This is a genomic window from Pseudohongiella sp., assembly GCF_040877505.1.
Classification (GTDB): domain Bacteria; phylum Pseudomonadota; class Gammaproteobacteria; order Pseudomonadales; family Pseudohongiellaceae; genus Pseudohongiella.
Map to the genome: position 1 here is coordinate 1 of NZ_JBBDNQ010000008.1, position 115343 is coordinate 115343.

Here is a 115343-nt window from a genome sequence, read left to right on the forward strand (position 1 = left end):
TGACAATGCATTGTGACATCGTAAGTGCAGAAAAACAGATCTTCTCCGGCCTGGTTGAAATGGTTGTGGCAACGGGTACTCTGGGTGATCTGGGTGTTGCACCTGGCCATGCGCCACTGCTCACCGAGCTTATTCCCGGACCCGTGCGCTGCGTGTTGCGTGACGGCGCGGAAGAGATCTACTACGTTTCCGGCGGTTACCTTGAAGTACAAAGCGGGACAGTCACAGTGTTGGCAGACACCGCGATTCGCGCCGGTGATGTTGACGAAGCCGCTGCACAAAAAGCTATCGAAGACGTGCAGTCGGCAATCGCCAACAAGGATGCTGAGTTCGAATACTCACGTGCCGCAACACAGCTGGCAGAAGCCGTGGCGCAGCTGCGTGCACTCAAGCAAATACGTAAGTAACACTTACATCGCTTTGAAAGTCCGGGGAAAAAGGGTAGCCTAACCGCTACCCTTTTTTTATGGACGTAATCCAGGACAGACCATGAGCACAGACGTCATTGTATTGGCAGCGGGCAAAGGGACACGGATGTATTCTGATCTGCCCAAAGTCCTGCACACACTTGCCGGCAAACCGATGTTGAGCCACGTGCTTGATGCAGCTGTTGCCATCGATGCTGACAACATCTATCTGGTAACAGGTTTTCAGTCAGCGCAGATCAGGGCGTACTTCGATCAGCATCCCATCGACGCACAGTTAAACTGGGTTGAACAAACCGAGCAGCTGGGAACCGGACACGCCGTGATGCAGGCTGCTCCGGCGATTGACGACGACAAAACGGTGCTGGTTCTCTATGGCGATGTTCCGCTGATTACACCGGGCAGCCTGCAACAGCTGCAGCAGCAGGCAGAGGCAACAGGTATCGCCGTGTTAACCCTGGTGACTGACAGTCCAGAGGGGCTGGGCCGCATTATCCGCGATCAGGCGGGAGAAATAACCGCAATAGTGGAGGAAAAAGACGCTTCGGCGCAGCAAAAGCTTATTACGGAAATAAACACCGGCATTATGGCCTTCAACGCCGGACGCCTGAAACACTGGCTAAAATCGCTCACCACCGCCAATGCCCAGGGTGAATACTACCTGACGGATACAGTTGCTCTTGCCTGTGCCGATGGCTACAAAGTTGCCAGCCTGCAAACACATGACAACAATGAAGTGCAGGGAATCAATAATCGGCTTCAGCTCGCCGATCTGGAACGTGATTATCAGATCCGCCAGGCACGACAACTGGCGCTTCAAGGGGTCACCGTGCGTGATCCGGCGCGCCTGGATATCCGTGGGCCCTTGCTGATCGGACGCGACGTCTGCCTGGATGCAAATATCATTATGGAGGGCAGTAACCGGCTTGGCGACCGGGTCACTATCGGGCCCAACGTCACTCTGATAGACAGTGATATTGGCGACGATTGTGTGATCCTGGCCAACAGTCATCTTGAGGGCGCCAATTTGTCATCGGGCTGCAAAATTGGGCCCTTTGCCCGATTGCGCCCGGGCACAGAACTCGGTAACAATGTCAGGATTGGTAATTTTGTTGAAACCAAAAAATCCTTGATCGGCCCCGACAGCAAGGTTAATCACCTGAGCTATATCGGTGACGCCAGTGTTGGCGAAAATGTAAATATCGGCGCTGGCACCATTACCTGTAACTATGATGGGGTCAATAAGCACAAAACGACGATCAACGCTGGTGTATTTGTGGGCTCAAATACAGCGCTGGTTGCGCCCGTCAGCATCGGGCGAGGTGCCACCGTGGGTGCAGGTTCCGTCATTACCTCGGATGTGCCGGATAACGCACTCGCTATTGGTCGTGGCAAACAAAAGAATATCAGTGGCTGGAAACGGCCGGTTAAAAAATAACAGTATCAGCTGTTAAAACAGGGGTTGTTTATGTGCGGAATCGTGGGCGCAGTGGCACAGCGGGATGTGGTCGAAATACTGCTCGAAGGTTTAAAGCGACTAGAATACCGGGGCTATGATTCAGCCGGGCTGGCAGTTCTCGATGATAAAGGCAGGACGCTGACCTCAGTGCGTGCTGTTGGTAAAGTCAAAAAACTGGTCACCAAAATCGAAGAAAATCCTACCCACGGCAAAACCGGCATTGCACATACGCGCTGGGCAACTCATGGTGTGCCCAGTGAAAAAAATGCTCACCCGCATATGTCCAACAGTGAATTCGCTCTGGTTCACAACGGCATTATCGAGAACCACGACGCGCTGCGAAAACAATTGATCGAAGACGGTTATGCATTTGTGTCGGATACTGATACCGAGGTTGTGGTTCACCTGGTGCATCAGGCTCTGACTCAGGCTAAAACCGGCCTGCTGGCAGCCATACAAAAAATCGTACCGATGCTGCACGGTGCCTACGGACTGTGTGTTATCAGCACGCATGAACCGGAAACGCTTGTTGTTGCGCGCAGTGGCAGTCCGCTGGTTATTGGTGTGGGTATCGGTGAGAATTTTGTTGCATCCGACCCGCTGGCACTGGGCCAGGTCACTGACCGTTTCATCTATCTGGAAGAAGGTGATGTTGCCGAGGTCAAGCGCAACTCTATTCGAATCTATTCCGAAGGCAAGCCGGTTGAGCGTAAGCGAACGCGTATCCGCAGCGATCTGTCCGAGATCGAGAAAGGTGAGTACGGCCACTTTATGCTCAAGGAAATATACGAGCAGGGCGCGGTAATAAAAAACACCCTGAGTGGCCGTATCAGCGAAAATCATGTTCTGGAAGAAGCGTTTGGTATCAAGGCGAAGGCCATATTTGATCAGGTCAGCAATGTCCAGATCGTGGCCTGTGGCACCAGCTTCCATGCGGGACTCATTACCAAGTACTGGCTGGAAAATATTGCCAAGATGCCATGTCAGGTCGATATCGCCAGCGATTATCGATATCGCAATATTATTGTGAGTCCTGGCACATTATTTGTAACCATATCTCAGTCAGGTGAAACGGCCGATACGCTCGCAGCGCTGCGTTACGCCAGTGAATTGGGATATGTCGGTAGCCTGGCGATTTGCAATGTTGCAACCAGCTCGCTGGTACGTGAATCGGACTTCTCTCTGTTGACCATGGCGGGCCGTGAAATTGGCGTCGCGTCCACCAAGGCGTTTACCACACAACTGTGCGCACTGTTGCTGCTGTCACTGGTACTGGGTCGTCGCAACGGCATGGACGAGAAGACTGAAGCAAATTACATCAGGGATCTGCACAAGTTGCCGGACCTGGTTGAACAGGTGCTGGCGCTGGACAAGGCCATACAGGAACTGTCTATCAGTTTTGCTGACAAGCATCACGCATTGTTTCTGGGCCGCGGCAACCAGTATCCGGTTGCCAAAGAAGGCGCGCTCAAGCTTAAAGAGATCTCCTATATTCATGCGGAAGCCTATCCCGCCGGTGAGTTGAAACATGGCCCACTGGCACTTGTTGATGACAAGATGCCGGTGATTGCAGTAGCACCGAACGATGAGCTGCTGGGCAAACTAAAGGGTAATCTCGCTGAAGTCAGTGCCCGCGGCGGCAAATTATTTGTGTTTGCTGATGAAACCGGCGGCTTTGACGATGAAGGCGATTACAGGCTGATTCGTATGCCGCCAGTGCCTGATGTGCTGGCGCCTATTCTATATACCATACCGCTGCAATTACTGTCCTACCATGTGGCCATTCTCAAAGGTACCGACGTGGATCACCCCAGAAATCTGGCTAAATCGGTGACGGTTGAGTAGTGAAAAAGCGTAAGCCTTGATGCGTCCGTGCGGACTCGAGGGTGTCCCGGAGGTATGACGTGTTGGCCAGATATCGCCCGGTAATTCGATTGGTCAGTGTGATCGCTTTAATGATCATACTGGCATTGTGTTGGCGTTATCTGGCCGGGCAGGGACTTATTACGCCCGACAGGCTGGTCAATCTCATCACAGAGCTGTCTGCCCTGCAACGGACACCCTGGTTGCTGCCGCTGATTATCGTGATCTATGTTGTGGCACTTCTGCTCATGTTCCCGCTGACCGTATTGGTGGTGGTCACCGCCATGCTGTTCGGGCCCTGGTGGGGCCTGTTATATGCTGGCGCGGGAACGTTAAGCTCATCGGCAGTGACTTTTTGGGTTGGGCGAATGCTGGGGGAAGCGCCATTGCAACGCTACAGTGGACGTTATGTGACATCGCTGCGCCGCTATATGGGAGAGCGCAGCATTCGCTCCATGATTGTCATTAATCTGTTGCCACTGGCGCCATTTACCTTTACCAATTTGATGGCAGGAGCTTTCTCGCTTCCGTTCCCACGTTACATGCTGGGCTCTGCTATCGGTATTATTCCGGGTCTGGCAGTGGTTACATTACTGGGTGGTCAGCTTGGCCGCATTCTGCAGGCTGAGGACAGGGAAGAGGTCTGGATGGCTGTCGGCATAGGCATCGCCTTGTTGATTGTGTTCCTGGCAATCCGCTGGATCTGGAGCAAAAAATTCCCGGCTAGGTCCCAGAATCGCGTCGTGTAAGCAATTCGCTGTAGAATTCATCAATATTGCCGGCAAAGGTGTCGGTGTCGTAATCGGCAGCGAACTGAGTGGCATTGCCGGCAAATTCGACCCGTTTCTTGTCATTATGGATTAGCTCCAGCACACTATTGCTCCAGACCTCTATCTGCTCCAGCGTTTTGTAACCTGTTTGCCCGTGCCGGATGACGTCATCCGTGCCGCTGGACCGCACGGCAACGACAGGCAGGCCGGCAGCCATGGCTTCGAGAATGACCATACCCTGAGTTTCCGATTTGGAGGCAAAAACAAAAATATCCGCCATCTGGTAAAACGTGGGGATCTGATCTTGCGGTACAGCGCCCACCAGAGTGACACAATCGGTCAGCTCAAGGGCCTCAATCTGTTCTTCCAGTTGCTTGCGTTCATTGCCTTCGCCTACCAGAAAAAGCCTGACGTCGCGTCCGCTGCCGGCGCGAATGTGCACCATCGCGTCGAGCATGAAGCCGATGTTCTTCTCCTTTCCCAGCCGTGACACACTGATCAGCGTTAACGCTTCGTCAGTGACTTCCCATTGCTGCCTAAGCGTTGCGATTTTTTCTTCATCGCGCGTACTGAAACGTTGGTAGTCGATGCCTGTTGGCTGGACATACAAAGGCACCTTGACGCCAATCAGCCGTAGATAGTCTTCTGTTGAGACCGTGGGTACCACTACCCCGTCGCATTTGTTGCAGAACCGCCGGACCAATTCGTGAGAAATGACATTGCGGAAAATGCGGCCCGGTAACGGTACATAATGAGCGTACATCTCCAGGCGGGTATGATAGGTGTAGACGGCCGGAATTCTGTAACGACGTGCCAGCCACAGGCCTGTCGAGCCCAACCAGAACGGATGGTGCACATGTACAATATCTGGCTTGAATTGCCGAAAGTAGCGCATGATATTCCATTGAAAAATATTTGCCAGACGAAATTCACGATGCTTGCCAAATGCGATCAGAGTGCGAACCCGATGAACATCATCCGTCGGGTAGTTATTGCTGTCATAGTTTGGCGCCACGATTCTGACATCATGACCTTTTTCCCTGAGGCCACGCATCAGTCGCTCAATAGAAATAGTGACGCCGGAAATAAAAGGAAAGAAGTTATTGGTAAAATAAAGTATTCGTTTCTTCTTCCCGAGCCAGGCACTGGCGTCAATGGCAAAACGCCCATAATAATCTGTAGATTCAAAAACAAGTTGGTGCAATTTCAGGGCAAGCAGAAAAAGCACACTGACGATGATCAGGAACCTTGAGTAACTGATATAGAAAAATGCGTAAGTGGCTGCCCAGATACTGTTAAGGGTTTTGAGCCAGGAGGCGTCCAAGTTCTCGAGACGAATTGCCTCGGCATTCAACTGCTCACCGTCCACACTGACTCTGACGTAGTGATGAAAACTGTCGGAATCATCCACGACTACGCCGCCGGCGCCACCTGTGGTGATGTAGCGAACACCGTCTTCGGTCTCATCATGAAAAACAGAAATCTCAGAGGAAAAAACCATGTCTACGTTATATTCCACAAACAACGACTTCAGTTCCTGCAGGACCGGATCGTGGCTGAAGTAACTGTCAGACTGAAAGGCAGGCGTGTCGGGGACCGGAGCGTGCAATGGAGATGAGACAAAAACAAAACGATGCTCTGCAGTGGATGCCTGCAGTTCATTTTGCAGCCAACGCAACTGCCAGTTGTAATGTGAGTTATCCGTGTTATCGAGGAAAATAAAATGAGCGTTGGCAGCGTTGAACGAATAGAAGTAGGGGCCGAACCCATCATAAAAAGTGAACTGACCAAAGTCAGAGTCTTCATTGTCGCCGTAGGTCAACAACCAGGGATTCTCGAGGTTGGAGAATATTCTGTGCACTGACCGGTAGTTTTCAGTCGCACCCGAGCTGACCGCGTTGCCTGCTGATATGGTGAACCCGGCCGCACTGTTATTGATTAACGGTATGATTTCATTTTGAAAAATACTGACAGAGTTATTAACATTGCCAACCACGGCAAATTCGAACATGTCACTGGACGTCAATTGACTTTGAATGGCTGCGACCTGTGAGGCATGCAGGGCCAGATACCGGGGGCCGGAGACCGTCAGGTAGACCTGATAAGCCACAAGCAACACAACGGCGGTGACGCAGCTATAATAAAGAGAGCGAAGCGCTAGACGCCTGACCATCGATCCTCCTTATCCCCTTTCGCAGTGGCCTCCTGTAGCAGCATTGCCCCGAAGGTTACTCGCTGGGTTTCTGTGTCCGCAGCGCGCGCAGGCTTTTGTTGATACGTTTAAGATAGTCCTTCAACAGATCCTTACGCAGCCGCGCTACACCCATGGCGAGCACATCAATGACCAGCAGGTGGGCAATGCGTGACGATACTGGTGTGAAGACCTGCAGGTCTTCCTCCATGTTGACATAGATCGGGATGGTGCTCAGTTTACTCAGCGGCGTATCCTGCGGTGCCAGACCCACTACCGTGGCGCCGGCCTCAAGCGCCAGCTCCACACTCTGAATCAACGCTTTGGTGCGGCCTGACTGGGAAATGGCCACCACCACATCTTTGGGGCTCAGAGAGATTGCCGACATGTGCTGAATGTGCGGGTCGGTATACGCGGAACTGGACAACTGCAGACGGAAAAACTTGTGCTGTGCATCGGACGCCACCGAGCCGGAAGCACCGAAGCCGTAAAATTCCACCCGGTTGGCCTGATTTATCGCGGCGATGGCACGTTCCAGAGCCACCGGATCCAGCTCATCACGCACGGTAATAAGCGAACCAATCGTAGAGTCGAATACCTTGTGATTAAGATCGGTGATGGTATCCGAGTCATCCACCGAAAACTGCGAATAACTGCTGCTGGCGCCCAGATGCTGGGCCAGTTGCAACTTGAATGACTGAAAACCATCAAACTCCAGCGCCCGGCAAAAACGCACGACCGTTGGCTCGCTGACATCAGCGCGCGCTGCAACGTCGACAATACGCATACCGAGCACTGAGGCGGCATTGTCGATGACAAAGTCAGCCACTTTGCGTTCGGACTTGCGCAGCAACTCGCGTCGCTCCTTGATTTTGCTGATCAGATTCTGGGCATCCACCGCTGTCTTCCTGTTACACTGCGAATTGTAACTAAAAGAGTGAAACTAAAAGAGTGAGACTGTAAGTGTGTGAATATAACAGGAAGCACGGTTTCAGTACCATCCTCATGGCTATCTTGAACACATGACAGACCTTTCACCGGAAATACATATCGGCCTGTCCATGCAGGACATTGATGCAGGACAGTGGGACCGGCTGGTCCGGGACCGGAGCCCGTTCCTGAAGCACGCATTTCTGCTGGCCCTGGAGCAAAGTGGTTCGGTGCAGGTGGATGCTGGCTGGCAGCCTTGTCACCTGATCGTTGCGGACAGCGCCGGTGGTCGCGATAAAATGCTGGCAGCCATGCCTTTGTATATCAAAAGCCATTCGTACGGCGAATATGTGTTCGACTGGGGCTGGGCGGAAGCCTATCAGCGCTACGGCCAGCCGTATTACCCTAAATTGCTGTCTGCCATCCCGTTTACTCCCAGTCAGTCGCCGCGTGTGCTGGTGGGTGATGATGAGGCCTTACAACAATGGCTGCCTCATATCAGACAGGCGGTGCAACGCTATGCCGAAAAAATCGGCGCCAGTTCCTGGCATATTTTGTTTCCTGATCAGGGCAGCGCCGAAGCGTTGCAGCAAACAGAACTGATCAGGCGCGAAGCCTGCCAGTTCCACTGGCGCAACAAGGGCTACAAAACGTTTGATGATTTTCTGGCAACATTCAGCTCACGCAAGCGCAAGAACCTGCGCAAAGAGCGTGCCGATGTTGCGGCACAAGGAATTGATTTTCAGTGTCTGGAGGGCGGCAATATTTCAGAAGACACCTGGGATATCTTTTACCAGTACTATCAAAGCACCTATCAGATACGAGGACAGCACGGATATCTGACCCGGGAATTTTTCCGTTTGATTGATCAAAGCATGCCAGAGAATATTTTTCTTGTGATGGCTGTCAAAGACAACAGACCTGTTGCCGGCGCTTTATTTTTTAAAGGCGCTGATACCCTGTTTGGTCGCTACTGGGGTGCTGAACAGGACTACGATAATCTGCATTTCGAAACCTGTTACTATCAGGGTATCGAGTATTGCATTCAGCACAATATCAGTCTGTTTGACGCGGGTGCACAGGGAGAGCACAAACTGAGACGAGGTTTTGAACCGATTACGACGTTATCGTATCACTGGATAAAAGATCCGGCATTCCGTGCAGCCATTGCTGATTTCTGTCAGCAGGAAGTGCAGCACGTGCAGGCTTACAAGTCAGCGGCCAATGAACAGCTGCCATTTCGGCAAAGCGATACAGTCACGGATTCTCAAGAATAAAACTACTGAGCAAGGCGCGCTGCTCCTCACCGGGATTATCAAAACGCAACAGTAGATTCAGGAACTCGGCATCCGGGCGTTTTTCTACGGCAGAGATGCTGTGTACATAGGCCCTGAGATCACTGATAGCCTTGCCGGCCTGGTTGCCCGGAGACAGCGTCACCGTAGTCTGCGCAAAAACGCTGGGGTGTTCGGCGCCGCGTTTGCACACCAGCAGCACTTCCTCAATACTGATCGCCTTGATCATGCAGCGAAATTCTATTTTCCCCCATAACACCAGTGCCGTGCCTTTGAGTTTGGGTGCTTCCTTTTCTTTGGGCTTGGCGCCACCGGTCAGTGCCTCCAGTGAACCCCCGGGCATCCCGTCGCCTTTGCCGCTGAGAATCTCCAGGGAACTGAAAGGACCGCCTTTGGCCGCCGAGCTTGATGCGCTCTTGGTGAGCTTGCCGGATTTGATCAATGCCTTGTTCACCTTCTGCATCAGCTCTTCGCCGGTAAACGGCTTGCCCAGATAGTCGCTGACACCGGCCTGCACAGCGCGCATTATATGCTCTTTGCCACCCAGGCTGGTGATCATGACAAATGGGATATGAGCCAGCTTTTCATCGGCGCGGACCCATTGCAGCAGTTCTTCACCGCTCAACCCGGGCATTTCCCAGTCACTGAGAATAAGATCGATAGGCTGCCGGCCCAGAATGGACTGGGCTTTGCGGCCGTCAGCGCCTTCAATGATTTCGCATTGGGGCAGGTATTTGCGCAAGGTTCGCTTGATCAGATCGCGAATAAAACTCGCATCATCAATCAGCAGGATTCGAATTTTCATATCAAGCCTGTTTACGTAAAAATACCGGCGCTGTGGCGGTAGAGTCTTTTGCACTGTAGCGGTAGCCGGCCATGTCGAACTCGCAGATTCCGGCCGGTGAATCGATACGGTTTTTGATGACATGTGCTGCCATCATGCCGCGTGCTTTTTTGGCAAAAAAGCTGATGATCTTGTATTGGCCGTTTTTGTAGTCCCTGAAAACCGGGCTGATTATGTCAGCATCCAGTACCTTTTTATCGACCGCACGGAAGTATTCATTAGACGCCAAGTTTAATAACGTCCGGCTTTTGTGTCCGGCCATGGCCTGATTCAGGCCCTCACTTAGTCGACTACCCCAGAACTGATACAGGTTGCTGTTGTTGTCATGCTGCAATGATGTGCCCATCTCCAGACGGTAGGGCTGCATCAGGTCCAGGGGTCGCAACAGACCATAAAGGCCAGACAATATCCGGACATGATTCTGCGCGTAGGCCATATCTTTCTGGTTCAGCGCCCGGGCATCGAGCCCCAGATAAACATCGCCGGTAAACGCATATATGGCCTGACGCGCGTTACTGGTATCAAACGGGATCTGCCAGTTCAGATTGCGCTGGAAATTCAGCTCGCCCAGTTTGGCACTGATATGCATCAGCTGAGACAGGTCCTCCGGGGATTTCTGACGCAGGGTTTCGATCAGCTTTGCCGAGTCGTCCAGGTAGCCTGGCTGCGTGAATTTGCCGGTGGGCACCGGGCTGTCAAAATCAAGCGACTTGGCGGGCGAAAGTACCAATAACATAGGGGCCTCAACTAACATTAGCTCGGAATTGCAAACAGATACAATGGATACGTCGCCAATGCTAAACAGATTGCGCGATGTCCTGCCACCAGTTCAGTGGTGTGACCCCATCCGCAGGATCGTAGACGTTTCCGTAGAACCACAGGGTGTCCGGGAAGCGGGCCAGGGTCTTTTGCAATACGTCTTCGATTTTCTGAAAGCCGATGGATACGTGAATGGTATATACCAGCAAGCCAGGGCTGCTGATATCAATCCGTCCGTCAATCAACTCGATTTCGGGCGTCAGCGCTTGGTCCAGCTCCTCTGTGTTATGCTTGCTGAAAACACGGATGCTCAGATTACCGCTGTGCTCCAGCAGATCATAGGTGGCGGCGTTCTCCACGGGATATCGAATCCGGTCATCGGCCGCCAGCCCGCGAACAAACGCCGGAGATTTCACCAGGCGAAACTCGCCGGGCTGCTCAACACCGAGCTGCGACGGGGCTTGTGTCCGGGCCTGCGAACCAGGCGTCTGCTCGTTACCGGCCACCGGCACCACAGTAACCTGCTCAACAACGGGTTCATCATTGTCGTTGTAGCCGGCAATCAGTGGAATCTGCAGAGTCTGGTTTTCGTGGTCCTTGTTTTCGTGGTCCATGGGATTTTCCGGGCGACAGCTTGTTCACATTAATTCATTCTCGACTAGGGCGTATTGTAACCCGCGAAACACTATGCTGGTACTCTTTGAACGATTTGCGACCCGCCACCAGGGCTTGAAGTGGCCCGCTGTGCTGGGATTGGTCATCATGATGCTGGTCACTGCCTGGGTGCTCGCGGGCGCGTCAGTGCCGATGCAGGATCGCTGGTTGATCCCCTCCGTACTGGCAACGGTGTGGCTGTTGTTACTGGTTTCGGGTCTGAGCATGTTTGCCAGCGTGCCAGCCATGGCTGATTCACAAATGTCGTGGTGGCATCGCGTGAAAACCCGATTGCACCGGGGTCTGTACCATCTGTTTGCCTGGTTCATGCTGCTGGTCAGCCTGAGCCTGGTGGTGGTTACGTTCCAGCTGGCTGCTGCCTGGCTTCGCATGAATTAACAGGCTGCCTGGCAACTATGTCATGGATTGCTGCTACCATAGGCATATTACGCAATAACAAGACAACAAGGAGTTTTCCCGATGGGCCTGATTGACGATGATATGGACCGAGATCCGACGCCCACCGGCGAGCTGGCGTTGCAGACGTTGGCCATGCCCCGTGATACCAATGCCAATGGCGATATTTTCGGCGGCTGGCTGGTGTCGCAGATGGACCTGGCCGCGGGTATCGCTACCAAACAGGTGACACACGGCCGCTCAGCAACGGTTGCCATCAAGAATGTCGAATTCCTGGCCCCGGTCAGTGTCGGCTCGGTGGTGAGTTGTTATGCCGAGATTCTGGAAGTCGGGCGTAGCTCCATGCACATCAACATCGAAGTGTGGATATCCAATTCGCTGACCCAGGCCGCCCAGCGCAAGGTAGCAGAGGGTCTGTTCATATTTGTTGCCATCGATGACAACGGGCGCACACGCCGCATCAAGTGATCCGGCGCGCTGTCCTCAGACCCGATACAGTCAGGCCGGATCCGGCTCGGGCCCAACACCCTCAGTGACTATCCGGCTGGTAATCTTGCCGCTGGTCATCGCCCCGCTGACATTCAGGGCGGTGCGTCCCATATCTATCAGGGGCTCTATCGAGATCAGCAGCGCTACCAGTTCAATGGGCAGCCCCATGGCCGGCAGAACAATCAGTGCCGCGAACGTCGCACCACCACCGACACCGGCAACGCCGAATGAACTGATGGTGATGATCGCTACCAGGGTCACGATGAAACCCGGATCCAGCGGGTTGATGCCCACGGTCGGCGCTGCCATCACCGCCAGCATGGCCGGATAAATACCCGCACAGCCGTTCTGGCCGATGGTGGCGCCAAAGGACGCCGACAGACTGGCGATAGAGGGCGGCACCTTCAACTCTTCGATCTGGGTGCGGATATTTAATGGAATGGTCGCTGCCGAGCTGCGGGTGGCAAAGGCAAAGGTCAGCACCGGCCAGATTTTGCGGTAGAACTCCATGGGGTTGTTGCCGGACAGGCTGAGCAGCAGACCATGCACCACAAACATGATGGCGATTGCCACATACGACGCCACGACAAAACCAAGCAGATTGAGGATATCACTGCCATTGGAACTGGCCACCACATAGGCCACCAGCGACAGAATGCCGTACGGGGTCAGGCTCATGATGATCTTGACCAGACGCATGATGATGGCCTGGATGGTCTCCGTGCCGCCCTTGATGCGATCGGCGTACTCGGGTTTCTCCCGACTCACCAGCAGCGCAGCCAGGCCAAACAGCATGCCAAAAATCACTACGGCGATAATGGAGGTGCTGCGGGCCTCCGTCAGGTCGGCAAAGATGTTGCGGGGAATAAAATTAACGATGGTTTGCGCGATGGTCAGATTTTCCACCACGGGCGCCCGGGTATCGAGGAAGGCCGCACGGGCAGCCTCGCGTTCACCGCCGACCATGCCTTCGGCGCTCAGGCCAAATACCGTGGTCACGGTAATGCCAACCAGCGCCGCGATCATGGTGGTGAACACCAGAATACCAATCACCGACCCGCCAATTTTGCCCAGTGCCGCCACTTCATGCAGTTTCACCACCGCGGCAATCATGGTCACCAGCACCAGCGGCATGATGATCATGCGCAGCAGAGAGACATAGATGTCACCCGGTAAATCAGTCCAGGTCAGGGTAGGGCGAATCTGTTCGATATCGCCGCCGTGCACAAGCTGCAGGAAAAAACCGTATGCCGCGCCCAGGACAAGTGCAATAAACACCTGCTTGGCCAAGCTGGTATCCGGTTTTTTGAATTTGTACAGGCTGAACAGCAATGCGATAAAAATGACAATGCCGAGGATGGTCAGAACTGACATGGAAGAACTCCCGTATTTATTATTTGCCCGTTATAGCCCTTAAGCAGGGTTGTGAGCAAACGGTTTTTCAGGCTACCGGCTCCAGCCGCGCATACGACAGTACCAGCCATTTGCTGCCCGCTTCCTTGAAGTTGACCTGCACACGCGCATTGGGGCCACTGCCCTCGTAGTTGAGCACCACACCTTCGCCGAATTTGCCATGACGCACGCGTTGGCCCAGGGTGATGTTGGTCTCTGGCACATCTGCGCCGGAACGGTAGTGCGGCTGTCGCCCGGGGGGCGGCGCCGACGGCCGCTGAATGGTGGTTTTCATGCGGATCGGCTCGATCAGGTCCTGCGGCAGTTCGCGAATGAAACGAGACGGCCGGCAGATATTCACATCCCCGTGCAGACGACGGGATTCGGCGCTGGTCAGATACAGCTTCTGCATGGCGCGGGTAATACCGACGTAACACAGGCGGCGCTCTTCCTCGATGCCGCTGAGGTTCTCCATCGACATCTTGTGCGGGAACAGGCCTTCTTCCATGCCACACATGAATACCAGCGGGAATTCCAGACCTTTGGCGCTGTGCAGGGTCATCAACTGCACGGCGTCGTCGCTTTCCGAGGCCTGCGCTTCACCAGCGTCCAGCGCCGCCTGATCCAGAAACGCCGACAACACATCACGGTCACTGCGGGCGCCGTCTTCTTCGTCCAGCATGTCATCGGTGGCATCCTCGGCAAAGCTGCGCGTCGCGGTGATCAGTTCGTCCAGGTTTTCAATGCGGGCCTGGGCTTTGTCGCCGCCTTCCTTTTCATGGTGGGCAACCAGGCCGCTCTGTTTGATCACGTGCGCGACTTTTTCGCCCAGCTCCAGGCTCTGGCAATGCTCGTCCATCTCATCAATCAGCCGAATGAAGGCCTGCACGGCCGCCGATGCACGCGCCGGCAGCAGTTTGTGATCGATGCTTTGTGCGCATGCCGCCCACAGCGAATAACCTTCTCGGCGGGCCATATCGCGCAGGCCGTCCAGGGTTTTGGAGCCGATGCCACGCGTGGGCACATTGATAACCCGCTCCATGGCGGTGTCGTCATCGCGGTTGATCACCAGGCGCAGGTAGGCCAGCGCATTACGGATTTCCAGACGGTCATAGAAGCGCTGGCCGCCATAAATGCGATAGGGCATGGCCACGCGCAACAGGGCTTCTTCAAGTTCGCGCGACTGGGCGTTGGAACGGTACAGGATGGCGGCCTCCGTCAGCCGATGGCCGGTGTTCATCCAATCTGTCAGACGATCAACGATGAAACGTGCTTCGTCCTGCTCGTTAAAGGCATCGTACAGGGAGATGGTTTCGCCCTCGTTGCCCTCGGTCCACAATTCCTTGCCCAGACGCCCCTGGTTGTTGGCAATCAGGTGATTGGCGGCTTTCAGAATATTGGAGGTGGAGCGGTAATTCTGTTCCAGGCGAATGATTTCGGCGCCGGCAAAGTCGGTGTTGAACTGCTGAATGTTCTCGATGCGTGCGCCGCGCCAGCCGTAAATGGACTGGTCGTCATCGCCCACCACCATCAGGTGGCCGCTGCTGCCGGCCAGGACACGCAGCCAGGCGTACTGTACAGCGTTAGTGTCCTGAAACTCGTCGACCAGCACATGGCGGAAGCGGTGCTGATAATGCGCCAGCAACTCGGGGTTGTTCAGCCACAACTCGTGGGCACGCAGCAGAATCTCGGCAAAGTCCACCATGCCACCACGCTGACACGCCTCTTCGTAGGCGCTATACACGGTGAGCATGGTGCGGGTGTAGTCATCACCCATGTGTTCAATGTGTTTGGCGCGCAGGCCTTCATCTTTCTGGCCGTTGATGTACCACTGAATCTGTTTTGGCGGCCATTTTTCGTCATTCACTGCCAGTGCTTTGCACAGCCGTTTGATCAGACGCAGCTGATCGTCGCTATCCAGAATATTGAAGTTTTCCGGCAGGTTGGCTTCTTTCCAGTGCATGCGCAGCAGGCGATGGGCAAGGCCGTGGAAGGTGCCCACCCACATGCCGCCGGGCGGGTGCCCCAACAGCTCTTCAATACGGCTGCGCATTTCGCGCGCGGCCTTGTTGGTAAAGGTCACCGCCATAATGCCATAGGGTGATATGCCCTCGGTCTGCATCAGCCAGGCGATACGATGCACCAGCACACGGGTTTTGCCACTGCCGGCACCGGCCAGCACCAGCATGCTGGCCGGCGGGGCGGCCACCGCGCGGCGTTGTTCGTCGTTCAGGGAGTCGAGAATGTAAGATACGTCCATAACCTCGTATTCTAGCTGGAACCGGGTGCGTACACACGGGCAAATTAGCGCTTTTTACCGGAAGGGCTTGCTGATAAAATATCGAACCTTTGCTCGGTGCCAAACAGTGCCCCAATTTTTCGCGCTGAGCGTATATAATGCCGTACACAAACATTCTTTGAAGTTCTAGGTAGGAGTTGATTATGTCTGCAAAACCAGACAACGCGAGTTTTGACTGGAAAGATCCCTTCTTGATGGAAAGCATGCTGACCGAAGAAGAGCGCATGATCCGGGATACCGCCAGACAATACGCCCAGGAAAAACTGCTGCCACGCGTGCGCGACGCCTACCGCAATGAAAACACTGACCCGGCCATTTTCCGTGAGATGGGTGAACTGGGCCTGCTCGGACCTGCTCTGGACGGCTACGGCTGCACCGGCACCAATTATGTCAGTTATGGCCTGATCGCCAAGGAAGTGGAAGCGGTTGATTCCGGTTATCGCTCCATGTTCAGCGTGCAGTCGTCACTGGTCATGCACCCGATTCATGCTTTTGGTAGCGAAGAGCAGAAACAGAAATACCTGCCCAAGCTGGCATCAGGTGAGTTCATTGGTTGCTTCGGCCTGACCGAGCCGGACCACGGCTCTGATCCGAGCGGCATGGTCACCCGTGCCCGCACAGTGGATGGCGGTTATAACCTGAGTGGCGCCAAGAACTGGATCTCCAATTCACCGATCGCAGATGTGTTTATTGTCTGGGCCAAAAACGACGATGGCATCATCAAGGGCTTCATTCTGGACAAGGGCATGAAAGGCCTGTCTGCGCCCAAGATTGAAGGCAAGCTGGGACTGCGCGCTTCCATCACCGGTGAGATCGTCATGGAAGATGTGTTTGTGCCGGAAGAAAACATGCTGCCGCATGTGGAAGGCCTGAAAGGTCCGTTCAGCTGTCTGAACTCTGCCCGACTGGGCATTGCCTGGGGCGCCCTGGGTGCTGCCGAAACCTGCTGGCACACCGCACTGAGCTACACCATGGATCGCAAACAGTTCAAGCGCCCGCTGGCCGCGAATCAGCTGATCCAGAAAAAACTGGCCGTCATGCAAACTGACATCAGCCTGGCACTGCTAGGCTGTCTGCAGGCCACCCGCCTGAAAGATGAAGGCAAGCTCGGCATTCCATTGATCTCCCTGCTCAAGCGCAACTCCTGCCTGAAAGCATTAGAAGTGGCACGTGAAGCACGCGACATGCTGGGCGGTAACGGTATCTCTGATGAATACCCGATCATGCGTCACATGCAGAACCTGGAAGTGGTCAACACCTACGAAGGCACGCAGGACATCCACGCGCTGATTCTGGGTCGGGCACAGACCGGCATTCAGGCGTTCTTCTGATCTGAAAGAAAGGGGAAAAGAAAGGGGACGGAGGATATTCTTTATGAATATCTTCCGTCCCCTTTTTCCCTGTCAGGATAAAAGTTACGCAATGCCCTAACTGCCGATAGCAGCAGCACCCTCCAGAGAAATCTGTTCGTCCTCGATACCCCCTGGCGCCACTGGACGTTATCGCACCAAAAGTGTAAACCAGCCTTACGCTATCGGGTGATACTGTCGAGGTGGCCGTCCAGCACACGCTCGATGATGCCTGGGGTCATGGCACCGGGTTTAAGAATGGCATGTAGCGCCAGCCCGTCGACCAGCGAATACAGGCGCTCGACTTCGAAATTGACGTCCGTGCCGGGGCGCAGTGCGTCGCTGACATTCAGGTACTCGATGGCACCCTGCATGATGCCCTGAAGCTGGTCATACACCGTGGAAGTATGCGCCTGCAGTCGTTCATCGGTGAGTGAATAATGCACCAGGATCCACCAGATCCGCAGTTCCAGGCGGCGTTGTTCATCCATGGGCAGAATTTGCAGGAGCATTTCCCGAACCCGCTGTTGCGGCGAACCGGGCTGTTGCAGGAGAACCTGCACCCGCTGCGTCACCTGGGCTGTGACCTGTTGCATGCTGAACAACACCAGATCAGTCCGGGTGGAGAAATAATAACGAAGCGCGCCCTGGGACATGCCTGCCTCGCGCGCCACATTGCGCACACTGACTTCAGCCATGCCGTCCCGGATCACCAGGCGCCAGACGGCATGAGCGATCTCTTCGCGCTTGCGATCATGATCAACGATTTTGGGCATGTACAGAGTCTAGCATGGCTCGTTGGTTTATTTAACACAGTTGTGCTAATTTAGCTCTCATCTATTAACTGCATAAACGGAATCACCTCCGTGGATCTGTCACTCATCCTGAGCCTGACCGGGCTGGCGCTGCTGGACAGCACCAGTATCGGCACGCTTTTTATACCCGTCTGGTTGCTGCTGGCTCCCGGCGGCGTGAAGCCAATGCGGATACTGCTCTACCTGGCCACCATCGCACTGTTTTATCTTCTGGTCGGGATCGTGCTGATGCTGGGTGCTGCGCCGCTGCTGGGCGCCCTCGGGCAGTTCACGGACCACCCGGTCCTGGTCTGGGGCCAATTGCTGTTGGGTGTGGTTCTGATTGTGGTGAGTTTTCGGTTCGACAGCAAACGCAGCCGTCGCCTGGGCAAACCCGATCGGGCTGCGCGCTGGCGTGAACGGGCCTCCGGCGAGAACGTTTCCGCCCGCTTCCTGATGACGATTGCATTGCTCGCCGCGCTGGCGGAGGTGGCCACCATGCTGCCTTATCTGGCGGGCATTGCCATTTTAAGCACTTCTGAACTGGCCGCGCCTGCGGTCGTCGGATTGCTGGCAGCCTACTGTCTGGTCATGGTGGTGCCAGCGCTGCTGCTACTGACACTCCTAAAAGTCAGCCAGCGTCTGGTAGAGCCCGTGCTAATAAAGCTGGACGCCTGGATCAGCCGGCACGGGGAAACCACCGTCGGCTGGATCATCGGGATTGCCGGGTTTCTGGTGGCGCGCGATGCGTTGGCGAAGCTGAGCCTGCCGTTTCTGTCCGGCTGAGCCAACGCCTGTCGAAGCAATGGTAACGGTGCCGCGCCTAGGTTCGTCAGGGCCTGACGGGCGCGGGGATCCGGCAGAGCCGCGCCCTCGAATTAAAATTGCTTGGGCAAGCTGCGTTAAATCAGACTAAGAATATCAGTAACCATCTTGAATGTTGCCTGGTCTTAGCAACCCCGTACTTGTACAAACAGTAAACATGCACATATAATTACACATATATTGAGAGGGTGATTATATGGGTCAGGTAACAATATATCTGGAAGACGAAATTGAGAAAAAAATGAACGCAGCGGTGAAATCGGCTCAGATCTCCAAAAGTAAATGGATTGCTCAACTGGTTCAGGACAAGGTCACCAACGACTGGCCTCAGTCCGTTGTGGAGATGGCGGGCAGCTGGAGCGATTTCCCTTCGGAAGACGACATTCGGGCAACCCATACCGACGACGTGCCAAGAGAGGCGTTTTAATGGTTGTGCTCGACACCAATATACTAATTTACTTTTTTAAAGGCCTGGGTGATGTCTCGCGACGGATGTTGATGGTGCCGCCAAAAAAGATTGGCATCCCGGCAATTGTCATTTACGAACTGGAGTATGGCATTGCCAGGTCGAGCTCCCCGAAAAAGCGGCAACAACAGTTGGAAGAACTCTGCTCGCTGGTCAATGTGCTGCCGTTTGGGAGGCCGGAAGCCGCACTGACCGCCTCAATACGAGCCACGCTTGACAAAAAGGGTACACCCATCGGGCCACATGACCTTCTGATAGCCGGGACAGCCCTCGCCAACAACGCAACACTGATCACCCGTAACACAAAAGAGTTTTCCAGGGTTCCAAAGCTTCAACTACAGAATTGGTATGGGGGATAAACGAACTGAAACTCAGGCGTGGACGATATCAGCAAACAGAACAATCAGTTTAGCAGCCTGTTAGCCAGGGACAAGCATCACACGCTCTGATGCCGTCAATCATCCGGACCGTAAGAAACTCGGTGCCTGAACTCAAATTTCTGATACAGATATGCCAGCCCCAGCAGACTCAAGCCCAGGCCCATGAACGAGGCGACTCGCAGCATGCCGTCCAGATCTGCCATGTCAACCAGGAACAGTTTGGCGATTACCACAACCAGTAAGCCCAGACCGACCCGGTAGACGCGCTGTCCATATCGCGCCGCGCCAGCCAGCATCGCTGCCACCGCCATCACCAGGCACACCGCCGAATAGGTATACAACTCGGCGTTGCCGGTGGGCAGGCTGAGATCAAGCTGGCCCTGCCACAGATGACGAATCTGCATGCTGACAAAAACAAACGCAGCCAGCGCACAGATGGCGGCAGCGCAGCGTTTGAACACGGCCCCGTATTGACGGGCTGCTCGGGGAGAAGTGCGGGTAAACGTACGATAAACCAGCGCGCTGGTCAGCACCGGAAACCCGTAGGCCAGCAACAGCACGTTAAAGACAGGTGTGGTTGCGACCTGCTCATCGCTCCAGTACGGATTCAGGACCGTCAGCATCAGAGCATAAACGGCCAGTGACAGCACGAGCAGTATTTTTGATAGCAGCTGATAGAGCGGCTCGAGACTCTGGCTGGTAGTGGAGCGAAAGTGATAGACCAGGCCCAGCGACGACCACAGGGCGGTGTTGATCGCGGCCTCCAGCAGATTGAACTGTGCAGCAAAAACATCGCCGCTGTATAACCAGTAGCGCGTCTCAGCCCATAATGTTAATACCAGCAAGTGCAATGTCGCCGCCTCCAGCCAGCGCCGCAGTGGCAGGGCTTTGTCGGTGCGCCATGCTGCCAGCGCGCAGAATAACGCAGAGCCACCGTAGCTCCACAGGGACCAGTGGACTTCAGCGGAATAGGCGAGCAGCCAGGGATTAAAGGTGAGCCGTGCGATAACGACCGCCAACACAGCCTTGATCAGAAGATTCATGTGCGGAAGATCAAAGCGCCAGATAACCCACGCTAACGAAAACAGTTGTGCAGACAACGCCAGTGTCAGGCTGGCCTCGCTCAATAGAATTACTACCGCCAGCGAATAGGCAAAATGCCCTGCGACGATCATCCAGGAACTGGCCTCAGGGCTCGCTGATTTTCTCATTCGCATGCCAGCTAACGCCAGGTAAACAGCGCCAAGTATCACTGAAATGCAAGCCCAAAGCAGAGATCCGGAGAGCGTTGGCACCAGCAGATAACACAGCGTCAGCCAGATCAGCGGTGACAACAGGGCAAGCGATAACCAGCGGGTTTCGTGTGCGCGGATACGCAGGATCCACAGCGCCAGCCCCACATACAAAGCCGTCATCCAGGACGCAAAAAGCATAAAAACAGTTTGACTGCTTTCTGCAAAAGCGATAAGCCGGAAGCCTTCTCCGTCGGTGCGTATGCCGATGCCGACCCACGCCACCGCCTGCAAGCCCAGTGACAGCCATGGCAGCCAGCTCAGTGATGTTTTGTGCCGCCCGAATAAAAACAGCAGCACCACCAACGGTGTCCAGTAATAAATTGCACCGCCACTGATGGGCGTGGCGTAGATGGAAACAGCAAACGCCAGCACAATCAGCAGCAGGGTCATCGCCACCGGCGCTTCGGCTACCAATCTGCCAGCAAACCATTTAGAGCGAAAGTCGGAAAACGCCTGCGCGTTGTCCGCTTGCATCAATGTCCAGTCACGCGCGGGGCCGGCAACAACCAGGTAAGCCAGAGTCGCCAGGTACAGCCCGCGTACCGCTTCCGGTCCGCTGGTCAGCAGTGATAACGTCCACCAGCACAGTGAACCCAGCACCATGCTGAACCAAAGCCAGTGCCGGTAAACAAAATGCATGAGCACCATGGCAGCGGCACTGATCACCAGCGTGTAAGCCAGTACACCGGAGACGTTGCCGCTGCCGGTGTCGACCAAGAGCGGGATGGCATAAGCCGAGATCAGCCCCATGATTGCCATCAACGGACCATGGATGACCGCCAGCGCCATCGTCAGCAGTGCGACCAGGGCAAGCAACACAAACGCGAGTAGCGGCGGCAACATCTGGTACAGATGTAATGCTGCCAGCAAGGCGGCAAACAGTGTCATGCTGGCACCTCCGGCCATTGCCGCCAGCGCATGTACAGGCCCGCTGCTGCGTCGGCGCAGCCATTCTGCGATGCCGTGCAACGCGATACCGGTCAGCAATGCCAGGGTGATTCGGGCGGCAGGGCCAAGCAAACCCTGCTCGATGGAATAACGCACCATGAAGATACCCGCGAGTCCGACGCACAGGCCCCCGAGCCAGGCCATCCACTGGTCCTGCAAATGCGTCAGCCAGACAGGGCTTGAATACACCGTGGTGGCGCCGGACACCCACGGATCGTCGCTGGCTGCTGCAGGCGGCTCTTTGTCACCGCTTTGCAGTGAGGTTTGCCCAATGGCGTGTTGCGGGCTGTGATGAGGGTCGGGTGGGGAAGCTTGTTGAGACTCTTGTTGAAATTGGGGAAGCACGGACTGGGTCTTGAGCTGCTCTTGCAGCGATTCAAGTTCGCGACGGAGGTGCTTGATCTGGAAAAAAGTTACCCAGCCTAGAACTGCGCCGATCAGCAAGGCCAAGACCAGTACAACGCCCAACGCTCCCATACGGTGCACCCTCTGTATTGTCAGATCCGATTGACGTCAGCATTGATATCATCAACCGTCGGGTTGTTCAACTTTTCGGGCGTGAAGATGGACGTATATTGCCTATGCAATAGCCACGCGATACGCTGGCCATTACTTCGTACGCGCTCCAGTCCGTACCGATCATAACGACACTACAGCGGCCCAGGGCAAAGGTGTGGGCGCCCGGTGCCAATGCCGTTATTCCCTGCCCATGAGGTGGGCTGAACCAGCTTCGTAAAATGTGAGGAATCGCTAATGTCAGAGCTTTTATTCAGCACAGTGTTGCTCGCGATGATGACCGTCATTACCCGAGAGCGGATTGTGGACGATATCCCTGTAGGTATGCCGGAAGATGACGCAGTAGCTTATTCCAGGGAATTGAAAGATGAAGACAGGATACGATACTTCACGCGTGAGAATTCGCCGGATGGCAATACGGTCAGTCATTCCCTGGAGGCCGGGCAGGCTGACTACTATATTATTGGTATTCCAGATGTACAGCGTTACCGGTGGTGGCCATCGTTCGGGCGCTATCTTAGTGCCATAGTCGTAGTTTCGAATGACAGGACTGTCTCAGAAATGAAATTCTTTGGTGCCCGAGGGGGATGGCCCTAGGCGTGGTAGGCGATACGCGAGGATTATAGATGAAAGTTATCATAGCCAGTTCGTTGATCTTCATGATGTCTATCGTAATAAATAGAGAGCAGATTCTGGAAGATATTCCCATCGGGCTTCCTGAATCTGAAATGATGCAATATTTCCAGAATTTGAATGGCGATTTAGTTATTGGTTTCTACGACAGGGAAAGTTCACATGCAAGAACAGTGAACCATGAACTCCAGCACGATGAAAAGGGTTATTATATAGTCACTATCAGAGGAGTCAGAAGCAGTTGGTGGCAGCCCTCTATGGGCAAAGTCTTGATTCCTTTAGTGGTTATCTCAAATGAAAATACTGTTAAGTCGATAAAATTCTTCGGTGGTCGTGTGGGTTGGCCGTAGGGGTCAACGGCATGAATTTGCTGGATCTGTAAAAAGGGAGTTTCAATGTGAGACAGTATAGAACGAACTCGGTGCTTTTGTTGATAACACTCTTGATAAGCGGAAACAACGCTTTGGCAACAGAGCTGTCCAACAACAAAATCCTCGGCGCAATACCCCAGTCCTTCGACAATATCGGCATTGTCAGATACATCGATATGGATGCTGACACCGTTGTCGGTTCGGAATTCCGCCGCGAGGTGCCGGCCGTGATGCCGCCGCCGACGAGCGCGATGCCAGTGACCCACTACCTTGCAGAGCGATTGCGGCGTGATGGTGTGGCTGTTGCCGCAACGGCGCTGTCCAACCAGGATGTGGCTGCCAGCATGGGCAGCTCAGGCCGGAATACGTTTCAGCTTTACGTTGCCGAACAAAATACCGATGGTCTGCAGCAGACCATCGCAAGTCGCCGCAATATTCAGCGTGTGGGTCATACACAGTTTGATATCTATCGCGACGACAGCACTGACCAGCCGACCTACATTGCATTTCTGGATGACACGATGATTCTGGTCACCAACCGCGAGGATGATATTTTGGCGTCGGGACCGGCCTTGCTGGCGCAGGAAACGCAGCCCGCTGCCAACTGGTCCGCGCTCAGCGCAGTGGATATCAATGCGCCGGTACTGATCCTGCGCCACCTGCAATACCCGATGGCACCACCACCAGGCGCTGAGGTGCCACACCACGACAATTTTGTCATGGGCATGTGGATCTCCAACCTGTCCGCACCGATATTCCAGATTGAGGCATCAACAGACCTTGACGCTGATGCTGCTGAAGACTACATCTGGACAGTGGGCGCCGTTGAGGCGATATCCGGCCCTGACGGCATGGCGTTAAATCTGCAACCGTCGTCTGAATCTGGCGCCAACCACCGCGGCACCCTGGAGGTGCTTCACAGCGAACTGGGCGATCACCATACGGATATGGTTTATGTATGGTTGCTGGGCATCTGGTTTATCATCTGACGAGCAGGCGATAGCGGAATCTGACTGTCCCGGGGAACCATTGCTTCGTACGCCAATATATCGCCAGGTTGACACGCCAGCACTTCGCAGATGCGTTCAAGCGTCGAAAAGCGCACACCCTTGACCTTGCCAGTACGCAGCAGCGACAGGTTCGGCTCCGTGATTCCCACGGCAGCCGCCAGTTCCTTGCCACTCATTTTACGCTTGGCGAGCATGACATCCAGATTTACAACAATCGGCATGGCGGCTTCCTAGACAAACTGTTGGTTTTCACGCTGAAGCTGACAGCCCTTGACCAGCAGGCTGCTCACCACCCACAGGATCATGGCCAGGGCGATCAGCCTGATTTCATCACTGCCCAGAGTGATGGACAGCATGCGTTGGCCGGGCGGGTGGTTCAGTGACAGCAGGACGCTGGACAAAGCGGAATGCAGGGGTCCGGCCAGCGCCTGCATGAACAGGAAGATCGAGAACCACCGCAGGTCGCGGCTGTTGGCCGCATTGAACAACTCCCCCCTCGCGAAATTGGTGAATGCGCGGCGCAGGAAGTAGAGCCCCCCTGTGCCGATGGCAACATACAGCGTGGTCAGCAACCAGAAGCCATACCATTGCATGGAGGAGACGCTTTGCCACTGTATCGGCAGGTCCAGAATGCGGCGGGCCAGGGCAGCGAAAGCGTCGATGTCGATGGCGAAATAGACAGCGGCGGCGGGCACCAGAACCAGCAGGACCAGGCAGCCTCGGGCGATCAGCAAGGAAAAATGACGGGTCATGGCAGGCCTCTTGACATTATTGTAAAACAGTAATAGATTATCGTAAAACATAAATTTGTCAAGAGGACTTTCCAATGCTCATCCGTATGTTCGCGCTGATTCTGTCGGGAGGGCTGTGCCTGCACTCCAGCAATTTGTCCGCGTTGACCGTGGAGCAGTTCATCGGTATTTGCGATTCATTTCCCGGTGACTGCAGCGACCACCCGCGCCTACATGCTTATGTGGGCGGGGCGCTGGATCTGATTGCTACGCTGGATGAAGAGACTGCTTACCTGGAAGCCTTCTATTGCAGGGCGTCGCCCGGCCTGTTCGATGTGCCGGCTATCATCCGGTTCATGGAGAGGCACCGCGAAGGGAACGCCGCGCGCAACGCCATGGTGCTGGTCGTTCGTTATCTGGAAGACAACGGGAAGTGCTGACATCAGGAAATCCTTATTAATCGTTCTGGCGGCATCGGTCCTTGCCGCGTGCAGCAACAAAGCGGTATATGACAATATGCGCCTCCACCAGCGCAATGAGTGCCTCCGGGAGTTGCCGTCACGCCAGGAGGCGTGCCTGGACCGGGTGATCGGGCCCTATGAGGAGTACGAGCGAGAGCTCAAAGTACTCCCGGCAACTCGATGAGTCTTGCGATTTTGCGTGCCCGGAAATTGGACAATCGGCTGCCCCGGCAGGTAGCATTACCTTGTCCTTAACATTCCCGCGACCGGGCACTCAGCGCCCCGACCCATCCCGATGCTGCTGAAGACTACATCAAGACAGTGGGCGCCGTTGAGGCGATATCCGGCCCTGACGGCATGGCCTTAGCATGCAGCCAGTTTGTGCAGAGTACATAAAACGCAATACACCGGCGCCATCAATCCAGCACTGACACTTCAAACACCGCTTCATAACCCTCATCTTCGCTGCTGACCAGGCGCAATGTGCCCAGCAACAATTGATTATTCTCTTCCCGTGTCCATGCGCTCAGCGCCACCCGGTTACCGGTGATCTGTCCATCAGGCAACCAGTCCTGGTCTGCCAGTTGCCCGGCAAAAAAGTCATACACCTCTGGCAGCGACCACGCGATGGCGAAATTAATCTTTGATTCAACCTGATCACTTGATCCGGACACAAAAGCGGGCATGCGCGGGGATTGTGTGGCGGCTTCCTCCGGCAATATCAGACGGGGCATGCTGCTGTGCAGAGAGTGCAGGCCTGTCGATGCGCTTAAGAATGCCGGGCTCCCGCGGTTGGCAGCCTGCGCAGCCATATTGGCACATGAGTAGCCGCCGCGACTATTCTCAGGTATTGCCGTCATATTGATGAATGTGCGATCAGCATCCGAGTGTTGTCGCAGATAGACGAGGCCCTGCATATCGTGGCAAAGCTGCGCCGGTACGCTTGGGATTTGCGGGTTCGCGGACACAAAGCCGGTCTGTGGCATGGCTGCTCCCATCGGTCGTAACAGCAGAAAACCGCCCTGCTCCAGCGAGTCAATCAATGCTTCGCGCTGTTGCTGACCATCACCGTCGCTGACCAGAATCACTTGTTGATTGTGCCCCTGATCGACACTGCCAAGAACCATGGCGCCGTCGGGCAAAGTAAACGCGGGGAAGTCGTCAGGAACGTCCGAGTATATGCCTACCTCCATCGTTGTCCCTGCGCCGCTCAATAAGACCTTGGCAAGATCAATGGGGATGGTGTCAATGAATTCGGTATCGGCGGCGACGGTTGTTGTTGCCAGGCCGATGGATATGAAGGCTGCCATCTTGAGAAGCATTGCTGAGGCTGGACGGGCAAGGGTCTTGGGCATATCCATCTCTCCTGATATCTGTCCTGATATCTCGCCGTTGTTACTCATACGGGTGATGCATGTGAAATAGTTACGCCAATGTCAGTCAAAAATCAAGTGCCGGACGCTTTTAGGTACGGAATCAAAAACGACAGATATAAAAAAAGGCTCCCGAAGGAGCCTTTTCATCACACTACAGATGTGGGTCTGCAGATATGGGTATTACCAGGATTTGCCGATTGAGAACACAATGGCTTCGCCTGTGGTCGGGCGGCCGCTGGAACCGACTTCGTCAGACAGCTCTTCGCTGTTGATGATGCCTGCGATGCCCATATCGAAGTCCGCGAAGCTGAAGCCATAACCCACTTCCAGGTACTCGCCGTCGAATTCGTCACCCCAGATACCGACTGTGCCGTACAGACCTGATTCACCAGTAATGGTCAGATCCAGGAAGTCGTAATCTTCCGATGCACCGAAACCTTCCCACTCACCCACGGAGTAGCCCAGGCTGAACATGCCGTAGCCCAGACCAAAATTTATTTCCTGATAAGTGTCGTCAAATTCACCGGTGTAGAAGTAGCCGGTGTAGCCAATGCTGGCTGACAGGCCAGAATCGGTTTCGATGCCATATCCAAAATAACCATCGACTTCCAGGCCATCGCCCACGTCGGCTGCCCAGCTACCCGCGTAAAAACCTTCTGATTCGAAGTCGATACCAGCGCTGGCAGAGGAGTTTTTCTGCAGAACACCGCGGAAGTAGTACTCAGATGCATAACCGATATTGTAAGACACTTCTGCTGATGCGCTTGTGGAAGCTACCAGTGCGCTTGATGCCAGTGCCAAACCTGCTGCGAGTTGGGTCAATCGTTTCATATGTTTTCTCCAAGATAAATCCGTGCTTGATAGTAAGCAGTCCTGCGTTATTTTGTCGTTTTCGAAAGTAGTGACTTTCTTGCTGAATGGTTCTGCAAAGAGCGGGCCAATATTGCAAGGTGCCCGAATGACGTAGTTTTGAGCGCTATACGTAGGTCGCACGCCAGGCGGAATGCACTAAAATAGTGCGTCATTTTGGGTGCTGCACAAGTATGCGCCACAATGAGGCAGATGGTGTGTCAGGCAGGTGAATAGCAGGTCATGGGAATAAATCGGGAATGGTTCTGGCAGGTTTCCGGAAGATGTGCGGATTGCCACTCCGCCAGTCTATCTGCTCATGCGAACATGGGCAGATAGACTGGCAGGGACAGGGTCAGATGTTTCAGCGCGCTTTCACGTCCTCTATCCACTGATTCACCCGTCTTTCCAGCAGATGCAGGGGCATGGCGCCACCGAGCAACACGGTATCGTGGAATTCACGAATATCGAAGTCCTCACCCAGCGCCTCACGAGCATTTGCACGCAGCTCAAGCATCTTGATCATGCCAATCTTGTAGGATGTGGCCTGCGCCGGCATCACGATGTAGCGCTGTACCTCGGTGGTGATGGCAGTCAGCGGCACAGACGAGTTAGCGGCAAAATAATCGATGGCTTCCTGCTCGGTCCAGCCTTTGGAATGCAGGCCGGTGTCTACTACCAGGCGGATGGCGCGCCACATTTCCGAGGTCAGGCGACCAAACTGGGAATAAGGGTCCTCATAGGTATCGGGCATCTCGCTGGCCAGGTATTCGGAGTACAGCCCCCAGCCTTCGGAGTAGGCGGTAAAGCCGGCCTGGGTGCGGAAGCGCGGCATGTTCTCCAGTTCCTGCGCGATGGAGATCTGCATGTGATGACCGGGCAGGCCTTCGTGATAGGCAATCACTTCCATCTCGGACTTGGGCATGGCGTTCATGTCTGACAAATGCGCGTAATACACGCCGGGACGTGAGCCATCGGGAGTGCCAGGGTAGTAATGTTGCGGCGCACCATCCTGTTCACGGAAAGCCTCGACCCGACGCACAACCAGGTCGGCCTGCGGCAGCGTGGCGAAGTAATTGGGCAGTTGCGCCTTGATATTTTCGATGGCAGCGGTGGCATCATCAATGTAGGCCTGACGACCTTCATCGTTATTGGGGTAATAGAAGCGTTCGTCATCGCGCGTCTCACGCAACATGACAAAGAACTCCTGCAGCGAACCGTCAAAGCCGGTGCTGTCCTTGACCGCTTCCATTTCGCTGCGCAGACGTGCGACGTCGGCCAGACCGATTTCGTGGATCTCATCGGCGGTCAGGTCGGTGGTGGTCTGATTGGCCAGTCGGAATTGATAATAAGCCTCGCCATTGGGTTGTGACACCAGACCGGTCGACACCTCTGGCACTTTGTCCATTTCTCCTTCTGCCCAGGCAATGATTCGCTCAAACGCGGGACCGAAGTCCTGTGTCAGTGCAGACTCGGTGCGCTCAAGCAGGGCATCGGCATCGGGTTGTTCCAGCTGACCAGCTTCCACCAGCGTGGCCATATTGTTCTTGGCGGCAGCCCAGATGGCAGAATCGTCACCGTCGGTAAACGGTGCGCCGGTAATGACATTCTGTGATTGATCAATGACCTTTTCCAGCGCAAACCCGGGTGTGATCACACCACGCTCGGCGGAAGTCTCTGCACGCTCAATCAGTTGATCCAGCGCCCGCGCCGATTCCGACAGACGGGAGACAAATGCCTCATAATCCGTGACGTCCTCGACATTGTGGAAGCTGATCAGAAAAGTGGGCAGAAAGCCCTGGGCGCCATTCATTTGCTCAAAGACCAGGCCGTTGTACTGAAATTCTGCAGCGCGCGCCGCCTGTTCGTACTGGTAGGTCCAGATATCCCACGAAGTCTGGGCTTCCAGAGTCAGGGCGTCGTAGTCAAACTCACGTTGCATTTCCTCTACGCTTTGGCGCATCCATTCCACTTGTGCGTCTTCAGCTTCGACGGACATGTCATCAATTTCGCCGTAACGGTCCTTTATCCCCTGAAATGTCATGCCAATGGGGCTGAACTGAAGCTGTTCTTCGTATTTGGCGTCAAACCAGGCATTGAGGCGCTCGGTTTCGGTTTGTGTTTCGGCCTGGCTCGCCGTTTCGGCGGGAGGCGTCTCTGGTGCTGCCGGGGGCGCCGGGGGTTCGCCGCAGGCGCCCAGAGTCAGTAAAAACAGTAAAGCGAACAGTGTTTTGTTCATAGTTAAAAATCCAGGTAGTAGCTTAAGAAAAGCAGCATGAGAAAAGTAGCTTGAAAAATTGAGGTAGTCGCGATGGCGACTGCTGAGACAAGTATCGCGCAGTCAGCAGGTTAGCGCAATTGCGCCGTGGGGTGCAGCCAGTCTGACGGCGGGGCTAGACCCCGAACACGACCCCGACAAAAACAGCCAGTCCTACCCAGTGGTTATTGAGGAAGGCTTTGAAACAGGCATCGGCTTCCCGGGTGCGAATCAACCATTGTTGATAGATCAGCAGGCCGGCAGCCACCAGTAAACCCAGATAGTAAACACCGGACAGTTGAAACTGACCACCGGCCAGAAACAAAGCAAACAGGAACATACCCTGCAGCGCACCGATCATCACCCGGTCAGCATCACCAAACAGAATGGCTGTGGATTTGACGCCAATTTTAAGGTCGTACTCGCGATCCACCATGGCGTACTGTGTGTCATAAGCCACGGTCCACAGACAATTGGCGGCATACAGTACCCACGCGGTTGCGGGTGGCAGCTGGCCCGTTTGCGCGGTAAATGTCATCAGAATGCCCCAGGAAAACGCCATGCCAAGCACCAGCTGTGGCAGATGTGTGTAGCGTTTCATGAAGGGATACAGGGCGGTGAGGACAACCGCGCCGAGAGACATCCAGATGGTCAGCAAGTTGGTGAACAGCAACAACGAGAACGCGACCAGGCAAAGCCCCAGAAAACAGAGCATGGCCTCTTTGCGGGTGATCTGACCCGTGACGATTGCGCGATTTTCAGTGCGTAGCACGTCGCCGTCAATATGGCTGTCAGCAAAGTCATTAATGCAGCAACCGGCAGAGCGCATCAGCAAGGTACCCAGTGCAAAAATCACCAGCAGATGCCAGTGTGGCCAGCCTTCGGCCGCCAGCCAAAGCGCGCTCAGTGTTGGCCACAATAACAACAGGGTGCCGATGGGCTTGTTCAGGCGGGTCAGCAAGATAAACGCCGGCAGACGCGCGTGAACCCGGGGTAAATACTTTTGCAACTGATCGTTAATGAACATTGTCGGTCGCATGCGTTGGTCCCGGCCCTGGTTCAGATCGACATCTGATCAGCGATCAGGGTGATGTCTGCCGACAACACCAGTTTATCGATCAGCGCCTCGCAGCGTTCGCGATCCAGGCCGCAGCGCTCGAACATCTCGTCGCTGACCGTTTCTGGTGGGGCGTCGCCGATTCCGTGTTGACGGAACAGGCGCATGGCAATGTAGATCAGATTGGCATAGATAGCATGGGGACCGGTGTAGTCGGCATCCTGCTGGTAGCGCAGGGCGGTAGAGACTTCCTCAGGCATATTCCAGGACTGCATCAACCAGGCACTGATCTGTTCGCGGCTGATACCGATCAGGTGCTTCTCGATGGCAACGTGGCTGATCTGGGGGTTGGCTTCAGCGTAGCGACAAATGGTGGAGAAATGCTCGGGAAAGGTGTGTGCGAGCACCAGATAACCAAAATTATGCAGCAGGCCGGACAGGTAGATCATGCCCTGGCGCGGCCGCTTGCTGCCCGGTACCATGCGGGCCATAGCTTCAACAGCGGTAGAGCAATAGACTGCCTGCAGCCAGTATGGCGTAAAACCGGCGCTCTGATCTTTTGGCACTTCAACGGTTTTACCCAGTATCAGACCGATGGCCAGATTGCTCACCAGGTCAAAACCCAACACCCGGACAATAGCGTCCTGCACTGAACGGATTTTGCCCGGGGCGGCGTAATAGGGCGATGACGCCCAGCTGACGACCTGCGCAGCCAGGCTGGGATCGGCTTCTACTATGCTGGTCAGCTCGGACACCGAGGCGTTGGGGTTCGCGCGCAATGCCATGATGCGATCAGCAGTCGCCGACAGCGGCGGAATCTCCAGCGTTTCATCCAGGCGCTGACGAATGCGCAGGGAGGTGAAGTGGCGTATGGAATCGCTGATCTGCTGGGAGTCCTGCTCTGCTTCAGGCAAGTCCTGTTGCAAGTCGTCAGCGGCAATGGTGAAGGCCAGGTGACGAATACTGACTTCACGCGCGTGCAAGGTCTCCCGCAGCGCAGACAATGTCAGCCCGTTTTCATCCACGGCCAGTGAATCGTCTGCACTCAGGCTGCTGTCAATGAAGGTCGGCAGGACAAAAAAGTCCCGGCACTCTGCCAGCGGCTGCAATCGGCGACTGCGGCTGGCGCTGACGATTTCCTGCTGAGTGATGGGCACCAGTTCACGGTCTGTCACACTCAGCAGGGTGCGTAAATCCAGAAGTGAGTCGGTAGGCAGAATACATTGCACCAGATTGCGATCGTCCTTAAACAGGACGCTGCGCACTGCAGGTTTATAATCAGACATTGCCGTAAAGTTCCCGGTCGCCGAGCCAGCGGTTTACCAGCGCGTCGATATGTGAAGGATAGTCATGTTCAATTGCTTCTGCGGCCGATTTTACCGGATCAAGCAAGGCAGCGTCACGCGACAATTCGGCAATTCTGAAACTCATCAGACCGGTTTGCCGGGTTCCGAGTACCTGCCCGGGGCCGCGAATGGCCAGATCCTGCTCGGCGATGTAAAAACCGTCGTTGCTGTCGCGCATGATGCCCAGGCGCTGCTTGCCCAGCTGCGACAAGGGCGTCTGGTACAGCAACAGGCAATGACTGGCTTTGGCACCTCTGCCAACCCGGCCGCGCAATTGGTGTAACTGCGCCAGACCCAGGCGTTCGGGGTTCTCGATGATCATCAGGCTGGCATTGGGCACGTCAACACCGACTTCAATAACCGTGGTGGCGACCAGCAAATGCAGTTCCCCCTGTTTAAATTGAGTCATGACAGCACTTTTATCGGCGGGTTTCATGCGGCCATGCACCAGGCCGATGTTCAGGTCCGGCAGTTGCGTCTGTAATGCTGCCAGTGTGGCCTCTGCTGCCTGGCACTGCAAGGCTTCTGACTCCTCTATCAACGTGCACACCCAGTAGGCCTGATTGCCCTGCAGGCAGGCTTGATGGATACGGTCAATAACCTCATCGCGGCGTTCGTTGGAGATGATGACGGTGTTGACCGGCGTGCGCCCCGGTGGCAGTTCATCAAGCACGCTGCAATCCAGATCGGCGTAGGCGCTCATGGCCAGCGTGCGCGGGATGGGTGTTGCCGTCATGACCAGTTGGTGTGGAATGGTCTGGCCGGTATTGCCTTTTTCCCGCAACGCGAGCCGCTGATGTACACCAAACCGGTGCTGTTCGTCGATGATAATGAGCCCCAGCCGATTGAAGTTGACTTCGTCCTGAAACAGCGCGTGGGTGCCGACGGCAATCTTGCAGCTGCCATCTTGCAGGGCCTGCAGAGTCTGCTGGCGCAGGCGGCCTTTGACTTTGCCGCTGAGCCAGCCGGGTTGCAGCCCCAGAGGCGCCAGCCATTGGGTGAAATTTACATGATGTTGTTCAGCCAGAATCTCTGTGGGCGCCATGATCACCGCCTGGTATCCGCTGTCGACGGCCTGCAGTGCGGCCAGGGCAGCGACCACCGTTTTGCCGGAGCCAACGTCACCCTGCAACAGCCGCAGCATGGGCTGGCCGAGCGTCAGGTCGTGGCTGATTTCCCGGCATACCCGGGTTTGTGCGCCGGTCAGCGCAAATGGCAGTTGTTGCAGGAAGGTCTGGCCCAGACCATTGCGGGCGGTCATCACCGGGGCCTGAAACTGGGCGGACTGCTGGCGCAGGCGGCGCAGGCACAGGCGGTGGCTGAGCAATTCTTCAAACGCCAGACGCTGCTGTGCCGGATGCTCTCCGTTGAGTAGCTGGGTCACGGGCGCCTGCACTGGCGGGTAGTGCAGATACTGCAGTGCGTCGCCCAGGCTCGGATAGGAGAAGCGTTGCAGAATGTCGGCAGGAATCCAGTCAGGCAGACTTTGTGGTGACTGCAGAAATCCCAGCGCCTGATCAATCAGCTTGCGCAGGCGGGTTTGCTGCAGACCCTCGGTGGCGGGGTAAATGGGTGTCAGCCGGTCAGCGACCGGGGCGACTTCGCCGGGCTTGAGTACCTGGTATTCCGGATGGTAAATCTCGTAGCCGGTTTTACCGCTGCGAATTTCGCCGTAACAGCGCAACACATTGCCGGGGGCCAACATCTTTTTCTGCGCTGCGCTGAAGTGGAAAAAACGCAGGCTGATGATGCCACCGGCATCCTTGATTTTGCACACCAGGCTGCGGCGTCGGCCGAAGTCCACCTCACAGCTGAGAATCTCTGCCTCCAGCATGACGTCGTCGCCAAGCCGCACCCTGCCGATGGAGGCGATTCGCGTGCGGTCCTGATAGCGTAGCGGCAAATGAAACAGCAGGTCTTGCACGGTATGCAGATGCAGCGTGGCCAGTCGCTCGGCCAGCCGCGCTGCAACGCCGTTGAGCCGGGTCACCGGGATGTCGCTCACAGCCACCTGATCTGACACGGTGGCGGGGTTCAAGCCGTAGCGGGCAATATCATGATGGCGTCGATTTCGACCTGTACGCCGCGCGGCAAGGCTGATACTTCGATGGTGGCGCGCGCCGGATAAGGCGTCTGGAAATACTGTTGCATGGTGGTATTTACCACGGCGAAATTAGCCAGGTCGGTCATGTAGATAGTCAATTTGACGCAGTCATCCAGGGTACCTCCTGCCTCGGTGGCCACCGCCACCAGATTGTCCAGTACCTGGCGGGCCTGCGCCTCGATGTCGCCCTCAACCACCTCCATGGATACCGGATCAAGTGGAATCTGTCCGGACAGAAATACCATGTTGCCGCTTTTGATGGCCTGGGAATACGGGCCGATGGCAGAGGGGGCGCGGTCGGTCGAGATAGCTTGTTTGTCGGCCATGATAGGGTCCTTGTCAAATGTGCGATTGGGTTCTGGTTGGTGACTGCTTACATTCAATGATGGCGCCTTAAAACATCAGGTGCAATACCGCCTTTAATGGGTTTGAGCAGCTTTCGGCTCTTTACCCGCGCGACCCGCGTCACCGGTTTGATCTGGCGCACGTGTTTCATTACCCGCGCCAGGTGAATACGATTGCGCACGTTAAGCAGCAGGTTGACGATGCTGAAACGGGCATCACGCTCCACAGTGCTGATACGTTCGATATTGGCTTCCTTGCTGGTGATGGCAGTAGCCAGCTTGGCAATGATACCGCGTTCATTTTCCAGCTCGACGCGAATTTCCACAGCGAACTCGCCTTCCACGTCCGGATCCCAGCGCACCGGGAAAACCTTCTCCGGCTGCTGCCGGATTTCCGCAATGTTGTTACAGGTTTCAGTGTGGATGACCATGCCGCGGCCGGAGCTGATATGGCCAACGATGGGGTCGCCCGGAATCGGGTAACAGCATTTGGCATAACTCATCACCATGCCTTCGGAACCACGAATGGCCAGCGACGCCTGTTTGGAGTCTTTGCTGATGGCCTTGGGCAGGGGCTCCCGGGTATCTTCCGGGAACATTTTCTGCGCCACGATATGTGCCATGCGATTGCCCAGACCAATGTCGCTTAGCAGGGTGTCCAGTTCACTGACGTTAAGCTGCGCCAGCAATTGCTGCATCTGTTCGGCATCGAGTTTTTCCAGCTGCGCGCCATGGCCGGCCAGCGATTTGTTGAGCAGGCGCCGACCCAGGGCAATGGATTCAGATTCGCGTTGATTCTTCAGGTAATGGCGTATGTTGCTGCGCGCCTTGCCGGTGACCACAAAGCTGAGCCAGGCCGGATTGGGCTGGGCGCCGGGCGTGGTGATGATCTCCACAGTCTGGCCGCTTTCCAGCGGCTCACTTAGCGGTGCCAGGCGCCGACTGATACGGCAGGCAACACAACTGTTGCCAACGTCGGTATGCACGGCGTAGGCAAAATCGACGGCGGTCGAGCCGGCGGGCAACTCCAGGATGCGACCTTTGGGCGTGAACACGTAGATCTCGTCCGGGAACAGATCAATCTTGACGTTTTCAATAAATTCGAGGGAGTTGCCGGCATTTTGCTGCATTTCCAGCAATCCGTTGACCCATTGACGCGCCCGGATGTGCGCGTTGCTGGGCGTGTCATCAGAGGATTTGTACAGCCAGTGTGCGGCGATGCCGTTGTTGGCCATGGCTTCCATCTCTTCGGTGCGGATCTGTATTTCGATGGGCACACCGTGCATGCCGAACAGGGTTGTATGCAGGGACTGGTAGCCGTTGGCCTTGGGAATGGCGATATAATCCTTGAAACGGCCGGGAACGGGTTTAAAAAGATTATGAACAGCGCCTAACACTCGGTAACAGGTGTCTACCGAATCGACCACAATGCGAAAAGCATACACATCCATGATTTCCGAGAAGGATTTGCGCTTGGTGCGCATCTTTTCGTAGATGCTGTACAGGTGTTTTTCCCGGCCGATGGTGCGTCCGGGCAGGCCTTCGCGCTCCATGCAGGCTTCGATGGCGCTTTGCACCTGTTTGACAATTTCCTTGCGGTTGCCGCGGATGGCTTTGACGGCGGCATTAATGCGTCGTGCGCGCATGGGGTAAAGGGCGTCAAAACCCAGTTCTTCGAACTCTACGCGAACGGCGTTCATGCCCAGGCGGGCAGCGATTGGCGAGTAAATATCCAGCGTTTCCCTGGCGATGCGACGGCGTTTTTCCGGGCTCAGCACATCCAGGGTGCGCATATTGTGTAGACGGTCAGCCAGCTTCACCAGAATAACGCGCAAATCGCGGGCCATGGCCAGCGCCATCTTCTGGAAGTTTTCGGCCTGAGCCTCAGCATGGCTGCTGAAGGTAATCTTGTTGAGCTTGCTGACGCCGTCGACCATGTCGGCAACGGTTTCACCAAACTGACTTTTGACGGCGGTTTTACTGACGCCCGTGTCTTCAATGACATCATGCAGCATGGCAGCCATCAGGCTTTGATGGTCCATGTGCATTTCACTGAGGATATTGGCCACGGCCAGCGGGTGGGTGACGTAAGGTTCGCCGCTGCGGCGGAACTGACCATCGTGGGCCTGTTCCGCGTAAAAATAGGCGCGGCGGACACTGTTCACCTGATCGGATGCCAGGTAGCCGGAAAGGCTGTTGGCAAGAGAGTCGATTGTTAATGTCACCAGCCGACTCCTTTAGTGCTTACTCGTCTTCTGACAGTGGCTCTTCTGCAGGTTCTGCGTCAGAGTCTGCCACGATAGCGCCCATCATGGCAGCCGTGGCATCCAGTTCGGCTTCTGCCATTTCGCGGGCGGGTGCGGGGCGTGCTTTCAGGATGCTGACGTCTACCAGGCCTTCCGCGATTTCGCGCAGTGCGATCACGGTCGGTTTGTCATTGTCTTCAGGAACCAGGGCGTCTTTGCCACCGGTTTGCAGTTGACGTGCGCGTTTGCTGGAGATCATCACCAGTTGAAAGCGATTGTCTACCTTGTCCAGACAATCTTCTACGGTAATACGTGCCATATAAAACCTGCCTTCTTGTTGATCCAAAATTTGTTGCTGAAATTCAGTTACGCCGTTATTTGACGAATCGCTGGCGGAGACATCAGGCCGACGAACATCGGTGCGTATAACAGAGGACCGGCTATGATACTGAATTTATACACAGCTTGCATGCAAATTCAGTGAAACAGCCGGAAAAGCTTCAGTCATGCTGTTGAAAAACGATGATCAGGCTAACAAGTCCTGCAGCAACAGCCCGTTATTGCGCAGTTGCTGCTCGCGCTCCAGGCGGGCGGCACGCACGATGGCGCGCAGATCGTCCAGGGCCGAGTCAAACTGGTCATTGATCACCAGATAGTCAGCTTCACCGTAATGCGAGATTTCGTTTTTGGCCAGCTGCATGCGGCCGGCAATGGTCGCTTCATCGTCCTGGCCGCGGCCGGTCAGGCGCTCCTGCAGCGTGGCCAGCGAAGGTGGCAGGATAAAGATGCTTTTCACCGGTTTGATCAGCTTGCGCACCTGCCCGGCGCCTTGCCAGTCGATTTCCAGGATCACATCCATGCCCTGGTCCAACTGTTCCTGCACCCAGGCCCGCGAGGTGCCGTACAGATTGCCGAATACCTCGGCGGACTCCAAGAAGTCTCCTGTCTCACGCATGGTCGTGAACTGGTCGCGGGACACAAAGTGATAATTGACCCCATGCTCTTCCCCCGGTCGCATGGTCCGGGTGGTATGGGAGACTGATACGCACAGCGCCTTGTCACCGTCGGCCAGCAGGGCGTTGACCAGACTGGTTTTACCGGCGCCCGAGGGTGCGGAGATTGTATAGAGAGTGCCTCGAGCCATAATAACGCGGGTGCTTTGCTGGTTGAAGGGATGCGGGCAGAACTATAGTCAATCCTGTCACGGGTGTCCACCGGAAGCCCGGATATCAATCGATAAACGGTTGTTTCTGAATACAACAAGGTTGACGTTCAGTTGCAGGCGGAGAACAATCAGCTTACCTCAACGCGCAGGGCGTATCAGGCCGGGAAAGCAGTCTGGCCGCAGGAGAGCAGCAATGGATCGGCGCAACTTTATTGGCACAGCATTGAAAACGGCCATCGCGGGTGTGGTGCCGGTCAGCGTGGTAAAACTGGCATTCGCGCAGGCGCAGAATGATTTCAGTTTTGCCTGCATTTCTGATTCACATCTGCAGCAAATACGCGGCAGTCAGTTTGTCCGGCGTCAGGATCAGGCGTTGCTGCGGGCAGTCAACGAAGTCAATCTGATGGCGCCGCGCCCCGACTTTGTTGTGTTCGGTGGCGATCTGGCGCAGCTGGGCAGCAAAGCAGAGCTGGATCATGGTGCCGATATTCTGTCCCGCCTGCACTGTCCTGTACACATGGTCATGGGCGAACACGACTACTATCTTGATCTGGGTGCGCACTGGCGCGAATTGTTCGGTCGGCAGAACTACAGTTTTGATCACAAGGGCGTACATTTCATTGTGCTGAACAGTGTCCTCACCTGCGAAGACTGGACGCTGCACCGCTGGGAATCTGCTGAACGCCGCATGGCGGAGATGACGGGCCTGGACAGTCCGCGCATGTCACCGTTCATGGTCGGAGACATGCAGCGGCAATGGCTGCAGGCAGACCTGGACCGAATTGAACGCAGTACGCCGATTGTGGTTTTATCTCATTCACCTCTGCAGAAAATACGTAAGTCGTGGAACTTCTGGACGGATGACGCTGACATGCTGCACGCCATGCTGGCGCCGTTTGAGCAGGTCAACGTGATATACGGCCATGTGCATCAACTGCAACAAAGTCGCCTTGGCAATATTCACTTCAACTCGGTGGTGGCGACCGCCTGGCCCTGGCCAAACCCGCAGACGGCTAACCAGGCCGGCAGTCACATACCGATGCTGACGGTGCCGCTTGCCTCACCGCCAGGCACCAGTGATGGTGCAAGCTGGCAACTGGTCAATCTGTACAGCGGGCGCGTCGAGGTTGCTGGCGCCGATGTCAGGGAATCCTGACCAGACCGATCTGGTTGCTGCTGCTCTGGTGGATCAACAGGTTGTTGTCCTCGGTCACCCACACGTGTCTGATAATGCCCACGCCTGATGGAATCGCCCAACTCTGGAAGCGTTCGGAAGCCGGATCAAAGCGCACCATCGCATCCGGCCGCATGCCGGACTCGTTGTACCAGATCACATCGTCAATGACGGCCATGGAGTAGGGATGTGAGTCGGCGCCGCTGGGCGAATCCCATTGCGTTATGTCGCCAGTGGTGGGGTCCAGCCTGCCGATTTTGCCCAGCGTGGAATTGACGAACCACACGTTGCCCTGGCTGTCCAGATCCAGGCGGCGGATGCGAGTGCGCTCATCCGGTACCTCGTAATATTGCACCTCCATCGAGTCCGGATCCATGCGGCCGAGCTTGTTGGTGCCGTTGTAGGCGATCCACACATCGCCAGCCTGATCCACCTTGATGCCGTAGGGTCTGGGTTCGGTTGCGATTTCCCGCATCTCGCCCGTGTCCGGGTTCAGCCGCCCAAGCATGCCCGCACCCTGCGAGGTAAAGAACAGATTGCCATTGGGGTGAAACACCGCCGAATGCGGGTCGCGTGCCTGAGTCGGATACTCAGTGACCATGCCGGTTTCCGGGTCCAGCATGCCGATGGTGCTGTTGCTGTTACCGGTGTACCAGATATTGCCATCGTCATCAGGCACGATGGTGTGTGGGCGCGCGCCCGGCGGTAATTTGAATTCATCCATCTGTCCGGTTTCAGGGTCCAGACGACCGGCAAGGCTGGCCCACATGCCCGTCCACCAGATGGAGCCATCCGGGGCTTCGGCAGGGTCACGTGAACGCTGCCCCAGGGTGGGCACCTGCCACTCTGTAATATCGATATTGAAGTCACCGCTAATCAGATTCGGGCGGCGGCTGGTGTCTTCGGGGAAGTGCGTGGCCAGGTAGTTGGCAATGGTTTCTGCCTGCGCGTCGGGCAACCTGACCATGGTGGAAAATACCCGGTGCCAGTCAGCGGCAGAGGCATAACCAGCGGAGCGCTGAATCAGATTGAGACCGTGGCAGGACGTGCAGGCAATTTCAACCAGATCCTTGCCCGGCCCATCGGGCAGGGCGTTGTTGCCGTCGCCGACCTGGGCAAATGCCGACGTGGCCGCCAGCAAACCAGCGCTGAAAACCGAGAGCGAAAGCCAATGCTTGATCATAATCGAGTCTCCCTGGGCAAGCTGTTGATGCAGACAAGTTGCAACGCGTGCAGAGCAGAATCCTTCATTCCCGCAAAGGCGTCAAGATGTCTGATCAGCCTGAAGACGTTGGTTCAGCTCGGTGCCTGATGCGGCCTTTTGTAGAAGTAGCCGTTCTCGTGGACCTTTTTCAGGCGCCAGAACAGATGCCGGTACTCGGCCTTGCGGAAATAATGTGTCACCAGGGAACGGCGGGTTTTAGCCGCATCCTTTATGGGTGTTCCGCCATGCAGGAGCTGAGCGTGCCAGATAAACAGATCGCCCGCTTCGGCGGTAAACACTCTGGGATCAATACGTCTGCTTTCGAGCTCTCTGGCCATATACTCGTAAAATCCGGGCAGCTCCGATGCGATGGCGTTGGTTTTACCATGGGAGAACAGATAAGGGGGTATTTTGTGACTTCGCGGGTAGTAGCGAATAGGGCCTGCCTCAATCGAAACCGGCTCCAGCGCTATCCATGTGGCCAGCATGCAATTTTGTTTTCTGGGTGGCATGTAAAACGTATCAACATGATCATCCTGCTGTGACCCAAGTTCAAAGTTGAGCGTATTGATGACCAGAGGCGTGCCTTGCAGTAACTGCCCAATAATGCGGGTAAGCTCCTGATCCAGAACTACCTGCCGGATTTCTTCGTAGTTCAGGTACAGGTCATTGATTTTGTGGGGAGATGTCCGGGATTTATCAGGTGCGTCATGGAACCGGATTCTGTGATGCTGAGCGGTATTCAGGCCTACGTCGATGACCAGATTACTGTTTGTGTCCCGGCGCTCATCCCACAACCGGTCGACCAGGTCATTGATGCGTCTGATACGTAGTGGATCAAAGAATCCCCGCAGCAACAAATAACCATCTTCGTCCCAACGCTGCGCCAAAGAGCGCTCATCGTGGGGTTCATCACTGTTATGCGTAAATGCTGCCATATCTCTGTCGTCCATAACTGCGTTCCTCCATTGCGGTCAAGAGTACTCGTGCTGTCCCTCCGTTACTATCGTGATGAGAGTAATTGCCGGTCTGGCGCGATATAATCCGGACAAATTCGACTTCTCGGAAATCACCATGTCATCTTCTGATCCGGCGGCCAAGGCCCGTTCAATTCGTCTCACCGCCTTCAGTCACGGCGCTGGCTGCGGTTGCAAGATCGCCCCGGCGGTGCTTGACCGTATACTGGCCTCGCAACGACAGTTTGCCACTGACCCCGACTTGCTGGTGGGCAACAGTTCCAAAGATGACGCTGCTGCCTATGACATCGGCAACGGCCAGGTTATCCTCAGTACGACGGATTTTTTTATGCCCATTGCCGACGATCCGTTTGACTTCGGGCGCATAGCGGCCACCAATGCCATCAGTGATATATACGCCATGGGCGGCCGCCCGTTGATGGCCATTGCCATTCTGGGCTGGCCGGTGGACAAGCTGTCGCCGGAGATCGCCGGTCAGGTGGTAGATGGGGGGCGTCAGGCCTGCGCGGATGCGGGCATGGTGCTGGCAGGTGGTCACAGCATTGATTGCCCGGAGCCGGTGTTTGGCCTCGCCGTGACCGGGCTGGTGGCACGCGAGCACCTGAAACAGAACAACACCGCGACGGCCGGTTGTCTGCTGTATCTGACCAAGCCGCTGGGAGTGGGTGTGCTGACCACCGCGCAAAAGCAGAACAAACTGAAGCCCGAGCACGAATTTCTGGCGCGCGACGTCATGTGTCAGCTCAACACGCCCGGGCTGGCGCTGGCGCAGATTGCCGGCGTCAAAGCGATGACTGATGTCACCGGGTTTGGCCTGATGGGGCATCTGCTGGAAATGTGCGAGGGAAGTGATTTATATGCCGATCTCGACACCGACCGGGTACCTGTGCTGCCAGCGGTGCGCGACTACATTGCACAAGGTTGTGTGCCAGGCGGCACATTGCGTAACTTCGACAGCTATGGCCATAAACTGGCCCCGATGGATGATGCTCAGCGTCATCTGTTATGTGATCCGCAAACCAGTGGCGGTCTGCTGATTGCGGTCGAGCCCGACAGCCGAGACGAAGTCGAGGCGGTGCTGCGCCAGCAGGGCGTGGCTGACGCCTTGTGCTCACCGATCGGGGAATTGAAAGCGGTATCGGACACATTGGTCAATAATTCAGATTTTCGTGTGTGGCTGGTCTGATATGCGGGTCGATACACAAGACTACCTGTCGCTGTTTCTCAACGATACACCGCTGATCGATACGCGAGCGCCCGTGGAGTTTGCGCGCGGTGCATTTCCTGACGCCGTCAATCTGCCTTTGATGACCGACGACGAACGCGCTGCGGTGGGCACCTGTTACAAAGAGCACGGACAACAGGCCGCTATGGCGCTGGGGCATCAGCTGGTCAATGGCGAGACCAAAACGCAGAGAATCAATGCCTGGCTGGAGCACGCGCGTCAGCACCCCACTGGCTATCTGTATTGTTTTCGCGGTGGCCTGCGTTCGCAGATCTGCCAGCAATGGCTGCACGACGCCGGCCTCGACTACCCGCGGGTCGAAGGCGGTTACAAAGCCATGCGGCAGTTTCTGCTGAGTTGTTTAGAGCAGATCTGCCTTGATCAGAAAATCCTGATACTGGCGGGACACACCGGGTCGGCAAAAACCGACCTGTTACTGGAGGTACCTGACGCGGTTGATCTGGAAGGCATCGCCAATCACCGGGGCAGTGCCTTTGGCAGACGCGCGGACGGGCAGCCGTCACAGATTGATTTTGAGAACCGGCTGATCATTGCCATGCTCAAACATCAGTATCGACATCCGGGCAAACCCATGGTGCTGGAAGATGAAAGCCGCCTGATCGGTCGTTGTGCGCTGCCGCATGTGCTGCGTGAAACCATGGCAAAAGCGCCGCTGATCCAGCTGCAAAGTGATCTGGAGGCGCGTACCGAACACTCCTACATCAACTACATCCTGCGCAAGTCTGCCGAGTGGCAGCAGCACGCAGGTGACGAACAGGGTTTTGAACTGTTCATCGAGGATCTGCGTGACTCCCTGTTCCGCGTGCGCAAACGTCTGGGCGGCGAACAATACACCTTCATCAGTGAGCAGATGGAGCACGCGATTCAGGCGCATCGGGCGGGCGACAACACTGAACACCGGGTCTGGATTCGCAGCCTGCTGCGCGACTACTACGATCCGATGTACGACTATCAGGGTCGCAAACATCACGAGCGTGTGGTGTTCAAAGGCAATGCAACCGCAGTGAAGGAGTTTCTGGCCGCACTGCAGAATTGATTGGCACGGGAGTTTTCATGTCAGACCAACGCGACAACAAAGCCAGCGCACTGGAAACTTTTTTTGTATTTCTGCGTCTGGGCCTGACCTCCTTCGGCGGACCGATTGCCCACATCGGCTATTTCCGTGACGAATTTGTCAGTCGTCGACACTGGCTCAGCGAACAGAGTTATGCCGACCTGGTCGCGCTGTGCCAGTTTCTGCCTGGTCCGGCCAGCAGTCAGGTGGGTCTGGCTGTGGGGCTGTCGCGGGCCGGCTATACCGGCGCATTGGCGGCCTGGCTGGGTTTTACGCTGCCCTCAGCGTTGGCTTTGATTCTACTGGCGGTGGGTATCACCGGTTTTGCCGATGGCACTGTGTCGTCGGGGCTGTTGAGCGGGCTGAAAGTGGTCGCGGTCGCGGTGGTTGCGCAGGCCGTATGGGGCATGGCGCGTAACCTGTGTCCGGACACCCCGCGCATCACCTTGATGGTCATCGCAACCTGTCTGGTACTGATGTTGCCAACCGTTTACGCGCAGCTGGGTGTGATCGTGGCAGCGGGGCTGGCAGGCCTGGTCATGTTCAAACCACCCGCAACCGATGCTATTGACGACTGGCAGGTGCCGGTCAGCCGTGGCACTGGCGCATTCTTTCTGTGCCTGTTTTTTGTTTTGTTGTTTGCGCTGCCGCTGCTATTGCAACTGTTCCCCTCACAAACGCTGGCGCTGATCGATTCTTTCTATCGGGCCGGGTCGCTGGTGTTTGGTGGTGGCCATGTGGTGTTACCCCTGTTGCAGGCGGAAGTGGTGCCCACCGGTTGGGTGCAGGAAGACATGTTCCTGGCTGGTTACGGCGCGGCGCAGGCGGTGCCGGGTCCCCTGTTTACCTTTGCGGCGTTCCTCGGTGCGTCGATGACGCAGGCGCCCACGGCGTGGCTGGGAGGCATCATCTGTTTGCTTGCCATTTTCACGCCATCCTTTTTGTTGATTGCCGGTGCGTTGCCGTTCTGGCAACAGTTGCGCGCCAATGCCCGCATGCAGTCCGCATTGATGGGCATCAATGCCGGTGTGGTGGGTCTGTTGCTGGCCGCACTGTATGATCCGGTATGGACCAGCGCGATACTGGGGCCGCAGGAATTTGCCTTGGCCTTGCTGGCGCTGGTAGCGTTGATGTTCTGGAAACTGCCACCCTGGCTGGTGGTTCTGCTTAGTGGCGCAGCAGGCTGGGCACTGGCGATACTGTAAAAACGGTATGAATTAGGCCCATTAAGAAATAGCCCCATAAGGAAATAGCCCCATTAAGAAGTAGCTCCATTAAAAAATAGCCCCATTTATGAAAGTAGCCCTATTATGAAAGTAGCAAAAGCATGAATGACAAAATACTAAGCGATCTGGGCGAAGCCTTGGTCTCGGGCAGTCTGACCGACAGCGAACTGCGTGCCCGAACCGGCACCATGCCGGGGCGGCAGATATTGCCCGAAGCCAATGTGATCAAAATCGGTGGTCAGAGTTTTATCGATCGCGGCCGCTCTGCGGTATACCCCCTGCTGGACGAGATCAAACAGAATCTGCCACAGCATAAAATGATCATCGGCACCGGTGCGGGTACACGTGCCCGTCACGCCTACAGTGTTGGCGTTGAACTGGGCATGCCCACGGGTGTTCTGAGTGTTCTGGGCACCTTTGTCAGCATGCAGAACGCGCGCATGTTGCACTACCTGCTGGCCGACCAGGGCATTCCCTTCATTGAACCCATACAGTTTGCGCAGTTGCCGTTGTATCTGGCGGAAAGGCAGGCCGTGATTTTTTTCGGTATGCCACCCTATACGTTCTGGCAGCCCAATCCAAAAATCGGGCGCCTGCCGCCCAACCGCACGGATACCGGCAGCTGGTTGATCAGTGAAACCTTTGGCGCCCGCTCGATGATTTACATAAAAGACGAAGACGGCCTGTATACCGCTGATCCGAAAAAAGACAAACATGCAAAATTCATCAACAACATCACGGTGGCGGAACTCAAGGCGATGGATCTGCCCGACCTGGTGGTGGAGCACAGCGTGCTGGACATGATGGAAAACGCCGAACACCGGCGCAGCATCCAGATCATCAATGGCCTGGTACCAGGCAACCTCACCCGGGCCCTGAATGGCGAACCGGTTGGCACCATCATCAGCGCGGATTGACTATGAAAGATTCAGACAAGCAGAACGATTCAGAAAAAAAGACAGATTCAAATAAACATCAGCACCACATGCACTCACTGCTGGCGCGCGAAAGCCTGCTCGACAAAAACGTCATGGCCAGCACCGAAACACCCGTGGTGCGCATGTTGCCCAATGCCCATGTGGTCAAGATCGGTGGGCGTTCAATTATCGAGGCTGGCAAGGATATTGTTTTGCCGGTGATTGACAGACTGGGTAAGGAGCTGCAGAAACACAAACTTATTCTGGGTGTGGGTTGTGGTGCCCGTTCCAGGCATGTGTTTTCCGTGGGTCTCGATCTGGGTTTGCCTACCGGCGTGCTGGCTGAACTGTCGACCGCGGACGCGCTGGGCAATGCGCATATTCTGGGGACATTGCTCGCCTCTCATGGTGTGGTAGCGATACCGCCAGCCATGTTCGGTCATTTGCTGCCGTTGTTTATCAATTCGGTGCCGGGTGTCATATTTAACGGTGTGCCGCCATTCTCGCTGTGGGAGCATCCGCCTGCGATTGGCCGTATTCCGGCTCACCGTACCGACACTGGGTGCGTGATGCTGGCCGAATGTTTTGGTTGCCAGTCCGCGATCCTGGTCAAGGATGTCAAAGGTCTTTATACCGATGACCCGAAACTGAACCCCGATGCTGAGTTTATTGCACGTATCAGCGTGGCTGAACTGCGTGCACTGAACCTAAAAACCCTGCCCTTTGATGAGGTGTTGCTGGACGTGCTGGAAACCGCACGCCTGGTGAAGCAGTTTCAGCTGGTGGATGGGCGGGACCCGGACAACATCTCGCGGGCTTTGCGCGGGGAACACGCAGGCACTATCGTCTACGTTGATTAACCGGGTGTTGAGAAATTGCCTGCTAGACAATAATGAACTGACCCATCATGCCGTGATCCTCATGTTCCAGAATATGGCAGTGAAACATGTAGGTTGTTATCGGATCGCCAGGGCCGGTAAATTTGGCGATAACCTTGACCGATCCTTGTGCGGGAACGTTGACGGTATCCTTGAGGCCACGCTCCGATGGCAATGGCGGTTCACCGTTGCGTTCCAGAATCTGGAAATGCACCTTGTGGATATGAAACGGGTGAATCATCGGGGTTTCATTGGCGATTTCCCAGATCTCGGTGGTGCCGGCAATGATGGTGGCCTCAATGTAATTCATGTCCATCTTGCGGCCATTGATTTTGTGTACACCGCCACCCCAGCCACCAAATTCCTTGCGACTGCGCGGGCCCCCGCCCAGGCCACCGCCATTGCCCTGGCCTTCGCCCATCTGTAACAACATGCGTCGCGTCCGGGTGGCCGCTTCCCGCGGAATCCAGTCGATATGGGCAAGCTGCTGCGGTAACGTTGGCGGCGACCCGGTCGTTGACTCTCCGGACGGCTGCAGCGTCAGGATATCAAACGCCTGCCGATCCATCTGCATCAGCAGTTCAGTGAACAAGCCATAGTGCGGCACATTGGAGGGCGGTACCGGCACATTGATCAGTTTGAATGCCTCGGTGCCACGTGTATCCACAATAATCTCGGCGCGTTCACCGGGTGTCAGCACCAGTTGTGTCAGCTCTACCGGTGCCTCCATCAGGCCGTTGTCGGTGGCGATCTGCCAGAAGCGTTGGCCATTACTCAGCGCAAGGGTAAAGTTGCGGGCATTTGCCGCGTTCAGCAAGCGCAGACGAATACGTCCGGTGCTGGCGCGGAAGATTGGATTAAGTGTGCCGTTGACCACAATCGTGTCACCTCGCACACCCACCATGTGGTCTTCCATCCGTTCCGGGTACACCATATTCCCGTCAGCATCGAAGATGCGATCCTGAATAATCACCGGAATATCGTCGACACCGTAGTCTGAAGGCAAATCCAGCTGATCGCTGCTGTCATCATCAATAATCAGCATGCCGGCAAGGCCCTTGTAGACCTGCGGGCCGCTTAAATGCATGGTGTGTGAGTGATACCAGCAGCTGGCGGCAGGCTGCCTGACCTGAAATGCCGGCGACCAGGTATCACCGGGCAGAACCTGCTGATTGGGGCCACCGTCCGCACGCGCCGGCACATCCATGCCGTGCCAGTGCAGCACACTTTGCTCGTCCAGCTGATTGTGCACATGCAGTCGCACAGGGTCGCCGTCGCGCATACGCAACGTGGGGCCCAGATAGCTGCCATTGATACCCCAGGTGGGTGTGTCGACATCCCGATAGAAGCGAGTTGTGCCCGCTTGCAGAGTCAGGAAGAACTCACGTACGCCGTTGTGCCAGTCGCCTGTTAACACAGGCGGAATCCGCAATGGTTGGCCAGAATCGGACGCAGCCGCAGCCAGCGCACCCAACGAATTGGGTGCGGAGACAATCATGCTGCCCAGCAGCAGGGATTTAAGCGCATCACGACGGGAGGTCACTGCATTGGCCTCAATACTGCAAACGGCGCCAAGATTAACACAGACCCTGCAGTCTCAGACAGAGGATTAGCCGAACGAATCAATCAAGCGGCAAAAACCCAAGCGCATTATTGTTATTCATCGGAATCACAATCTGATTCTGCACCGAGTCATAACAGATCGACGCCGCACTCGGAATCCCCACGGCAATCACCTCAGCGTCACCGCCCGGTACAATTTTCGAGATACTGCCATAACGCACACTGCTGACATACTGGGTGCCATCTTCGGTGACAATGATGCCATCATTACCACTCTCCGCCGCATATTCAGTATTGATCAGTTCGCCATCCGTGTTGAACGTCATTACCTCATTATTTCCAATGTTAACAACAACTACATTACCGTCGTTATCGACCGCGACCCCATTGGGCAAAGCCAATGCTGAGCCTTCGATGAAAACTGATGCCTCACCTTCAGGCGTTATGCGATAAACCCGCTGCGGTTCACGGGTGTTGGAGGCATAGATGTTGCCATCTTCAGCCACTGCGATACCATTGAGGCCATTGGCGCCGGCTGCAGTTACCGAGTGCGCCTCCAGTGGGTGGCCACTGGTGAGATTAAACGTTCTTATATGATCGGTGTCGGCAACATACAGGATGCCGTTGCGGATGGCGCTGCCCAGCGGCTGGTTCAGGGTCAGCTCGTCGCGGCTGAAGCCGATCCATTTAGACGTATGCACGGAACCATCGGGGTTGATCAGCGACACATAACCGTCATTTTCCTGCATGTTTTGTGGTACACCAGCGTTCATGGCCAGGATCAGGTTGCGCTCCGGGTCGAAGGTGCAGCTTTCAGCAAAGCGGAAACTGCCATAAACCTTGACGTTGGAAGACATCGGGGTAGGTTCGCCGGCCTCATTGACGGACCCCAGCGGCTCGCCAGTGGTAAAGGTCTGCGCGGTGCTCCAGGCGCTGACGGTTAGCGCGATGGCGCCGGTAAGGGTTAATAACTTCATGGGTGTTTCTCCTTAAACAGGGGCAGAGAGTATACTACCCGGGGCGAATGACTAAGTGACAGCCGGTACAACAGTTTACTAGAACACAGGTATTTCCCTATCACTGCACAATTCATGATATCGGTTTTTCTGTTCGCCCTGTCGGCGGCGATCACCCCGGGCCCCAACAACGTCATGCTGATGAGCTCGGGCGTCAATTTTGGTATCCGGCGCAGTGTACCCCTGCTGATGGGTGTCTGTATCGGCTTTCCCGCGATGTTTCTGGGCATTGGCCTGGGCCTGGGCGCGGTGTTCCAGCGCTATCCCGCAGTGCACACCGTCATTTCCGTCGTCGGTATCCTCTATCTTTTATATCTCGCCTGGCGCATTGCCCGCAGCGGCCGACCGGAACAGGTCAAGGACATCAGGCCGCTGACCTTTCTGCAGGCGGCGGCGTTCCAGTGGGTCAATCCAAAAGCCTGGGTGATGGCGACCGGCGCGATTGCTGCGTTCACGGTTGCGGAAGGTAGCATGAGCCGACAAATCATCAACATGACACTGATCTTCATCACGGCATCGGTGCCCAGTGCATTAACGTGGTTGTTGTTTGGTGTGGGTCTGCAGAAACTGCTGGCAGATCCGCTGTGGCTGCGGCGCTTCAATTATCTGATGGCGGGTTTGCTGGTGTTGTCGATGGTGCCGGTTATCCTTGATCTGCTGAACTGACAGGCTGATGAAAAACTATCTACGTTGCCATTGCTTCGTTAAAAACAGGCTCAAAATGCTCATTTACTACGTGTAAACTCCGCTTTTTCGCCTGTTTTTGCCTCGCACTGGCTGCCTCGAAAACGTTTTTCAACAGCCTGTTACATTTTAGTTTAGGTTATCAATGCGAGGGGAAGTTGTCGGGCAGCAGCCGGGGAATGAACTTGGTCATGCCCTGCACCGGGCCGACTTCACCCGCGTAGATATTGCCGGCGCTGTCCACGGTCACACCTTCACCCATGGCACCGATACCACCCATGCCGGTGGGGCGTTCGGAGTTGTGCTCGGGAATGTAGTACCAGACCTCACCCGTACGCGCACTGCCTATGCGCATGCCTTTACGCCAGCCCGGGTTGTAGTTGCTGTCTGACTCCGAATCGATGGCATAAAGCACATCATTGTCATCGATAAACAGGCCACTGATGCGGCTGAACTGATACCAGGTGTCCAGTTGTTCCCCTTCCTGATCGAATATCTGGATACGACGGTTGCCGCGGTCGGCGGCAAAAATGCGCCCCTGCGAGTCCATCGCCAGGGCGTGCGGTGAGCGCATCTCGCCCTCGCCGTAGCCCCAGCTACCCCAGCTCTTCACAAATGTGCCATCTGGCGCGAACTTGGAAATACGGCTCATTGAGGTAGGGCCATCTTCATCGCGGAACTGGGCGCTGTGCGTTTCCGATACAAAAATATGACCGTCCGGCGCCACCAGCACATCGTTGGGCTCGGTGAAATGCGTGGGTGGGTTACCCGCCTCACCTGGCGTGCCCAGCACCATCAGGACTTCTCCCTGAGGGCTGAACTTGACCACCTGGTGGCCACCATAGGCGTCAGGGTTCTGTTCCAGTTCCTGCGCATTGGCAGAACGGGCATCAGCAACCCAGATGTTGCCTTCGTGATCCACTTCCATGCCGTGAGGCCACAGGATCTGGCCGGCACCAAAGCTCTGCACGACGTTGCCTTCCGGGTCCAGTTTCACAATCGGATCGACATCAGATAATGCGCAGGAGTTGGCGCCGCATCGGTCGCCGGCCCACACATGAACGCCATCGACGTCGACATGCACTGCGCTGACCGAGCCCCAGCTGCGACCGTCGGGCAATGTGCCCCAGTCGCGGATGGTTTCATAAGGGTTGGGCAGGTTGTTGATGGGTTCGATGTCGGCGTGCTCGGCCGGGCCGGTTGCGCCCGGCTGCGCCAGTGCTGACCCGGCTAGCAGCGTCAGCGCGCCCGACAACGCTGCTGTCAGCAGTAATCGCTTGTGGGTGAAAGATTGGTGTTTGTTCATGTGCTACCTCTGTTTTAATTAACGTCTATGTTGTAACTCTGACTGTTCTCGGCGGGCACTGCCACGGGTACTCAGGCCACGGTGCTCAAACCACGGTTCTCAAACCACAGTTACAGCGCAGTTTCAAAAATCGCCAGCATACGCCCCCACGCACGCTCGGCCTGCTCCTGGTGGTAAACCGTTGAGTCGATGACACACCAGCCGTGCATGGCATCTTCGTAAACTTCGATTTCAGCCGGCACATCGGCGGCGTCAAACGCTGCGCGCAGAACGTTTTTGGTTTCCGGGTCGCGTTCGTCGTCATTTTCGGCCACAGCAATCAACATGTGGGCCTCCATATCCGGAATGCCCAGGTGCGGACTGTCAGGGCTGTCAGTGGCCAGGCCACCGCCATGGAAGGAACCGCCTGCGCCAATGCGTTCGGGCAAAGCAGCAGCTGTTCTCATGACAATAGGGCCGCCCATGCAATAACCCATGGTGCCTATTTTGCGACTGGTATCCACAGCAGCCTGCTGATCAACCCAGGCAACAAAGGCGCGGGCATCGGTGACATGGGTTTCAGCGTTCAGGGCACCGGCCATGGGCATGACGATACTGCGGATTTCCGGGTCGCCAAAGCTGGCGCCTTCGGGGACTACCGGCGACGGCGCGCTGCGATAAAATGGATGTACCACCAGCACGGAGTATCCGGATTGAGCAAGACGTTTGCCCATTTCCCGGAAGGCAGGGCGCAGGCCCAGGATGTCCGGCCACATGATCACGGCAGGGTGGCGACCGCTGGCCGGATGCACGAAATAGCAGTCAGCCACACCGTCGGGAGTTTCGATCATGACATCGGATTCGACCACGTCCTGGGCATTGGCAACTGTCGGCAACATCATGGCAAATGTGGCGCCGGCAGTCAGTTTGTTGAACTGGCGACGACTGATTTGACCGGATTTGCGCAAAAACGCGTTATTCTCTTCAAGCGTATCGTGGTCACACATTGTTATTCTCCTGGATTCTGACAGCTCGGGCTGTCCATGCTAATGGATAATGTGGATCTAATAAAGGTATCTTGACGCCATAACTGCTTGACGCTCATAGTGTTGAGTCTACGTAGTATCAAAAGAGCTTCAAAAGAGCTTCAAAGGAGCTGGACGTATGAAAAAATTATTTATCGGTCTGCTGATCGTGGCACTGCTGATCGGGGCAGGCATGTTTTATGTGGTCAGCAATCTGGACTCGATCGTGAAACGTGGTATCGAAAGTGCCGGCACTGATGCGCTGGGCACCAACGTCCGGGTGGATTCCGTGGCCATTGATCTGAGCGGCGGCAGCGCCACCCTGTCCGGCTTCAGCATCGCCAACCCCGAAGGTTTCAGTAACCAGGACATGGTTCGGTTTGATGAGCTCACCGTGGCCATCGACCTGGGCAGTTTGCGCTCCGACATTATCCGCATCACCAGTATCAGTTCGGTAAACCCTTATGTGTTGTATGAGCTACAGGGTACACAGTCCAATATTGATGCAGTCAGGGCACGTTTCCCCGCACAGGAGCCAGCCCCCGAAGCTACCCCGGGCCCACAGCCGGTGATCGGCATTGATGCGGTGACCATCAGTGGCATACAGGGTTCCCTGCAGTCGAATTTGTTGTCGACACCCATCAGCGTCAACCTGGGCGACGTGAACCTGCCGCCCGTCGAAGGCACTCCGCCTGAGCTGGCGCGACAGATAGCGCGGCCATTGCTGAGCCAGTTGGCACGCAATGCAGCTGCCGCATTTGCCGCTGTGCCGGCGTCGCAATTGCGTGACAGCGCCGGGCAGGCCGTCGAGGAATTGCAGGAACAGCTGGAGCAGGCCGAAGACGCTGCGCGCTCTGCAGCGGATGAGTTGCGCAACCGCCTGGGGTTGTAAACAGTAAGCGCTGATGCGTCAGCGCTTTTTGGTAAAGCGGGTGGCCGGGGCCTGCAATGGGTCGTCCGGCCACGGGTGCTTTGGGTAGCGGCCGCGCAGATCTTTGCGCACGTCAAAGTAACTGCCTGCCCAGAAGCCGGCCAGATCCCGTGTCACCTGCACCGGCCGCCGGGCCGGCGACAGCAGATGAATCAGCAGGGGCACCTTGCCGCCAATCACAGTCGGGGTATGTGTTTGCCCGAACATCTCCTGAAGTTTGACTGCCAGCACCGGCTCATCGCCACTGTAATCCAACTTGATGTTCGACCCGCTGGGCACTTTCAGGTGAGTGGGTGTTAACTGATCAATCTGATTTTGCAAGGACCAGTCAAGGCTCTGTAGCAGCAAGCGGGCCAGCGGCAGGCGTTGAATCTGATCGAGCCGCCTGATGCCAGTCAGGTGTGGTCGCAACCAGGTTTCCAGTGTGGCCAGCAAGGCGTCATCAGTGACATCAGGCCAGGGCTCGCCCAGCGTTTTATGCAACAAACGTAGACGACCTAAAAATTGTTCATCCTCGTCAGTCCGGGGCAGTTTCCCGGTTCGGCGCAAGGCGTCAATCAAGGCCTGACTGACAATGTCCGGTGACAGATTTTTCTCTGCTGCATGTGTCTGACGCCGTGCCAGCACAAGATCGCCCAGACATTGTTGCTGCTCGGCAATCAGGCGCCCGGCTTTATCATCCCAGTACACAACGTCGTGCCATATGGCTGCGGCGGGCAGGGCATGCTCAAGGGTTGCTTTGCTGATGGCGATGGCGTGAAAAATCCGGGCCGCAGTCGCCTGACCATCCAGCTCAACCGCTACCAGCAAGGGCTGGTTATGCAGGCCTTGATTCTCCCGCAGGGTGGCCTGACCGCCGCTGGCCAGTTTGAATCGACCTTCGCCCTGATTCTGCGCAATGCGCTCGGGGAAAATGCGGGCAAGCAGAGCCGGGGCCGCTTCCGGGTCGGCATCGTTGAGATCACAGCGCAGCCGCCGTGCCCATTGTTGCGCCGCCTGCAGCCAACGTCCGGCAGCACCGTGGGCATGCTGCTGTGGTCGTTTTAGCAGACATTGCGCCAGATCCAGATCCGAGTCGCCCGGACGCTCCTCCAGCCAGGCCGTCAGCCAGCACGCGGTTGCTGCCAGGCTCGCCTGTTGCCGGGCCGTTTCCAGCAGCAATGCGAAACGCGGATGCGTGGGCCATTCAGCACAGCGCTGACCCAGCACCGTCAGTCGATTGTTGTCCAGCAGCCCTAATGTTGTCAGCATTTGCCGACAACTGTTCAGCGCAGCCGGGGGTGGTGGTGTCATCCAGCTCAGGGCGTCGGCGTCGGGAACGCCCCAGCGTGCGAGCTCAAACACCAATGACGACAGGTCTGTCTGCAGAATCTCGGCATCCCGATGGGGCGTCAGCACCTGTTCTTGTGACCACAGGCGATAGCAGTAACCGGGCCCCTCTCTGCCTGCCCGGCCGCGGCGCTGGTCGGCGCTGGCACGATTCACCGTTCGGGTGTCGAGTCGGGTCAGACCGGAGCGAGGCTGGAACACCGGCACGCGTTCACGCCCGGCATCGACCACGATACGCACGCCGGGCACGGTAACGCTGGATTCGGCGATGGCAGTGGCCAGGATGACTCTGCGCAGCCCGGGCTGGGCGCCGCGCAATACCCGCTGTTGTTCGGCCAGCGGCATTTGTCCGTGCAGCGGGCAGATATCGGCATCCGTCAGCGTGTCGGCGAGCCGACGCTGCAGTCGGCGGATTTCACCCTGGCCGGGCAGGAACACCAGCACATCTCCGTCATGCGCCGCCAGCGTCTCGCGGATGACCATGGCCTGATGTATCTCGGCACTGTCGTAGCGCCCTGTATTGGGCGGCGCCGGGCGGTAGAGCGTAGTGACCGGCCAGCTTTGCCCGGGACAGTCGATCAAGGGGGTATTTTCACCCAGAATGCGCAGCAGTCCTGTGGTATCCAGTGTTGCGGACATCACCAGCAGTTTCAGGTCCGGCCGCAGGCTTTGCTGCACGTCAAGTGCCAGCGCCAGGCCCAGATCGGCATCGAGGCTGCGTTCGTGAAATTCATCAAAAATCAGTCCTGCGATGCCGTCCAGGGCGGGGTCATCCTGCAAAATACGCGTGAGGATGCCCTGGGTGACAACCTCCAGGCGGGTATGCTGACTGACCTGGCTGTCGCCGCGCACCCGATAACCGATGCGCTGGCCAACACGCTCACCCAATTGTTCGGCCATAAAACCGGCGGCCAGTCGGGCAGCCACGCGGCGGGGTTCCAGCAACAGCCAGCGTTGGTCATTGGGTGTATCTTCGAGCAGGGCCAACGGTACCCGGGTGGTTTTGCCCGCACCCGGCTGGGCTACCAGCAGGCAGCGCGGCTGTGATTTGAGTGAGGCGCGAAGCGTTGGCAGGATCGCGTCAATCGGCAGGATGCTGGTGGTGCTCACCATGATCCGTTCACCCGCTGCCGGACAAGCCGAAGTCACCCCCGGCGCCCAGCAAAGTGGCGATGCCAAGTACCAGGAAGATTGCCGCAGCCACCAGGTGTATCGCCCGCACAGGTAGTTTGTGAGCCAGTTTGTCACCCAGGTATACAGCCGGCACATTGGCGATCATCATGCCCAGGGTGGTCCCCAGGACTACCCACACCAGGTTTTGATACTGGGCGGCCAGGGCGACGGTGGCGATCTGGGTCTTGTCCCCCATTTCAGCGATAAAAAACGTCACCAGGGTGGCACCAAAAACGCCAAAACGTGATACCGGGGTTTCAGTATTGTCCAGTTTGTCGGGTATCAGCACCCAGATGGCCATGGCGATAAACGACAGGCCCAGCACCCAGCGCAGGGTCTGCGGTCCCATCAGTGCAGTCAGCCAGGTTCCTACTAAACCTGCAAAGGCGTGGTTGGCAATGGTTGCTATAAATATCGCGAGGATGATGGGTAGTGGTTTGCGATAGCGTGCGGCCAGCAGAAAGGCCAGCAGCTGTGTGCGATCGCCCATCTCGGCCAGTGCCACCAGACCGGTAGATATAAAAAACGCATCCATAGATCAAGTCCGGCGCAACACTTGCGTAAAGAAGAAACGCGGATTCTAGCGGAGCGGCGACCCTGCAGCAAGAACACGGCCCAGGCGCCATGATTGAGAATTCGTTTGTGCCGCGTGCGCAGTATGAGTATGCTCAGATACCGAATCACCACCGTAGCAGTAACCCGCATACGCAAGTTATGTCGGGCACAAGGGAGATGGCCGTGGCAATTGCTTGGTTGACGTTAAGTCGTATGTGTCTGGCAGCATCACCGCTGTTATTCAGTGCAGGGGTGCTATTCAGTGCAGGGGCATTTGCCCAGTCGGGTCAACCGGTGGATGACGATGTTGAGCCCAATGTGGTGCCCAACGTCGAACGGACAAATGAGTCAAGCGATGGCGCCCAGCGGTTCGGACCGAACATGACGGCTGTGGCTGAATACCGCGACCCCCTGATAGGTCTCAATCGCGCTGTTTTTGCTTTTAATGATGTCTCCTATCGATATGTGCTGGTACCGGCAGCCAGGACCTATCTGAATGTGACCCCCGAGCCTGTCAAACAGGGCATTGGTAATTTTTTCTATAATCTGCGCACACCCATTTACGCTTTGAACCATCTTTTGCAGGGCAGGCCGGAGCAGACGGTAAAAGATCTGGGCCGGTTTGTGGTCAACACCACGGTGGGGATTGCCGGGATATTCGATCCGGCTGACAGTTGGCTGGACATGGAGCGGCAGGTGACCAGCGCGGGGGATACCATGGCGCAGTATGGTGTGGGTTACGGCGCCTATCTGGTGCTGCCCTTTATCGGCTCGTCGAATCTGCGCAACGCTGGCGGCATGTTACTGGAAATGCCGCTGAACCCGATTCAATATATGGTCGACGACCCGGAAGCAACGGTCGTCAGGGTGTTCGATAACTTTCAGCTGTACGCGCCTCTGATTCAGTCCTATCTGGATATTACGGATGAAAGCGAAGACCCTTATATCTTTATGCGCAATCTGCATATTCAGGGCATTCAGCGTGACGCCGCTTACGCTGAGCAGGAGCGGTCCGAAGCAAACTGATCCACGGCTTAGACCAGGTTAGCCACTTAAGTTACCGCCTGCTATCCCCGGGCGGTGGCAAAATCGACAAACCAGTCTATTGATTCCGGGTTGGCCATCGAGTCCCGATTGACGGATTTTCCTGCATCCTTGCCCAACAATATTTTCTTCACCGGAATTTCCAGTTTTTTACCGGACAAGGTACGCGGCACCGCCGGGATGGCAAATACTTCGTCAGGCACATGCCGTGCAGACAGTTTGGTGCGGATGGCATTCAGCAACTCATTACGCAGGGCGAGGGGAACACCGGTTTGCTCGGGCGTTGCATCGCCTAAAGAGGCGGCACCCGCGACTGAGCCTGACGGAGCGGGACCCGTGAGCACGACATCGGTGACGCCGGGTGTGCGCATCACCACAAACAGGGCCATATAGGACGGTCGTTCCAGGTATTCCAGATCGATTACCAGTGAGTCCAGCACATCATCGTATTCTTCGATGACGCGGTATATTTCACTGGTGCCCATGCGGATGCCATGCCGGTTGATGGTGGAATCAGATCTGCCGTAGATGATGCCGGTGATGGACTCTTCGCGTGGAATCAGGCGCAGCCAGTCACCGTGACACCAGACGCCGGGGCGGGTAGCGGCATAAGTTTCGAAATAACTTTCATAATAACGCGAGCCATCAGTATCACCCCAGAAAAACAGCGGCATGGATGGCATGGGCTGGGTCACGACAAGTTCGCCCACCTCATCGATAATGGAGTTGCCGTTGTCATCAAAGGCGTGCGTAGCAACACCCAGTTCCCGGCACTGCATTTCGCCCGCATATACCGGCAATATGGAACAGGTTGTCAGAAAACAGGCGCCCGGGTCGGTGCCGCCGGAAATGCAGCCCAGGCGAACATCCGTTTTGACATGGGAATACACCCAGCGGTAGCCCTCTTCGCTGAGCGGCGAACCGGTGCAGCCGATGGAGCGCAGCGAACCCAGGTTGAACTGCTCGACCGGTTTGATGCCAGCCTTCATGCACAGTGCAATAAATGCCGGGCTGGTGCCAAACGCGTTGACTCTTTCGCGCTCTGCGAAGCGCCACAAGGTTGTGCAATCCGGATAGCCGGGATTGCCATCAAAGAGCATGATGGTAACGCCGTTCATCAAGCCGTTTACCACCGAGTTCCACATGATCCAGTTCGTTGAAGTAAACCAGAAGGCACGATCGCCGGGTCTGGAATCGCCATGCAGCAGACCGGCTTTGAGGTTCTGAATAACCACGCCGCCATGACCATGCACAATAGGCTTGGGCATGCCGGTGGTACCGGATGAATAGACTATCCACAGTGGGTGAGAGAAAGGCACGGCAGCAAAATCGACCTGCTGGGGCTGACTCGTGGCTTCCCTGAAAGTAATGACGTTGACCTGGCGCTCAGGCTCATCCGGGAAGGTCAGTTCAAGTTCAGCTGCTGTATCCAGGTAAGGTACAAAAATGACACTTTCAACACTGGGCAGTTGCCGGACCAGCTGTTTAACGATGTCGCGCCGGTCGTAGTCGCGACCACCGTATCGGTAACCATCTATGGCAAACAGAATTCTGGGTTCAATTTGCCGGAAGCGATCCAGCACACCGACGGCGCCCATGTCAGGCGCCGTGCAGGACCAGATGCCGCCCTGACTGGTCACCGCCAGCATGGCCGCTACGGTTTCGGGCACATTGGGCATGTAGGCAACAGCGCGATCTCCCTGTTTCAGACCCAGCGACTTCAGCGTGGCCGCAATGGAGCCAACCTGCTCGTTAAGGGTTTGCCAGGACACCTCGGCGCGGTCAACAAGCTCGGACTGGAAAATGATGGCAGGTTGATCTGCCGCAACCGCGATATGTGCCCGGGCCAGACTGTGCTCGGCGTAGTTGAGGGTCGCGCCTTCAAACCAGCGCGCGCCAGGCATGGTGCGCTCGACCAGCACCTGTTCATAGGGCGAGTGGGAAATGACGCGACAGTAGTCCCAGATCGATTGCCAGAATGCCTCTATTTCCGTAACAGACCATTCCCACAATTCATCGTAGCTGGCAAACGATAGCCCCCGGGCTTCTTCCAGCCATTGCTGATAACGCGTGATACCGGCATCGGCAATACGCGCGCGGGAAGGTCGCCATAGAGGCTCGACCGCTTTCACGACGACTTCTCATTGAACATGGCGATGCGACCACCGTCCACCACCAGGTCGTGGCTGTTAATGTAGCTGCTGTCATCACTGGCGAGAAACAATGCCGCATTGGCGATGTCTTCAGCCAGACCTGAACGCGGAATGGGCGTGGCTTTGGCCAGGTTGCCTTCAAGTTTGGCCATCTTGGCCTGATTTTCTGCGTCGCTCAGCGTCTGTGCCCGCGCCGAGCCACCCCAGAAAATCGGTGTTGCGATGGCCCCCGGTGAAATCGCGTTAACGCGGATGTTCCAGGGACCCAGTTCCACCCCGGCCAGGCGCGTCAAATGCGTGACCGCGGCTTTGGCGCCGGAGTAGAGATAACCACCCTGAGCATAGCGGTGGGCGGCGATACTGGCATTGTTGATGATACTGCCACCGCCCGCGGGTTTCATGACCCGTGCCGCGTGTTTGATGCCAAAAACCGGGGCGCCGACCAGCAGGCGCATGACCTGTGCGAACTCTTCCTCGGTCACCGATTCGGCGCTGCTGCGCTCGCCGGCGCCAGCGTTATTAAACAGGCAGTCCAGCCTGCCGAATTCGGCTACTGCCGCATCAACTGCTGCTGCAATATCGGCTTCTACCATGATATCAGTGCGTTTGAAGATAACCCGGACACCGTGTTCTTCACTAAGTTGTGCGGCCAGTGTCTCCCCTTTATCGACCGTTCTGCCGGCGATCAGCAGTTGCGCCCCCTGGGCGGCGAATATGCGCGCCGTGGCCTCACCGATGCCGCTGGTGGCGCCGGTGATAAGCGCGACCTTGTTCTGTAAACGACCTGCCATATGAATGCCTTGCCTTTGATAGTTGTTATTGGAGTCCCGGAAACCTGAAAAATCATAAACAAGCTGGGCGCCGATAGCAATGCAAGCCGTACCGGTGCGTTGGCGTAATCGTTACATAGACTTTGCGCTCCAATACTTCTATTCTGGACGCCCACCGCCGTGAGGAGTCGCAGGATGCCAGCCCCAGGATCAGAGCAGCAAGGATCAGAACAGCAAGCGCTGCATCAGCAAGGACAAAAACGGAACAATGGATTCTTCGGCGGCCTCAAATCCGGCTTCATTGAGCTGATGCTGAACTGGCCCAAGACGATTCTTGTGTTGTTTCTGGCTGTTGTTGCCGTGCTTGGCTGGCAGGCCCGGCATTTCGAAATAGATGCGTCCCCGGATACGCTGCTGACTCAGGGCAACGAACTCTATATTCAGACCCAGGACGTGAATCAGCGTTACGCGCCGCAGGAATTCCTGCTGCTCACCTACGAGCCCACCGCACACGAATTGTTCTCTGACGCGACCTTTGCCGACCTGCGTGTTATCACCAGCGCGGTACTCGGCATGGACCGTGTCGAATCCGTACGCAACATGCTGAATGTGCCGTTGTTTGCCAATGTCGACAACGTCCAGGATGTCAGCGGGGATCTGGAAGGCATGACCATCAACGATGGTGACTTTCAGATGCAGCAGGTTGAAGAGGAATTCGACGGGCATCCGATTTATACAGATTTGCTGGTCAATCGCGAGCAGACAGCTACTGCGCTGCAAATACTGTTCCGTACCGATGATCGTTTGCAGGCGCTCAATGGACGTATCAACGCACTTAACAGCAGGTCAGTAGAACAACGGCTGAGTCAGGAGGAGGCGCAGGAACTTGAGGCGCTGGTGGCGGAACGTGAACCAATGGTCAAGGCATTGGAGCAAAGCCGCATCGACGAAATCGATCAGCTCAGAACCCTTGCTGCAGAATACGCCAACGAAGCCAATATCCGGCTCGGTGGTGTGCACGTAATCGCCTATCAACTGATTGAAATCATCAGCAATGATCTGCTGATCTTCGGCGCCGCGATTGCAGTGATGATTTGTCTGGTGTTGCTGGTTCTGTTCCGAAGCGTGCGCTGGATTCTGATTCCGATTGTGTGTTGCATCTGCAGTGTACTGCCAACGATCGGCCTGTTCGCTTTGCTGGGCATGAAGGCAACCGTGATCTCTGCCAACTTCATCGCCCTGCAGCTTATTCTGACACTGGCGATTGTGATACACCTGATTGTTCAGTACCGGCAGTTTGCTGAAGAAAACAATGATATGACGCAGCGGGATCTTGTCCGGGCCACGCTCGACGAAAAGATTGGTCCCTGCTTTTTTGCCGGCATCACCACCTCGGTCGGTTTCGCCTCTCTCATTTTCAGCGGCATTCAACCCGTCATCTCCTTTGGCTGGATGATGATCATCGCAATGGCGTTCTCGATTGTGGTCAGTCTGGTTCTGTTCCCGGCACTGATTGACCTGCTGCCGCGAGAAAAGGTACGTAAAGATCTGTCAGTGCTGGTGGCGCTGGTCAGAGGGTTTCTGGCGCTGGTACTAAAACACAGGGTTGTTGTCGTGGTGACCTCCCTGTTGATCATGGCAGTGGGTGTATCAGGCGCCATGCGTCTGAGCGTGGAAAATAGCTTCATCAATTATTTTAAGCAGTCGACTCAGATCTATCAGGAACTGGCCTATATCGACCAGTCCTTTGGCGGCACGACGCCACTGGATCTGGTCTACACCTTGCCGGACCGCTCGGACAACGCTGATATCGTGATGACTGCAGAAAGTGTGTTAAGCATGCAGCGAATTCAGAATCGCATGAATCGTTATGACGCTACCGGACGCATACTGTCGCCGGTCAACATGACGGATCTGGCGCGGGATGTAAACAATGACCGCCCGCTGACCGAGTACGAACTGACGGCGTTGTACTGGATGATGGACGAATCATTTCGCGATGACCTGATTGGCTCTTTCTTTGACGAGGAAAACAATGAAGTAAGGTTCAATATCTGGGTCGAAGACCTGACCGACGACCTTAACCGGGCTGAGCTTCTGCAAAGTGTAAAAAACGACATGGCAGAGCTGGGCGTGGATGAATCGGATTACCAGCTGACCAATCTTTTTATGCTGTATCAGGACATCATGCAACAACTTGCGGATTCGCAGATTACAACGCTGGCGATCGTTTACGTGGCATTGACGCTGACCTTCATGCTGATTTTTAAATCACTGTCGGTTGCGCTGGTTGCCATTGCGCCGAACCTGTTGTCGACCGCTGCCATATTTGGCGTCATGGGGTGGGTCGGTCTACCGCTGGATCTGATGACAATTACTATCGCAGCTATTGTTATGGGTATCGCAGTGGATGACACCATACATTATGTGCACCGGTATCTGGCGGAACTGAAAAAGGGGGGGGATGCTGAAAAGGCGGTGTCACGTTCGCACGCGACAGTGGGTATGGCGATGCTCTACACAAGCCTGCTTATAGGTGCAGGTTTTTCGATGCTCGCATTTTCCGATTTTGTACCGAGTGTTGTGTTCGGGTTGCTAACAGCGCTGGCAATGTTGCTGGCGCTGTTTGCAGACCTGTGTTTACTGCCGCTGCTTCTAAGCCGCTTTGTGAAACCGGCGGCCATGAAGCAGTAGCGACAGACTGACAGTTTAGACAGCCCGACAGTTTTGACAGTCAGACAGCCTATCAGTCAGTCGTGTCTCAGTTAGTAGCGTCGTTAATTGCATCTGCCGCTTCTTCTGCGGCTTCATCAATGTTTTCGCCAGCTTCCTCTGCCGGACCTTGCTGCTCACACGCAGCCAGGCCCAGAACGGCCACAATAAACAACAAATAAAGCTTATTCATATATCCTCCTGGACATTATTTAAGTTATGCAGTAATCCCTTTTGCGATCCATCGCATCGTGCTGTTTATGGCACTATAACTCCATAGCTCGGTCTGTCCTTTTTCCGATCATTCCTGATTTCCGATCATTCCTGAATTGATCTAAACCGGCGGCTTGCCACGAACTGCGCGCGCGATCATCGCGACAATAAACAGAATGATAAAGATAAAGAACAATACTTCCGCAATACCAACTGCTGTGCCTGCAATGCCAGTAAATCCCAGCAAGCCTGCGATGACGGCAATGATCAAAAATGTAATAGCCCAACTAAGCATAATGCTATCCTCCCGGGACGTCCCGCGTCGAATGATTCCCTGTTGTACGAAATCATCATCGCAAAGATTATGGTAAATAGCAAAGCATCTAAATGTCAGAACTCGCGCTCAGGGATGTACAGTTTCTGCCAGCAAAGTGTCGTGCCAGCCTTACACATTCAGGGCATGTTGGTTAAGTGACTGAATTGGATGTCATGACATGTCGGGCAGGCCAGACACCTTTTCCGAAAATACGCCAGGCGTTACAGAGGTAGGGTATTTTTGTCCTGCAAAGGTGCCAGAATATTATTTTCCATAAAGGCATAAAGTTGCCTTAAGTGACCCGATCGGTCGCTCCCGGGGGTGCTATCGGAGGTCGCAACAATGACCAGATCAAACTCTTCGACCACCAGAATGAGCTGTCCGCCATAGCCCCACGCCAACGGCACCAGCATGCCGGCCATTTCGCGCAACCACCAGCCGTAGCCGTAAAAGCGACCCTGGCCGCGCGGTGAGGTTGCGTGTGACTGATGTGATTCCTGCACCCATTCCCGTGACACAATCTGCGTATTATTGTACCGACCGTCATTTAAATAGAGCTCACCAAAGGCCAGCATCTGCCTCGGGGTTATTTCCATATCATTGCCACCAAAATAAATGCCCTGAGGGTCCTGGCTCCAGTACGCCATCCGGAAACCCATCGGGGAAGCCAGGTGCTGTTGCGCAAACTCCCGGGAACTCATGCCCGTTGCTCTGGTCAGGATCGCTGACAGGATGTGAGTGCTGCCGGTGCTGTAAATCATGCTGCTGCCAGGCGCCGCAACAAACGGACGGTTCAGGGCGGCTTCCACCCAGTTGTCGCTCAACACCCAACGACCATAGTTGCGGCCGCTGGTGCTTTGCAGCCCGGCCTGCATGGTTAACAGGTGCCTTATGGTCAGAGATTGCCAATGTTCGGGAGATTCTGGATTCGCGTATTCCGGAAAATAGCCAGCAACCGGTTCGTCAATACTGTTGATATGCCCTTTATCAATGGCAATGCCCACCAGGGCCGAGATCACACTTTTGGAGGCCGATTTCATATTCGCTGGCTGGGAATCGGTTCTGCCGGCGTAGTACTGCTCAAAAATGAGTTCGTTATCGTGACTGATCAGCAGACTGTGCAGCCTGGGCAGGGTGCCGGCCTGTTGATCGAGTTGCTCAGGGTTCAGTGCATCAAGAATGCTCGCCTTATCCATCGTCTGTGCCCCGGCCTGGCTGTGCAGGCCGATCAGAACAGTAGCAAAAGCGGTAAATTTGCGCAGTACGGCAAGCCGGACTGAATGACGGTTAAGCGGGAGCACTGTCAACACTGGATACCTCGTAAACGGGGGGGTGATGATGAGTGTATACGAATCCCGAGGCGAATTGGCTCGATTGGGTCACTCAGGTTTGTTGCCGTATGCATCGCCTGCTATGCTAGCACTCAACTGTCACCTTACCTCTTTCATACAAGCCCTAGCCAATGTCTTCTGTCAAATTCCCTATGCGCCTGGATAAATTCCTGGGTCATGCCACCGAACTGTCCCGTGAACTGGCCCGTCGGGCTATCAGGTCGAAACGCGTTCTGGTCAACGGAGATGTCGTAAAAAGCGCCTCGCTCAGCATCGCGGCGGACGATTCCGTCATGCTCGACGGGGGCGTCGTGACCATACCCGGCCCGCGCTACTTCATGTTGCACAAACCAGAAGGTTACGTTTGCGCCACAGCAGACGGTGACTACCCGACCGTGCTTGACCTGATGGGCGATGAAGGCGTTGATCTGACCATCGCCGGCAGGCTCGACAAGGATACCACCGGACTGGTGTTGTTAAGTGACGATGGCCAATGGATACACAGCGTGATTTCGCCACGACGCGAGTGCATGAAGACTTACATTGCTGATCTTGATGGTCCCATTGACGATGCCATCGTGCAACGCTTTGCCCAGGGTTTCAGTTTGCGCAATGAAGTCAAACCGACAAAACCCGCTGTGCTCAAACCAATTGCAGGCCCTCGGGTGGAAGTCAGCATAGGGGAAGGCCGTTACCATCAGGTCAGGCGTATGTTTGCTGCGTGTGGACGGTATGTCGAACAGCTGCATCGGGTCAGAATTGGAGGCATCACTCTTGATGCATCGCTGGCACCGGGGGAGTACCGTGAGTTGAGTCCTGACGAAGTCAAAGGTGTTGCCTCTTGAGTGGTTTGCCCGAAAAAGACCAGAATCTGGCATTGGTACTGCAGCTGTTGGCACCGACACAGCAGTCCGGGAATACCTTGTGGCTGGTAGACGAGAACCTTCCGGTTGCATCTCTGATGACGGTGCCGGGTGCCGCATCGATAACGGCGGTGACCAATCGCTATGACATCAGTGCAGATCTGCAAGCGAAAGGTGTTACCACCCTGCTCTGCGATTTCGATTTTTCCGGCCTGGGTTCCTATCAGCGTATTGTGTATCGCATTTCAAAAGAAAAAATGCTGGTTCATCACTGCATCAATCAGGCCATCAGGCAGTTGAGCGATGACGGTGAACTGTTCATTATTGGCAATAAACAGGACGGTTTAAAGTCTATTGCAAAAAATGCTGCACAAACGTACGGCCAAAAGAACAATACCCAAAAGCTCGGTAACAGTTATCTGGCCAGTTTCACCCGTCCCGCAAACCTGAGCGATGAGCAGATGTTGCCCAGCAATCACTACGGTACACTGCGCCAGGTGCAACACAAAGAAATCACTTTCCAGTCAAAGCCGGGCGTGTTTGGCTGGGAGAAAGTTGACCGTGGCAGTGAGCTGTTGACCACCGTGCTGCCAACCATTAGGCGCTACATGAAATCGGTGAGCAGCGTGCTCGACCTGGGGTGTGGCTGGGGCTATCTGATGCTGGCAACCCGCGACTGGGACGTGGAAACCCGCTGTGCCACGGACAACAATATTGCGGCTGTCGAAGCCGCGCGAACGAACTTTGCTGACCATGGTTTGACGGTTGATTGCGTGGCCGATGATTGCGCCAGTAATATTCGTGGCCGTTTTGACCTTATTCTGTGCAACCCGCCCTTTCATCAGGGTTTCGCTGTCAGTGATACTCTGACAGAAAAATTCCTCGCCGCCGCGTCACGTTTGAGTCGTCGCAGCACACGCGCGATTTTTGTGGTGAATCAATTTGTGCCACTGGAAAAACATGCAGAGAAATATTTCTCCGCATGTCGTCTGTTGCTGGCCGAAGACGGCTTCCGGGTTTACGAACTCAGACCCTGAGCGTGCCGTGGCAGTTTTATCGAGATCAGCGCTGTCAGCGCAATCATGGCGCAGGAAATCCACAGGCAAGCGGCCAGACCCGCTGTCTGGAAAACCCAGCCGGACAGCACCGTCCCCAGCAACCGACCCATGGCATTGGCCATGTAATAAAAACCGACATCCAGTGATACCCCATCGTCGCGGGCATAACTGACGATCAGATAGCTGTGCAGCGCCGAGTTGATTGCGAACACCACACCAAAAATCATCAAGCCACTTATCAGTACAGTCGCCGGGCTGAATGCACTGCCCGGATCAATGCCCAGCCCCAGCGCAATCAGGGCGGGAACAGCCGCCAGCAGAATAGCCCAGCGCAAGGCACTGCGCCCATCGGGTGCCTCACTGCTGATGCCGGTCAGGCGCGGTGCCAGTGCTTGCACGATGCCATAGGCAATCACCCAGGCGGCCAGAAAACCGCCGGTCTGCCAGTGATCCCAGTTAAGTGTCTGGGACAAATAAACCGGCAGCGCCACCACAAACCAGACATCACGCGCACTGAACAAAAACAGCCGCGCGGCGGACAGGTAGTTGATGGCCGGGCTTTTGGAAAAAACATCACGGAACTTTGGTTTCAGTGAGGCGCGGCCCAGATCCTTTTTCAACAGCAGCAGGCTGGATAAAAACACCAGCAGCAAACCTGTAGCCATGATCAGCACGGCACCGGCAAAACCGGCAACGGTCAGCAGCGCACCTCCCAGGAAAAACCCCACACCCTTTAATGCATTTTTGGAGCCGGTCAGCAGGGCCACCCATTTGTACAGACTGCGTTGCGCATCAGCGGGCACCAGCATCTTGATGGCGCTTTTGGCGCTCATTTTATTCAGATCCTTGGCAATACCGGACAACGCCTGCGCCGCCATCACCCAGGGCACGGTCAGCATGGCGGCGGGCACCAACAGCATGCTCAGCGCCAGTATCTGCAGAAACAGCCCGGCATTCATGGTGCGATTCAGGCCAATACGAGCGCCCAGCCAGCCGCCGCACAGATTGGTAATGACACCAAAAATTTCGTAGAACAAAAACAGCATGGCGATCTGCAATGGGCTGTAACCCAGGCTGTTGAAGTGCAGCACCACCAGCATGCGCAGGGCGCCATCAGTCAGGGTAAACGCCCAGTAGTTGCCGGTGACAACCAGGTACTGTTTTATGTCAGTGGACAGATTGGCAAGCATGGGTTGTATCCCGGGCCGTTACGCTGGCTGATCCATCAGACCAACACGTTCGGCGAGTTCTGCTGTGCGATTGGCATAACCCCATTCATTGTCATACCAGGCGTAGATTTTCACCTGAGTGCCATTGATCACCATGGTGGACAGGGCATCAATGATGCTGGAACGCGGGTCGGTCTTGTAGTCGATGGATACCAGCGGTCTTTCTTCGTAACCCAGAATGTTTTTCAAGGGCCCGGCCGCCGCCGTTTTGAGCAAGGCATTGACCTCATCGACAGTGGTTGATCTGGAAACTTCAAACACGCAGTCGGTCAGCGATGCATTGGACAGCGGTACCCGGACCGCATGGCCGTTCAGTTTGCCTTTTAACTCCGGAAAAATATGCGTGATCGCCGTCGCCGAGCCGGTGGTGGTTGGAATCAGGCTCAGGCTGCAGGCACGCGAGCGACGCGGATCCTTGAGTGGCGCGTCCAGAATGGTCTGGGTATTGGTAACGGAATGAATGGTGGTCATGGAGCCATGTTTGATGCCCAGGGCTTCGTGAATCACCTTGACTACCGGGGCCAGACAGTTTGTTGTGCATGAGGTAGCGGTCACAATCTTGTGCTGTGCCGGGTCGTAGTCTTTGTCATTGACGCCCATGACCACATTGAGGACACCTTCCTCCTTGACCGGCGCGGTCACCACAACCCGCGTTACACCCTGGTTCAGGTAATCCTGCAGCACCGCTTTGGTTTTCATTTTGCCGGACGCTTCGATCACAATCTGGCAGGCGGACCAGTCGGTGTCGGCAATTTTGGTATTGCGGGTGACCCGGATACGCTGACCTTCAATCACGATAAACTCGCCATCGGATCCGATTTCCGCGCTGGCTTCGTGATGCCAGCGACCATGCACGGAGTCAAAGTTCAGCAGATGCGCCAGTGTCGCTGCATCACCTGCAGGATCATTGATATGGGTAAACTTGAGCAGGCCTCTGTCCCAGGCGGCGCGCAGTGTCAGCCTGCCCATGCGGCCAAAGCCATTGATCCCCGTACTTATGGTCATGCGGATGTCTCCTGTTGCAAATTCATGGCGGCGCTCAGGGCGTGGTCGTCACAACCCAGCGGATAAGCTCTTCTGCCAGCCTGTCGGCTGCCACGCCGAGGGCGTGAACGGCGGCTTCGGCATCGTTGGCTCCGGCTGGCTCCCGGGCATCGAAGCGCTGACTGGCCACAATTTTACGCGTCCGGGTGTCAATCAGCAAAGCGTCATACCGGATCAGTGCCTCGGTGCTGCCATGTCGGTACTCGGTATGGAAAGCCCTCAGCATGCCCCCCAGTTCCAGTTGTGCCTGCAGTCCGTCAGCGGACACACTGAGCTGATCAATAGAGCCATCACGCCAGAAGGCATCCAGCAACCAGTCGCGCCATAACACGGGCACCGGCGCAGACCAGCGTGCACCGGGATAGGCCTCAAAACTGTTGTCGGCCGCCAGCACCAGTACCCGGTTGCTACCCAGAGCGTCGCTGGTGCCGGGGCGGTCCAGACGCAGGCTGCTGACAGTGGCCCCGGAAGCGCCCGGGCCGGCCTCTATGGACGAGGGCGGCAATTGATAGAGTGCCACTTCGGGTCGTTGCGGCAGGATCTGACAGGCACTCAGGGCGATGGTGCCTGATAGTAAAACCAGGACCGGCAGCAGGCGTATGATCATGGCGTGAACTCCCTGATATTGTCGCCGCCGAGCACAAATCCGGTGGGATCGGCTTCCAGGCGGTTAACGATGTCACTGAAACTGTTCATGGTATCGCGCAGATCCCTCATGGCGGGGTCGAGTTCATTAAGACTCTGCATGCCGGTGGCCAGTGCCTGTGAGTTTTCGCTCAGCAAGGTGTCCAGGCGCTGACTCATCTGCTCAATGTTGTTCATGCTCTGCACCGCGCTGGCCAGCAGCGGCTCGGCGTAGTCAGACGTTTGCTGGTCAAAGCGCGCGATCAGGCCGCTGACGTCCTGGCCGGCAGTGATCAGGCTTTGCAACCCCTCCCGCAAGGTGTCCTGTTCCTGCGCCAGCGCCGTGGTTACGGTATCCAGATTATCCAGTACCCGGGTGATGTAGGCAGCATTCTCTTCTGACAACAGACGGTTGGCGCTGTCCAGCAAAGTGGTAACGCTGAGTATCAGTTCTTCGCTGTCACCGCGCAGACGCGCCAGTGACGAGGGTTCGGCAACGATCACTGCCACGCCGCCCTGTCCCGATGTCAGCAATGGGCTTTCGGGGGTGCCTTCACTCAGTTCAATACCGGAGGCACCGGTGATATTCAGGAGCGTCAGGCGCGCCTGTGTGTCTGTCTTGATCGGCGTGGTGCCGACCACGCGCACCCGTGCCCACACCTGGCGAGGATCATCGGGGTCCAGCGTCAGCGATTCCACTTCGCCGACGCCAATGCCATTGTACTGCACGGCGCTGCCAACACTGAGCCCGCTGACGGCTTCGCGAAACACAATATCGAAGGTCTGATAGTTGCGGTCATCACCGTATTTTGTCATCCATAACACAAACAGCAGAATGGCAGCGCCGGCGATCAGCGTGAACAGACCTATCAGGATGTGGTGCGCCCGGGTCTCCATTTACAAGTCTCCAAAATCAGGTTCGTCAGTGAAAGTCTGTGTCATGCCTTGATGCGATCATTCGCCTGTGACGCGGCGCGCCCCCGGGGGCCCTGAAAATAGTCATGAATCCAGGGATCATCGGTATCGGCAACGACCGCCAGCGTGTCCGCCACCAGCACTTTTTTCTGTGATAACACGGCGACCCGGTCACAGGCAGTGTACAGGGTATCCAGATCATGTGTGACCAGAAAAACCGTCAGGTTGAATGCATCGCGCAGGGTTTTAAGTAACTGGTCGAATGCCGCCGCGCCTATCGGGTCAAGGCCGGCCGTCGGTTCGTCCAGAAACAGTATGTCAGGATCAAGGGCCAGCGCTCTGGCCAGCGAGGCCCGTTTTATCATGCCGCCGGACAAATCCGAAGGGTACAGATCAGCAGCATGGGCGGCGAGTCCGGTCAGCGCAATTTTGACGCGGGCGATTTCACCCGCTTCAGTGCGAGTCAGTCCGGCATGCTCGATCAGTGGCAGGGAAATGTTTTCCAGCACTGTCAGCGATGAAAACAGGGCGCCTTGCTGGAACAACACGCCCACACGTTGTTCCATGGCCGCCCGATCAGCGGCAGGAAGCGTCAGCATGTTGTCCCCAAACAGATTGACCTCACCGGCCGCTGGCGTCATGAGTCCCACGATAGAGCGCAATAATACCGACTTGCCCGTACCGGAGCCGCCCACCACACCGAGAATCTCACCACGGTAGACATCCAGATCAAGATCCTGATGCACGACATTGCTGCCGAACTGATTGCACAACCCGCGTACCCGGATGATGGCTTCCCCTGACGTCACCAGCCCATCTCCATATAGAATAACGCCGCGATGGCATTCACCAGAATGACCACAAAGATCGACTGTACGACTGCCGAGGTTGTGTGCTCACCCAGTGACTGCGCACTGCCGGCAACCTTGAAACCTTCCAGACAACCAATCAGGGCGATCAGCACGGCAAAAAATGGGGCTTTGCCAAGGCCCAGCAACAGATGTTTTACCGGCACTTCCTGCACAATCGCAACGTAGCGCGTCAGACTGATGTCCAGCGTCAATACGGAAACCACTGCGCCACCGGCGATGCCTGCCAATATGGCGACAAAAGCAAGCAGCGGCAGGGTGATCAGCAGGGCCAGTAGCCGGGGAATCACCAGCATCTCGATGGCACTCATGCCATGCACTTTTAATGCGTCCAGTTCCTCGTTGACCTTCATGGAGCCAATTTGTGCGGTAAATGCGCTGGCTGTGCGCCCGGCCAGCAGGATGGCCGCCAGCAGCACACCCAGTTCCCGCATGAAGGCATATGCCACCAGATCGACGGTGTAAATGGTAGCACCAAATTCGGTGAGCACGGTGGCGCCGAGGAAGGCGACCACGGCACCCACCAGAAAGTTGAGCACGGCAACAATGGGCACGGCATTCAGACCCGCCTGATGCATCTGTGCCACCAGCGCCGTCATTCGCCAGCGCCATGGCCGGGGCATCAAGGCAGCCAATGTCACCAGGGTGAGACCGAGGAAATTCAGGAACGCCATCAATTGTTGCCAGCCGCTCAGCACCTGGGCACCCAGTCGGGCGAGTCCGTCGCCGAAGCGATAGCGGCGATCCGGCTGATCGCTGTGCTGGGCGGCCATGGCGCTGGCGACGGCCAGCAACAAGGCCCGACGTTCCGCGGACAGGCCGGAGGCGTGGGGTGCCAGATGGCACAGACGCTCTGCACCCAGCAACTGCAGCAGCACTGTTGCACCGGCAGTATCAAGTGCCGTCAGCTCCTGAGCATCCAGGCGTTGCACATCCCCGGGAGTCTCAACATGGTGTGAGCGCAGCTGCCGGTAGTTCGGCAGCGTCCAGTCGCCGTGCAGTCGCAGACAAGGCTCAGGGCCAGATTCAAATGTCAGCGTTTGGCTCATGGCAGACAACGTTGCTCCGAAATGGATACTATAACAGGCGGGCGATAGCGTTCAGCAAAACCTGTTTCTTATAGGGTTTGGGCAGCATGAAAATACTGGGTACCATGTCCTCACCCAGCTCATCGATATGTCCCAGCCCGCTGACCAGTATGACAGGAATATCAGGCTTGAGCGCGCGGGCGTGGTGGATGAGTGCTACGCCGTTTTCGCCTGGCATGGAATAATCCGTGATGATCAGCGAAAAATCGGTTTCGGCCATGGCAGCACGTGCCTCAGCCGCACTGCCAACTGCAGTCACCGGATACCCGGCATTTTCCAGCATCATGCGGACCGTTGTCAGGATCAGCGGTTCATCGTCCACCAGCAACAGTGGCGTCTGCTCAGCGGCGCGCGACGATGTCACTGGCCCGGTTTCTGCAGCAGGCGCGGAAGATGCCGCATTCGCCTCCGCGAGTGGCAGAACAAAGGTGAAAACGCTGCCGCGACCGGTCTTCGAGTCCACCGTAATGCCTCCGTTCAGTGAACTGATGATGCCATGGCTGCTGGCCAGACCCAGGCCGGTGCCTTCACCCGGTTCGCGCGTGGTAAAAAAGGGTTCAAACAAGCGGCTGATGACGGCAGCCGGAATGCCAACACCATTGTCGCTGACGGCAACACTGACGTAGTGTTTCTTTTTGTTCAGGGACAGTTTTGTTAACAAGGGGTCATCATGTTGCAGAATCCGGACTGTGACATCTATTTCAGGTCTGTATTTGTTGTTTGTTTCACCTTCCGGTCTATCATCTGCCCCAGACTCTGCCCCATCGTCCGTGTTCAGCGCCATGACTGCATTGCTGGTCAGGTTCATCATCACCTGCTGAATCTCCGACGCGTTGGCATGCACGTACAGTGATCCTGCGGTATCTGCAGTCAGCAGCCTGAACTGCGTGCCTGCCGACATTTGTGCGCGCAACAATGGCTCCATTTGTTCGAGTACAACATTCAGGTCTATCAGTTTGCGATCGGGCAGCGACTGTCGACTGAACATCAGCAACTGACGCACGATGTCCCGCCCGCGATCGCTTGCCAGCAGAATCTGATCCAGTTGTTCGGTAGCAGCGCTGTTGCGTTGTTTGTCTTTTATCGACTCGGTCAGCGACATGACAATGGTCAGGATATTGTTGAAATCATGCGCCACGCCGCTGGCCAGCGTACCCACCGCCTGCAATTTTTCCATTTGCTGCAGATGCTGGGTCAGCGTTTGCGATCTTTCCTCTGACTGTTGGCGCAGCGTCAACGCCAGTTCCAGGCGATTGAGCAGTACGCCACAACTGACGGTGAGCAAACCGGCGCAGAAGGCAAAATTGATCAGCATCATCGACCAGGTTTGCAAAGGTGACAGATCGACTGCGTTGCCTATTACAAATCCGGGAAAATAGGCCATCCCCATAGTAAACAGGCTGATACAGCTCAGCGCGAGCATGATCACGCCCGCCCGCAGCCCTATCAGCATGGCAGCAAACAAGGGAACGCTTAGCAGATAAACAATGCTGACAACGCCAACAATGCTGAACATCCAGAGCCAGAAACAATAGGTAAGGGCCAGAAACAGCCAGGCCCGGGTTTCGTGACTCAATCGTGGCAAAAAAGTCAGTACTGCAAGACACAACAGAGTGACGGCGTCGACCAGCAGTATCATCACCTGATCCGGGATGGGAAACAGGGTGTGCGCCAGCATGGTCAGGGATCCCAGTATCAGCGTGGCAAGCTGGATGCTGCGCAATATACTGATGCGCCATAACAGCAAATCTGCGTCACGTTTATCCGGAAGCAGCATCAAGCGCCGCAGCGACGATGGCAACAAATCTCTGGTCATTGGTGGTGTCTCTTTAGCTCCCGCGCTTCTATACTACATGAAATCTGCCCGGAAACGACTCAACAATACAGGTTGTCAATGCAGGATCTGTTTGATATCGAAGACCCCGCCGATGGCTGGCGCGAGCAGCTTGGGCCGGGGACACACTGGTTGCACGGGTTTCTGGTTGCCGAAGCAGACAGCGTGATGGCGGATATCGCCAGCGTGGTGGCGCAGGCACCGTATCGGCATCTGGTCACACCCGGCGGCAAAACCATGTCAGTGGCCATGTCCAACTGTGGAGAGAAAGGCTGGGTGTCAGACCATACCGGCTATCGCTACCAGACGATTGATCCGCTGTCGTCAAAACCATGGCCGGCCATGCCACCAAAACTTCGACTGCTGGCACAGGAGGCTGCGCAGCGCTGCGGTTATGCTGACTTTGCACCCACGGTCTGCCTGATCAACCATTATCAACCTGGCGCGCGCATGGGCTTGCATCAGGACAGGGATGAAAAAAATCTGTCAGCGCCCATTGTGTCATTTTCCCTGGGCCTGCCGGCCACCTTTATCTGGGGCGGCCAGCAACGTGTCGGTAAAACCCAGCGTATCATGCTGCGCCATGGCGACGTTGTGGTCTGGGGCGGCGAAGATCGACTGCGCTTTCACGGGGTGGCGCCGCTCAAGGATGGTGAACATGCGTTGACCGGACGCGCCCGCATCAATGTCACTTTTCGTCAGCTTGGTTGCTGACGCTGAGCGCGAGGCAAAGTGGGCTGCAGCTCAGCCCGTCAATGTCAGCCGTCGCAAACGCAGGGCGTTGGTCACCACAAACACGCTGGACATGGCCATGGCGCCGGCCGCCAGCATGGGTGACAACAGCAACCCGGTCGCCGGATACAGCACGCCCGCAGCCACCGGAATCAGCGCCGCATTGTAGGCAAACGCCCAGAACAGATTCTGTTTGATATTGCGCAGCGTGGCGCGGCTGACCGCGAGCGCATTAACCACGCCCTGCAGGTCGCCACTCATCAGCACCACATCCGATGATTCGATGGCGATGTCAGTCCCGGTGCCCACGGCGATGCCAATGTCCGCCTCGGCCAGTGCCGGGGCATCGTTGATACCGTCGCCCACAAAAGCGATGGCGCCGTACTGCTCGCGCAACTTCCTGATTGCGGCCACCTTGCCATCAGGCATGACACCGGCAACAACATCATCAATGCCAATCTGCCCGGCGATGGCATCAGCGGTGCGCTGATTGTCACCTGTGATCATTGCCACCTTCAGGCCCAGATCATGGAAGGCCTTGATGGCATCCGGCGTCGAGGTTTTGAGCGTGTCAGCCACTGCAATGACAGCGGCAAGCTGGTTGTTGATGACAGCGTATAAAGGTGATTTTCCTTGCCCTGCGAGTCTGTCAGCGATGTCGCGCACGGCAGCCAGTGAGATGGACTTTTCTGTTATCAGACGGTCGGCGCCGATATCGATCTTCCTGCCATTGATGCTGGCGGACACACCCATTCCGGGAATGGTTTCATACTGTTCGGTCTCACGCAGCGACAATGATTTTTCCCTGGCGGCAGTGACTATCGCCTGTGCTATCGGGTGTTCCGAATGCTGTTCCACTGACGCAAGCAGTTGCAGTACCTCGTCGTGATCAAAACCGTCCTGGACCAAAAAATCACTGAGCACTGGTTTGCCCTCGGTCAGTGTGCCGGTTTTGTCCAGCGCGATGACCTGGCAGTCACGCAGGGTCTGCAGCGCATCGCCTTTGCGAAACAGTACCCCCAGTTCGGCAGCGCGGCCGGTGCCCACCATGATGGAGGTTGGCGTGGCCAGCCCCATGGCGCAGGGACAGGCGATGATCAGCACCGCCACGGCATTGATGAGGGCGAAAGTCAGGGCCGGCGAGGGCCCAAACGTTAACCAAAATAAAAAAGTCAGCGCCGCCATGACGATGACAATCGGTACAAAAATGGCAGTGACCCTGTCGACCACACCTTGAATGGGCAACTTGGCGCTTTGTGCATCTTCCACCATACGTACTATGCGTGACAGCAGCGTATCTTTGCCGATCCGTGTGGCACGAAAAACCAGGCTGCCGTTCTTGTTGATGCTGCCGCCCACGACTTCGGCGCCGACTGACTTGGCCACGGGAATCGGCTCGCCGGTGAGCATGGACTCATCAATGTAACTGTCGCCGGACACCACCTCGCCGTCAACGGCCACACGTTCGCCCGGGCGCAGATGCAGCAGGTCGCCGAGCTGCACCTTGTCCAGTGGGATCTCGATGGTTTCGCCATTGCGTTCGATGGTTGCCGTTTTTGGCTGCAGTCCCATCAACCTTTTGATGGCATCGCCGGTACGGCCTTTGGCGCGTGCTTCCAGCAACCGCCCCAGCAGAATCAGGGTAACGATAACAGCGGCGGCCTCGAAATAGACATTCTGTGTACCAGCGGGCAGCAGACCACTGCCTGGCATCGCGGCATCAATCAGGACCACAACTGAATAGCCCCAGGCAGACAATGTGCCCAGCGCGACCAGTGAGTTCATCTCTGGTGCGGCTTTCAACAGTGCCGGGATGCCAACACGCAGGAAACGGAAACCGGGGCCAAACAGAACCAGAGAGGTCAACACAAACTGCAGGATCCAGCTGTTGGTCTGACCTATGTTCTGCATGACCCAGTGATGAAAGGCCGGGATCAGGTGGCTACCCATCTCCAGCACAAACACCGGCAGGGTCAGGGCGGCCGCGATTAAAAATGCCCGCAACAATGCCACTTGTTCCTGCACCTTTTTCTCCTGTCGCTCCGTCTCCGCCGCGCCACTGTTATTGTCCTCATGCAGGCGTCCGGGATAACCGGCTTTATCCAGCGCGGCCAGCAGACTCTCCGGTGCGGTAGTGTTGTCTACCATCACCTGGGCCTGTTCCGTTGCCAGATTGACCGATGCGCTGCTCACGCCCGGTGTTTTCAGCAGGGCCTGCTCCACCCGTCCGACGCAGGAGGCACAGCTCATGCCCTCGATGTCCAGTTGCAGGGTTTTGTGACTCATGATGTTCTCTCCGGGTCTGACACAGATTTGCCCGGCACAGCTGTGTCGGGCACCTCAAGCTCCTGCAAAATGGCGCAATGCGGATCGTCATCGCCGGGGCATTTGGCAATCATGTCCTGCAGCAGTGTTTTCATGCGTCGGAGTTCCTGCATTTTGTCCTCCAGCTCTTGCAGATGCCGCTGCGCCACCGCTTTGACTTCGCGGCTGGCGCGATGCGGATCGTGGCGCAGGCTCAGCAGATCACTGATCTGCGCGATGGAAAAACCCAGGGTGCGGGCGTGAGCGATAAAGGCAAGTTCGTCGACATTGTTCTGTGAGTACTGTCGATAGCCGGCCTGGCTGCGTGCCGGCGGATTTATCAGCCCGACGGATTCGTAGTGCCTTACCATCTTGTTGCTGAGCCCGCTCAGGCGGGCCGCGTCACTGATGTTCATGTTGGTATCTCCCGGGGGATTTGCCCCACCAGCCTAGTCTCAACCTTGCCATGGTGGCAAGGTCAAGCACATTTTTAACATCCGTGGGCAGTGAGTGCTAAACTGGCGGCAGTCCCAATGTTGGCGACAGACGGAGAGAACGGATATGACAGGACGCTATTTGCTATGTTGTTTGCTGGTGCTGGGTTTGCCGGCCTGCCAGAGTGCTTATTACGGTGCCATGGAACGCTTTGGTATCGAAAAGCGTGACATTCTGGCGGACCGCGTGGAAGAGGCCCAGGATGCCCAGCAAGACGGGCAGGAGCAGTTTGTGAATGCGTTGGAGCAATTCCGCAGCGTTGTCGACTTTGACGGTGGCGACCTGGAAGTGGTGTACAACCGGTTGGACAGCGAGTTCCAGCGCAGTGAAGAAGCTGCCGCGCGTATCCGCGATCGTATCCGGGCGGTAGAAACCGTCGCCGAAGATCTGTTTGATGAATGGGATGATGAGCTGGACCTGTACACCAACCAGAACCTGCGCCGCGACAGCGAACAGCAACTGCGCGAAACCCGGCAACGTTATGCCCGGCTCGTCGATGCCATGAATCGCGCTGAACAGAGTCTTGACCCGGTGCTGGATAACCTGCGCGACAACGTGCTGTATCTGCGCCACAACCTGAACTCACGGGCCGTCGCATCGCTTCGCGGTGAGCTTGCGGTCATCAACGCTGATGTCGATGAGCTGGTGGAAGCCATGCAGCAGGCGATTGCTGAATCAGAGCGGTTTATTGCCGGTATGTAGAATATGGCAGCCCTGGGATGTCTATTCGATATTCTGGATCTGCTCCCGCATCTGCTCAATCAGCACCTTCAGCTCCACCGCATTCAGCGTCGTCTCCGCCACAATCGACTTGGATGACAGTGTGTTGGCCTCGCGATTAAGCTCCTGCATCAGGAAGTCCAGGCGCCGACCTATCGGTTCGTGCGCGCCCAGCACCCGTTCGACTTCGCCCAGGTGGGTGGTGAGGCGATCCAGCTCTTCGTCAACATCGGACTTTTGTGCCAGCAGCACAACTTCCTGTTCCAGTCGGGCCGGGTCCAGTTCAATCTGGAAGGTCGCCAGTTTTGCCCGCGTGGTTTCCTGCTGTTTTGCCAGTATGTCCGGCAGTCGTTCGCGAATCGACAACACGATACTGCGTATAGCATCGAGCCGTTGCTGAATCATCTGCCGCATTTCCTCACCTTCACGCCGACGGGCCAGGGTGAAATCACTCAAGGTTTCGCCAAGCAGTGCCAGGGCATCACTTTGCATGGCGTCCGTGTCTATCTCTGCTTCCTGCAGGGCGCCGGGCCAGCGCAATATATCGGCAGCACTCAGGGGGGCGGCGCTGGCGCTCAGCGCAGTAACCTGCTGGCTCAACACCGTGAGTTTTTCTACCAGCGCCATGTTCAACTCTTCAGTGCCAGCATCGGTATGCCGGGTCTGGAAACGCACCTGGCAATCAACCTTGCCGCGACTGATGGTTTTGCGCAGCGCATCGCGCACGGCCGGTTCAATCGGTTTGAGCAGATCAGGGATACGAATGCCCGGCTCGAGATAGCGGTGGTTGACCGAGCGGATCTCCCAGACCAGTGTGCCCCAGTCATACTCGGCCTGCTTCCGCGCGAAAGCTGTCATGCTTGCTACCATTGGACCCCCGAAAAACGTATTGCCGGTATTTGCAGCCACCCGCCACGTTCTGATGCCGCCGGGAGCCGTGTGTTACTGATGTGAGCGGGCAAGTGTAACGCAAACCGCGGGATCATGTGACAACCGGACAATATTCGTGGTTTTGACCCTCAGGCGAGCGTGCGGAGATGAAATAATCAGGTGAATGCGGGATAATCACCGCCCATTTTCGAGAAAACGATATTGAGGTTCCATGCCAGACACCAACAACACAGCCACTATCACCCGTCCCAGCCTGCGCCAGCTCGACCAGTTGCGGGATATCAAACTGACCCGGCAATACACCAAACACGCGGAAGGCTCGGTGCTGGTGGAGTTCGGTGATACCAAGGTGATCTGCACCGCCAGCGTGGAAGAGTCCGTACCGCGCTTTCTCAAGGGCAGCGGCACTGGCTGGGTGACGGCAGAATACGGCATGCTGCCGCGCTCCACCGGCTCGCGCATGGACCGGGAAGCGGCACGTGGCAAACAAAGTGGTCGTACCCAGGAAATCCAGCGTCTTATCGGCCGTTCCCTGCGCGCCGCCCTGGACATGAAACTGCTGGGTGAGAACACCATCAAGCTGGACTGTGATGTCATTCAGGCAGACGGGGGTACCCGCACGGCATCGATTACCGGTGGTTGCGTCGCTCTTTATGATGCGGTCAACTTTCTGCTGGCCAAAAAAGCCATCAAACAGAACCCCATCAAGCAGCTGATTGGTTCAGTCTCCGTGGGCATGTATCAGGGCGTGCCGGTACTGGATCTGGACTACGCTGAAGATTCTACCGCAGAAACCGACATGAACGTGGTGATGAATGAGGCTGGCCGTTTTATCGAAGTGCAGGGCACGGCGGAAAACGGAGACTACGACTTTGAGCAATTGCAGCAGATGATTTCACTTGCACAGAAAGGCATCGCGGAACTGGTGGTGAAACAGAAACAGGTGCTCGGCCTGGTCTGATCCGTCATGTCAGAGAATCACCAGCAGACACCGTAACGAATAAACACGAGGATAATCTGATGACTCTGCAGGCCTATCAAGCGCGTTTCATTGAATACGCGATTGAACACAATATCCTGTGTTTTGGTGAATTTACGCTTAAGTCCGGAAGAGTAAGTCCTTACTTTTTCAACGCGGGCCTGTTCAATACCGGTGAAGCGCTGGCCTTCCTGGGCAGCAGTTATGCCACTGCACTACAGATGCGAGGGCTGGATTATGATCTGCTGTTCGGGCCGGCCTACAAGGGCATTCCTCTGGTTGCAGTGACGGCGGCGGCGCTGGCCACCGAGCATCAGGTCAATAAGCCGTACTGTTTTAATCGCAAGGAAGTCAAAGACCATGGTGAGGGCGGCCTCACCGTAGGCGCGCCCTTACAGGGACGGGTGCTGATCGTTGATGACGTGATCACGGCCGGTACCGCTGTGCGCGAAGTCATGGCGCTGATGAAAGAGACCGGTGCTACCCCGGCCGGTATTCTGGTGGCGCTTGACCGTCAGGAGAGAGGCCAGGGGGAGCTGTCGGCGATTCAGGAAATCGAACGCGACTACCGTATTCCCGTGGTCAGCCTGATCAACCTCACGCAGATCATCGATTACCTGAAAATGCAGGAATATGATGGTGTGGGAGAACATTTGCGTCTGGTGCGCCAGTACCGGCAACGTTACGGCGTCTGATCGACGAATCTCCTGACTACACCGCCTCGGTAAAGGGCTGCAGCATATTCTGTGCTAAAAACGCCCATTGCTCATCCCAGTGTTCAGTAGGCGGGCGTTTGAATTCGCTACGGACAAACTGCATCAGCCGGCCCTCGGCGGTGGCGAGGAGCAGGCTCGCCAATACCGCTGGGGATACTCTGGGTTTCAGGCCTTCGCGAATCTGTGCTTCGCGCAATATCTGTTTTAACTGGGCCTCCAGGCGATCAAACATCTGGCTGATCCGCACGCGCAGGCGTTCGGTTTCACCCGCCAGCGCATCGCCGGTCATCAGGCGCGTCATGCCCGGGTTCTTCTCGGCGAAGGTCAGCAGCAGTGTCAGGATTTTTTCGCAGCGCTCTACGGTGCTCAGTTCGTCCTGCAGGATGCGGTTAATACGGATAAACAGCGTGTCTTCGATGAACTTGATCAGGCCTTCGAACATCCGTGCCTTGCTGGGGAAGTGCCGATACAGGGCCGCTTCCGAAACACCCACTTCGCGCGCCAGCGCTGCCGTAGTAATACGCGCGCCCGGCCCGGACTCCAGCATCTGCGCCAGGGCCTGCAGGATATGCTCCTTGCGTGAGAATTTTTTGTCGGCGCGAGCAGCCTTGGCTGACACCGCGTTGACGGGAGCCTGATCCTTGCCTGCAGTCGTTTCAGCGTTCATCAGACCGTATCTCCTGTTGTGCGGGTATTACTGATCAGTGTGCCTACACCCGTATGCGTGAAAATCTCCAGCAATACCGCATGTTCCACCCGGCCATCGATGATGTGGGCACTGGTGACGCCGTGATTGACGGCATCCAGCGCGCAGTGGATTTTGGGTAACATGCCGCCGTAAATGGTGCCATCGGCAATCAGATCATCGACCTGAGCGGTGGTCAGACCGGTCAGCACACTGCCTTCCTTGTTCATCACGCCGGATATGTTGGTCAGCAGCACCAGTTTCTCGGCACCCAGTACCTTGGCGATTTCGCCGGCCACCGTATCGGCATTGATGTTGTAGGTAGCGCCGTGTTCGTCCACGCCGATGGGGGCAATAATGGGAATAAAATCACTGTGCTCGATCATGCGCAGTACTTCCGTGTTGATCTTGGCAACACTGCCGACCTGGCCAAGGTCCAGCATCTTGGCTTCCGTGCCATCGGCACTGGCCCTCTTGCGCAGCAGCTTTTTGGCACGAATCAGGTTGCCGTCCTTGCCGGTGATACCAATGGCCTTGCCACCGTTTTTGTTGAGCAGGGCCACAATTTCCTGATTGACCAGGCCACCCAGTACCATTTCCACCACATCCATGGTCTGGCTGTCGGTGACACGCTGACCGTCGATGAATTCCGACTGGATATTGAGCTTTTCCAGCAGTGAGCCAATCTGTGGTCCGCCACCGTGCACCACGACCGGGTTCATGCCCACCAGTTTCATCATCACGATGTCGCGGGCAAAGCTGTTCTTCAGGGTTTCATCGGTCATGGCGTTACCGCCGTACTTCACCACGATGGTGCAACCGGTGAACTGCTGAATATAGGGCAGGGCTTCGGTCAGTACATTGGCGATGTTCTTGGCGGCGGCAAGGTCGAGAGGCATGGGTCATCCTGTTTTGTTCTATTGGCTTGTTATAATCATTGTTTTTAAGGGCATTTTTTGCCGTATAGCTGCGAAGTATACAGCTACTGACCTTGGATTGAGAAATCCAGCTGCTGATCGACCTGCTGCAACAGTTGACGGAAAGCATCCACGATAAGCTGCAGCGACTGGCGACTGCTGGCTTCGAAGCGAAGCAACAGGGCAGGCGTGGTGTTGGAAGCGCGAATCAGGCCCCAGCCATCTTTGAAATCGGCGCGGATACCATCCAGGCGACTGATACGTGCCTGCGGAAAGTCTGCCTGCCGGGCAATACGCTCCATCAGATCAAACTTGAGCGCTTCATCAACATCGATGCGCAGTTCAGGGGTAACAACGCTTTGCGGTAGCGAATTTAACATGTCGTCGGCGCTCAGTTGGCCGGCAGCCAACAGTTCCAGGAAGCGGGCCGCAACGTAGAACCCGTCGTCGTACCCGAACCAGCGGTCCTTGATAAAAATATGTGCCGAGAATTCGCCGCCGACGACGGCAGCCGTGTCATGCATCATTTGCTTCATGAAGGAATGCCCGCTGCGGCTCATGATGGGCTGGCCGCCGTGGCGGGTAATTTCGCCCGCCAGCAGATTGCTGCATTTAACGTCAAAAACCACGCTGGGATGATCATAATTCGGCAAAATATCGCGAACAAGCAGCATCAGGAGCCGATCAGTGTCGATAATATTACCCTGATCCGTGACCAGAACCACGCGATCGCCGTCCCCGTCGAGGGCAATGCCAAGGTCTGCCTGGCGGGATTTCACTTCACTGATAAGGCTGACAAGGTTGCTGGCCACCGTCGGGTCAGGGTGATGGTTGGGAAAATGGCCATCCAGTTCACAATAAATCGCCGTGACGTCACAGCCCAGCTGGCGCAGCAGCGTGGGTGCGATGACGCCGGGCACCGCGTTGCCGCAGTCCACAACGACCCGCAACGGGCGTTTGAGCCGCACATTCGCACAGACGCTGTTCAGATACTCCTGAGCCATATCCTCAGAGGTAATGCGCCCCTTTCGGCCGCAAAAGCCATGGTAAAGACCGGCTTCTATCGACAGTGAGCGTTCACGTATGCTCTGGATCTGTTCGGGTGTCAGACAGGCCCGGCTGCGTACGATTTTGATGCCGTTATAGTCAGCCGGGTTGTGGCTTGCGGTGAGCATGACGCCCGAGGTGCTGTTGCCGGTGTGGGTGGCGAAATACATCAGTGGCGTTGGCACGATTCCGAGATCGATAATGTCGCAGCCGGCGTCCACAAGTCCTCGCTTCAGTGCCAGCGCCAGAACAGGGCTGGAAAGCCTGGCATCGGCGCCAAAATACAGCCGGGGAGTGTCGAATTCGAGGGCATAACTGCCGATCGCCAGGCCGATAAGGTAGATGCTGTCTTCGGTCAGATCCCTGCCTGCGATGCCGCGTATGTCGTATGCGCGAAACATGGTGTCGGAGATGACAGTCCCGGGTGACACGGATGTTTCAGGCATTGTGCTGACTCGCTTTGATGCGCTCGGCGATCAGCGTCAGCATCTGGCGCGCCACCAGGTTTTTGCTGGCCGGGCCCAGCGCCTGCGAGCCGTCTTGGTCCCACAGTGCAGTTGCACAGATTTCATCGCTGTTGAATGTTGCCGTGGCATCGTTGGCAAACAGCAGGTCGAGTTTTTTGCGGTGCAGCTTTTCGCGCCCGTATTGTTCGATATGCTGGGTTTCCGCGGCGAACCCCACCATCAGCGGGCGTCGTTCACGCGCCGCCAGGGTGCCAATGATGTCGGGGTTGCGTACCAGGGTCAGTTGCAGGGTTTCGGCGGTTTTTTTGATTTTGTGATCGCTGGTATCCGAGACCCGGTAATCGGCAACGGCGGCCACACCGATGAACACATCGCTGTTGTCGGCGCTGCTCAGGCTGGCATCCAGCATTTCCTGCGCCGTGGTCACCGCGATACAGTGAACGCGATCAGGGACCGCCAGGTTGACCGGGCCGCTGATCAGCGTTACCCAGGCGCCGGCATTCACGGCCTCGGCAGCCAGGGCATAACCCATCTTGCCGGAGCTGTGATTGCTGATAAAGCGTACCGGATCAATGGCTTCCCGGGTCGGACCGGCGGTAATGGTCAGGTGCAGGCCACTGAGCAGGCCGGGCTCAAACAGTCTGGCACAATCAGCCGCGATATCGGTCGGCTCCAGCATGCGGCCGGGCCCGGTGTCGCCGCAGGCCTGTGAGCCCTCCGCCGGGCCGGCAATATGGCAGCCGCGTTCGCGCAGTTTGTGCAGATTGTCCTGCGTGGCCCGGTTCAGCCACATGGCCTGGTTCATGGCCGGGGCCAGCAGCACCGGTGCACGGCTGGCCAGCAGCAGGGTGGTCAGCAGATCGCCGGCCTGACCGCCCACCATTTTAGCCAGGAAGTCGGCGCTGGCCGGGGCCACGACAATCAGATCGGGCCAGCGTGCCAGCTCGATATGCCCCATGCCCGCTTCGGCGTCAACGTCCAGCAGATCCAGGTGCACACGGTGGCCCGACAGTGCCTGCATGGTCAGGGGGGTGATGAATTCGGTGGCAGCAGAGGTCATGACCACGCGCACATCAGCACCCGCCTTGCTCAGCAAACGGGTCAGTTCGGCGCATTTATAGGCTGCAATGCCACCGGTCATGCCCAGCAGGATGCGCTTGTTGGCGAGCGTGGCCAGGCCTGCGGTCATTTTGTGATCACTGTCCATAATGCGCGTCCATCGAATTGCCAGTGGGTGCCTGGCGCGTAAGCGTAAGGCGCATTCTATGCAACCTGGGGTCATATCAGCAAGGCAAGTCCGCCGCCGGGATGCTATATAACAGATTGAGTTGACCCGGGCCGGGGCGTGCACAACGGCGACACTGCTTTGTTTCACGGAGGAAACAGCATGAGGATAAAGGATTGGCCTGCAAAAGAGCGTCCACGCGAAAAACTGCTACAGAACGGGCCCGCCAGCCTGTCTGATGCTGAGCTGCTGGCGGTGTTCCTGCGTACCGGTATCGTGGGCAAAAGCGCGCTGGACGTGGCCAGAGAGCTGCTCAGTGACTTTGGCAGCCTGACCCGCATACTGTCAGCAACATTTGATGATTTTTGCCGCAGAGACGGTCTGGGGCCGGGCAAGTATGTGCAATTTCAGGCAGTGCTGGAGCTGGCACGGCGCTATATGGGAGAACGACTGGCAGAAAGTGACGCGCTGACCAACTCGGACCTGACCCGCGACTATTTGCGGGCGCGCATGGGTGACTATCAGCAGGAAGTATTTGCCTGTCTTTATCTCAACAATCAGCATAGAGTTGTGGCCATGGAGGAGTTGTTCCGTGGCACTATCGATGGCGCTGCAGTGTATCCGCGTGAAGTAGTCCGGCGTTGTCTGCATAATAACGCGGCCGCGGTCATCTTCGCCCACAACCACCCGTCCGGGCTGGCCGAGCCCAGCCAGGCGGACATTGCGATTACCAATCGCCTGAAGCTGGCCCTGAACACCATCGATGTGCGGGTGCTTGATCATGTGGTGGTGGGACGCTTGGAAGTGGTGTCATTTGCCGAAAGAGGACTGTTATGAGCAAAATTGCTTGTTTTAGCGGCTCTATTTTGGTATAAAACGCAGCTCTTTTTTTCCGGCAGCACCCGGAGCAGATTACGAAACCGTAACGAGGCAAGGTCATGGCTAATGTATGTATGGTAACCGGCAAGAAGCCGATTACAGGAAACAACGTCTCTCACGCAAACAACCGTACGCGACGTCGTTTTTCCCCGAATATCCACACACACCGCTTCTGGGTTGAGTCCGAGAACCGTTTTGTGAAACTGAAAGTGTCTACAAAAGGCATGCGCACAATCGACAAGAACGGTATCGATGCCGTATTGGTCAATGTCCGCGCCAATGGCATAAAGGTCTAAACACCCCCCGCGGTGTAAATTAAATATCTATCCAGACAGATGGTGAGCAGCGATGCGCGATAAAATTAAACTGGTTTCCTCAGCAGGCACCGGTCACTTCTATACGACTGACAAGAACAAGCGTACGACGCCAGACAAGATCGAAATCAAGAAGTTCGATCCCAAGGCGCGCAAGCATGTGATGTACAAAGAATCCAAGATCAAGTAAGACGGTTTTTGGCTGGCGCCGCCGCCAGCTGACCGGCGCTGACTTCTTCCTCTGGCTTTTTGCCTCGTCCCAAACGCTTCGGAATCATAAAAAACCCGGCTTGCCAAATCAGCAAGCCGGGTTTTTGTGTGCCTGAGTTTTCCGTTTGTTTCGTGTTACTTCTGCTTGCTCAGCGCCTTGATCAGTTTCTGGGTCGATGCCAGCAGCTTCGGATCGGTTTCAAACTCCTTTTTCAGCTTGCCGACCGTGGTCGATACCGTGCCATAGCGTTTCAGCTTGAACAGCCGGGCGATGGTCTGCAGGGTTGACGCTGACAGCTCCTGACACAGATACATGGCAACCCAGCGCGGGACATTTTTGGAGCCGGGACCGCGGGCAGCCTGATAAATGCTGTCTTCCGAGACCTTAAAGTGAGCAGCCACTGCGCTGACGATGTCTTTGCATGAGGGCCGCCACTTGGCGTTGGCACCGCGCGACACACCCCTGGGTTTGCTGGCGCTGCGCTTGTTGCTGGCAGATTTGCGGAACTTCTCATCCCCCATGACAGAGGACAGGTTCTTTTTGCCGTAAAAATGCGCCAGCTCATCATCGACGCCGGCCTGAACATAGTCGGCATACTGCTGATAACGACGATTGGCCGGTCCGTCAATCTGGGCCAGTGCCTCATCGCGTACCAGCCAGCTCTGCGGCTTGACCTTGTTGGTATACGCCAGATAGCTGGACCAGGCATTGGTTTCCAGATCCTGCTTTCTTATGCCCAGGTGAATGTAGCGGGAGAGCGGCAGCAGGTATTTTTCAGGCTGCACCAAAACCGCTTTGTAGCGACCACGGAACAACGACCCTTCGCTTTTTTTCAGACGCTGGTAGTACTGCGTATACAACCCGTCAATCTGCCGCATGAAACGGCTGAGATTGCCTTCGGGTGTTTTCAACAGAAGGTGGTACTGATCCTTCATCAGGGAATACGCATGAACCTGGACGTTCAGGCGCAGGCAGGTCTCTTCAAGAGCCTGGAGGAATGCCTCATAGTAACGTGCGGAGGGAAATGCTTTTTGCCCTTCGACTGCGAAGTTTGAGACGTGGTAATACGCATCGGGATATTCGATTCGAAGTGGACGTGCCATGGGTGCAGTTCCTTATTTTTTTTGTTATTTATTTTAAATTAACCAGAGGTTAATTTCTTATTGCTGTCTATTTAATTAGAGTTGACCCCACATCAAGATCTATAGTGAACCAAGTTTGCAGCACAGGTCAATATAAACTTTAAATATCCGTCAGTTGCGTTTTGGGGGTGCCGTAGCCAGAGTAATGGCGCGCTTCGGTGCCGGCAAGCCTTCAACACTAAGTGCCGGGTTATGCGGGTCCAGACCATCACGAAGCGACTGAAATGGCATCCACGATGTTGTCCGTTGTTCATGGCTGTCGGTGGCATTGACGTCCACCGTGCGCACATCCCGGAAGCCACAGCGTCGCAGCCAGCTTTCAGTGGTGGCTACTGACGGTAAAAACCAGACGTTCCTCATCTGGCAATATCGGTCTTCCGGCATCAGAGCATAACCGTCCGGTCCATCAACAACCAGCGATTCGAGCACCAGCTCGCCGCCTGCGCGCAGGCAGCTTTGCAGCTGAAACAGATGGTCTATGGGCGAACGCCGGTGGTACAGCACACCCATGGAAAACACGGTGTCAAAAACACCGGATTTGTCCGGAAACTGGTCCAGCGTAATGGGAAGCACAAACACGGCCAGGTGTCGCAGAAAGTGCTGCATCAACCGGTACTGGAAAAAATAGGCCGGGTGCGGATCCACGCCCAGCACCATGTCGGCATTTTCACCCAGCATGCGGTAGCAGTGATAGCCGTTGCCGCAACCCACATCCAGCACGCGGCGGCCAGCCAGCGGCTGAATATGCGGCAACAGCCGGTCCCATTTCATGTCCGAGCGCCACTCGGTATCGATGTCGACACCAAACAGCGACCAGGGCCCCTTGCGCCAGGGCATAAAGGTACGAGCAGCCTTCTCAATGACGGCCTGTTGTTCTGCGGTGCAGTCCCCAGCCTGCCCGATACGCACCTGGGTGGCCAGATCAATACTGCTGGCGCGTATCGCCGGCAGCTCATCGAACAGCGTGAGCCAGCGTTCGGTCAAGCCGTGCTTGCGGGAATACAGATAGGCTTCACTGGCGTAGTCGCTGAGCGCTTCCAGCGGGGTGTCCTGCAACAGCAGACGCAGTCGCTGATCAGCCTCGGTATCGCGGGCATGCCACATCAGCGTACCGCAACCATGGAGGCAAAATTGAAACACTGGAACCAGACGTCGCAGGATTGGAACCCCGCGTCCTGCAAACGTTGTTTGTGATCGTCAATGGTTTCCGGCACCAGAACATTCTCCAGCGCCGCACGCTTCTGGCTGACCTCCAGCTGTGAGTAACCCCGTGCCAGCTTGAATTCGTGATACAGGTCGATGAACAGCTCATTCAGGGCCGGTGCCGGGAAGCGTATTTTCTCTGACAGGATAAGGATGCCGCCCGGTTGCAGGCCATCGTATATTTTCCGGATCAGGGCAGCGCGTCTGGCGGGGGCAATAAACTGCAGTGTGAAATTGAGCACGACCACTGACGCATTGCTGATCTCGGTGTCGCAGACATCTTCACACACAACCGTGACCGGCAGTTTTGCTGACGCAGGCTCCGCCAGCGCTTTTTCCAGTCGCGTGACCATGGCCGGTGAGTTGTCGATGGCATACAGGTGGTAGTGCTGGTGTGGCATCTGGTGCGCCATCGCAAGACTGGCGCCGCCAAGCGAGCAGCCCAGGTCATACATATTGGAACCGGGCGTGCAGTAACGGGCGGACAGCACACCGATCATGGACAGAATGGTAGCGTAGCCGGGCACCGAGCGATTGATCATGTCGGTAAACACGGCCGCCACTTTCTCATCAAAAACAAAGTCCGATCGCGCCTGCGGGCTGGCAAAAATATTGTCATGCTGCTTGCCGGTAGTGCTCATATCAATGCTCTTGAGGGACGGGCGTTCAACCTTCGTCGGGGATCGTCTGATGACCTGCATCGCGCAGTGCCTGGCGAATACGGCAGGCGGTGCCCAGTTGCGCCTCCGCGTCGCGTTCCTGAGCCAGGGCAAAATTCAGATCACTGATGGCCGTGATGGGTACCAGATGGATATGGGCGTGACGCACCTCAAGACCGGCGATCATCATGCCGACCTTTTCGCAGGGGAACAGGCTGCGCAGGGTACGCGACAGTGTGTTGGCCACATTGAACACGTGGGCATTGAGCCCGGCATCCATATCGTCCCAATGGTCCACCTCTTCATGAGGTATCACCAGCAGATGGCCCACCCGGATCGGTTTGATGGTCAGAATCGCGAAACAGCGACCATCGTCCCACAATACGTGGCCGGGTAAATCACCCTGGCGGATTCGGGTAAACAGGCTGCTCATAAGCTCGACTCTTGCTTGGACAATGGGGGGCAGGGCGCTATTATGCGGGATTTCGTGTTACAGTCCAACCGCTCAGGATCCACCACACTGACCTTTGACGACTGGATCTTACGACGACAAATCCGTGTTTAAATCTATGTTCAATCAGCGCCCGCAGGCCGACGATGAGACCCTGGCGATAGACGGATTGCCATTGCCCTGTCATCTGGTCCGCAGTCGTCGCAAAAGTCTGGCCGTGCATGTGCGTCATGACCGCATTGAGGTGCGCGCACCCCTGACCATCGCGCGCAGGGATATTCTGCAGTTTCTGTCCCGGCATCAGGCCTGGGTTTGCCGCAAACACAAAGAAAAGGTACAACGCGCCGCCGAGCATCTGTCATTGGTCGACGGCAGCGAAATTCTGTACAAGGCACGTATCCTGACCATTCGTTTGCACGTGGCGCCGCGTAGCTCGGTTGAGGTCACCCCCACGCATCTGCATATCAGTGGCCCTGATCTGAGTCCGGAAAAAGTGGCAGCTATTTTCAAGGGCTGGTTGCAGGCGCAGGCCAAAGCCTGGCTGCCAGCGCGCACGCATGCCCTGGCGCAGCATCTGGGTGTTGGCCACAAACTCAAAGAGGTGGTGTTTCGCAAAACCCGCAGCAAGTGGGGACATTGCACCGCGCAGGGGCGCATTCAGTATAACTGGCTTATCATGCTGGCGCCCGATGGCGTCATTGATTACATGATCTGCCATGAAGTGTGCCACCTGCTGCACATGAATCATTCACCGGCCTACTGGCAGTCAGTATCCCGCGTGTGCCCGGACTACAAGCGCTATGTCGGCTGGCTCAAGCGCCAAGAGCACCGGCTGTGGTTCTGACACCGGGCGAAGTGCCGGGTCAGGTCACAGGCGGCCGAATCAGGCCACAGGCGGCCGAGTCAGGCCACGGGTAATAGCCGCTTGCGCTGCAGCAGAGTGATGCCCAGGCCCGCTGCCAGAAAACCAGCGCACACCACGATCAGGACTACCTGGCTGAAACCATACAGGCCGCCTGCCGGTGTCACCAGCGCCAGGCCCGCAATGGCGACACAGCCGCGTGACACCAGGCCCAGTTTGTCTTCACCGATGCGACCGAAGCCCAGCAGATAGCCCTGCAGACCGGCCGAGATCAATGCCACGCCGATCAGTGCGGTACCCACATTCTGCGCGATGCCGGCAAATTCACCCTGCAACAGCAGGGCAGGATTCAGCACAAAGAAAAACGGAATAAAGTAAATGATTGCGCCCAGGCGCATGGCTTCCCAGCCCGCACGCATGGCGGAGACCTGGGCGACCGAGGCAGCAGCAAAGGCTGCCAGCGCCACCGGTGGCGTGATAAAGCTGAGCATGCCCCAGTACATGATGAACATATGCGAGGCCAGCGGATCCAGACCGGCATTAATCAGAGCCGGGGCCAGCACGATAGCCAGGAAAATATAGGCGGCAGTGACTGTCATGCCGATGCCCAGCACAAAACTGGTCAGTGCGCCCATGATCAGCAGCACCAGTACATTGTCACCGGCCAGATACACCAGATCGTTAGCCAGCGTGCCAGCCATGCCGGTGACCGCAAGCGAGCCGACGATCAGACCGATAGCTGCCAGTATACCTGCCAGTTCCGCCATCAACCGCCCGGTGGCTGCTACCATCAGCAGGAACTTGTCCAGGTTCATTTTGTGCATGGTGAACTGGTTGATAATGAGCAGCGCCGCAGTGGCGATAAATGGCGCGGTAGCCTCGCGCTGCATATAGACCAGCATGAACGTCAGCACCACAAACACGGCAATGAAGTACCAGCCCTCCCTGAACACTTTGCCCAGGCTGGGCAGTTCATCTTTGGGCAGACCTTCCAGTTTGTTGCGCGCCGCGTAGGCATCAATCTGCATGAACAGGCCATAGAAATACAACAACGACGGCACGATCGCTGCCACTGCTACGGTGACATAACTCACGCCCAGAAAGCTCGCCATGACAAACGCAGTTGCACCCATGATAGGTGGCATCAGCACGCCGCCGGTGGAGGCACAGGCCTCGACCCCGGCCGCATAACCGCGCGAGAATCCGGTGCGGCGCATGGCGGGAATGGACAGCGGACCGGTGGTCAGTACATTGGTGATAGGCCCACCGCTCATCGAGCCCATCAGGCCGCTGGAGAAAATGGCCACTTTGGCGGCGCCACCCCGTTTGTGGCCCAGCAGGGCAAAGGCAAAATTGATAAAAAACGGACCACCGCCGGTGTACTGAAGTGCCACACCAAACAGAATGAAGCCAAATACCAGCATGGCAAAGGAATTCAGCGCTACCCCGAACACGCTTTCTTCACCGAGCACATGGAAAATGGCAATGTCGTGAATCGGCATGCCGATGCCGGCTATCACATCAGGCATCCTGTCGGCGTAGGTTGGATACAGTGACAGTACCAGCACAATAAAAAATATCGGCCAGCCCCCGGCGCGTCGCCCGGCTTCCAGAATGATCACCCAGGTCACCAGTGCCAGCACGATGCCTTCGACGGGCGCTGCATACTCCCAGGCATCAAGAATGATGCGCTCAGCGTTAATGGCGAAATAGGAAAAGATGACGGCTATGGCGGCCATGATCACTTTGTCATACCACGGCACAAAGTTCAGATTGCTTTTGTGCGAAGGAAACGTGATAAACACCATGATCAGCATCAGGCCGGTAAGCAGGTACAGGTAACGCCCGTCGAGCATGGTGAAATCAACAAAAAAGCCCAGAGCAAATATCTGGTTGATGGCCAGCAGCGAGGCCAGCGCGGTCAGCGTGGCCATCACCACGCGCCAGTTTTTGGTGAGTTCACGGTAGCGCCCGATCGCGGGCAACTCGGAATCGTCTTCTTTGGGTGGTGCAATCGGTGGAATGATGCTGTTACTCATGGGCAGTCGTCTTGTTTTTGATAGTGATTATAGATGCACGCGTCACTGCGTTTCGGCCAGCGTAACCAGACCCAGCTCGGCCAGCCTCTGCTCGCGGAACTCAAGCCAGCCCGCTTCGAAGGCGGCGCGGTCTTCGGGGGCAGACTCGTTGTACGCCTGCCATGCTTCCATCAGCACGCGTTGGCGATTCAGATTGGCCTGCTGATTGGCTTCGGCCTCCGGCGTCCAGATGCCGATTTCCCTGAAGTAACGGATGGCGCCTTCGTGATACGGGATAAAAGCGTTTTCCAGTTGCTGGCCGTGAATGCGCCAGCCATTGGCACCCGGCGCTGAATTCTTGTATTCGTCGTAGTGCAGCGCTATGACCTTGGTCATGCCGTAAACCATGTTGGCATCGGCGTCGTCCATGGCCACCAGCAAGGGGTAGGCCGAGGTGAATACATTGATCCCCTCGTCCTCATCAATGGCAGGCCCCTCGGTGGCGACGTGAGGAACATACCAGGGCAGGCGGTTGCGCACCCGGGTCACGGCTTCGGCATCATCCGGTGAGAACTCGACCCAGTACAGACCGCGGGGCGACGTTTCCAGGCGCAGGAAGGGCGGCGAATTGCAGGCACCGCCAGCGACGTCAGCACGGTTGTTGATAACCGCATCGATGGAGGCGTTGTAACCGCCCACCTCAACCATTTCCACGTCATCCCAGGTCAGGCTGGCGTAGGACAGCAGTGCGGTCAGCGCGTTGTTCAGCGAGGGAGCGCCCTGGACCCAGGTCACCCGTTTGCCCCGGATATCTTCAACTTCACGGATGTCGGCATCGGCCGCGGTGGCCAGGCTGAATGAACAACTGGTGGAGTAATTGGACAACACGGCGCGGATCGGCTGCGGGCCCCAGATGCGGGAGGCAAAATTGAGGATGCCTTCCTGCGCGTATACTGCTTCTGAGCCACCTGCCGACATGTGTACGCGGCCAGCGTTCAGGGTGGCCAGGCGAGACACGTCATTGCGCCCGGGGACCACACGCAGGTTGACGCCGTATTGACGCTGCAGGATATTGCCGATGGCAACCGCCTGACTGTAACCCCCGGTGCCGGTCGGGTAGGCCGACCAGGCGACGGTTCGTGGCATGTCCAGCTGACCTGCCAGTGGATTCTCCGGCAGCTCCTCGACACCGCAGGCGGCCAGGGTGGCGGTTGACAGGGCCAGTATGCCAGCGTGGACGAGTCGGCGGGCGCGGCGTGGGACCAGTGTAGGCATCTGTGATAAAACTCCTGATGGGGCAAATGCAGCCTGTGTCCACCGGAGATAAATGCCCAGTGTTTATTGTTGTCAGGCCGAATACATAACGCCGAAGAATAACGTAGCTATAGCGCCATTGCCAGAGCAGGCATCAAACGTTCGTCACCCCCGTCAGCAGGTACGACTCAAGGCAAATCTGCCAGAGGAACCTCCCCGTAGCGGTTCTTGCCTGAACCACCGTCCGCACCGGCGTCATAAACGTAACCATAAACGCGTTCTGCGCCAGTCCCCTTGAGTTGCGCACCGCGCACCCACTGGGCATTGACACCCTCTACCTGCAGGGTCGCCGACTGCCAGCGGCCTTCTGCATCTGCATAGGTGTGAAAGATATGGCGGCTTTCTTCGTCAATGAACAGTACCTGCACGCGGTCGCCATCGGCAATGGCGTCTGCCCCGGTCTGGTCGGCATCCACCGCATTCTGGACCACAGTATGATCACTCACCCTGACTGCTTCGTTTAGTTCGCCATCGGGTGTGACCCGCCGTTCCCACAGATGGCCACTGTTCACGCGGTAGATAATGCTGACAGTGTCGCTGGCGGGCAAATACACCAGTGGCAGAATGGAGGCGACATCGGTCGGGTCGCTTCCCAGCTGGTTGCTGAGCTGCACAGGCGGGGTCAGGCTGTCGTCAAAGTCAATGCGGCGGTACCAGGCCGTGCCGTCATCGCCGGTGTAGGCCAGGTGCACCACGTCATCAGCGCCGGTCACCACAGACGGTCCGGACAGAGCCGGAGGCGTGTCGGCATCTATCACGGTTTCGTCGCTCCAGTTGCCTTCGGGCGAGCGGACCCGGACATGAATTTTCTGCGGGCCACCGTAAACACCGACAATGCTGCCATCAGAACGAAGCGCGATGTCTGCCACCTGGGTGGGTGGTTCTTCCGGTGAGGCCAGACGTTCATCCTGTATCAGCCAGGTGTCAGGCTGTGTGGCATGGTCCGAGGTGGCGAAGGCATGCAGCCAGACGTCGTCGGAGGTTTGATGCAGCATGTAAATGCGATCGCCGGATTGTGCAGCAGCAAAACCTTCCAGATCACCGGTTGCCGGTCGGTTGGCGCCGTCGGCCTCCTGCCAGCTTTGACCGCCGTCCGCTGATTTCACCGTCATCAGCATGTTGTCGGTTTCTGCCGGTTCCATCAGAAAATACAGATCGCCGTTACTGGCTTCAAAGGGCCCGACCCGGGCCGGCGTTTCCACAAATACCCCGCCCAGGTGGTGTGTCGGTACGGCCACCGTCACCATCGGTTGCACTGCCGATGCCAGAGGTTCACCGTCTTCAGTGGCCATTCTGAACCCATAAGTATCGCCGGTCTCATTCGTGTCAGCGCCATCGGCGTAGCGGCGGATGACCAGAGGCCATTCCCATTCGCTGTGTCCAGTGTCTGCTGTCCACGGACGCGTGGTGTCCGCAAAACTGATGCCGGAGCCGCCGCTGAAGTTCGTGCTTGATCCGGCCAGCAGGTCGGTGGTGGGTGCGCCGTGATCGAATGCGGCGCTGGCCATGATGCTGATGCGGGGCGAATGCGGCATGCCTTCGAGCACCAGATTGGCGAACGCCGCAGTGCTGTCTGCGGGTACATAAAGGCCAGTCAACGACAGTGAGGTGGCAGCGGGAAAATCGGCTGTCAGCACCAGCGCGTCATCGTTGTACTCAATGGTGGCCTGCGAGCCCTGCAGGACCACTTTCAACTCAGCCCAGCCGGTCGCAATCTCCGTGTTGCCCTCTGCCAGGCGGTTGAGTTCACCGTCAACGATACGATCGATACTGACAGTGCCACGGGTACTGAGCTCGACGCGGCTGTAGTTCTGCGGGTCGGCATACGCAAAAACGATTCCCGCACCGCCTGGTGCATCGTCGGGCAGACGAATGTCCACGGCGAATTCGACGGGGTCCCACAAGGTTTCGTGCCGACTCAGTGCTGTGGTGCCCACGGCGCCCGATGCAATTTGCAGGAAGCTACCGTCTTGGTCCCTGCCGATGCTGGCCGATGCTGCAGCACCAGTCAAAAACTGCCAGTCAGCGCCCAGATCAGCGTGATCACTGGTGGCAAAATCCAGCTCCAGCACTTTTTCCGGTTGTGGAAAATTCTCTGCGGGCATGGGCTGCCAGGGACCACCGTTGCGCTGATACTGCAGCTGATATCGTTGTTCAACGTTCACGGCTGCGTCACTCGCTGCCACCTCAAAACGCAGTCTGAAGGGTTCATCGGTAAACACGGTCGCGTTTTCATTAAGACCGGCGGCCCAGCCTGCGTCAGCATTCAGCTCGGCGCCGAAGTCACTGCGCAGGCGGAAGGCGGTTTGAGGGTCTGCAGGCGTGCTACATCCGGCGCTCAGGATGAGCAGGCAAGCGGTAACAATCAGGGCAGGAAATTTACCAGGGGAGGAGCTTGCTGTGATCATACCGGAGCTCACTTACGTTATTGGAAAGTAAACCGGTAAGACTAGCGGGCAAGTATTACGTGTTCATGACAGCCCAGGTCCGGTATATCTGAACACCAGATCCCAGACGCCGTGGCCAAGGCGTTGTCCCCGGCGTTCGAACTTGGTTTCCGGTCGGCCGGTGTCGACTGCATAGGCGCCGGTGCCCGCGGTATTCTCCAGCGCCCCGGCTGCGCTCATGACTTCCATCATGTGTTCGGCATAGTGCTGCCAGTCGGTGGCCAGATGAATGGTGCCACCTGGCACAAGTTTACGGGTCAGGTCGGCAATGAATGCGGGCTGCACCAGTCGGCGCTTGTTGTGTTTCTTCTTGTGCCAGGGATCCGGGAAAAAAATCTGTACCGTACTCAAGGAATGGTCCGCGATACAGCGTGCCAGAATCTCCACGGCATCATGACAGTAGATACGCAGATTGCTCAGTTCAAGGCGTTCAATATGTCCCAGCAGTTTGCCAACGCCCGGGCGGTGCACTTCAATGCCGATATAGTCCTGGTCCGGATTGGCTGCCGCCATTTCCGCCAGCGAGTCACCCATGCCAAAACCGATTTCCAGTACCAGCGGTGCCTGGCGCCCGAACAGCTTGGCGGTGTCCAGCGGACTGTCGACGTCATCAATCACATAGCGTGTCCAGTACTTTTCCAGCGCTTCTTTTTGCGACGCAGTCTGGCGGCCGGCGCGGATCACAAAACTACGGAGCGGGCGGTGATGCTCAGTGCCGGGTTTATCTGTTTTTGCGTCTGTCATGTCAGAAAAAAGTCCCGTCGATGGGCGACGATGCGCTGGCATACAGTTTGCGCGGCATACGTCCGGCCAGCCACGCTTCGCGGCCACTGCTGACGGCTTTCTGCATGGCCGAGGCCATCAGTACCGGGTCGCCCGCTTCAGCAATGGCGGTGTTCATCAGCACACCGTCGCAACCCAGCTCCATGGCAATGGTGGCGTCCGATGCCGTGCCGACGCCGGCATCCACAATAATGGGGACGGAGGCGTTTTCCAGAATCATGCGAATATTGTAGGGGTTGCGGATACCCAGGCCAGAGCCAATAGGGGCGCCCAATGGCATCACGGCAATGCAGCCGATCTCTTCCAGGCGCTTGGCGATCAGCGGGTCATCGCTGGTGTAAACCATGACATCAAAACCATCAGCGACCAATTGCTCCGCCGCCACCAGGGTTTCAGTGACATTGGGGTACAGCGTTTTCTGATCGCCCAGCACTTCCAGTTTGACCAGTTTATGGCCATCAAGCAGTTCGCGCGCCATGCGGCAGGTGCGCACGGCATCGGCGGCGGTATAACAGCCGGCGGTATTGGGGAGAAAGGTATACTTGTCCGGCGAGATCACGTCCAGCAGGCTGGGTTCATCTTTGTTCTGGCCCAGGTTCACCCGACGGATGGCAACGGTGATCATCTCGGCGCCACTGGCTTCCAGGGCCGCCAGGTTCTGCTGAAAGTCGGCATATTTGCCGCTGCCAATGATCAGCCGGGACCGGTAGGTTTTGCCGGCCAGTACCAGAGCCGTGTCCTGCCTGGGTTTGGTGTTTTCCATCGGGTAGATCTCCTGGGTGTATCTGAAATGCCGTGTCTGAAAGGGTGAATCTGCATCGGGTGGCGCCGATGAATCAACCGCCACCAATGGCGTGGACTATCTCTACGCGGTCGCCATCGTTCAGCAGCTGTTGATTGTGCAGGCTACGCGGAACGATATCCGCGTTCACTTCCACGGCGACCCGGCCCCGGGTCATGTCAAGTTTCTCCAGCAGGCCCAGAATGCTGGTCTGCCGGGGCAGTTCAAGCGCCTCGCCGTTTACGGTTACCTTCATGGCCATTTCCTCATTGCCTTTTTGCTGCCTTCTTACTGCCTGGGGGGGTGGTGCCTACATCGTCCGCCCGGCCAGCATGGCAACGGCAAGCAGCGCCCAGCCGGCCAGAAACGCCACACCGCCGATTGGCGTGATCGCGCCCAGCCAGCGAATGCCGCTCAGGCTCAGGATATAAAGGCTGCCGGAGAAAATCACGATGCCGGCAACAAATAACCAGCCGCTGGCGCGCAGCAAAGCCGAATCACTGAGCTGCATGGCCAGCAGTCCGACACCGAACAGGGCCAGTGCATGGTACATCTGATACTGCACACCGGTCTGGAAGATGGCGAGTAAATCTTCCGGCAGCCGGTTCTTCAAACCATGGGCGGCAAAGGCACCCAGGCCCACCGCGATAAATCCATTGATGGCAGCAAGGGCAATAAACAGACTGGGCATGATGGCACTCCGGCAGTGTCTGGGACAGGTGTTTGATTAAAACAAAAAAGCCGCTGTCATTAGCAGCGGCTTCTGTGGGGCACACAAGCATACAACGCACCCAACAGGGTGCTGAAAAGCGTTAGCGAGGCCGCCAAGGCGAGGCGAAAATGGCTAAGGAAGCGCAGTTTACACGCAGTAAATGAGCATTCCGAAGCCATTTTCAACGACGCCTTGGCAACGCAGGTAGCTTTTCAGCGCCCTGTCAGGCGACCATTGCGCCGCGTACTTTATTCATCGCATTCTTCTCCAGCTGACGAATACGCTCCGCTGACACATTGTACTTGGCGGCCAGCTCATGCAGCGTGGCTTTCTGATCAGACAGCCAGCGACTGGTGATGATGTCACGGCTGCGCTCATCAAGCTCATTCATGGCCAGGTACAAATGGTTATTCTGTTCTTCTTCCCACTGGTTTTCTTCGATGTCGACAGCCATGTCAGAGCTGTCATCCTGCAGGTAGTAGGCTGGCGACTTGTAGGCTTCGTCGTCGTCTGCTTCTGCTGTGGCATCAAAGGCCATATCGTAGGAGCTCATGCGGCCTTCCATCTGGCGCACGACGGTGGCATCGACGCCCAGATCATCTGCCACGGCCTGCGCTTCATCGTTGTTCAGCCAGCCCAGGCTCTTTTTGGCGCTGCGCAGGTTGAAGAACAGTTTGCGCTGGGCTTTGGTGGTGGCAATCTTGACGATGCGCCAGTTACGCAGAATGAATTCGTGCATTTCGGCTTTGATCCAGTGCACGGCAAACGATACCAGACGCACACCCATTTCCGGATTGAAGCGTTTGACTGCTTTCATCAGGCCGACATTGCCTTCCTGGATCAGGTCCGCCTGGGACAGACCATAACCGGAGTAGCTGCGCGCCATGTGTACAACAAAACGCAGGTGCGCAAGCACCAGCTGGCGGGCTGCTTCAAGGTCTTCCTGGTAATAATACTGGTTCGCCAGCTCCAGTTCCTGCTCCGCCGTCAAGACGGGGATACTGTTCACTGACGTCACATAGGCAGATAGGTCGCGACCCGGTACGGCCGGGCCGACTAGTTGCAAACTCTTGGCTGTTGTCATATTTCCTATGCTCACAATGTTCCTTCGTATGTTCAAACAGGTCTTTATCTGTGGATGCCCTGAGTTTATGATCAGGCTACTGAACGACCCTATTCTACCACTTTTTCTTGCATGAGTGATTATCTGATGTCCAATCCGGCAGATTTCAAGGGCCATGGTGCCCGCAAACGAATTTTTTTCTCCAGCGCAGCACCTTTCTCCCTGACTTTACTGGCTCCAGCAGCGCTGGTTGCACTGCTGAGCAGCTGTTCGCCGCAAAATAATACGCCAGAGCAGGAGGCCGCTCAAGCGCCGGTGGCAGATGAGCCCGTGTTGGGGCTGGGTGTCGACCTGGACAACATGGACCGTAGCGTGCGCCCGCAGGACGACTTCTTCCAGTACGTCAATGGCGGCTGGGTGGAGCAGAACCCTATTCCCTCTGATCGCTCACGCTGGGGTAGCTTTGATGAGCTGCGCGAAGCTGCCGAACAACATGTTCTTGATATTATTAATGAAACTGCTGCAAGTGATAACGCTGAAGGCACGTTGCCACAGAAAATCGGCGATATGTTCACCGCCTTCATGGATGCCGATACCATTGAGTCGCTGGGGGTCGAGCCTTTGGCCGAAGACCTGGCGCAGATTGATGCACTGGGCAGCCATGAGCAACTGCTGGAATACTGGGCGGGCGCCGCAGAACACAGGCGTATGGCGCCATTCGGCTACAGCATTAGCCAAGATCAGGGCCAGTCAGATCAATACATTACGGCTGTGGGACAGTCCGGTCTGGGCCTGCCTGACCGTGAATACTATCTCAGTGACAGTGACCGATACCAGGAGATACTCGGGCAATATCAGGCCCATATAAGCACCATGTTCGAGCTGGCAGGCCTGCTGGAAGGCGACGACGCGACGGCAGCGGCAAACCGGGTGCTGGACGTCGAGCGCCGTATCGCCCAGGGGCACTGGACACGTGTGCAGAACCGGGACCGAACCGCGACCTACAACCGCATGACGCCGGAGGAACTGGCGGGGTTGGCACCGGATCTCGACTGGCTGGGTTATCTTGACAGCGCCGGACTGTCTGGCATCGACGCACTGGTCGTGCGTCAGCCTACCTACCTGCAGGACGTAGCCGACTTCTACCGCGATATCAGCGTGGCCCAATGGCAGGATTATCAGCGCTACCACGTACTGCGCATGTCGGCGCCTTACCTGTCGACAGCTTTTGTCGACGAGCACTTCGACTTCTTCGGTCGCACCCTGAGTGGGCAGCCGGAAATGCGCAGCCGGGAAAAGCGTGGGGTTAATACCGTTGATTCGGTGCTGGGTTTCGCGGTCGGGCAGCTTTACGTTGAGCAGCACTTTCAGGCCGAAGCGCGTGTTCGCATGGACGCTCTGGTTCGAAATCTGTTGGCCGCTTTTGAAGTCGCCATTGATGAGCTGGAGTGGATGACGCCGGAAACCAAGGTGGAGGCACAGGCCAAACTGGCGCGACTGAACACCAAGATTGCGTATCCTGACGAGTGGCGCGACTACGATTGTCTGCAAATTGATGCCGACGACCTGATGGGCAATATTCGCCGCGCCAACGTGTGTGAATATGAGCGCATGATGGCGCGGCTGGGTCAGGAAGTGGACCGCGAAGAATGGTTCATGACGCCACAGACAGTGAATGCTTACTACAGCCCTACCATGAATGAAATCGTATTCCCGGCGGCCATCCTGCAACCGCCCTTCTTCAATGTTGAAGCCGATGATGCCATCAACTACGGTGCTATTGGTGCGGTGATCGGGCACGAAATCACCCATGCCTTTGATGATCAGGGGCGTCGTTCCGATGGGGACGGTAACCTGCGCGACTGGTGGGCAGACCAGGACGAACAGCAGTTCCGCGAACGGGCGGATTTGATGGTGTCCCAGTTTGATGCCTACGAGCCTATCGAGGGCATGAACATTCAGGGAGCGCTGGCGCTAGGGGAGAATATTGCAGACCTGGGTGGTCTGACCGTGTCCTATCAGGCGTGGCAGCGCAGCCTGCAAGGTGAAACGTCGCCCGTTATTGAGGGTTTCACCGGAGAACAGCGTTTTTTCATGGGCTGGGGCCAGATCTGGCGTATCGCCTTCCGTGACGAGGCCTTGCGTCAACAGTTGACCACCGGTCCCCACGCACCCGGCCAATATCGTGTGCGTGGGGCCCTGTCAAACATGCCGGAATTTTACGAGGCGTTTGAGGTGACCGAAGGCGACGGCATGTACCGCGAGCCAGAGGTCAGGGTTAAAATCTGGTGAGGTGACGCGACACCGACAGGCGGGCACCAAGCCAGCCCAGCACGGCGCTGCCACCCAGCAGCACCGCGCTGGCGCTGGTGCCCAGGCCCTGCAGCTGATATTGGTTGCCGTAATAAGCCAGTAGTTCGGTGGCCGGACCGCGCAGTACCAGCATCAGCAGCGCCAGCAGAATCCACGCCAGTGCCCCGCCAAGCAGGCCATACCACAGGCCGCTATACAGAAACGGGCGGGCAATGAAGCCATTGGTCGCACCAATCAGGTTCATCACCCGTATTTCCGCCTCGCGGCTGGCAATACTGGTGCGGATGCTGTTGCCGGTGATAAACAGCACAGCCAGCGACAACACCACGATCAGGGCGATGACGGCGCGCTGCGTCAGGCTCAGGAAACTGTCCAGACGCTGAAGCCACAGCTGATCCATTTGTACAAAGTCTACCCCGGGTGCGTCATCGAAGGTTTCCTGCAGCTGTTGCGCGGTTTCGTAGCGCGTATCACTGGCCTGAATCACGATGCTGGCCGGCAAGGGGTTAGTGGCCAGACTGTCGACCACATCACCCAGCCCGGACCATTCGGCGAAATCGGCAGCGGCCTGTTCCGGTGAAATGTAGTGCGCGCTGCTGACCAGGTCATGTGCTGCCATCTGTTGTTGCAGTTCATCGATAACAGAGGCATCAACATCTGTCTGCAGGTACACAGTCACCCTGTTTGCCTGCGCCAGGCTGTTGTCAAACTGGCTCAGATTTTTACCGGTGACATATAACAGGGCCGGCAGCAGCAGGGCGATGGCGATCACAGCCAGGGTCATTGCCGACCCGGCAGGTTGTTGTTGTAGCCGGCGCAGCGCATCAACGGCGCATTCCCGGTGCAGCGCTACCCAGGCTTTAAATCGCTGGCCAGGAGACAGTGTGGTTTTACTGTTGCTGCTTCTGCTGTTGGCGGCAGGGGTCATGTCCGTTGGCCCGTGTGGTTGGTGGCCGCCGCTCTGCTGGGCTGATGTTCATCCTTGATCAGGCGCCCCTGGTCCAGCGTCAGCATGCGATGTTTAAGGCGCGTAATGAGGGACAGATCGTGGCTGGCAATCAACATGCAGACACCCACCTGATTGAACTGTTCAAACAACACCATAATCTCTGCGGCCAGTTCCGGGTCCAGATTACCAGTGGGCTCATCGGCCAACAGTATCTGGGGGCGATTGACGACCGCGCGGGCAATACCCACACGCTGTTGTTCGCCACCGGAAATGGTGATGGGGTTGAGTTTTTCCTTGTCCAGCAGGCCCACCTTGTCGAGTGCTGCGCGTACGCGCCGTGCGGCTTCGTGCTTGTCATAGCCTTCAATCTGCAAGGGCAGCATGACGTTGTCGAATACGCTGCGGTCGAACAGTAACTGATGATCCTGAAAAACCACGCCGATGCGTCGCCGATAATAAGGTACCTGGCGCGGGGGCAGGCGATTGATGTTGCGGCCACCGACAAGTATCTGGCCCTGGTTGAGTTGCTCAATCAACATGATCAGTTTCAGCAGCGTACTTTTGCCGGCGCCGGAGCGGCCGGTAAGGAAGGCCATTTCGCCTTTTTCCAGCTCAAACGAAACCTGCTTGAGCGCTTCATGCCCGCCGGGGTAGCGCTTGCTGACATCGTCAAAGCGAATCATGTTTTTCAGGGTCGTTTGAGAACAGCGCGGCGACAAATTGATCGGCATCGAAGGGACGCAGGTCTTCAGCCTGCTCGCCGATACCGATAAAACGGATCGGCAGTTTCATGGCGTTGGCGATGGCAAACACCATGCCGCCCTTTGCCGTGCCATCAAGCTTGGTCAGGCACAAACCGGTCAGTTTGACCGAGTCGTTGAAACTTTTGGCCTGACTCAGTGCGTTCTGCCCGGTGGTTGCATCAAGCACCAGCATGACTTCGTGCGGCAGCTGGTCGTCCTGTTTCTTTAACACCCGGACAATTTTCTCCAGCTCCTGCATCAGGTTGGCCTTGTTGTGCAATCGACCCGCGGTGTCGGCAATCAGCACGTCGATGCCGCGCGCCTTGGCGGCCTGATAGGCATCAAAGATGACGGAGGCACTGTCGGAGCCGGAGGCCTGCGCAATCACCGGTACCTGATTGCGCTCACCCCAGGTCTGCAATTGCTCAACAGCCGCCGCGCGGAAGGTATCACCGGCCGCCAGCATGACTTTTCGGTTTTCCAGTTGAAAGCGTCGCGCCAGTTTGCCAATGGTGGTGGTCTTGCCAACACCATTTACGCCGACCACCAGGATGACATAGGGTCTGGTCTCACGCGGGATGTCCAGCGGCGCGGTGCATGGCGCCAGCAACTCGCGCAGTTCGCTTTGCAGCTGCGCCATCAGCGCATCACCGTCGTTGAGCTGCTTGCGCTTTACCTTGGCGGTGAGCGCCGCAATGACCTGATCGGTGGCCTCGATGCCGACATCGGCGGTGAGTAATTGCATCTCGATGTCGTCGAGCAGTTCGGCATCAATGATCTTGCGACCGCCCAGCAGAGACCCCAGGCCCTCGGCCAGGTTGCCGCGGGTTCGGCTCAGGCCCTGCCTCAGGCGACTGAAAAAGCCGCCTGAGGCCTCCTTTTCCGCCGGGGCGTTTGCTGCCGGGGGATTTGCTGCAGGAGGGGCCGCTACGGAAGGAGCTGCTACAGGAGGGCTTGCTTCAGGAGGCGGGGCGACCGGACTGACCGGGGTTTCAGTCTGCGGTGTTTGCTCAACAGCCGGCGCGGCAGCGCTCGCCCCGGCCTCTGGCGTGGTATCCGCTTCGATCGCTGGATTGGCGCTGTCTTTATCTTTGTCTTTGCGTTTCTTGATAAAACCGAACATAGGGGACGTACTCAAAATACTGGAGCGCTGGCAACAGCCAAGCGAGAAGCGCTAGTCTAACATTTAGCGGCCAGCAGGTTACAATGCGCAAACATTTTCCCTACCAGGCGACATCACGTGCCCAGAAAAACACCAGGCAACAAAGCCGCAACCGGACAACGCAATACGCTGAGAATCATCGGCGGCCAGTGGCGCGGGCGCAAACTTCAGTTCCCCGATGTGCCCGGGCTGCGACCGACGGCAGATCGTGTGCGCGAAACCCTGTTCAACTGGTTGCAGGGCTGGGTGCTGGACGAAAACTGTCTGGACATGTTCGCGGGCAGCGGTGCCTGCGGGCTGGAAGCGCTGTCCCGCGGCGCACGCTCAGCGGTATTTGTGGACGCATCGCGCGACGCCAGTGCCAGCATTCAGGCGCATCTGGCTCTGCTGGGTGCGGAAAACGCCAGCGTGGTAACAGCAAAAGCCGAGCAGTGGCTGGCGACCAACACCGCGAATTCGGTGTCCGGCCTGGCAGGCAAATTCGGGCTGGTGTTTCTGGACCCACCCTTTGCCGACCAGATTCTGCCAGACATCGCACTGCAGCTGGAGAGCAGCGGCATTCTGAAACCACGTGCGCAGATTTATCTGGAGGCGGGGCAGGATCTGGCGGCCTTGCCGTTGCCGGCCAACTGGACGGCGCGCAAGAATCTGCGTGCCGGCGCTGTTTATTATGGCCTGTATGAGAGGCGCGCATGACCGGTCTGCCGTCCGCGCCGCCGCCCTTAACGAAAGCGCTGTCCGCGCCCTGGTGGTTGCCCGGTGGCCATTTGCAAACCATCTGGCGCAAGCTGGCGACCGTGCCGTTGCTGGTTCGCCAGCGTCAGCGAATCGAGCTGGGGGACGGCGATTTTATTGATGTGGACTATCTGCTGGCTGAGGGCTCTCCAAGCGCCGACGGTGGGGACAAGCCGTTGGTGTTTCTGCTGCATGGTCTGGCAGGCTGCTCCGCATCCCCCTATATACTGGCCATGCAGCACACCCTGCATGCGGCCGGCTACGACAGTGTGGCCATGAACCTGCGTGGCTGCAGCGGCGAACACAACCGCCTGGCCATCGCCTATCATTCGGGTTGTTCGGATGATGTCGAGCAGGTCATCACCGCACTGATGTCCCGCCAGCAACGCCGCCTGGTGGTGATTGGTTACTCCCTGGGCGCCAACGTGCTGATTAAATGGCTCACCGAAACCCGCTTCCGGCACGCACTCAGCGCGGCGGTCAGTGTGTCCAATCCGTTTTCGCTGGATCTGTGTTGCGCGCAGATGAAAAGCGGCATGGCGTATTGGTATGGACGTTACTTTCTGCGCCGTTTGCGCACCGATCTGCAAAACAAACAAAGCGCATTCGAACAGCAGGGTCGTGATGACCAGGTCCGGCGCATCCGGGAGCTGGGTGAACTCAATGCTCTGCAGACGCTGTGGGATTTTGATGATGCAGTCACCGCGCCATTGCATGGCTTTGCCGGTGCCAATGATTATTATCAGCGTTGCAGCAGCCGTCAGTTCCTCGCTGGGGTGCCGGTCCGCACCCTGGTTGTACACAGTCACAATGATCCGATTATCCCGCCGCATTCGCTGCCGCCGCGCGACCAGGCACCGGCACACGTGAGCTGGGAAATTCTGCCATTTGGTGGCCACGTGGGTTTTGCGACAAACGGGCAGAATGACTGGCTGGAGCGTCGGATACTGCGGTTTATTGAGCTGACATAAGCCGTTTCCTGGTGTACTGTAGGCGGCATTTGGCGCTACAGGTACCTGCCCAGCATGAAAACAGCGGTTTATCCGGGGACATTCAATCCCATCACCAACGGCCATATCGACCTGGTGGAACGCGCATCGCGCCTGTTCGACAACGTCATTGTTGCTATCGGCGTCAACAAACAGAAGACCACATCGCTGTCCACCGAAAAACGGGTGGCACTGGCCAAAAAAGTGCTGGCCCACGTCGACAATGTGGAAGTGGTTGCCTTCGAAACCCTGCTTATTGAATTTGTCCGTCAGCGCGGTGCCAGCGTGATTCTGCGTGGTCTGCGCACCGTGGCCGACTTTGAATACGAGTTCCAGCTGGTGGGCATGAACCGCGCGCTGGATCCGGGCATTGAGACCATTTTCATGGCGCCGGATGAACACCTGTCCTATATCTCCTCAACGCTGGTGCGGGAAATTGCATCCTACGGCGGTGATATCAGCCGATTTGTGCACCCCCTGGTGGCCGAAGCCATGCGTGAGCACCTGGCGGAACAAAAAACACAGGCGTGATTCACGCGTAGTCGAATCACTGGCCATCAGCGCTGACAGCGTTTGCAGAACACCGTACTGCGGGCACTTAACCGCACCTCCTGCAGGACGCCCCCGCACTGCTTACACGGTTCGCCACCGCGGCCATAAACCAGCAGGGATTGTTTGAAGTACCCTGGTTTGCCATCGCCTCCGACAAAGTCCCGCAAAGTCGTACCACCCACGGAAATAGCGTGGGCAATCACCTGCCTGATGCACACGACCAGTCGGGCCATCCGTATCCGCGATACCGACCCTGCGTCCGCCAGCGGGCGGATACCAGCCATGAACAACGCCTCGTTGGCATAGATGTTCCCCACGCCAACCACGACATGGCTGTCCATGATAAAACTCTTGATGGGTGTTTTGCGGCTGCGGCTGCGCTGATACAGATATTGTGTGTCAAAAGCGTCTGACAAGGGTTCCGGCCCCAGACTGACCAGCAGCGGGTGGTGTTCAATGGCATCGCTCCACAGCATGCAGCCGAAGCGTCGCGGATCGGTGTAGCGCAGCATGACACCGTTGGAAAAAACGATATCAACGTGATCATGTTTGCCCGCTGGCGCGCCGGAATCCAGGATGCGGACACTGCCGGACATGCCCAGATGAATAATAATATGCCCTGCTGTTGTCTCTATAAGTATGTACTTGCCGCGTCGGCTGCTCGACAACACGGTCTGACCGGGCATCAGCGAAATGATCTGCGGTGACACGGGCCAGCGTAACTGACTCTGCCTGACAACACTGCGGGCTATGCGCTGGCCACAGATATGGGGGTCTATGCCACGACGGCTGGTTTCAACTTCGGGTAGTTCCGGCATTCGGTTGGATATCGATTTTTTGGCTGAAATCAGCAGTTTGTGACGGAAATTTATCAAACAGATTCGTGCATCAGGCTATTGTATCTGTTCGGTTGTCGCGTATTCTGGTGTAACGTAAACAATTCGCCTGACAACAAATGCAGCATATGACAGTACCGGAGATTCCGCCATGTGTTTCCGATCCATCGCTGAATTACCTTCGGGTAAAATAACAATAAATCCGTTACCCACGTTTGCTCTGGCGATATCGCTGTGCTGGGCCACAGGACAGGTGGCAGCAGATGCCGCCGGACCCGATCAGGCGCGGGTTGCTGAGCTGGCGATTCCCGCGTTGCGCGAGTCGATTCAGGCCCTTGAGGGCAGGGGTGATACCTGGCATCCGCAGATTGCCGAATCTGTGCTGAGTCTGGCCAGGCATGTGCAGGAAGCGGGCGACCACCCGGAGGCTATAGCCCTGCTGGAGCGGGCCGTGCATGTCAGCCGTGTCAATCACGGCCTGTTTAGCCTGGAGCAGGTCAGTGCGCTCGAAATGCAGATAGACAGCCACCTGGCACTGGATCAGTGGGCTGAAGCGGACGGGCTGCGACAGTACCTGTTTTATGTTCACAGCCGGGCGCTGGACGACAATGACCCGGCGCTTATCCCGGCCCTGGAAGCATACGCGCAGTGGAACATCCGGGCGTTCTGGCAACGTCTGGGCGAACTGCCTGCCAGCCGGCTGGTTGATGCCTATCACCTTTACAGTGTGGCCTTGTCAATCATTGATCAGGATGCTGAGTTGACGGAGCAATCGCGCGAGGACATGCTTGAGCGCCTGGCCTATCTGGCCTGGCTGATGGCACGCACTGACGCTCAGGGTCGGCAGCACGCGCAACATACAAATATCCGGCTGGTTGATGATAACTGGGTTGATCAGGTCACCGGTCGCCGTTACCGGAACCATAACAACCCGTTCCTGCAAGGGGAGTACGCGCTTGATCAAATAGTTGAAATGCGGGCGCAACGGCTGGCAGCGGCCGATGCTGCAGGTGTGACGGACGAGGCGCGCGATGATTTGCTGGTGGCCCACACCAATGCGATTCTGGATCTGGCCGACTGGTACCTGCTGTTTGAGCGACGCAATGCGTCGATTGATGTCTATGAACGCGCCTGGGCTTCACTGCAGGACGAAGACAAAGCGCTCAGGGACCGGGTCTTTGATCGGGTTGTGATGCTGCCAAGATTTGAAACCACGCGGCAGCCCGACGCGGACCCCGTGCCCTACCGTGAGCCGGTGACCACTGTGGCCGATGTCCCTCCGGTCGGGACTGCGTCGGTTGATGAGGATGCGCCCGGAGTGCCGTATGTGGTCATGGAGTTTGATATCAACCAGTATGGGCGGGCGATCAATGTCGACATTGTTGATTCCTGGCCGAAGGAGGACTTCGGCATGCAGCGCCGCCTGATTGGTGCGCTGAGAGACAGCAGAATGCGCCCGATCATGCGCGATGGCAGTGCCTCGCGTGTGGAAGATCTCGTTTATCGCTTTCCCTACGAGATTGAAAGTACAAGCTCTGAAGCGCAATAATGATGCCGTGAGCCGGTCTTTATTACGGTAAACTCAAAACACTGCGATCTGCGGTTGGAGTCAGTGATCATGAATATGCCACGAACCCGAATCCTGTTAAGCCTGAGCGTCTCCGCGCTGCTGCTCAGCGCGTGCGAATCCACGCAACAGTCACAGCAGTCCTCCAGTATGCCGCAGATGCCTTCATCGTCATCATCTTCGTCATCAAGTAGCTCTTCATCCATGCCATCCATGCCATCCATGCCATCGATGCCGTCGTCGTCTTCATCGTCCATGCCATCAATGCCATCGTCTTCGTCATCGTCTTCCATGCCGTCGATGCCATCCAGTTCGTCATCAGGGTCGCAGGCGAGCTCTGCCGGCGCCAGTGGCAGTTCGGGTGGTGCCTCGGCCCCGGGTGCTGGTAGTCCGGCAGGCACCAGCGGCTCGGCAGGCGACGGCAGCATTTCCGTAACAGTGGGTGGCGTCCCGATGCCTTCAGGCGGGCTACCCGGTATGCCCGGCGCTGGCAGCAGTTCACAAAGCGGTAGCAGCGCGGGGGGAGCCGCGGGTAGTGGCGGGCTTGACCCTTATGGTGACCGCAGCAGCACCGGTGGCCTGAACCGCATCCCGCCGGCGGCAACAGCCGGCGCAGGCGGTCAGGGCGGAGCTGCGCCGGGCAGTGGTGGCGCTGTTGGTTCCGGTCAGTCTGGTTCGGGTCAAAACGGTTCAGGCCAAAGCGGTTCAGGCCAAAGCGGTTCAGGTCAGGGCGGCAGCGCAAATACTGGCGCAGCGTCCACCGGCGGCGGCACGGGCAGTAGCCCTGGCGGCGTCGGTGTGATGACGGCATCGCAACGCGTCGCGGTCCTGGATGGCCAGCTTGGCGGTGCCTACGGTGATTTTGATGGGTTGATTCTTGCAGAACGAAGCCGGGCTCAGCGTCGCGCCAATGAAGTGGGTGATGATCCCGCCGGTCTGTATGAAGAGGACGGCGGCCAGGGCGGAGATGGCAGGGGTGCTCTACCTGGGGTGACCGCTGTGCAAACTGCGGGCGCAAGCGGCGGTCAGTCCTTCCCGGGTGGGGATGGCCAGGGGCCTCAGGCGGGCGGTTCGGGCGGCTCAGTGGGCGGCGTTAATGGCGGCCCGGCCGGCGAGCAGAGAGAAACTTTCCCGGTGCCGGATGATATACCCCCGGGCGGCGGAGACGACGTGGTTGCCCGACAGATCCGGGAGGCCGCCCTGCGTGAAGCGGATCCGGAATTGCGTGAAGCGCTGTGGGATGAATATCGCCGGTATACCGGCCTTGAAGTAACAGGTACCGAGTGATGAGCATGTGGACATTCAGAAGGACATTAACCTGGCTGGTGTTGTTAATGCTGGCGTTGACCGGTTGTGCAACAACATCGGTCAAATCCACCGAATTTGTGCCGGTGGTGCAAAACACCGGCCCCGTTGACGAGGCCCTGCTGCTTGACGTTGGTGTGATGGTGTTTGATCCGGGTATCGACGAAGTAGCGCGCGGCGACCTGGACCGGACCAACTTCGAGATCCGTCGCGCCGAGTCGCGTTATGCCCCCTATCTGATGGCAGACACGCTGCAGCGTTCGGGTAACTGGGGTGCCGTGCGGGTATTGCCGTCCCAAAGCAGCGTGATGGATATTTTCCTGGAAGGTCAGATTCTGCTGTCCGATGGTGAAGGCATGATGGTCAAAGTCACCGTCACTGACTCTACCGGCCGTGAATGGTATACGCGCGTGTATGAGGAACATATCAGTCAGTACAACTATGAGCAGACCCAGCGGCAACTGCACGACCCGTTCCAGGTGGTTTACAACACCATCGCCAACGATCTGCTGGCCTATGCCCAGAACAATGTCAGCGACGATCAGGTACGGAATATTCGTACTGTATCCGAGCTGCAGTTTGCTGCCAATTTTGCGCCGGATATTTTTGGTTCCTACGTCACCACCAACAACCGCGGTATTACCAGTGTGGCGCGACTGCCGGCAGAAAATGATCCGTCATTGCGCCGCATCCGTGATATCCGTGAACGCGACAACCTGTTTGTTGACACTGTGCAGGATTATTATGCCACCTACACGCGCGAAATGCGGGGGCCCTACGATGCCTGGCGCGAGCAGAGCTACCACGAAACCATGGCGCTCGATGAAGCCGAACGCTCTGCGCGCAGACGCTTCATTACCGGCGCGGCCGCGATTGTGGGCGGCATCGCTGCCGTCGGCAGTCAAAGTAGCGCAGCCGTGCAAACCGCGGGCATAGTGGGTGTTGGTGCGGGCGCCTATCTGGTGCGTAGCGGCTTTGATCGCAACTCGGAAGCTCGCATGCACATCGCTGCTCTGCAAGAGCTGGGCGAATCCCTGCAGTCAGAAATAGCACCCAAAGTAATTGAACTGGACGACCGCACAATCATGCTCACTGGTACCGTTGAAGAGCAGTATGAACAATGGCGCGACATCCTGATGGAAATTTACCTGACGGAAACGGGCGGTGTTTGACCAGGGTCGGGCAAGCGTCAGTTTAGGACTAAAGTATGCAGGGCGGTAAAACGGCGAACAGTGACAAAATTTCGGGCTGGGTATGGCTGGCGCTGGCGGTATTGATATTGCTCGCGCTGGCGGTGGTGTTTGTGTTGCCCCGGCTGGTGCAGGAATATGAGCTGCCGCTGGTCAAACGCGCCGAGCCCGCGCCAGTTGTCACTTCCAATACGCTGTCGACCCCGGCGACACCGGACATATCCCCTTTTGAGGAAGCCCAGCGCGCGCGCCAGCGCCGCGAAGCCCAGGACGTGCTTGCCAGTCTGCTGGAAAGACAGTCTGCACTGGACGAGATGGATGTAGGCCAATGGGCGGCAACGGATTATGAAGCGGCGCTGGCAGCGGCCAGGCGCGGTGATGAGTTCTATCGCAGCGGAGAATTCACCCAGGCGGCGTTGGCCTACCAGGAAAGTGATATGGCACTTTCTGCACTGCAGGACAAAGTGCCGGAGGTTTTCAACGACCTGATCGCAGAGGGAAACTCCGCCCTTGATGCACCGAACTCAGCGCAGGCGCTGGACAGTTTTGCGCTGGCGATGCGCCTGGACCCCGACAGCCAGATTGCACAACAGGGTTTTGCCCGCGCGCAGACGCTTGATGAGGTGGAAGCGTTGATTGCCAGCGGAGAGGTACTTCAGGAACAGGGCGATCTGGCAGCGGCGCAGCAGCAATTTGAACAGGCAGCGGCACTGGACAGCGCTCATCAACGGGCCGCCGAGCAGGTCGCCAGCAATCGCCGGATGATAACGGACGCCAATTATACAGCGGTGATGTCTGAAGGTTTTGCATTGCTGCAACAGAATCAGACAGACGCCGCGATTGCCGCGTTTGAACGCGCCCTGCGCATCAAACCCGGCTCTGACGAAGCAACCGAAGCAATTGCCCAGACCCGTGAACAACTGACGCTGGCAAGTATTGACGAACTTCGCGAGCAGGCGGAAGCATTCGAGGCTGCCGAAGACTGGGAGCAGGCAGTGGCCGCCTACGATTCAGCGTTGGCCATGGACAGTAATCTGGTATTCGCACTGGAAGGCAGAGACTATTCTGCCCGTCGCCTGCAACTGGACCGACTGCTGTCGGTGAACATCGAGCATCCGGAACGCCTGTCAGACCAGGCCGCCTACGACGAAGCACGGGAAGTTTATGGTATTGGCCGTGATCTGGAGGCCGACCTGCTTGCCGAGCAGGGCACCGTCGGCGAACGATTGTCACAACAGCTTGAGACCATGGAAGAACTGCTGGCGCAGATGCAGATACCCGTGGAAGTCACCCTGATATCCGACAACGCCACTGATGTTACCGTTTACCAGGTTGGTCAGTTGGGCGCATTTGCAGAAACCACCCTGATGCTCAGGCCCGGCCGTTATGTTGCTGTGGGCACGCGCCCGGGTTACCGTGATGTGAGGAAAGAATTTGTGGTCGGTTTCGGACGGGATCTGAGCTCATTAACCATCCGCTGCAACGAAGAGGTCGCGGCAGTCAACAGGCCCTGAAACGATGCAGGATAACCACACTTCATCCGGCCAGCAAAACACGCCGGACGTGATCACACCGGTCGACTTCAGTCCGCCGCCACCGCCCGGACGCCGCCTCTCCTGGCGGCCGCGCTGGTATCATGGCCTGGTTGTTGTCGGCCTGCTGATGGCAACAACGGCAGCCTGGTTCGTATTGACTGCACGTTCCGTTTTTGTCGATGTCACGCCCATGATAGCGAGCATTGAAGTTACAGATGGTTTTGCGATCAGAGTCGGCCCCCGCTACCTGATGCGTCAGGGCGACTATCAACTGCAGTTCAGCGCTGAAGGTTATATCGATAGCGAGGCTCAGCTCAGCGTTGGCGAACCGCAAGCGCAAACCCATTCTTTTGAACTGACACCACTGCCGGGCCTGGTGAGCGTGACAACACGCGATGCACTGGGCGAGGAATTACGCGGTGCACGGGTGCTGCTCGACGGTGTTGATCTGGGCACGGCACCGTTGTTTGATGCGGAAGTACCACCTGGCACATATGATTTACAGATTCAGGCCGAGCGTTACTTACCATACATCGAACAAGTAGAGATAGAAGGGCGTCAGATCGAGCAGGCCCTCAATGTCACCTTGTCACCGGCATGGGCCAACATCAGTTTTGCCTCCCAGCCAGCTGGTGCCGACATCATCGTAAACGGCGAGGTGCTGGATGTGACGCCGGCAACGGTCGAAATGTTGCAGGGTGCCTACGATGTCATCATCAAGCGCTCGGGATACAAGGCATGGCAAGACGACATTCTGGTAGATGCCGGTGTCGCTCAGCAGTTGCCTGCAGTGGCACTTGAGGCGGCCGACGGTCTGGTCTTTATCCGCTCAACGCCGGG

107 protein-coding genes and 2 pseudogenes (1 of these 109 running past the window's edge) are annotated in these 115343 nt (G+C 56.7%); 44 read left to right on the plus strand and 65 right to left on the minus strand.

From position 1 onward, the window contains the following. The 4 genes from WD071_RS02555 to WD071_RS02570 all read left to right on the plus strand — a co-directional run. A partial coding sequence (locus WD071_RS02555; RefSeq protein WP_368046746.1) for a F0F1 ATP synthase subunit epsilon occupies nt 1-407 on the plus strand: 407 nt, incomplete at its 5' end. 82 nt (nt 408-489) lie between these two features. Further along, nucleotides 490-1863 carry a bifunctional UDP-N-acetylglucosamine diphosphorylase/glucosamine-1-phosphate N-acetyltransferase GlmU gene (gene glmU / locus WD071_RS02560; protein WP_368046747.1) on the plus strand — a complete coding sequence of 458 codons (1374 nt, stop codon included), beginning with the start codon at nt 490-492 and terminating at the stop codon, nt 1861-1863. A 30-nt stretch (nt 1864-1893) separates the two neighbouring features. Continuing rightward, nucleotides 1894-3729 carry a glutamine--fructose-6-phosphate transaminase (isomerizing) gene (gene glmS / locus WD071_RS02565; RefSeq protein ID WP_368046748.1) on the plus strand — a complete coding sequence of 612 codons (1836 nt, stop codon included), beginning with the start codon at nt 1894-1896 and terminating at the stop codon, nt 3727-3729. A 59-nt stretch (nt 3730-3788) separates the two neighbouring features. Beyond that, nucleotides 3789-4496, plus strand: a complete 708-nt coding sequence (locus WD071_RS02570) for a TVP38/TMEM64 family protein (protein ID WP_368046750.1) — start codon at nt 3789-3791, stop codon at nt 4494-4496. Here WD071_RS02570 and WD071_RS02575 read toward each other — a convergent pair. Beyond that, nucleotides 4471-6690 (minus strand): glycosyltransferase, encoded by a 2220-nt coding sequence (locus WD071_RS02575; RefSeq protein ID WP_368046751.1) that lies wholly within the window; start codon nt 6688-6690, stop codon nt 4471-4473. The genes WD071_RS02570 and WD071_RS02575 overlap by 26 nt on opposite strands. A 55-nt stretch (nt 6691-6745) precedes the next feature. After that, entirely contained in the window at nt 6746-7606 is an 861-nt protein-coding gene (locus tag WD071_RS02580) for an SIS domain-containing protein (protein ID WP_368046752.1), read from the minus strand. Between the two features lie 124 nt (nt 7607-7730). On the opposite strand from WD071_RS02580, the gene WD071_RS02585 reads away from it, so the two are divergent. After that, entirely contained in the window at nt 7731-8915 is a 1185-nt protein-coding gene (locus tag WD071_RS02585) for a GNAT family N-acetyltransferase (RefSeq protein ID WP_368046753.1), read from the plus strand. Here the strand turns inward: WD071_RS02585 and WD071_RS02590 are convergent. The 3 genes from WD071_RS02590 to WD071_RS02600 form a co-directional block, all read right to left on the minus strand. Beyond that, nucleotides 8896-9738, minus strand: coding sequence for a response regulator (locus WD071_RS02590; RefSeq protein ID WP_368046754.1), 843 nt, complete (start codon nt 9736-9738; stop codon nt 8896-8898). The genes WD071_RS02585 and WD071_RS02590 overlap by 20 nt on opposite strands. Before the next feature lies 1 nt (nt 9739). Continuing rightward, complete coding sequence (gene yaaA / locus WD071_RS02595) at nt 9740-10513, minus strand: peroxide stress protein YaaA (RefSeq protein ID WP_368046755.1); 774 nt, start codon at nt 10511-10513, stop codon at nt 9740-9742. A gap of 61 nt (nt 10514-10574) precedes the next feature. Beyond that, on the minus strand, nt 10575-11150 hold the full coding sequence (locus tag WD071_RS02600; protein WP_368046756.1) for a DUF4265 domain-containing protein: 576 nt from the start codon (nt 11148-11150) through the stop codon (nt 10575-10577). A gap of 73 nt (nt 11151-11223) precedes the next feature. Between WD071_RS02600 and WD071_RS02605 the strand changes: the two genes are divergently transcribed. Both WD071_RS02605 and WD071_RS02610 read left to right on the plus strand, forming a co-directional pair. Next, nucleotides 11224-11589 (plus strand): hypothetical protein, encoded by a 366-nt coding sequence (locus tag WD071_RS02605; RefSeq protein ID WP_368046757.1) that lies wholly within the window; start codon nt 11224-11226, stop codon nt 11587-11589. A gap of 87 nt (nt 11590-11676) precedes the next feature. Beyond that, entirely contained in the window at nt 11677-12075 is a 399-nt protein-coding gene (locus WD071_RS02610; protein WP_368046890.1) for an acyl-CoA thioesterase, read from the plus strand. A 30-nt stretch (nt 12076-12105) separates the two neighbouring features. Here the strand turns inward: WD071_RS02610 and WD071_RS02615 are convergent, their stop codons facing one another. Both WD071_RS02615 and uvrD read right to left on the minus strand, forming a co-directional pair. Next, on the minus strand, nt 12106-13470 hold the full coding sequence (locus tag WD071_RS02615; protein ID WP_368046758.1) for an L-cystine transporter: 1365 nt from the start codon (nt 13468-13470) through the stop codon (nt 12106-12108). Nucleotides 13471-13537: 67 nt separating this feature from the next. Further along, entirely contained in the window at nt 13538-15748 is a 2211-nt protein-coding gene (gene uvrD, locus WD071_RS02620) for a DNA helicase II (RefSeq protein ID WP_368046759.1), read from the minus strand. A gap of 182 nt (nt 15749-15930) precedes the next feature. Between uvrD and WD071_RS02625 the strand changes: the two genes are divergently transcribed. Then, on the plus strand, nt 15931-17118 hold the full coding sequence (locus tag WD071_RS02625) for an acyl-CoA dehydrogenase (protein WP_368046760.1): 1188 nt from the start codon (nt 15931-15933) through the stop codon (nt 17116-17118). Between the two features lie 200 nt (nt 17119-17318). Here the strand turns inward: WD071_RS02625 and WD071_RS02630 are convergent, their stop codons facing one another. After that, the gene (locus tag WD071_RS02630) at nt 17319-17912 is read right to left on the minus strand and encodes a TetR/AcrR family transcriptional regulator (RefSeq protein WP_368046761.1); all 594 of its coding nucleotides are present in this window, start codon (nt 17910-17912) and stop codon (nt 17319-17321) included. Between the two features lie 90 nt (nt 17913-18002). On the opposite strand from WD071_RS02630, the gene WD071_RS02635 reads away from it, so the two are divergent. The 3 genes from WD071_RS02635 (at nt 18003) to WD071_RS02645 (ending at nt 19580) form a co-directional block, all read left to right on the plus strand. Continuing rightward, a complete protein-coding gene (locus tag WD071_RS02635) occupies nt 18003-18716 on the plus strand; it encodes a GAP family protein (RefSeq protein ID WP_368046762.1) in 714 nt (237 codons plus the stop codon). A gap of 235 nt (nt 18717-18951) precedes the next feature. Beyond that, entirely contained in the window at nt 18952-19182 is a 231-nt protein-coding gene (locus WD071_RS02640) for a hypothetical protein (protein WP_368046763.1), read from the plus strand. Continuing rightward, on the plus strand, nt 19182-19580 hold the full coding sequence (locus WD071_RS02645) for a type II toxin-antitoxin system VapC family toxin (protein ID WP_368046764.1): 399 nt from the start codon (nt 19182-19184) through the stop codon (nt 19578-19580). The genes WD071_RS02640 and WD071_RS02645 overlap by 1 nt, the downstream gene beginning before the upstream one ends. A 95-nt stretch (nt 19581-19675) precedes the next feature. Here WD071_RS02645 and WD071_RS02650 read toward each other — a convergent pair whose 3' ends face one another. Next, nucleotides 19676-22321, minus strand: a complete 2646-nt coding sequence (locus WD071_RS02650; protein ID WP_368046765.1) for a DUF2339 domain-containing protein — start codon at nt 22319-22321, stop codon at nt 19676-19678. A gap of 276 nt (nt 22322-22597) precedes the next feature. Here WD071_RS02650 and WD071_RS02655 point away from each other — a divergent pair, with 276 nt between their 5' ends. From WD071_RS02655 to WD071_RS02665, 3 genes are all read left to right on the plus strand, one after another. After that, nucleotides 22598-22957 carry a hypothetical protein gene (locus WD071_RS02655; protein WP_368046766.1) on the plus strand — a complete coding sequence of 120 codons (360 nt, stop codon included), beginning with the start codon at nt 22598-22600 and terminating at the stop codon, nt 22955-22957. Between the two features lie 29 nt (nt 22958-22986). After that, nucleotides 22987-23343: a hypothetical protein gene (locus WD071_RS02660; RefSeq protein ID WP_368046767.1), complete on the plus strand. Its 357-nt coding sequence runs from the start codon at nt 22987-22989 to the stop codon at nt 23341-23343. A gap of 113 nt (nt 23344-23456) precedes the next feature. After that, complete coding sequence (locus WD071_RS02665; protein WP_368046768.1) at nt 23457-24353, plus strand: hypothetical protein; 897 nt, start codon at nt 23457-23459, stop codon at nt 24351-24353. On the opposite strand, the gene WD071_RS02670 is transcribed toward WD071_RS02665, so the two are convergent. Further along, nucleotides 24317-24595: a helix-turn-helix domain-containing protein gene (locus WD071_RS02670; protein WP_368046769.1), complete on the minus strand. Its 279-nt coding sequence runs from the start codon at nt 24593-24595 to the stop codon at nt 24317-24319. The two genes, WD071_RS02665 and WD071_RS02670, sit on opposite strands and share 37 nt — an antisense overlap. Nucleotides 24596-24604: 9 nt before the next feature. Further along, a complete protein-coding gene (locus WD071_RS02675) occupies nt 24605-25126 on the minus strand; it encodes a DUF2975 domain-containing protein (protein WP_368046770.1) in 522 nt (173 codons plus the stop codon). A gap of 74 nt (nt 25127-25200) precedes the next feature. Between WD071_RS02675 and WD071_RS02680 the strand changes: the two genes are divergently transcribed. Next, nucleotides 25201-25545 carry a hypothetical protein gene (locus WD071_RS02680; RefSeq protein ID WP_368046771.1) on the plus strand — a complete coding sequence of 115 codons (345 nt, stop codon included), beginning with the start codon at nt 25201-25203 and terminating at the stop codon, nt 25543-25545. Nucleotides 25546-25982: 437 nt separating this feature from the next. Here WD071_RS02680 and WD071_RS02685 read toward each other — a convergent pair whose 3' ends face one another. The 10 genes and pseudogenes from WD071_RS02685 to gmk form a co-directional block, all read right to left on the minus strand. Next, nucleotides 25983-26921, minus strand: a complete 939-nt coding sequence (locus tag WD071_RS02685; protein ID WP_368046772.1) for a hypothetical protein — start codon at nt 26919-26921, stop codon at nt 25983-25985. A gap of 201 nt (nt 26922-27122) precedes the next feature. Continuing rightward, nucleotides 27123-27773 (minus strand): TorF family putative porin, encoded by a 651-nt coding sequence (locus WD071_RS02690; protein ID WP_368046773.1) that lies wholly within the window; start codon nt 27771-27773, stop codon nt 27123-27125. 382 nt (nt 27774-28155) lie between these two features. Next, nucleotides 28156-30030, minus strand: a complete 1875-nt coding sequence (locus WD071_RS02695; RefSeq protein WP_368046774.1) for a DUF885 family protein — start codon at nt 30028-30030, stop codon at nt 28156-28158. A gap of 154 nt (nt 30031-30184) precedes the next feature. Further along, nucleotides 30185-31075, minus strand: a complete 891-nt coding sequence (ubiA, locus tag WD071_RS02700) for a 4-hydroxybenzoate octaprenyltransferase (protein WP_368046891.1) — start codon at nt 31073-31075, stop codon at nt 30185-30187. 32 nt (nt 31076-31107) lie between these two features. Beyond that, entirely contained in the window at nt 31108-32391 is a 1284-nt protein-coding gene (locus tag WD071_RS02705; protein ID WP_368046775.1) for an HDOD domain-containing protein, read from the minus strand. Then, entirely contained in the window at nt 32384-34474 is a 2091-nt protein-coding gene (gene recG, locus WD071_RS02710) for an ATP-dependent DNA helicase RecG (protein ID WP_368046776.1), read from the minus strand. Before recG ends, WD071_RS02705 begins: the two co-directional genes overlap by 8 nt. A gap of 11 nt (nt 34475-34485) precedes the next feature. Then, the gene (locus WD071_RS02715; protein WP_368046777.1) at nt 34486-34881 is read right to left on the minus strand and encodes a RidA family protein; all 396 of its coding nucleotides are present in this window, start codon (nt 34879-34881) and stop codon (nt 34486-34488) included. Nucleotides 34882-34997: 116 nt separating this feature from the next. After that, a pseudogene (spoT, locus tag WD071_RS02720) lies at nt 34998-37124 on the minus strand (bifunctional GTP diphosphokinase/guanosine-3',5'-bis pyrophosphate 3'-pyrophosphohydrolase); the annotation flags it as partial. Nucleotides 37125-37272: 148 nt separating this feature from the next. Further along, nucleotides 37273-37464 (minus strand): annotated as a pseudogene (rpoZ, locus tag WD071_RS02725) (DNA-directed RNA polymerase subunit omega); the annotation flags it as partial. 207 nt (nt 37465-37671) lie between these two features. Continuing rightward, nucleotides 37672-38289: a guanylate kinase gene (gene gmk, locus WD071_RS02730; RefSeq protein WP_368046779.1), complete on the minus strand. Its 618-nt coding sequence runs from the start codon at nt 38287-38289 to the stop codon at nt 37672-37674. 214 nt (nt 38290-38503) lie between these two features. On the opposite strand from gmk, the gene WD071_RS02735 reads away from it, so the two are divergent. Further along, entirely contained in the window at nt 38504-39466 is a 963-nt protein-coding gene (locus tag WD071_RS02735) for a metallophosphoesterase (RefSeq protein WP_368046780.1), read from the plus strand. Here the strand turns inward: WD071_RS02735 and WD071_RS02740 are convergent. Together WD071_RS02740 and WD071_RS02745 are read right to left on the minus strand one after the other, a co-directional pair. Further along, nucleotides 39453-40667 carry a hypothetical protein gene (locus WD071_RS02740; RefSeq protein WP_368046781.1) on the minus strand — a complete coding sequence of 405 codons (1215 nt, stop codon included), beginning with the start codon at nt 40665-40667 and terminating at the stop codon, nt 39453-39455. The genes WD071_RS02735 and WD071_RS02740 overlap by 14 nt on opposite strands. A 113-nt stretch (nt 40668-40780) precedes the next feature. After that, nucleotides 40781-41641 (minus strand): phytanoyl-CoA dioxygenase family protein, encoded by an 861-nt coding sequence (locus WD071_RS02745; RefSeq protein ID WP_368046782.1) that lies wholly within the window; start codon nt 41639-41641, stop codon nt 40781-40783. Between the two features lie 121 nt (nt 41642-41762). On the opposite strand from WD071_RS02745, the gene selD reads away from it, so the two are divergent. From selD to WD071_RS02770, 5 genes are all read left to right on the plus strand, one after another. Further along, a complete protein-coding gene (gene selD / locus WD071_RS02750; protein WP_368046783.1) occupies nt 41763-42851 on the plus strand; it encodes a selenide, water dikinase SelD in 1089 nt (362 codons plus the stop codon). 1 nt (nt 42852) lies between these two features. Continuing rightward, a complete protein-coding gene (gene mnmH, locus WD071_RS02755) occupies nt 42853-43947 on the plus strand; it encodes a tRNA 2-selenouridine(34) synthase MnmH (RefSeq protein ID WP_368046785.1) in 1095 nt (364 codons plus the stop codon). 17 nt (nt 43948-43964) lie between these two features. Continuing rightward, entirely contained in the window at nt 43965-45170 is a 1206-nt protein-coding gene (chrA, locus tag WD071_RS02760) for a chromate efflux transporter (protein WP_368046786.1), read from the plus strand. Between the two features lie 122 nt (nt 45171-45292). Further along, nucleotides 45293-46108: a uridine kinase gene (locus WD071_RS02765; RefSeq protein ID WP_368046787.1), complete on the plus strand. Its 816-nt coding sequence runs from the start codon at nt 45293-45295 to the stop codon at nt 46106-46108. 2 nt (nt 46109-46110) lie between these two features. Further along, entirely contained in the window at nt 46111-46968 is an 858-nt protein-coding gene (locus WD071_RS02770; protein ID WP_368046788.1) for a uridine kinase, read from the plus strand. Between the two features lie 22 nt (nt 46969-46990). On the opposite strand, the gene WD071_RS02775 is transcribed toward WD071_RS02770, so the two are convergent. Both WD071_RS02775 and WD071_RS02780 read right to left on the minus strand, forming a co-directional pair. Continuing rightward, nucleotides 46991-48529, minus strand: a complete 1539-nt coding sequence (locus WD071_RS02775; protein WP_368046789.1) for a multicopper oxidase family protein — start codon at nt 48527-48529, stop codon at nt 46991-46993. Between the two features lie 79 nt (nt 48530-48608). Continuing rightward, entirely contained in the window at nt 48609-49526 is a 918-nt protein-coding gene (locus tag WD071_RS02780; protein ID WP_368046790.1) for an SMP-30/gluconolactonase/LRE family protein, read from the minus strand. Between the two features lie 114 nt (nt 49527-49640). Here WD071_RS02780 and WD071_RS02785 point away from each other — a divergent pair, with 114 nt between their 5' ends. Then, entirely contained in the window at nt 49641-50231 is a 591-nt protein-coding gene (locus WD071_RS02785) for a LysE family translocator (RefSeq protein ID WP_368046791.1), read from the plus strand. Nucleotides 50232-50391: 160 nt separating this feature from the next. Here the strand turns inward: WD071_RS02785 and WD071_RS02790 are convergent, their stop codons facing one another. Both WD071_RS02790 and WD071_RS02795 read right to left on the minus strand, forming a co-directional pair. Beyond that, a complete protein-coding gene (locus WD071_RS02790; RefSeq protein ID WP_368046792.1) occupies nt 50392-51555 on the minus strand; it encodes a peptidyl-alpha-hydroxyglycine alpha-amidating lyase family protein in 1164 nt (387 codons plus the stop codon). Between the two features lie 110 nt (nt 51556-51665). Further along, entirely contained in the window at nt 51666-52541 is an 876-nt protein-coding gene (locus WD071_RS02795; protein ID WP_368046793.1) for a dienelactone hydrolase family protein, read from the minus strand. 157 nt (nt 52542-52698) lie between these two features. Between WD071_RS02795 and WD071_RS02800 the strand changes: the two genes are divergently transcribed. Then, nucleotides 52699-53451 carry a hypothetical protein gene (locus WD071_RS02800; protein ID WP_368046794.1) on the plus strand — a complete coding sequence of 251 codons (753 nt, stop codon included), beginning with the start codon at nt 52699-52701 and terminating at the stop codon, nt 53449-53451. 18 nt (nt 53452-53469) lie between these two features. Here WD071_RS02800 and hrpB read toward each other — a convergent pair whose 3' ends face one another. Both hrpB and WD071_RS02810 read right to left on the minus strand, forming a co-directional pair. Next, a complete protein-coding gene (hrpB, locus tag WD071_RS02805) occupies nt 53470-55932 on the minus strand; it encodes an ATP-dependent helicase HrpB (protein WP_368046795.1) in 2463 nt (820 codons plus the stop codon). Nucleotides 55933-55939: 7 nt separating this feature from the next. Then, nucleotides 55940-56527, minus strand: a complete 588-nt coding sequence (locus tag WD071_RS02810) for a TMEM165/GDT1 family protein (RefSeq protein WP_368046796.1) — start codon at nt 56525-56527, stop codon at nt 55940-55942. Nucleotides 56528-56730: 203 nt separating this feature from the next. Here WD071_RS02810 and WD071_RS02815 point away from each other — a divergent pair, with 203 nt between their 5' ends. Further along, complete coding sequence (locus WD071_RS02815) at nt 56731-57573, plus strand: VacJ family lipoprotein (RefSeq protein WP_368046797.1); 843 nt, start codon at nt 56731-56733, stop codon at nt 57571-57573. Between the two features lie 41 nt (nt 57574-57614). Here WD071_RS02815 and WD071_RS02820 read toward each other — a convergent pair whose 3' ends face one another. Together WD071_RS02820 and WD071_RS02825 are read right to left on the minus strand one after the other, a co-directional pair. After that, nucleotides 57615-59723, minus strand: coding sequence for an acetoacetate--CoA ligase (locus WD071_RS02820; RefSeq protein ID WP_368046798.1), 2109 nt, complete (start codon nt 59721-59723; stop codon nt 57615-57617). After that, nucleotides 59720-60535, minus strand: coding sequence for an SDR family NAD(P)-dependent oxidoreductase (locus tag WD071_RS02825; RefSeq protein WP_368046799.1), 816 nt, complete (start codon nt 60533-60535; stop codon nt 59720-59722). The genes WD071_RS02820 and WD071_RS02825 overlap by 4 nt, the downstream gene beginning before the upstream one ends. Before the next feature lie 174 nt (nt 60536-60709). Between WD071_RS02825 and WD071_RS02830 the strand changes: the two genes are divergently transcribed. Next, nucleotides 60710-63208, plus strand: a complete 2499-nt coding sequence (locus WD071_RS02830; protein WP_368046800.1) for an RND family transporter — start codon at nt 60710-60712, stop codon at nt 63206-63208. A gap of 67 nt (nt 63209-63275) precedes the next feature. Here WD071_RS02830 and WD071_RS02835 read toward each other — a convergent pair whose 3' ends face one another. The 3 genes from WD071_RS02835 to WD071_RS02845 form a co-directional block, all read right to left on the minus strand. Continuing rightward, nucleotides 63276-63419 carry a hypothetical protein gene (locus tag WD071_RS02835; protein ID WP_368046801.1) on the minus strand — a complete coding sequence of 48 codons (144 nt, stop codon included), beginning with the start codon at nt 63417-63419 and terminating at the stop codon, nt 63276-63278. A 141-nt stretch (nt 63420-63560) separates the two neighbouring features. Further along, nucleotides 63561-63734 carry a DUF1328 domain-containing protein gene (locus WD071_RS02840; protein WP_368046802.1) on the minus strand — a complete coding sequence of 58 codons (174 nt, stop codon included), beginning with the start codon at nt 63732-63734 and terminating at the stop codon, nt 63561-63563. 242 nt (nt 63735-63976) lie between these two features. Continuing rightward, nucleotides 63977-65056 (minus strand): serine hydrolase domain-containing protein, encoded by a 1080-nt coding sequence (locus WD071_RS02845; RefSeq protein ID WP_368046892.1) that lies wholly within the window; start codon nt 65054-65056, stop codon nt 63977-63979. A gap of 161 nt (nt 65057-65217) precedes the next feature. Here WD071_RS02845 and rsuA point away from each other — a divergent pair, with 161 nt between their 5' ends. Then, nucleotides 65218-65931: a 16S rRNA pseudouridine(516) synthase RsuA gene (gene rsuA / locus WD071_RS02850; RefSeq protein ID WP_368046803.1), complete on the plus strand. Its 714-nt coding sequence runs from the start codon at nt 65218-65220 to the stop codon at nt 65929-65931. After that, nucleotides 65928-66986 (plus strand): methyltransferase, encoded by a 1059-nt coding sequence (locus WD071_RS02855; protein WP_368046804.1) that lies wholly within the window; start codon nt 65928-65930, stop codon nt 66984-66986. Before rsuA ends, WD071_RS02855 begins: the two co-directional genes overlap by 4 nt. Here the strand turns inward: WD071_RS02855 and arsJ are convergent. From arsJ to WD071_RS02890, 7 genes are read right to left on the minus strand one after another with little or no spacing between them, the layout of a single operon-like run. Next, nucleotides 66968-68197 carry an organoarsenical effux MFS transporter ArsJ gene (gene arsJ / locus WD071_RS02860; RefSeq protein WP_368046805.1) on the minus strand — a complete coding sequence of 410 codons (1230 nt, stop codon included), beginning with the start codon at nt 68195-68197 and terminating at the stop codon, nt 66968-66970. The two genes, WD071_RS02855 and arsJ, sit on opposite strands and share 19 nt — an antisense overlap. Nucleotides 68198-68215: 18 nt before the next feature. Beyond that, complete coding sequence (locus tag WD071_RS02865; protein WP_368046806.1) at nt 68216-69241, minus strand: ArsJ-associated glyceraldehyde-3-phosphate dehydrogenase; 1026 nt, start codon at nt 69239-69241, stop codon at nt 68216-68218. A gap of 34 nt (nt 69242-69275) precedes the next feature. Then, on the minus strand, nt 69276-69887 hold the full coding sequence (locus WD071_RS02870) for an ABC-type transport auxiliary lipoprotein family protein (RefSeq protein ID WP_368046807.1): 612 nt from the start codon (nt 69885-69887) through the stop codon (nt 69276-69278). After that, entirely contained in the window at nt 69884-70801 is a 918-nt protein-coding gene (locus WD071_RS02875; RefSeq protein WP_368046808.1) for an MlaD family protein, read from the minus strand. Before WD071_RS02875 ends, WD071_RS02870 begins: the two co-directional genes overlap by 4 nt. A gap of 41 nt (nt 70802-70842) precedes the next feature. Next, entirely contained in the window at nt 70843-71628 is a 786-nt protein-coding gene (locus WD071_RS02880; protein ID WP_368046809.1) for an ABC transporter ATP-binding protein, read from the minus strand. Then, entirely contained in the window at nt 71625-72737 is a 1113-nt protein-coding gene (locus WD071_RS02885) for an MlaE family ABC transporter permease (RefSeq protein ID WP_368046810.1), read from the minus strand. Before WD071_RS02885 ends, WD071_RS02880 begins: the two co-directional genes overlap by 4 nt. 28 nt (nt 72738-72765) lie before the next feature. Continuing rightward, nucleotides 72766-74592, minus strand: a complete 1827-nt coding sequence (locus WD071_RS02890) for an ATP-binding protein (protein WP_368046812.1) — start codon at nt 74590-74592, stop codon at nt 72766-72768. A 78-nt stretch (nt 74593-74670) separates the two neighbouring features. Between WD071_RS02890 and alkB the strand changes: the two genes are divergently transcribed. Beyond that, the gene (gene alkB, locus WD071_RS02895; RefSeq protein WP_368046813.1) at nt 74671-75324 is read left to right on the plus strand and encodes a DNA oxidative demethylase AlkB; all 654 of its coding nucleotides are present in this window, start codon (nt 74671-74673) and stop codon (nt 75322-75324) included. Nucleotides 75325-75354: 30 nt separating this feature from the next. Here alkB and WD071_RS02900 read toward each other — a convergent pair whose 3' ends face one another. Both WD071_RS02900 and cueR read right to left on the minus strand, forming a co-directional pair. Then, on the minus strand, nt 75355-77628 hold the full coding sequence (locus WD071_RS02900) for a heavy metal translocating P-type ATPase (RefSeq protein ID WP_368046814.1): 2274 nt from the start codon (nt 77626-77628) through the stop codon (nt 75355-75357). Further along, complete coding sequence (gene cueR, locus WD071_RS02905) at nt 77625-78062, minus strand: Cu(I)-responsive transcriptional regulator (protein WP_368046815.1); 438 nt, start codon at nt 78060-78062, stop codon at nt 77625-77627. The genes WD071_RS02900 and cueR overlap by 4 nt, the downstream gene beginning before the upstream one ends. Nucleotides 78063-78207: 145 nt before the next feature. Between cueR and WD071_RS02910 the strand changes: the two genes are divergently transcribed. Then, nucleotides 78208-78843, plus strand: coding sequence for a DUF2959 domain-containing protein (locus WD071_RS02910; protein ID WP_368046817.1), 636 nt, complete (start codon nt 78208-78210; stop codon nt 78841-78843). A gap of 21 nt (nt 78844-78864) precedes the next feature. On the opposite strand, the gene WD071_RS02915 is transcribed toward WD071_RS02910, so the two are convergent. Next, complete coding sequence (locus tag WD071_RS02915; RefSeq protein ID WP_368046818.1) at nt 78865-79731, minus strand: YicC/YloC family endoribonuclease; 867 nt, start codon at nt 79729-79731, stop codon at nt 78865-78867. Between the two features lie 232 nt (nt 79732-79963). Here WD071_RS02915 and rph point away from each other — a divergent pair, with 232 nt between their 5' ends. Then, nucleotides 79964-80713 (plus strand): ribonuclease PH, encoded by a 750-nt coding sequence (gene rph / locus WD071_RS02920; RefSeq protein ID WP_368046819.1) that lies wholly within the window; start codon nt 79964-79966, stop codon nt 80711-80713. 65 nt (nt 80714-80778) lie between these two features. Further along, the gene (gene pyrE, locus WD071_RS02925) at nt 80779-81426 is read left to right on the plus strand and encodes an orotate phosphoribosyltransferase (protein ID WP_368046893.1); all 648 of its coding nucleotides are present in this window, start codon (nt 80779-80781) and stop codon (nt 81424-81426) included. Nucleotides 81427-81442: 16 nt separating this feature from the next. On the opposite strand, the gene slmA is transcribed toward pyrE, so the two are convergent. The 4 genes from slmA to coaBC form a co-directional block, all read right to left on the minus strand. Then, entirely contained in the window at nt 81443-82114 is a 672-nt protein-coding gene (gene slmA / locus WD071_RS02930) for a nucleoid occlusion factor SlmA (protein WP_368046821.1), read from the minus strand. Then, nucleotides 82114-83031, minus strand: a complete 918-nt coding sequence (argB, locus tag WD071_RS02935; RefSeq protein ID WP_368046822.1) for an acetylglutamate kinase — start codon at nt 83029-83031, stop codon at nt 82114-82116. Before argB ends, slmA begins: the two co-directional genes overlap by 1 nt. A gap of 83 nt (nt 83032-83114) precedes the next feature. Further along, nucleotides 83115-84542 (minus strand): phosphomannomutase/phosphoglucomutase, encoded by a 1428-nt coding sequence (locus tag WD071_RS02940; RefSeq protein ID WP_368046823.1) that lies wholly within the window; start codon nt 84540-84542, stop codon nt 83115-83117. Next, nucleotides 84535-85770, minus strand: coding sequence for a bifunctional phosphopantothenoylcysteine decarboxylase/phosphopantothenate--cysteine ligase CoaBC (coaBC, locus tag WD071_RS02945; protein ID WP_368046824.1), 1236 nt, complete (start codon nt 85768-85770; stop codon nt 84535-84537). Before coaBC ends, WD071_RS02940 begins: the two co-directional genes overlap by 8 nt. A gap of 180 nt (nt 85771-85950) precedes the next feature. Between coaBC and radC the strand changes: the two genes are divergently transcribed. The 3 genes from radC (at nt 85951) to rpmG (ending at nt 87171) form a co-directional block, all read left to right on the plus strand. Then, nucleotides 85951-86625, plus strand: a complete 675-nt coding sequence (gene radC, locus WD071_RS02950; protein WP_368046825.1) for a DNA repair protein RadC — start codon at nt 85951-85953, stop codon at nt 86623-86625. Nucleotides 86626-86726: 101 nt separating this feature from the next. Beyond that, complete coding sequence (gene rpmB, locus WD071_RS02955; protein ID WP_368046826.1) at nt 86727-86963, plus strand: 50S ribosomal protein L28; 237 nt, start codon at nt 86727-86729, stop codon at nt 86961-86963. 52 nt (nt 86964-87015) lie between these two features. Next, the gene (gene rpmG / locus WD071_RS02960) at nt 87016-87171 is read left to right on the plus strand and encodes a 50S ribosomal protein L33 (protein ID WP_070116990.1); all 156 of its coding nucleotides are present in this window, start codon (nt 87016-87018) and stop codon (nt 87169-87171) included. A gap of 155 nt (nt 87172-87326) precedes the next feature. Here the strand turns inward: rpmG and WD071_RS02965 are convergent, their stop codons facing one another. From WD071_RS02965 to WD071_RS02980, 4 genes are all read right to left on the minus strand, one after another. After that, a complete protein-coding gene (locus tag WD071_RS02965; RefSeq protein ID WP_368046827.1) occupies nt 87327-88295 on the minus strand; it encodes a helix-turn-helix domain-containing protein in 969 nt (322 codons plus the stop codon). 150 nt (nt 88296-88445) lie between these two features. Next, nucleotides 88446-89438 (minus strand): tRNA 5-methoxyuridine(34)/uridine 5-oxyacetic acid(34) synthase CmoB, encoded by a 993-nt coding sequence (gene cmoB, locus WD071_RS02970; RefSeq protein ID WP_368046828.1) that lies wholly within the window; start codon nt 89436-89438, stop codon nt 88446-88448. Continuing rightward, nucleotides 89438-90178 carry a carboxy-S-adenosyl-L-methionine synthase CmoA gene (cmoA, locus tag WD071_RS02975; protein WP_368046829.1) on the minus strand — a complete coding sequence of 247 codons (741 nt, stop codon included), beginning with the start codon at nt 90176-90178 and terminating at the stop codon, nt 89438-89440. The genes cmoB and cmoA overlap by 1 nt, the downstream gene beginning before the upstream one ends. A 25-nt stretch (nt 90179-90203) precedes the next feature. Beyond that, nucleotides 90204-90629, minus strand: a complete 426-nt coding sequence (locus WD071_RS02980) for an HIT family protein (RefSeq protein ID WP_368046830.1) — start codon at nt 90627-90629, stop codon at nt 90204-90206. Nucleotides 90630-90753: 124 nt separating this feature from the next. Here WD071_RS02980 and WD071_RS02985 point away from each other — a divergent pair, with 124 nt between their 5' ends. Further along, nucleotides 90754-91491, plus strand: coding sequence for a M48 family metallopeptidase (locus WD071_RS02985; protein ID WP_368046831.1), 738 nt, complete (start codon nt 90754-90756; stop codon nt 91489-91491). 59 nt (nt 91492-91550) lie between these two features. Here the strand turns inward: WD071_RS02985 and WD071_RS02990 are convergent, their stop codons facing one another. From WD071_RS02990 to rpoH, 8 genes are all read right to left on the minus strand, one after another. Then, entirely contained in the window at nt 91551-93548 is a 1998-nt protein-coding gene (locus WD071_RS02990) for a TRAP transporter permease (RefSeq protein ID WP_368046832.1), read from the minus strand. A 42-nt stretch (nt 93549-93590) separates the two neighbouring features. After that, nucleotides 93591-94802, minus strand: a complete 1212-nt coding sequence (locus WD071_RS02995; protein ID WP_368046833.1) for a TAXI family TRAP transporter solute-binding subunit — start codon at nt 94800-94802, stop codon at nt 93591-93593. A gap of 167 nt (nt 94803-94969) precedes the next feature. Further along, a complete protein-coding gene (locus WD071_RS03000) occupies nt 94970-97249 on the minus strand; it encodes a sialidase family protein (protein ID WP_368046834.1) in 2280 nt (759 codons plus the stop codon). Between the two features lie 63 nt (nt 97250-97312). Continuing rightward, entirely contained in the window at nt 97313-98032 is a 720-nt protein-coding gene (gene trmB / locus WD071_RS03005; protein WP_368046835.1) for a tRNA (guanosine(46)-N7)-methyltransferase TrmB, read from the minus strand. 1 nt (nt 98033) lies between these two features. Beyond that, nucleotides 98034-98834 carry a thiazole synthase gene (locus WD071_RS03010; protein ID WP_368046836.1) on the minus strand — a complete coding sequence of 267 codons (801 nt, stop codon included), beginning with the start codon at nt 98832-98834 and terminating at the stop codon, nt 98034-98036. Nucleotides 98835-98907: 73 nt separating this feature from the next. Beyond that, entirely contained in the window at nt 98908-99108 is a 201-nt protein-coding gene (gene thiS / locus WD071_RS03015; RefSeq protein WP_368046837.1) for a sulfur carrier protein ThiS, read from the minus strand. A 54-nt stretch (nt 99109-99162) separates the two neighbouring features. Further along, nucleotides 99163-99543, minus strand: coding sequence for a DUF423 domain-containing protein (locus WD071_RS03020; protein ID WP_368046838.1), 381 nt, complete (start codon nt 99541-99543; stop codon nt 99163-99165). Nucleotides 99544-99787: 244 nt separating this feature from the next. After that, nucleotides 99788-100648: an RNA polymerase sigma factor RpoH gene (gene rpoH / locus WD071_RS03025; protein WP_368046840.1), complete on the minus strand. Its 861-nt coding sequence runs from the start codon at nt 100646-100648 to the stop codon at nt 99788-99790. Between the two features lie 126 nt (nt 100649-100774). On the opposite strand from rpoH, the gene WD071_RS03030 reads away from it, so the two are divergent. Continuing rightward, nucleotides 100775-102919: a M13 family metallopeptidase gene (locus tag WD071_RS03030; RefSeq protein WP_368046841.1), complete on the plus strand. Its 2145-nt coding sequence runs from the start codon at nt 100775-100777 to the stop codon at nt 102917-102919. Here the strand turns inward: WD071_RS03030 and ftsX are convergent. Genes ftsX through ftsY form a run of 3 tightly spaced genes read right to left on the minus strand, consistent with a single transcriptional unit; the run spans nt 102906 to nt 105770 of the window. Next, nucleotides 102906-103868: a permease-like cell division protein FtsX gene (ftsX, locus tag WD071_RS03035; RefSeq protein ID WP_368046842.1), complete on the minus strand. Its 963-nt coding sequence runs from the start codon at nt 103866-103868 to the stop codon at nt 102906-102908. The genes WD071_RS03030 and ftsX overlap by 14 nt on opposite strands. Next, a complete protein-coding gene (gene ftsE, locus WD071_RS03040; RefSeq protein ID WP_368046843.1) occupies nt 103865-104572 on the minus strand; it encodes a cell division ATP-binding protein FtsE in 708 nt (235 codons plus the stop codon). The genes ftsX and ftsE overlap by 4 nt, the downstream gene beginning before the upstream one ends. Further along, on the minus strand, nt 104559-105770 hold the full coding sequence (gene ftsY / locus WD071_RS03045; protein ID WP_368046844.1) for a signal recognition particle-docking protein FtsY: 1212 nt from the start codon (nt 105768-105770) through the stop codon (nt 104559-104561). The genes ftsE and ftsY overlap by 14 nt, the downstream gene beginning before the upstream one ends. Before the next feature lie 102 nt (nt 105771-105872). Here ftsY and rsmD point away from each other — a divergent pair, with 102 nt between their 5' ends. Genes rsmD through coaD form a run of 3 tightly spaced genes read left to right on the plus strand, consistent with a single transcriptional unit; the run spans nt 105873 to nt 108049 of the window. Then, complete coding sequence (gene rsmD, locus WD071_RS03050; RefSeq protein ID WP_368046845.1) at nt 105873-106490, plus strand: 16S rRNA (guanine(966)-N(2))-methyltransferase RsmD; 618 nt, start codon at nt 105873-105875, stop codon at nt 106488-106490. Continuing rightward, complete coding sequence (locus WD071_RS03055; protein WP_368046846.1) at nt 106487-107500, plus strand: YheT family hydrolase; 1014 nt, start codon at nt 106487-106489, stop codon at nt 107498-107500. Before rsmD ends, WD071_RS03055 begins: the two co-directional genes overlap by 4 nt. Nucleotides 107501-107554: 54 nt before the next feature. Continuing rightward, the gene (gene coaD / locus WD071_RS03060; RefSeq protein ID WP_368046847.1) at nt 107555-108049 is read left to right on the plus strand and encodes a pantetheine-phosphate adenylyltransferase; all 495 of its coding nucleotides are present in this window, start codon (nt 107555-107557) and stop codon (nt 108047-108049) included. 26 nt (nt 108050-108075) lie between these two features. Here the strand turns inward: coaD and mutM are convergent, their stop codons facing one another. Then, a complete protein-coding gene (gene mutM / locus WD071_RS03065) occupies nt 108076-108888 on the minus strand; it encodes a bifunctional DNA-formamidopyrimidine glycosylase/DNA-(apurinic or apyrimidinic site) lyase (RefSeq protein WP_368046894.1) in 813 nt (270 codons plus the stop codon). Nucleotides 108889-109057: 169 nt separating this feature from the next. Here mutM and WD071_RS03070 point away from each other — a divergent pair, with 169 nt between their 5' ends. After that, on the plus strand, nt 109058-110455 hold the full coding sequence (locus tag WD071_RS03070) for a tetratricopeptide repeat protein (protein ID WP_368046848.1): 1398 nt from the start codon (nt 109058-109060) through the stop codon (nt 110453-110455). Here WD071_RS03070 and WD071_RS03075 read toward each other — a convergent pair. Continuing rightward, a complete protein-coding gene (locus tag WD071_RS03075) occupies nt 110419-110901 on the minus strand; it encodes a hypothetical protein (protein WP_368046850.1) in 483 nt (160 codons plus the stop codon). The two genes, WD071_RS03070 and WD071_RS03075, sit on opposite strands and share 37 nt — an antisense overlap. A 49-nt stretch (nt 110902-110950) precedes the next feature. Here WD071_RS03075 and WD071_RS03080 point away from each other — a divergent pair, with 49 nt between their 5' ends. The 4 genes in view from WD071_RS03080 to WD071_RS03095 are tightly spaced (at most 35 nt apart) and all read left to right on the plus strand, a layout consistent with a single transcriptional unit that may run on beyond the window. After that, entirely contained in the window at nt 110951-111760 is an 810-nt protein-coding gene (locus tag WD071_RS03080; protein WP_368046851.1) for a hypothetical protein, read from the plus strand. Beyond that, the gene (locus WD071_RS03085; RefSeq protein ID WP_368046853.1) at nt 111760-112950 is read left to right on the plus strand and encodes a hypothetical protein; all 1191 of its coding nucleotides are present in this window, start codon (nt 111760-111762) and stop codon (nt 112948-112950) included. Before WD071_RS03080 ends, WD071_RS03085 begins: the two co-directional genes overlap by 1 nt. 35 nt (nt 112951-112985) lie before the next feature. Continuing rightward, nucleotides 112986-114482 carry a hypothetical protein gene (locus tag WD071_RS03090; protein WP_368046854.1) on the plus strand — a complete coding sequence of 499 codons (1497 nt, stop codon included), beginning with the start codon at nt 112986-112988 and terminating at the stop codon, nt 114480-114482. Nucleotides 114483-114486: 4 nt separating this feature from the next. Then, nucleotides 114487-115343: the start of a PEGA domain-containing protein gene (locus WD071_RS03095; RefSeq protein ID WP_368046855.1), read on the plus strand. 1240 nt of this gene lie beyond the right edge of the window; 857 of the gene's 2097 nt are visible here — the first part of the coding sequence; the start codon lies at nt 114487-114489; the stop codon falls past the right edge of the window.

What these genes read in the sequence shown, in the direction of transcription:
- glmU (WP_368046747.1), top strand. Translation starts at nt 490, where the DNA reads ATGAGCACAGACGTCATTGTATTGGCAGCGGGCAAAGGGACACGGATG.
- glmS (WP_368046748.1), top strand. Translation starts at nt 1,894, where the DNA reads ATGTGCGGAATCGTGGGCGCAGTGGCACAGCGGGATGTGGTCGAAATA.
- WD071_RS02575 (WP_368046751.1), bottom strand. Translation starts at nt 6,690, where the DNA reads ATGGTCAGGCGTCTAGCGCTTCGCTCTCTTTATTATAGCTGCGTCACC.
- WD071_RS02585 (WP_368046753.1), top strand. Translation starts at nt 7,731, where the DNA reads ATGACAGACCTTTCACCGGAAATACATATCGGCCTGTCCATGCAGGAC.
- WD071_RS02590 (WP_368046754.1), bottom strand. Translation starts at nt 9,738, where the DNA reads ATGAAAATTCGAATCCTGCTGATTGATGATGCGAGTTTTATTCGCGAT.
- yaaA (WP_368046755.1), bottom strand. Translation starts at nt 10,513, where the DNA reads ATGTTATTGGTACTTTCGCCCGCCAAGTCGCTTGATTTTGACAGCCCG.
- WD071_RS02600 (WP_368046756.1), bottom strand. Translation starts at nt 11,150, where the DNA reads ATGGACCACGAAAACAAGGACCACGAAAACCAGACTCTGCAGATTCCA.
- WD071_RS02605 (WP_368046757.1), top strand. Translation starts at nt 11,224, where the DNA reads ATGCTGGTACTCTTTGAACGATTTGCGACCCGCCACCAGGGCTTGAAG.
- WD071_RS02615 (WP_368046758.1), bottom strand. Translation starts at nt 13,470, where the DNA reads ATGTCAGTTCTGACCATCCTCGGCATTGTCATTTTTATCGCATTGCTG.
- uvrD (WP_368046759.1), bottom strand. Translation starts at nt 15,748, where the DNA reads ATGGACGTATCTTACATTCTCGACTCCCTGAACGACGAACAACGCCGC.
- WD071_RS02625 (WP_368046760.1), top strand. Translation starts at nt 15,931, where the DNA reads ATGTCTGCAAAACCAGACAACGCGAGTTTTGACTGGAAAGATCCCTTC.
- WD071_RS02630 (WP_368046761.1), bottom strand. Translation starts at nt 17,912, where the DNA reads ATGCCCAAAATCGTTGATCATGATCGCAAGCGCGAAGAGATCGCTCAT.
- WD071_RS02640 (WP_368046763.1), top strand. Translation starts at nt 18,952, where the DNA reads ATGGGTCAGGTAACAATATATCTGGAAGACGAAATTGAGAAAAAAATG.
- WD071_RS02645 (WP_368046764.1), top strand. Translation starts at nt 19,182, where the DNA reads ATGGTTGTGCTCGACACCAATATACTAATTTACTTTTTTAAAGGCCTG.
- WD071_RS02650 (WP_368046765.1), bottom strand. Translation starts at nt 22,321, where the DNA reads ATGGGAGCGTTGGGCGTTGTACTGGTCTTGGCCTTGCTGATCGGCGCA.
- WD071_RS02655 (WP_368046766.1), top strand. Translation starts at nt 22,598, where the DNA reads ATGTCAGAGCTTTTATTCAGCACAGTGTTGCTCGCGATGATGACCGTC.
- WD071_RS02660 (WP_368046767.1), top strand. Translation starts at nt 22,987, where the DNA reads ATGAAAGTTATCATAGCCAGTTCGTTGATCTTCATGATGTCTATCGTA.
- WD071_RS02670 (WP_368046769.1), bottom strand. Translation starts at nt 24,595, where the DNA reads ATGCCGATTGTTGTAAATCTGGATGTCATGCTCGCCAAGCGTAAAATG.
- WD071_RS02675 (WP_368046770.1), bottom strand. Translation starts at nt 25,126, where the DNA reads ATGACCCGTCATTTTTCCTTGCTGATCGCCCGAGGCTGCCTGGTCCTG.
- WD071_RS02680 (WP_368046771.1), top strand. Translation starts at nt 25,201, where the DNA reads ATGCTCATCCGTATGTTCGCGCTGATTCTGTCGGGAGGGCTGTGCCTG.
- WD071_RS02685 (WP_368046772.1), bottom strand. Translation starts at nt 26,921, where the DNA reads ATGCCCAAGACCCTTGCCCGTCCAGCCTCAGCAATGCTTCTCAAGATG.
- WD071_RS02690 (WP_368046773.1), bottom strand. Translation starts at nt 27,773, where the DNA reads ATGAAACGATTGACCCAACTCGCAGCAGGTTTGGCACTGGCATCAAGC.
- WD071_RS02695 (WP_368046774.1), bottom strand. Translation starts at nt 30,030, where the DNA reads ATGAACAAAACACTGTTCGCTTTACTGTTTTTACTGACTCTGGGCGCC.
- ubiA (WP_368046891.1), bottom strand. Translation starts at nt 31,075, where the DNA reads ATGTTCATTAACGATCAGTTGCAAAAGTATTTACCCCGGGTTCACGCG.
- WD071_RS02705 (WP_368046775.1), bottom strand. Translation starts at nt 32,391, where the DNA reads ATGTCTGATTATAAACCTGCAGTGCGCAGCGTCCTGTTTAAGGACGAT.
- WD071_RS02715 (WP_368046777.1), bottom strand. Translation starts at nt 34,881, where the DNA reads ATGGCCGACAAACAAGCTATCTCGACCGACCGCGCCCCCTCTGCCATC.
- gmk (WP_368046779.1), bottom strand. Translation starts at nt 38,289, where the DNA reads ATGGCTCGAGGCACTCTCTATACAATCTCCGCACCCTCGGGCGCCGGT.
- WD071_RS02735 (WP_368046780.1), top strand. Translation starts at nt 38,504, where the DNA reads ATGGATCGGCGCAACTTTATTGGCACAGCATTGAAAACGGCCATCGCG.
- WD071_RS02740 (WP_368046781.1), bottom strand. Translation starts at nt 40,667, where the DNA reads ATGATCAAGCATTGGCTTTCGCTCTCGGTTTTCAGCGCTGGTTTGCTG.
- WD071_RS02745 (WP_368046782.1), bottom strand. Translation starts at nt 41,641, where the DNA reads ATGGACGACAGAGATATGGCAGCATTTACGCATAACAGTGATGAACCC.
- selD (WP_368046783.1), top strand. Translation starts at nt 41,763, where the DNA reads ATGTCATCTTCTGATCCGGCGGCCAAGGCCCGTTCAATTCGTCTCACC.
- mnmH (WP_368046785.1), top strand. Translation starts at nt 42,853, where the DNA reads ATGCGGGTCGATACACAAGACTACCTGTCGCTGTTTCTCAACGATACA.
- chrA (WP_368046786.1), top strand. Translation starts at nt 43,965, where the DNA reads ATGTCAGACCAACGCGACAACAAAGCCAGCGCACTGGAAACTTTTTTT.
- WD071_RS02765 (WP_368046787.1), top strand. Translation starts at nt 45,293, where the DNA reads ATGAATGACAAAATACTAAGCGATCTGGGCGAAGCCTTGGTCTCGGGC.
- WD071_RS02770 (WP_368046788.1), top strand. Translation starts at nt 46,111, where the DNA reads ATGAAAGATTCAGACAAGCAGAACGATTCAGAAAAAAAGACAGATTCA.
- WD071_RS02780 (WP_368046790.1), bottom strand. Translation starts at nt 49,526, where the DNA reads ATGAAGTTATTAACCCTTACCGGCGCCATCGCGCTAACCGTCAGCGCC.
- WD071_RS02785 (WP_368046791.1), top strand. Translation starts at nt 49,641, where the DNA reads ATGATATCGGTTTTTCTGTTCGCCCTGTCGGCGGCGATCACCCCGGGC.
- WD071_RS02790 (WP_368046792.1), bottom strand. Translation starts at nt 51,555, where the DNA reads ATGAACAAACACCAATCTTTCACCCACAAGCGATTACTGCTGACAGCA.
- WD071_RS02795 (WP_368046793.1), bottom strand. Translation starts at nt 52,541, where the DNA reads ATGTGTGACCACGATACGCTTGAAGAGAATAACGCGTTTTTGCGCAAA.
- WD071_RS02800 (WP_368046794.1), top strand. Translation starts at nt 52,699, where the DNA reads ATGAAAAAATTATTTATCGGTCTGCTGATCGTGGCACTGCTGATCGGG.
- hrpB (WP_368046795.1), bottom strand. Translation starts at nt 55,932, where the DNA reads ATGGTGAGCACCACCAGCATCCTGCCGATTGACGCGATCCTGCCAACG.
- WD071_RS02810 (WP_368046796.1), bottom strand. Translation starts at nt 56,527, where the DNA reads ATGGATGCGTTTTTTATATCTACCGGTCTGGTGGCACTGGCCGAGATG.
- WD071_RS02825 (WP_368046799.1), bottom strand. Translation starts at nt 60,535, where the DNA reads ATGGCAGGTCGTTTACAGAACAAGGTCGCGCTTATCACCGGCGCCACC.
- WD071_RS02830 (WP_368046800.1), top strand. Translation starts at nt 60,710, where the DNA reads ATGCCAGCCCCAGGATCAGAGCAGCAAGGATCAGAACAGCAAGCGCTG.
- WD071_RS02835 (WP_368046801.1), bottom strand. Translation starts at nt 63,419, where the DNA reads ATGAATAAGCTTTATTTGTTGTTTATTGTGGCCGTTCTGGGCCTGGCT.
- WD071_RS02840 (WP_368046802.1), bottom strand. Translation starts at nt 63,734, where the DNA reads ATGCTTAGTTGGGCTATTACATTTTTGATCATTGCCGTCATCGCAGGC.
- rsuA (WP_368046803.1), top strand. Translation starts at nt 65,218, where the DNA reads ATGTCTTCTGTCAAATTCCCTATGCGCCTGGATAAATTCCTGGGTCAT.
- arsJ (WP_368046805.1), bottom strand. Translation starts at nt 68,197, where the DNA reads ATGCTTGCCAATCTGTCCACTGACATAAAACAGTACCTGGTTGTCACC.
- WD071_RS02865 (WP_368046806.1), bottom strand. Translation starts at nt 69,241, where the DNA reads ATGACCATAAGTACGGGGATCAATGGCTTTGGCCGCATGGGCAGGCTG.
- WD071_RS02870 (WP_368046807.1), bottom strand. Translation starts at nt 69,887, where the DNA reads ATGATCATACGCCTGCTGCCGGTCCTGGTTTTACTATCAGGCACCATC.
- WD071_RS02875 (WP_368046808.1), bottom strand. Translation starts at nt 70,801, where the DNA reads ATGGAGACCCGGGCGCACCACATCCTGATAGGTCTGTTCACGCTGATC.
- WD071_RS02885 (WP_368046810.1), bottom strand. Translation starts at nt 72,737, where the DNA reads ATGAGCCAAACGCTGACATTTGAATCTGGCCCTGAGCCTTGTCTGCGA.
- WD071_RS02890 (WP_368046812.1), bottom strand. Translation starts at nt 74,592, where the DNA reads ATGACCAGAGATTTGTTGCCATCGTCGCTGCGGCGCTTGATGCTGCTT.
- alkB (WP_368046813.1), top strand. Translation starts at nt 74,671, where the DNA reads ATGCAGGATCTGTTTGATATCGAAGACCCCGCCGATGGCTGGCGCGAG.
- WD071_RS02900 (WP_368046814.1), bottom strand. Translation starts at nt 77,628, where the DNA reads ATGAGTCACAAAACCCTGCAACTGGACATCGAGGGCATGAGCTGTGCC.
- cueR (WP_368046815.1), bottom strand. Translation starts at nt 78,062, where the DNA reads ATGAACATCAGTGACGCGGCCCGCCTGAGCGGGCTCAGCAACAAGATG.
- WD071_RS02910 (WP_368046817.1), top strand. Translation starts at nt 78,208, where the DNA reads ATGACAGGACGCTATTTGCTATGTTGTTTGCTGGTGCTGGGTTTGCCG.
- WD071_RS02915 (WP_368046818.1), bottom strand. Translation starts at nt 79,731, where the DNA reads ATGGTAGCAAGCATGACAGCTTTCGCGCGGAAGCAGGCCGAGTATGAC.
- rph (WP_368046819.1), top strand. Translation starts at nt 79,964, where the DNA reads ATGCCAGACACCAACAACACAGCCACTATCACCCGTCCCAGCCTGCGC.
- slmA (WP_368046821.1), bottom strand. Translation starts at nt 82,114, where the DNA reads ATGAACGCTGAAACGACTGCAGGCAAGGATCAGGCTCCCGTCAACGCG.
- argB (WP_368046822.1), bottom strand. Translation starts at nt 83,031, where the DNA reads ATGCCTCTCGACCTTGCCGCCGCCAAGAACATCGCCAATGTACTGACC.
- WD071_RS02940 (WP_368046823.1), bottom strand. Translation starts at nt 84,542, where the DNA reads ATGCCTGAAACATCCGTGTCACCCGGGACTGTCATCTCCGACACCATG.
- coaBC (WP_368046824.1), bottom strand. Translation starts at nt 85,770, where the DNA reads ATGGACAGTGATCACAAAATGACCGCAGGCCTGGCCACGCTCGCCAAC.
- radC (WP_368046825.1), top strand. Translation starts at nt 85,951, where the DNA reads ATGAGGATAAAGGATTGGCCTGCAAAAGAGCGTCCACGCGAAAAACTG.
- rpmB (WP_368046826.1), top strand. Translation starts at nt 86,727, where the DNA reads ATGGCTAATGTATGTATGGTAACCGGCAAGAAGCCGATTACAGGAAAC.
- rpmG (WP_070116990.1), top strand. Translation starts at nt 87,016, where the DNA reads ATGCGCGATAAAATTAAACTGGTTTCCTCAGCAGGCACCGGTCACTTC.
- WD071_RS02965 (WP_368046827.1), bottom strand. Translation starts at nt 88,295, where the DNA reads ATGGCACGTCCACTTCGAATCGAATATCCCGATGCGTATTACCACGTC.
- cmoB (WP_368046828.1), bottom strand. Translation starts at nt 89,438, where the DNA reads ATGTGGCATGCCCGCGATACCGAGGCTGATCAGCGACTGCGTCTGCTG.
- cmoA (WP_368046829.1), bottom strand. Translation starts at nt 90,178, where the DNA reads ATGAGCACTACCGGCAAGCAGCATGACAATATTTTTGCCAGCCCGCAG.
- WD071_RS02980 (WP_368046830.1), bottom strand. Translation starts at nt 90,629, where the DNA reads ATGAGCAGCCTGTTTACCCGAATCCGCCAGGGTGATTTACCCGGCCAC.
- WD071_RS02990 (WP_368046832.1), bottom strand. Translation starts at nt 93,548, where the DNA reads ATGAGTAACAGCATCATTCCACCGATTGCACCACCCAAAGAAGACGAT.
- WD071_RS02995 (WP_368046833.1), bottom strand. Translation starts at nt 94,802, where the DNA reads ATGCCTACACTGGTCCCACGCCGCGCCCGCCGACTCGTCCACGCTGGC.
- WD071_RS03000 (WP_368046834.1), bottom strand. Translation starts at nt 97,249, where the DNA reads ATGATCACAGCAAGCTCCTCCCCTGGTAAATTTCCTGCCCTGATTGTT.
- trmB (WP_368046835.1), bottom strand. Translation starts at nt 98,032, where the DNA reads ATGACAGACGCAAAAACAGATAAACCCGGCACTGAGCATCACCGCCCG.
- WD071_RS03010 (WP_368046836.1), bottom strand. Translation starts at nt 98,834, where the DNA reads ATGGAAAACACCAAACCCAGGCAGGACACGGCTCTGGTACTGGCCGGC.
- thiS (WP_368046837.1), bottom strand. Translation starts at nt 99,108, where the DNA reads ATGAAGGTAACCGTAAACGGCGAGGCGCTTGAACTGCCCCGGCAGACC.
- WD071_RS03020 (WP_368046838.1), bottom strand. Translation starts at nt 99,543, where the DNA reads ATGCCCAGTCTGTTTATTGCCCTTGCTGCCATCAATGGATTTATCGCG.
- rpoH (WP_368046840.1), bottom strand. Translation starts at nt 100,648, where the DNA reads ATGACAACAGCCAAGAGTTTGCAACTAGTCGGCCCGGCCGTACCGGGT.
- WD071_RS03030 (WP_368046841.1), top strand. Translation starts at nt 100,775, where the DNA reads ATGTCCAATCCGGCAGATTTCAAGGGCCATGGTGCCCGCAAACGAATT.
- ftsX (WP_368046842.1), bottom strand. Translation starts at nt 103,868, where the DNA reads ATGACCCCTGCCGCCAACAGCAGAAGCAGCAACAGTAAAACCACACTG.
- ftsE (WP_368046843.1), bottom strand. Translation starts at nt 104,572, where the DNA reads ATGATTCGCTTTGACGATGTCAGCAAGCGCTACCCCGGCGGGCATGAA.
- WD071_RS03055 (WP_368046846.1), top strand. Translation starts at nt 106,487, where the DNA reads ATGACCGGTCTGCCGTCCGCGCCGCCGCCCTTAACGAAAGCGCTGTCC.
- coaD (WP_368046847.1), top strand. Translation starts at nt 107,555, where the DNA reads ATGAAAACAGCGGTTTATCCGGGGACATTCAATCCCATCACCAACGGC.
- mutM (WP_368046894.1), bottom strand. Translation starts at nt 108,888, where the DNA reads ATGCCGGAACTACCCGAAGTTGAAACCAGCCGTCGTGGCATAGACCCC.
- WD071_RS03070 (WP_368046848.1), top strand. Translation starts at nt 109,058, where the DNA reads ATGTGTTTCCGATCCATCGCTGAATTACCTTCGGGTAAAATAACAATA.
- WD071_RS03075 (WP_368046850.1), bottom strand. Translation starts at nt 110,901, where the DNA reads ATGCTGCCGTCGCCTGCCGAGCCGCTGGTGCCTGCCGGACTACCAGCA.
- WD071_RS03080 (WP_368046851.1), top strand. Translation starts at nt 110,951, where the DNA reads ATGCCCGGCGCTGGCAGCAGTTCACAAAGCGGTAGCAGCGCGGGGGGA.
- WD071_RS03085 (WP_368046853.1), top strand. Translation starts at nt 111,760, where the DNA reads ATGAGCATGTGGACATTCAGAAGGACATTAACCTGGCTGGTGTTGTTA.
- WD071_RS03090 (WP_368046854.1), top strand. Translation starts at nt 112,986, where the DNA reads ATGCAGGGCGGTAAAACGGCGAACAGTGACAAAATTTCGGGCTGGGTA.